General features: G+C 68.6%; 102 protein-coding genes (1 of these 102 cut by a window edge). 47 read left to right on the forward strand and 55 right to left on the reverse strand.

All coding sequences use genetic code 11. The features are described from left to right. The 4 genes from ACIQ1T_RS08815 to ACIQ1T_RS08830 all read left to right on the forward strand — a co-directional run. Positions 1–1,234, forward strand: the 3' portion of a protein-coding gene (locus ACIQ1T_RS08815; protein WP_395944164.1) for a stimulus-sensing domain-containing protein. The gene continues 401 nt to the left of window position 1, outside the view; the window shows 1,234 of its 1,635 coding nt (coding positions 402–1,635); its start codon lies beyond the left edge, outside the window; its stop codon occupies positions 1,232–1,234. Further along, positions 1,231–1,662 (forward strand): HPr kinase/phosphorylase, encoded by a 432-nt coding sequence (locus tag ACIQ1T_RS08820; protein WP_395944165.1) that lies wholly within the window; start codon positions 1,231–1,233, stop codon positions 1,660–1,662. The genes ACIQ1T_RS08815 and ACIQ1T_RS08820 overlap by 4 nt, the downstream gene beginning before the upstream one ends. A 119-nt stretch (positions 1,663–1,781) precedes the next feature. Further along, on the forward strand, positions 1,782–2,186 hold the full coding sequence (locus ACIQ1T_RS08825; RefSeq protein WP_135193946.1) for a PTS sugar transporter subunit IIA: 405 nt from the start codon (positions 1,782–1,784) through the stop codon (positions 2,184–2,186). Then, positions 2,183–2,455: an HPr family phosphocarrier protein gene (locus tag ACIQ1T_RS08830; RefSeq protein WP_395944166.1), complete on the forward strand. Its 273-nt coding sequence runs from the start codon at positions 2,183–2,185 to the stop codon at positions 2,453–2,455. Before ACIQ1T_RS08825 ends, ACIQ1T_RS08830 begins: the two co-directional genes overlap by 4 nt. A 49-nt stretch (positions 2,456–2,504) precedes the next feature. On the opposite strand, the gene ACIQ1T_RS08835 is transcribed toward ACIQ1T_RS08830, so the two are convergent. Next, positions 2,505–3,614 (reverse strand): phytase, encoded by a 1,110-nt coding sequence (locus tag ACIQ1T_RS08835; RefSeq protein ID WP_395944167.1) that lies wholly within the window; start codon positions 3,612–3,614, stop codon positions 2,505–2,507. 252 nt (positions 3,615–3,866) lie between these two features. Here ACIQ1T_RS08835 and ACIQ1T_RS08840 point away from each other — a divergent pair, with 252 nt between their 5' ends. The 3 genes from ACIQ1T_RS08840 (at position 3,867) to lpdA (ending at position 9,829) form a co-directional block, all read left to right on the forward strand. After that, the gene (locus tag ACIQ1T_RS08840) at positions 3,867–6,176 is read left to right on the forward strand and encodes a TonB-dependent receptor plug domain-containing protein (protein ID WP_395944168.1); all 2,310 of its coding nucleotides are present in this window, start codon (positions 3,867–3,869) and stop codon (positions 6,174–6,176) included. A gap of 215 nt (positions 6,177–6,391) precedes the next feature. Continuing rightward, positions 6,392–8,299: an ATP-binding protein gene (locus tag ACIQ1T_RS08845; protein ID WP_395944169.1), complete on the forward strand. Its 1,908-nt coding sequence runs from the start codon at positions 6,392–6,394 to the stop codon at positions 8,297–8,299. 123 nt (positions 8,300–8,422) lie between these two features. Beyond that, positions 8,423–9,829, forward strand: a complete 1,407-nt coding sequence (gene lpdA / locus ACIQ1T_RS08850) for a dihydrolipoyl dehydrogenase (RefSeq protein ID WP_395944170.1) — start codon at positions 8,423–8,425, stop codon at positions 9,827–9,829. A 101-nt stretch (positions 9,830–9,930) separates the two neighbouring features. Here lpdA and ACIQ1T_RS08855 read toward each other — a convergent pair whose 3' ends face one another. From ACIQ1T_RS08855 to ACIQ1T_RS08875, 5 genes are all read right to left on the reverse strand, one after another. Further along, positions 9,931–11,706 carry a methyl-accepting chemotaxis protein gene (locus ACIQ1T_RS08855; RefSeq protein ID WP_395944171.1) on the reverse strand — a complete coding sequence of 592 codons (1,776 nt, stop codon included), beginning with the start codon at positions 11,704–11,706 and terminating at the stop codon, positions 9,931–9,933. 141 nt (positions 11,707–11,847) lie between these two features. Next, the gene (gene mutS / locus ACIQ1T_RS08860; protein WP_395944172.1) at positions 11,848–14,529 is read right to left on the reverse strand and encodes a DNA mismatch repair protein MutS; all 2,682 of its coding nucleotides are present in this window, start codon (positions 14,527–14,529) and stop codon (positions 11,848–11,850) included. A gap of 330 nt (positions 14,530–14,859) precedes the next feature. After that, complete coding sequence (locus ACIQ1T_RS08865) at positions 14,860–15,780, reverse strand: aldo/keto reductase (RefSeq protein WP_395944173.1); 921 nt, start codon at positions 15,778–15,780, stop codon at positions 14,860–14,862. Between the two features lie 84 nt (positions 15,781–15,864). Next, on the reverse strand, positions 15,865–16,500 hold the full coding sequence (gene maiA / locus ACIQ1T_RS08870; RefSeq protein WP_395944174.1) for a maleylacetoacetate isomerase: 636 nt from the start codon (positions 16,498–16,500) through the stop codon (positions 15,865–15,867). Continuing rightward, positions 16,500–17,153 carry a fumarylacetoacetate hydrolase family protein gene (locus ACIQ1T_RS08875; RefSeq protein ID WP_395944175.1) on the reverse strand — a complete coding sequence of 218 codons (654 nt, stop codon included), beginning with the start codon at positions 17,151–17,153 and terminating at the stop codon, positions 16,500–16,502. Before ACIQ1T_RS08875 ends, maiA begins: the two co-directional genes overlap by 1 nt. A gap of 137 nt (positions 17,154–17,290) precedes the next feature. Here ACIQ1T_RS08875 and ACIQ1T_RS08880 point away from each other — a divergent pair, with 137 nt between their 5' ends. The 3 genes from ACIQ1T_RS08880 (at position 17,291) to ACIQ1T_RS08890 (ending at position 18,338) form a co-directional block, all read left to right on the forward strand. Next, a complete protein-coding gene (locus ACIQ1T_RS08880; RefSeq protein ID WP_395944176.1) occupies positions 17,291–17,635 on the forward strand; it encodes a YqjD family protein in 345 nt (114 codons plus the stop codon). Then, positions 17,635–18,045 carry a hypothetical protein gene (locus ACIQ1T_RS08885; RefSeq protein WP_395944177.1) on the forward strand — a complete coding sequence of 137 codons (411 nt, stop codon included), beginning with the start codon at positions 17,635–17,637 and terminating at the stop codon, positions 18,043–18,045. Before ACIQ1T_RS08880 ends, ACIQ1T_RS08885 begins: the two co-directional genes overlap by 1 nt. 113 nt (positions 18,046–18,158) lie before the next feature. Then, on the forward strand, positions 18,159–18,338 hold the full coding sequence (locus ACIQ1T_RS08890; RefSeq protein WP_292119509.1) for a DUF1328 domain-containing protein: 180 nt from the start codon (positions 18,159–18,161) through the stop codon (positions 18,336–18,338). Positions 18,339–18,432: 94 nt separating this feature from the next. Here the strand turns inward: ACIQ1T_RS08890 and ACIQ1T_RS08895 are convergent, their stop codons facing one another. The 3 genes from ACIQ1T_RS08895 to ACIQ1T_RS08905 are packed head-to-tail and all read right to left on the reverse strand — an operon-like array spanning position 18,433 to position 20,639. Then, the gene (locus ACIQ1T_RS08895) at positions 18,433–19,284 is read right to left on the reverse strand and encodes a metallophosphoesterase family protein (RefSeq protein ID WP_395944178.1); all 852 of its coding nucleotides are present in this window, start codon (positions 19,282–19,284) and stop codon (positions 18,433–18,435) included. Further along, on the reverse strand, positions 19,284–20,240 hold the full coding sequence (locus tag ACIQ1T_RS08900; RefSeq protein WP_395944179.1) for a diacylglycerol/lipid kinase family protein: 957 nt from the start codon (positions 20,238–20,240) through the stop codon (positions 19,284–19,286). Before ACIQ1T_RS08900 ends, ACIQ1T_RS08895 begins: the two co-directional genes overlap by 1 nt. Positions 20,241–20,285: 45 nt before the next feature. Next, on the reverse strand, positions 20,286–20,639 hold the full coding sequence (locus ACIQ1T_RS08905; protein ID WP_395944180.1) for a hypothetical protein: 354 nt from the start codon (positions 20,637–20,639) through the stop codon (positions 20,286–20,288). Between the two features lie 139 nt (positions 20,640–20,778). On the opposite strand from ACIQ1T_RS08905, the gene ACIQ1T_RS08910 reads away from it, so the two are divergent. The 3 genes from ACIQ1T_RS08910 to ACIQ1T_RS08920 all read left to right on the forward strand — a co-directional run bounded on the left by ACIQ1T_RS08910 (position 20,779) and on the right by ACIQ1T_RS08920 (position 23,913). Next, a complete protein-coding gene (locus ACIQ1T_RS08910; RefSeq protein WP_395944182.1) occupies positions 20,779–21,120 on the forward strand; it encodes a YMGG-like glycine zipper-containing protein in 342 nt (113 codons plus the stop codon). A gap of 118 nt (positions 21,121–21,238) precedes the next feature. Further along, positions 21,239–21,685 (forward strand): OmpA family protein, encoded by a 447-nt coding sequence (locus ACIQ1T_RS08915; protein WP_395944183.1) that lies wholly within the window; start codon positions 21,239–21,241, stop codon positions 21,683–21,685. 53 nt (positions 21,686–21,738) lie between these two features. Continuing rightward, complete coding sequence (locus tag ACIQ1T_RS08920; RefSeq protein ID WP_395944184.1) at positions 21,739–23,913, forward strand: protein-disulfide reductase DsbD family protein; 2,175 nt, start codon at positions 21,739–21,741, stop codon at positions 23,911–23,913. Between the two features lie 13 nt (positions 23,914–23,926). Here the strand turns inward: ACIQ1T_RS08920 and ACIQ1T_RS08925 are convergent, their stop codons facing one another. Then, the gene (locus ACIQ1T_RS08925) at positions 23,927–25,342 is read right to left on the reverse strand and encodes a serine hydrolase (RefSeq protein ID WP_395944185.1); all 1,416 of its coding nucleotides are present in this window, start codon (positions 25,340–25,342) and stop codon (positions 23,927–23,929) included. Positions 25,343–25,495: 153 nt separating this feature from the next. Beyond that, the gene (locus ACIQ1T_RS08930) at positions 25,496–25,972 is read right to left on the reverse strand and encodes a hypothetical protein (protein WP_395944186.1); all 477 of its coding nucleotides are present in this window, start codon (positions 25,970–25,972) and stop codon (positions 25,496–25,498) included. A gap of 114 nt (positions 25,973–26,086) precedes the next feature. Here ACIQ1T_RS08930 and pgi point away from each other — a divergent pair, with 114 nt between their 5' ends. Beyond that, on the forward strand, positions 26,087–27,694 hold the full coding sequence (gene pgi / locus ACIQ1T_RS08935) for a glucose-6-phosphate isomerase (RefSeq protein WP_395944267.1): 1,608 nt from the start codon (positions 26,087–26,089) through the stop codon (positions 27,692–27,694). Positions 27,695–27,825: 131 nt separating this feature from the next. On the opposite strand, the gene ACIQ1T_RS08940 is transcribed toward pgi, so the two are convergent. Continuing rightward, complete coding sequence (locus ACIQ1T_RS08940) at positions 27,826–28,251, reverse strand: hypothetical protein (RefSeq protein WP_395944187.1); 426 nt, start codon at positions 28,249–28,251, stop codon at positions 27,826–27,828. A gap of 301 nt (positions 28,252–28,552) precedes the next feature. Here ACIQ1T_RS08940 and groES point away from each other — a divergent pair, with 301 nt between their 5' ends. Together groES and groL are read left to right on the forward strand one after the other, a co-directional pair. Beyond that, positions 28,553–28,840, forward strand: a complete 288-nt coding sequence (gene groES / locus ACIQ1T_RS08945) for a co-chaperone GroES (protein WP_008259448.1) — start codon at positions 28,553–28,555, stop codon at positions 28,838–28,840. A gap of 53 nt (positions 28,841–28,893) precedes the next feature. Beyond that, entirely contained in the window at positions 28,894–30,543 is a 1,650-nt protein-coding gene (groL, locus tag ACIQ1T_RS08950) for a chaperonin GroEL (protein WP_395944188.1), read from the forward strand. 250 nt (positions 30,544–30,793) lie between these two features. Here groL and ACIQ1T_RS08955 read toward each other — a convergent pair whose 3' ends face one another. Next, a complete protein-coding gene (locus ACIQ1T_RS08955; protein ID WP_395944189.1) occupies positions 30,794–31,522 on the reverse strand; it encodes a glycosyltransferase family 2 protein in 729 nt (242 codons plus the stop codon). 87 nt (positions 31,523–31,609) lie between these two features. Between ACIQ1T_RS08955 and ACIQ1T_RS08960 the strand changes: the two genes are divergently transcribed. From ACIQ1T_RS08960 to ACIQ1T_RS08970, 3 genes are all read left to right on the forward strand, one after another. Then, positions 31,610–33,298: an ArnT family glycosyltransferase gene (locus ACIQ1T_RS08960; RefSeq protein ID WP_395944190.1), complete on the forward strand. Its 1,689-nt coding sequence runs from the start codon at positions 31,610–31,612 to the stop codon at positions 33,296–33,298. After that, a complete protein-coding gene (locus tag ACIQ1T_RS08965; protein ID WP_395944191.1) occupies positions 33,295–34,209 on the forward strand; it encodes a hydroxymethylglutaryl-CoA lyase in 915 nt (304 codons plus the stop codon). Before ACIQ1T_RS08960 ends, ACIQ1T_RS08965 begins: the two co-directional genes overlap by 4 nt. A gap of 108 nt (positions 34,210–34,317) precedes the next feature. Continuing rightward, a complete protein-coding gene (locus ACIQ1T_RS08970; protein ID WP_395944192.1) occupies positions 34,318–34,740 on the forward strand; it encodes a hypothetical protein in 423 nt (140 codons plus the stop codon). Between the two features lie 225 nt (positions 34,741–34,965). Here the strand turns inward: ACIQ1T_RS08970 and ACIQ1T_RS08975 are convergent, their stop codons facing one another. From ACIQ1T_RS08975 to ACIQ1T_RS08985, 3 genes are all read right to left on the reverse strand, one after another. After that, positions 34,966–35,325, reverse strand: a complete 360-nt coding sequence (locus ACIQ1T_RS08975; RefSeq protein ID WP_395944193.1) for a hypothetical protein — start codon at positions 35,323–35,325, stop codon at positions 34,966–34,968. Continuing rightward, the gene (phaR, locus tag ACIQ1T_RS08980) at positions 35,322–35,948 is read right to left on the reverse strand and encodes a polyhydroxyalkanoate synthesis repressor PhaR (protein WP_395944194.1); all 627 of its coding nucleotides are present in this window, start codon (positions 35,946–35,948) and stop codon (positions 35,322–35,324) included. Before phaR ends, ACIQ1T_RS08975 begins: the two co-directional genes overlap by 4 nt. Positions 35,949–36,026: 78 nt before the next feature. After that, on the reverse strand, positions 36,027–36,740 hold the full coding sequence (locus tag ACIQ1T_RS08985) for a hemolysin III family protein (RefSeq protein ID WP_395944195.1): 714 nt from the start codon (positions 36,738–36,740) through the stop codon (positions 36,027–36,029). Positions 36,741–36,897: 157 nt separating this feature from the next. Here ACIQ1T_RS08985 and ACIQ1T_RS08990 point away from each other — a divergent pair, with 157 nt between their 5' ends. Continuing rightward, the gene (locus tag ACIQ1T_RS08990) at positions 36,898–38,073 is read left to right on the forward strand and encodes an acetyl-CoA C-acetyltransferase (RefSeq protein ID WP_395944196.1); all 1,176 of its coding nucleotides are present in this window, start codon (positions 36,898–36,900) and stop codon (positions 38,071–38,073) included. Position 38,074: 1 nt separating this feature from the next. Continuing rightward, entirely contained in the window at positions 38,075–38,485 is a 411-nt protein-coding gene (locus ACIQ1T_RS08995) for a hypothetical protein (protein WP_395944197.1), read from the forward strand. Positions 38,486–38,518: 33 nt separating this feature from the next. Here the strand turns inward: ACIQ1T_RS08995 and ACIQ1T_RS09000 are convergent, their stop codons facing one another. Next, a complete protein-coding gene (locus ACIQ1T_RS09000) occupies positions 38,519–40,123 on the reverse strand; it encodes a M20/M25/M40 family metallo-hydrolase (protein WP_395944198.1) in 1,605 nt (534 codons plus the stop codon). Positions 40,124–40,221: 98 nt separating this feature from the next. Continuing rightward, the gene (gene htpX, locus ACIQ1T_RS09005) at positions 40,222–41,196 is read right to left on the reverse strand and encodes a zinc metalloprotease HtpX (protein ID WP_395944199.1); all 975 of its coding nucleotides are present in this window, start codon (positions 41,194–41,196) and stop codon (positions 40,222–40,224) included. A 197-nt stretch (positions 41,197–41,393) separates the two neighbouring features. On the opposite strand from htpX, the gene ACIQ1T_RS09010 reads away from it, so the two are divergent. Together ACIQ1T_RS09010 and ACIQ1T_RS09015 are read left to right on the forward strand one after the other, a co-directional pair. Continuing rightward, entirely contained in the window at positions 41,394–41,549 is a 156-nt protein-coding gene (locus ACIQ1T_RS09010; protein ID WP_395944200.1) for a DUF1674 domain-containing protein, read from the forward strand. Between the two features lie 68 nt (positions 41,550–41,617). Further along, the gene (locus tag ACIQ1T_RS09015; RefSeq protein WP_395944201.1) at positions 41,618–42,814 is read left to right on the forward strand and encodes a hypothetical protein; all 1,197 of its coding nucleotides are present in this window, start codon (positions 41,618–41,620) and stop codon (positions 42,812–42,814) included. Positions 42,815–42,830: 16 nt separating this feature from the next. On the opposite strand, the gene pyrF is transcribed toward ACIQ1T_RS09015, so the two are convergent. Beyond that, positions 42,831–43,562, reverse strand: a complete 732-nt coding sequence (gene pyrF / locus ACIQ1T_RS09020; RefSeq protein ID WP_395944202.1) for an orotidine-5'-phosphate decarboxylase — start codon at positions 43,560–43,562, stop codon at positions 42,831–42,833. An 89-nt stretch (positions 43,563–43,651) separates the two neighbouring features. Here pyrF and ACIQ1T_RS09025 point away from each other — a divergent pair, with 89 nt between their 5' ends. Then, positions 43,652–44,347: a MarC family protein gene (locus ACIQ1T_RS09025; RefSeq protein ID WP_395944203.1), complete on the forward strand. Its 696-nt coding sequence runs from the start codon at positions 43,652–43,654 to the stop codon at positions 44,345–44,347. A gap of 4 nt (positions 44,348–44,351) precedes the next feature. Here the strand turns inward: ACIQ1T_RS09025 and ACIQ1T_RS09030 are convergent, their stop codons facing one another. Further along, a complete protein-coding gene (locus ACIQ1T_RS09030) occupies positions 44,352–44,762 on the reverse strand; it encodes a metallopeptidase family protein (RefSeq protein WP_395944204.1) in 411 nt (136 codons plus the stop codon). Between the two features lie 127 nt (positions 44,763–44,889). On the opposite strand from ACIQ1T_RS09030, the gene ACIQ1T_RS09035 reads away from it, so the two are divergent. Beyond that, positions 44,890–47,220: an ATP-binding protein gene (locus tag ACIQ1T_RS09035; RefSeq protein WP_395944205.1), complete on the forward strand. Its 2,331-nt coding sequence runs from the start codon at positions 44,890–44,892 to the stop codon at positions 47,218–47,220. 192 nt (positions 47,221–47,412) lie between these two features. On the opposite strand, the gene ACIQ1T_RS09040 is transcribed toward ACIQ1T_RS09035, so the two are convergent. Next, positions 47,413–49,056, reverse strand: coding sequence for a M28 family metallopeptidase (locus ACIQ1T_RS09040; RefSeq protein ID WP_395944206.1), 1,644 nt, complete (start codon positions 49,054–49,056; stop codon positions 47,413–47,415). A 41-nt stretch (positions 49,057–49,097) separates the two neighbouring features. After that, positions 49,098–50,303, reverse strand: a complete 1,206-nt coding sequence (locus ACIQ1T_RS09045) for an NAD(P)/FAD-dependent oxidoreductase (protein WP_395944207.1) — start codon at positions 50,301–50,303, stop codon at positions 49,098–49,100. Positions 50,304–50,367: 64 nt separating this feature from the next. On the opposite strand from ACIQ1T_RS09045, the gene greA reads away from it, so the two are divergent. Continuing rightward, positions 50,368–50,847, forward strand: coding sequence for a transcription elongation factor GreA (gene greA / locus ACIQ1T_RS09050; RefSeq protein WP_395944268.1), 480 nt, complete (start codon positions 50,368–50,370; stop codon positions 50,845–50,847). Between the two features lie 25 nt (positions 50,848–50,872). Here the strand turns inward: greA and ACIQ1T_RS09055 are convergent, their stop codons facing one another. The 12 genes from ACIQ1T_RS09055 to ACIQ1T_RS09110 all read right to left on the reverse strand — a co-directional run bounded on the left by ACIQ1T_RS09055 (position 50,873) and on the right by ACIQ1T_RS09110 (position 60,813). Beyond that, positions 50,873–51,286: a helix-turn-helix domain-containing protein gene (locus ACIQ1T_RS09055; protein WP_395944208.1), complete on the reverse strand. Its 414-nt coding sequence runs from the start codon at positions 51,284–51,286 to the stop codon at positions 50,873–50,875. A 15-nt stretch (positions 51,287–51,301) separates the two neighbouring features. Then, positions 51,302–52,939: an apolipoprotein N-acyltransferase gene (gene lnt / locus ACIQ1T_RS09060; protein WP_395944209.1), complete on the reverse strand. Its 1,638-nt coding sequence runs from the start codon at positions 52,937–52,939 to the stop codon at positions 51,302–51,304. Positions 52,940–52,943: 4 nt separating this feature from the next. Next, positions 52,944–53,390 (reverse strand): rRNA maturation RNase YbeY, encoded by a 447-nt coding sequence (gene ybeY / locus ACIQ1T_RS09065; RefSeq protein WP_395944210.1) that lies wholly within the window; start codon positions 53,388–53,390, stop codon positions 52,944–52,946. Next, positions 53,387–54,373: a PhoH family protein gene (locus ACIQ1T_RS09070; protein WP_395944211.1), complete on the reverse strand. Its 987-nt coding sequence runs from the start codon at positions 54,371–54,373 to the stop codon at positions 53,387–53,389. The genes ybeY and ACIQ1T_RS09070 overlap by 4 nt, the downstream gene beginning before the upstream one ends. Beyond that, the gene (gene miaB, locus ACIQ1T_RS09075) at positions 54,373–55,812 is read right to left on the reverse strand and encodes a tRNA (N6-isopentenyl adenosine(37)-C2)-methylthiotransferase MiaB (RefSeq protein WP_395944212.1); all 1,440 of its coding nucleotides are present in this window, start codon (positions 55,810–55,812) and stop codon (positions 54,373–54,375) included. Before miaB ends, ACIQ1T_RS09070 begins: the two co-directional genes overlap by 1 nt. Before the next feature lie 64 nt (positions 55,813–55,876). Then, positions 55,877–56,356, reverse strand: coding sequence for a Fur family transcriptional regulator (locus ACIQ1T_RS09080; RefSeq protein ID WP_395944213.1), 480 nt, complete (start codon positions 56,354–56,356; stop codon positions 55,877–55,879). A gap of 28 nt (positions 56,357–56,384) precedes the next feature. Next, positions 56,385–56,828: a ribosomal protein S18-alanine N-acetyltransferase gene (gene rimI, locus ACIQ1T_RS09085; protein WP_395944214.1), complete on the reverse strand. Its 444-nt coding sequence runs from the start codon at positions 56,826–56,828 to the stop codon at positions 56,385–56,387. Between the two features lie 10 nt (positions 56,829–56,838). Continuing rightward, positions 56,839–57,531 carry a tRNA (adenosine(37)-N6)-threonylcarbamoyltransferase complex dimerization subunit type 1 TsaB gene (gene tsaB / locus ACIQ1T_RS09090; protein WP_395944215.1) on the reverse strand — a complete coding sequence of 231 codons (693 nt, stop codon included), beginning with the start codon at positions 57,529–57,531 and terminating at the stop codon, positions 56,839–56,841. Between the two features lie 10 nt (positions 57,532–57,541). Further along, positions 57,542–57,949, reverse strand: a complete 408-nt coding sequence (locus tag ACIQ1T_RS09095) for a helix-turn-helix domain-containing protein (protein WP_395944216.1) — start codon at positions 57,947–57,949, stop codon at positions 57,542–57,544. Between the two features lie 45 nt (positions 57,950–57,994). Next, positions 57,995–58,582, reverse strand: a complete 588-nt coding sequence (locus tag ACIQ1T_RS09100) for a helix-turn-helix domain-containing protein (protein ID WP_395944217.1) — start codon at positions 58,580–58,582, stop codon at positions 57,995–57,997. 60 nt (positions 58,583–58,642) lie between these two features. Beyond that, entirely contained in the window at positions 58,643–59,203 is a 561-nt protein-coding gene (locus tag ACIQ1T_RS09105) for a NifU family protein (protein ID WP_395944218.1), read from the reverse strand. Positions 59,204–59,256: 53 nt separating this feature from the next. Beyond that, positions 59,257–60,813, reverse strand: coding sequence for a helicase HerA-like domain-containing protein (locus ACIQ1T_RS09110; RefSeq protein ID WP_395944219.1), 1,557 nt, complete (start codon positions 60,811–60,813; stop codon positions 59,257–59,259). A gap of 98 nt (positions 60,814–60,911) precedes the next feature. On the opposite strand from ACIQ1T_RS09110, the gene ACIQ1T_RS09115 reads away from it, so the two are divergent. The 3 genes from ACIQ1T_RS09115 to ACIQ1T_RS09125 all read left to right on the forward strand — a co-directional run bounded on the left by ACIQ1T_RS09115 (position 60,912) and on the right by ACIQ1T_RS09125 (position 67,865). Next, positions 60,912–62,042: an AI-2E family transporter gene (locus ACIQ1T_RS09115; RefSeq protein ID WP_395944220.1), complete on the forward strand. Its 1,131-nt coding sequence runs from the start codon at positions 60,912–60,914 to the stop codon at positions 62,040–62,042. Between the two features lie 390 nt (positions 62,043–62,432). Beyond that, positions 62,433–67,286 carry an NAD-glutamate dehydrogenase gene (locus tag ACIQ1T_RS09120; protein WP_395944221.1) on the forward strand — a complete coding sequence of 1,618 codons (4,854 nt, stop codon included), beginning with the start codon at positions 62,433–62,435 and terminating at the stop codon, positions 67,284–67,286. Positions 67,287–67,397: 111 nt separating this feature from the next. Further along, entirely contained in the window at positions 67,398–67,865 is a 468-nt protein-coding gene (locus ACIQ1T_RS09125; protein ID WP_395944222.1) for a universal stress protein, read from the forward strand. A gap of 36 nt (positions 67,866–67,901) precedes the next feature. Here ACIQ1T_RS09125 and ACIQ1T_RS09130 read toward each other — a convergent pair whose 3' ends face one another. Continuing rightward, positions 67,902–68,381 carry a MarR family winged helix-turn-helix transcriptional regulator gene (locus ACIQ1T_RS09130; RefSeq protein WP_395944223.1) on the reverse strand — a complete coding sequence of 160 codons (480 nt, stop codon included), beginning with the start codon at positions 68,379–68,381 and terminating at the stop codon, positions 67,902–67,904. 119 nt (positions 68,382–68,500) lie between these two features. On the opposite strand from ACIQ1T_RS09130, the gene ACIQ1T_RS09135 reads away from it, so the two are divergent. After that, complete coding sequence (locus ACIQ1T_RS09135; RefSeq protein ID WP_395944225.1) at positions 68,501–68,929, forward strand: organic hydroperoxide resistance protein; 429 nt, start codon at positions 68,501–68,503, stop codon at positions 68,927–68,929. A gap of 145 nt (positions 68,930–69,074) precedes the next feature. Here ACIQ1T_RS09135 and ACIQ1T_RS09140 read toward each other — a convergent pair whose 3' ends face one another. Further along, positions 69,075–70,130 carry an MltA domain-containing protein gene (locus tag ACIQ1T_RS09140; RefSeq protein ID WP_395944226.1) on the reverse strand — a complete coding sequence of 352 codons (1,056 nt, stop codon included), beginning with the start codon at positions 70,128–70,130 and terminating at the stop codon, positions 69,075–69,077. Positions 70,131–70,246: 116 nt separating this feature from the next. Beyond that, entirely contained in the window at positions 70,247–70,888 is a 642-nt protein-coding gene (timA, locus tag ACIQ1T_RS09145) for a TIM44-related membrane protein TimA (protein WP_395944227.1), read from the reverse strand. A gap of 190 nt (positions 70,889–71,078) precedes the next feature. On the opposite strand from timA, the gene secB reads away from it, so the two are divergent. Next, positions 71,079–71,591, forward strand: a complete 513-nt coding sequence (gene secB, locus ACIQ1T_RS09150; protein WP_395944228.1) for a protein-export chaperone SecB — start codon at positions 71,079–71,081, stop codon at positions 71,589–71,591. 63 nt (positions 71,592–71,654) lie between these two features. Here secB and dnaQ read toward each other — a convergent pair whose 3' ends face one another. From dnaQ to ACIQ1T_RS09175, 5 genes are read right to left on the reverse strand one after another with little or no spacing between them, the layout of a single operon-like run. Continuing rightward, positions 71,655–72,383, reverse strand: coding sequence for a DNA polymerase III subunit epsilon (gene dnaQ / locus ACIQ1T_RS09155; protein ID WP_395944229.1), 729 nt, complete (start codon positions 72,381–72,383; stop codon positions 71,655–71,657). A gap of 7 nt (positions 72,384–72,390) precedes the next feature. Continuing rightward, complete coding sequence (gene coaE / locus ACIQ1T_RS09160) at positions 72,391–73,041, reverse strand: dephospho-CoA kinase (RefSeq protein ID WP_395944230.1); 651 nt, start codon at positions 73,039–73,041, stop codon at positions 72,391–72,393. Then, entirely contained in the window at positions 73,038–73,844 is an 807-nt protein-coding gene (locus ACIQ1T_RS09165) for a shikimate dehydrogenase family protein (protein WP_395944231.1), read from the reverse strand. The genes coaE and ACIQ1T_RS09165 overlap by 4 nt, the downstream gene beginning before the upstream one ends. Further along, positions 73,841–74,476, reverse strand: a complete 636-nt coding sequence (locus tag ACIQ1T_RS09170) for a Maf family protein (RefSeq protein WP_395944232.1) — start codon at positions 74,474–74,476, stop codon at positions 73,841–73,843. Before ACIQ1T_RS09170 ends, ACIQ1T_RS09165 begins: the two co-directional genes overlap by 4 nt. Continuing rightward, complete coding sequence (locus ACIQ1T_RS09175; RefSeq protein ID WP_395944233.1) at positions 74,473–75,339, reverse strand: pyruvate, water dikinase regulatory protein; 867 nt, start codon at positions 75,337–75,339, stop codon at positions 74,473–74,475. Before ACIQ1T_RS09175 ends, ACIQ1T_RS09170 begins: the two co-directional genes overlap by 4 nt. 461 nt (positions 75,340–75,800) lie before the next feature. Here ACIQ1T_RS09175 and hemE point away from each other — a divergent pair, with 461 nt between their 5' ends. The 11 genes from hemE (at position 75,801) to ACIQ1T_RS09230 (ending at position 86,515) form a co-directional block, all read left to right on the forward strand. After that, entirely contained in the window at positions 75,801–76,859 is a 1,059-nt protein-coding gene (gene hemE, locus ACIQ1T_RS09180) for a uroporphyrinogen decarboxylase (protein WP_395944234.1), read from the forward strand. After that, complete coding sequence (gene hemH / locus ACIQ1T_RS09185; protein ID WP_395944235.1) at positions 76,856–77,929, forward strand: ferrochelatase; 1,074 nt, start codon at positions 76,856–76,858, stop codon at positions 77,927–77,929. Before hemE ends, hemH begins: the two co-directional genes overlap by 4 nt. Further along, on the forward strand, positions 77,926–78,396 hold the full coding sequence (locus tag ACIQ1T_RS09190; protein ID WP_395944236.1) for a CopD family protein: 471 nt from the start codon (positions 77,926–77,928) through the stop codon (positions 78,394–78,396). The genes hemH and ACIQ1T_RS09190 overlap by 4 nt, the downstream gene beginning before the upstream one ends. 381 nt (positions 78,397–78,777) lie before the next feature. After that, on the forward strand, positions 78,778–80,205 hold the full coding sequence (rho, locus tag ACIQ1T_RS09195) for a transcription termination factor Rho (RefSeq protein ID WP_395944237.1): 1,428 nt from the start codon (positions 78,778–78,780) through the stop codon (positions 80,203–80,205). A 48-nt stretch (positions 80,206–80,253) separates the two neighbouring features. Further along, positions 80,254–80,478 carry a DUF6489 family protein gene (locus tag ACIQ1T_RS09200; protein WP_395944238.1) on the forward strand — a complete coding sequence of 75 codons (225 nt, stop codon included), beginning with the start codon at positions 80,254–80,256 and terminating at the stop codon, positions 80,476–80,478. Between the two features lie 133 nt (positions 80,479–80,611). Beyond that, complete coding sequence (gene mnmE, locus ACIQ1T_RS09205; protein WP_395944239.1) at positions 80,612–81,922, forward strand: tRNA uridine-5-carboxymethylaminomethyl(34) synthesis GTPase MnmE; 1,311 nt, start codon at positions 80,612–80,614, stop codon at positions 81,920–81,922. Between the two features lie 118 nt (positions 81,923–82,040). Beyond that, positions 82,041–83,918, forward strand: a complete 1,878-nt coding sequence (mnmG, locus tag ACIQ1T_RS09210) for a tRNA uridine-5-carboxymethylaminomethyl(34) synthesis enzyme MnmG (protein WP_395944269.1) — start codon at positions 82,041–82,043, stop codon at positions 83,916–83,918. Further along, entirely contained in the window at positions 83,918–84,568 is a 651-nt protein-coding gene (gene rsmG / locus ACIQ1T_RS09215) for a 16S rRNA (guanine(527)-N(7))-methyltransferase RsmG (RefSeq protein ID WP_395944240.1), read from the forward strand. The genes mnmG and rsmG overlap by 1 nt, the downstream gene beginning before the upstream one ends. A gap of 4 nt (positions 84,569–84,572) precedes the next feature. Continuing rightward, positions 84,573–85,370, forward strand: coding sequence for a ParA family protein (locus tag ACIQ1T_RS09220; protein WP_395944270.1), 798 nt, complete (start codon positions 84,573–84,575; stop codon positions 85,368–85,370). A 54-nt stretch (positions 85,371–85,424) separates the two neighbouring features. Then, positions 85,425–86,306: a ParB/RepB/Spo0J family partition protein gene (locus ACIQ1T_RS09225; RefSeq protein WP_395944241.1), complete on the forward strand. Its 882-nt coding sequence runs from the start codon at positions 85,425–85,427 to the stop codon at positions 86,304–86,306. 26 nt (positions 86,307–86,332) lie between these two features. After that, positions 86,333–86,515, forward strand: coding sequence for a hypothetical protein (locus ACIQ1T_RS09230; RefSeq protein ID WP_395944242.1), 183 nt, complete (start codon positions 86,333–86,335; stop codon positions 86,513–86,515). Positions 86,516–86,687: 172 nt separating this feature from the next. Here the strand turns inward: ACIQ1T_RS09230 and holA are convergent, their stop codons facing one another. From holA to ACIQ1T_RS09250, 4 genes are all read right to left on the reverse strand, one after another. Continuing rightward, positions 86,688–87,740, reverse strand: a complete 1,053-nt coding sequence (holA, locus tag ACIQ1T_RS09235; protein ID WP_395944243.1) for a DNA polymerase III subunit delta — start codon at positions 87,738–87,740, stop codon at positions 86,688–86,690. Further along, positions 87,737–88,216, reverse strand: a complete 480-nt coding sequence (lptE, locus tag ACIQ1T_RS09240) for an LPS assembly lipoprotein LptE (RefSeq protein WP_395944244.1) — start codon at positions 88,214–88,216, stop codon at positions 87,737–87,739. Before lptE ends, holA begins: the two co-directional genes overlap by 4 nt. Continuing rightward, positions 88,216–90,765, reverse strand: coding sequence for a leucine--tRNA ligase (leuS, locus tag ACIQ1T_RS09245; RefSeq protein WP_395944245.1), 2,550 nt, complete (start codon positions 90,763–90,765; stop codon positions 88,216–88,218). The genes lptE and leuS overlap by 1 nt, the downstream gene beginning before the upstream one ends. A 175-nt stretch (positions 90,766–90,940) precedes the next feature. Further along, positions 90,941–91,396, reverse strand: a complete 456-nt coding sequence (locus tag ACIQ1T_RS09250) for a DUF3576 domain-containing protein (RefSeq protein WP_395944246.1) — start codon at positions 91,394–91,396, stop codon at positions 90,941–90,943. 382 nt (positions 91,397–91,778) lie between these two features. Between ACIQ1T_RS09250 and ACIQ1T_RS09255 the strand changes: the two genes are divergently transcribed. Next, positions 91,779–92,177, forward strand: a complete 399-nt coding sequence (locus ACIQ1T_RS09255; protein WP_395944247.1) for an NtrZ family periplasmic regulatory protein — start codon at positions 91,779–91,781, stop codon at positions 92,175–92,177. On the opposite strand, the gene ACIQ1T_RS09260 is transcribed toward ACIQ1T_RS09255, so the two are convergent. Continuing rightward, the gene (locus ACIQ1T_RS09260; RefSeq protein ID WP_395944248.1) at positions 92,167–92,829 is read right to left on the reverse strand and encodes a thiamine phosphate synthase; all 663 of its coding nucleotides are present in this window, start codon (positions 92,827–92,829) and stop codon (positions 92,167–92,169) included. The two genes, ACIQ1T_RS09255 and ACIQ1T_RS09260, sit on opposite strands and share 11 nt — an antisense overlap. Here ACIQ1T_RS09260 and ACIQ1T_RS09265 point away from each other — a divergent pair. Together ACIQ1T_RS09265 and ACIQ1T_RS09270 are read left to right on the forward strand one after the other, a co-directional pair. Beyond that, positions 92,828–93,526, forward strand: coding sequence for a YggS family pyridoxal phosphate-dependent enzyme (locus ACIQ1T_RS09265; RefSeq protein WP_395944249.1), 699 nt, complete (start codon positions 92,828–92,830; stop codon positions 93,524–93,526). The two genes, ACIQ1T_RS09260 and ACIQ1T_RS09265, sit on opposite strands and share 2 nt — an antisense overlap. Positions 93,527–93,606: 80 nt before the next feature. Continuing rightward, on the forward strand, positions 93,607–94,293 hold the full coding sequence (locus tag ACIQ1T_RS09270) for a response regulator transcription factor (protein ID WP_395944250.1): 687 nt from the start codon (positions 93,607–93,609) through the stop codon (positions 94,291–94,293). Here the strand turns inward: ACIQ1T_RS09270 and ACIQ1T_RS09275 are convergent. After that, positions 94,290–94,898: a YitT family protein gene (locus tag ACIQ1T_RS09275; protein ID WP_395944251.1), complete on the reverse strand. Its 609-nt coding sequence runs from the start codon at positions 94,896–94,898 to the stop codon at positions 94,290–94,292. The genes ACIQ1T_RS09270 and ACIQ1T_RS09275 overlap by 4 nt on opposite strands. Positions 94,899–94,958: 60 nt before the next feature. On the opposite strand from ACIQ1T_RS09275, the gene ACIQ1T_RS09280 reads away from it, so the two are divergent. Next, complete coding sequence (locus ACIQ1T_RS09280) at positions 94,959–96,413, forward strand: PLP-dependent aminotransferase family protein (protein ID WP_395944253.1); 1,455 nt, start codon at positions 94,959–94,961, stop codon at positions 96,411–96,413. A gap of 4 nt (positions 96,414–96,417) precedes the next feature. Here the strand turns inward: ACIQ1T_RS09280 and ACIQ1T_RS09285 are convergent, their stop codons facing one another. The 3 genes from ACIQ1T_RS09285 to ACIQ1T_RS09295 all read right to left on the reverse strand — a co-directional run bounded on the left by ACIQ1T_RS09285 (position 96,418) and on the right by ACIQ1T_RS09295 (position 100,921). After that, on the reverse strand, positions 96,418–97,215 hold the full coding sequence (locus ACIQ1T_RS09285) for an exodeoxyribonuclease III (protein WP_395944254.1): 798 nt from the start codon (positions 97,213–97,215) through the stop codon (positions 96,418–96,420). A 238-nt stretch (positions 97,216–97,453) separates the two neighbouring features. After that, positions 97,454–98,140, reverse strand: coding sequence for an outer membrane lipoprotein carrier protein LolA (locus tag ACIQ1T_RS09290; RefSeq protein ID WP_395944255.1), 687 nt, complete (start codon positions 98,138–98,140; stop codon positions 97,454–97,456). A 360-nt stretch (positions 98,141–98,500) separates the two neighbouring features. After that, positions 98,501–100,921: a DNA translocase FtsK gene (locus tag ACIQ1T_RS09295; RefSeq protein WP_395944256.1), complete on the reverse strand. Its 2,421-nt coding sequence runs from the start codon at positions 100,919–100,921 to the stop codon at positions 98,501–98,503. Between the two features lie 291 nt (positions 100,922–101,212). On the opposite strand from ACIQ1T_RS09295, the gene ACIQ1T_RS09300 reads away from it, so the two are divergent. Further along, positions 101,213–102,466, forward strand: coding sequence for a UbiH/UbiF/VisC/COQ6 family ubiquinone biosynthesis hydroxylase (locus ACIQ1T_RS09300; RefSeq protein WP_395944257.1), 1,254 nt, complete (start codon positions 101,213–101,215; stop codon positions 102,464–102,466). Positions 102,467–102,515: 49 nt separating this feature from the next. Here ACIQ1T_RS09300 and ACIQ1T_RS09305 read toward each other — a convergent pair whose 3' ends face one another. From ACIQ1T_RS09305 to ACIQ1T_RS09320, 4 genes are all read right to left on the reverse strand, one after another. After that, positions 102,516–103,331 carry a SirB1 family protein gene (locus ACIQ1T_RS09305; RefSeq protein ID WP_395944258.1) on the reverse strand — a complete coding sequence of 272 codons (816 nt, stop codon included), beginning with the start codon at positions 103,329–103,331 and terminating at the stop codon, positions 102,516–102,518. A gap of 9 nt (positions 103,332–103,340) precedes the next feature. Further along, entirely contained in the window at positions 103,341–103,763 is a 423-nt protein-coding gene (locus tag ACIQ1T_RS09310) for a YraN family protein (RefSeq protein WP_395944259.1), read from the reverse strand. Further along, positions 103,760–104,632 carry a 16S rRNA (cytidine(1402)-2'-O)-methyltransferase gene (rsmI, locus tag ACIQ1T_RS09315; RefSeq protein WP_395944260.1) on the reverse strand — a complete coding sequence of 291 codons (873 nt, stop codon included), beginning with the start codon at positions 104,630–104,632 and terminating at the stop codon, positions 103,760–103,762. Before rsmI ends, ACIQ1T_RS09310 begins: the two co-directional genes overlap by 4 nt. Before the next feature lie 2 nt (positions 104,633–104,634). After that, on the reverse strand, positions 104,635–106,829 hold a 2,195-nt coding region (locus tag ACIQ1T_RS09320; protein WP_395944261.1), incomplete at its 5' end, for an NADP-dependent malic enzyme.

Below are 106,829 nucleotides of genomic sequence, written 5' to 3' on the forward strand. Positions count from 1 at the left end.
CGAGAACATTCCAGGTCAGGCCCTGCCGCCCGCACGCCCTGCGGGCACGCCGGGGCCGGACGATCTGGAAGAACGGATCACCCGCAGCGATCAGCAGAAGCAGGTGGCCGACGCCGAGGTCACCGCCGAGGTGGAACGCGCTCTGGCCGGCGATCCGCAGACCACGGTGCGCCGCAACGAGACCGGGGACCGCGTGGTCTCGGTCTCCATCCCCATCCGCCACGTACGCCAGGTCCTGGGCGTCCTGACCCTGGAAGCCGGCAATGTCGACGAGATCCTGGGGGCCCAGCGCCGCGCCCTGATTCCTTTCGCCCTGGTGGCCCTGGCCGTGAACCTGCTGGCGTCCCTGGTGCTGCACCTCTTCGTCGCCCGTCCCGTGCTGCGCCTGTCGGCGGCAGCGGACCAGGTGCGGCTGCAGCGCGCGCGCGCCATCTCCCTGCCTGATCTGGAAGAGCGCAAGGACGAGATCGGAGATCTGGCCCGTTCGCTGGAATCGATGACAGACACCCTGTCCACCCGCATGGACGCCATCGAACGGTTCGCCGCCGACGTCTCGCACGAGATCAAGAACCCCCTGACCTCGATCCGTTCGGCCCTGGAGACCCTGCCCCTGGTGAAGACGGACGCCCAGCGCGAGAAACTGACCAGCCTGCTGCAGCAGGACGTGCGTCGCCTGGACCGGCTGATCACCGACATCTCCAACGCCTCGCGCCTGGACGCGGAACTGTCGCGCGACCGCCCGCGCGCCGTGGAGCTGAACCGGCTGCTGATCGATATCGTCGGCGTCTACGAGACCACGGCCAAGCCGGGCGACGTCCCCGTCCTGTTCGAGGCCCCCGCACAGGCGTTGCGGGTGGTGGGCCGCGACGGGCCGCTGGGCCAGGTGTTCCGCAACCTGATCGACAACGCCCGGTCCTTCAGCCCGGCCGACGGCCGGGTGCGGGTCATGCTGGAAGAGACCGAGGGCGACCTGCCCATCCGGGTGAGGGTCGAGGACCAGGGGCCGGGCATCCCGCCCGAGAACCTGGAGACGGTGTTCGAACGCTTCTACACCTCGCGCCCCAAGGGAGCGGTCTTCGGCTCCAATTCCGGCCTCGGCCTGTCCATCGTACGCCAGATCGTCGAGGCGCACGGCGGACGCGTCCAGGCCGAGAACATGACCACCGCCGATGGAACAGTCGCCGGCGCCCGGTTCGAGATCGCCCTGCCCGCCGCGACAGGCCGGCGGCCGTGAGGGACACCGAACCGCCGATCCACGCCACCACCGTGGCCGTAAGGGATCGCGGGGCGTGGAAAGCCGTCATGCTCCTGGGGCCCTCGGGCGCGGGCAAGAGCGACCTGGCCCTGCGGCTGATCGGCCGCGGCTGGCGGCTGGTCAGCGACGACTACACCCTGATCTGGCCCTCGGGCGAGACCCTCCACGCCACGGCGCCGACCGCCATAGCGGGCCGGATCGAGGCGCGCGGCGTCGGAATCGTGTCGTCCAGGACACGGCCGGTCGCCCGAGTCGTTCTGGCCGTAGCCTGTGTCCCCGAGGCGGTTGAACGGCTTCCCGAGCCGCAGACTCGGCGTTTCGCGGGCGTCGATCTGCCCCTGCTGGCGCTGGACCCTAGACCCGCCTCGGCCGTCGAGATGGTCGCAGTCGCACTTCAGACGCTTTGAACCCGGGAATAACGGGTCTATGACACGCCCCTTGCGGTCCCAAACGGACGCGTCCGGCCTCCCTGTCGGACACGGGGAAGTCCGGGGATGGTTCGGGGCGGGATGCGAGTGAAGTTCTCATGATTGGCCTGGTGATCGTCACCCACGGGGGACTGGCCTCGGAGTTTCTGTCGGCGATGGAGCATGTGGTCGGGCCGCAGCGCGGCGTCGCGGCCATCTGCATCGGACCGGAAGACGACATGGAGCGCCGGCGTCGCGACATCGTGGACGCCGCCGCCGCCGTGGACGACGGCGACGGTGTGATCCTGCTGACCGACATGTTCGGCGGCACCCCGTCCAACCTGGCCATTTCCGTGATGGAACAGACCCATGCCGAGGTCATCGCCGGCCTGAACCTGCCCATGCTGATCAAGCTGGCCAGCGTACGCGGTCGCGAGACCCTGGAATCCTGTGTCGCCCATGCTCAGGACGCGGGGCGCAAATATATCTCGGTGGCGTCCTGGGTGCTCGCGGGCGAGAAATGACCGTCAAGGCGACCCTGAACATCTGCAATACCCGGGGGCTGCACGCCCGTGCGTCCGCCAAATTCGTCAAGCTGGCCTCCAGCTTCGACAGCGAGATCCACGTCACCCGCGACGGGGTGACAGTGGACGCCCGTTCGATCATGGGCCTGCTGATGCTGGGCGCCGGCATCGGCTGCAGCATTGACGTCGCGGCGGAGGGCGGAGACGCCGAAGAGGCGATCGAGGCCCTGTCGGACCTGGTCGCCCGCAAGTTCGACGAGGATCAGTAGCCCGCACCGTCGCCCCCGGGCTTGACCCGAGGGCGAGATGCGACGGGCCTTACAGGCCCAGAGCGCGACGGATGTCGCGCCAGTCCAGGTATTTGAAGTTCTGCGTGCCGACGTCGTTGACGTCGTCCTGGATCACCACCAACCCCTCGGGGAAGGGGCCGACGACGCCGCTGGCGGCGGCCAGGCCGTCGGTGCCGGTTATGCCGTCCACAGTCCCGTCCGTCACCACGAACCGGCCCTTGTACTCGGGTGCGGCGCCGTCGATCCGCCAGACCGGGAAGGCCGAGTCGCCCTGGCTGGAGCCGATCAGATAGCGGCCCGTGGCGTCGGTGATCGTCGTCAGCCCTTCGGCGTCGGCGACCAGTATGTCCTTGGCGATCGGCTGGACCAGGCTACGCGCCGCGCCCGAAGCCGGGTTCAGCCCATAGCGCCACAGGCCGACGTTCTCCTCGTTGATATAGAGGGCGTCGGTCGCCTCATCGGCGGCGCAGCCTTCCGAGATCGTGCCGATCTCGGCGCGGCGGACCTCGCGTGCGACCGGGGCGCCGGCGGCGTCGACGCTCAGCACGAACTGGCGCAGTTCGCCTTCATGGCCGACCAGGACGGCATGAACCTCGGCGCCGCGCCGGGCGAAGCAGAAGCCGTAGGGTTCGACCACATCCGTCGCGACCGCGCCCCAGTAGACGACCTTGTTGTCGCCGGTTCCGGCCGGATCGAACCGATAGAGGGAAATACCCGTCTTGCCCGGCGTGCGGTCGCTGGCGCCCAGGACCACCTGGGGGCGCCCGCCGATAGAAAGCCCTTCGACCGCGTCGACATTGTTCAGCAGGCCTTCCGGCAGGAACTGCAGGATCTGGCCGTCGAAGCCATAGATGTAGAGGCCCGACTTCTTGTCGGTGCCGGCGACGAAGCCGGGCGTCGCCTTGCCGTTGACCGCCACCGGCGCCGCCGAGGCCCAGACGGCGGGGTCGTCGGCCGCGTCCTGACCGGCCGTGCCGACCGAAGGCGTTTCCAGCACCGCCTGGACCGGCGCGCCGGGACCGACGAAGCCTTCGCCCTCGCCCTGGAAATCGACCTCGCCGGTGGCGCAGGCGGCTAGAAGCGCCATCAGGCAGGCGGAGGCGGCCAGCTTGGCGGCGCGTTTGCGTGTCGTGATCATCAGTGTTCCCCGGCTGTCGTAGAAATATCGGCGCCCAGATCAAGCGGGGGCGCCTTTAGGTCAACGGCGTTCGCGCGACGCTTTAGATGCGATTTGGTGACAGATCTTCCGAACCAACCTCAATCGTCTCGGACCTGTACGAATTTCGAGAAATCCACGTCGCGGAATCGTCGCTCTTACGTCGCCGTACCTCATTAAGCGGCGCCGCACCGGTCTGGCGAAATGTCGCAGGCCCGATGGGGATCATCGAGAATGAAGTTCAATCTGCTCATGGGCGCCGCCGTGGCGCCGCTCGCCTTCGCCGCTCCGGCCTTCGCCGCCGATGCGCCTGCGCCGCAGTCGACCCAGACGCCGGTGACCGCTCTGGAAGAGATCATCGTCACCGGCGAACCGGCGATGCGCAACCGCACCGACGACGTCGTGCCGACCCTGTCCTACGATCTGGACTATTTCCAGCGGTTCGAGCCGCTGACCGCCGGCGACGCCCTGAAGCGCGTGCCCTCGGTGACCTTCCTGTCGGACGTGCTGGAGTCGGACGGCGTCCGCATTCGCGGTCTGGACTCGGCCTATACGCAAATCCTGATCAACGGCGAGCGCGTTCCGGGCGCCAACCTGGATCGCTCCTTCTTCGTCGACCGCATTCCGGCCGAACTGATCGAACGCGTCGAGGTCGTCCGGTCGTCCTCGGCCAACCGTTCGGGCGACGCGGTCGCCGGCGCGATCAACATCGTGCTGCGTGACGCCCTGTCGCTGGACGGCGGCTACATCCGTCTCGGCGCCCTGCACTGGGAAGACAGCGAGTACGGTCAGTGGGGCGGCACCTATGGCGCCGTCTGGGGCGGCCAGGTCGGGCCCGGCCGTCTGCTGGTCGGCGGCAACATCCAGGACCGCCGCAATCCCAAGCAAAAATTCTCGCAACGCTTCGACGCGCCGGGCGAGGATCTGAACGACACCGAGGTCCAGTCCGACACGCGCGACGGCACCGACTATTCGGCCAACCTGTCCTATGAAGTGCCGGTCGCCGGCGGCGATCTGCAGCTGAGCGGCATGTTCGTGCGCACCGACCGCGTCCAGGACGAGAATTCGGTCGAGTACGACGGCGGCGACGTCAACGACCCGGCCAAGATCAACGCCAATCCGCTGGATATCCTGACCGACAACTGGTCGATCAACAGCCGTTACGAGCGCGAGATGTTCGGCGGCGAAACCACTTTCAAACTGGGCTACGCCACGATCGAGGACAGCCAGTTCGAGCAGGAAGAAGAGCTCGACATCGGCGACGAGATCATCGAGGGCGAGCGCACCGACACGGACCTGACCGACGAGGAAATCCAGGCCGCGATCGAGCACAAGGTCAAGCTGAACGGCGGCCTGGAGCTGGAGTTCGGCGTCCAGTATTCGGACAAGAACCGCGAAACCGCGATCTTCTCGGCCGGTGCCGAAGCCGAAGGCGAAACCGCCTTCCGCAGCCTGCTGGACAGCGAGTACGGCGATTTTGAAGCGGTTGTCGGCGGCGTCAACACCATCGAGGAAACCCGGATCGATCCCTACGTCATGCTGTCGGGCGAGAACGGCCCGGCCAAGTGGGAAGCGGGCCTGCGCTACGAGACGACCGAGACCACCATCACCGACGAAACCGCCGACGCCGCCGATCGCGTCAGCGACCAGGATTACGGCATCCTGCTGCCGTCGGCGAGCATCCGCTGGAAGCTGTCGGACTCCGACCGGATCACAGCGTCGGTGGCCCGCACCGTGCGCCGTCCGAACTTCGACTTTATCTCGCCCGCCACGCTGGAAGGCGAGTACGGCGACAACGACTTCATCGGCAATCCGAATTTGGAGCCGGAAACCTCTTGGGGCGTGGACCTCGGCTTCGAACGTCGTCTGGGCCGTCGCGGCGTGATCGGCGTCAACGCCTTCTATCGCGACATCACCGACCTGATCGAGATCACCAACACCGGCGCCTATTCCGAACAGGCCCAGGATGATTATGACGACGCCATCGCCGACGGCGCCACGCCGGAGGAAGCGGCCGAGGAACTGGTCTCCTACGTCCTGACGGCCGAGAACGTCGGCGATGGTCAGGTCTGGGGCGTCGAGTTCGACATGTCGACCCCGCTGGACTTCATCGGCATGGAGCACACGGGCGTCTTCCTGAACTATTCCTGGCTGGACAGCTCGGTGGAAGACTTCATGGGCGACCGCCGCTTCAACTCCCAGTCCGACTATGTCTTCAACATCGGCTTCACCCAGGACATTCCGACCTGGGGCGCCGCCTTCGGCGCCACCTATCGCAAACAGGGCGACGCCGCGAGCCGCATCGTCGGCGAGGAAGTCGTCACCTCCTACGGCGGCGATCTGGAAATCTTCATCGAGAAGCAGGTCGCCTCGAATGTCGTGGTCCGCCTGACCGGTTCGAACCTGCTGGACTCGTCCAAGGACGAGGTGTTCGACAAGTTCAACACCCTCGAAGACCAGATCGACCGCAGCTATGACGAGTACGAACTGGAGACCGAAACCGCCGGTCCGTGGTTCCAGATCGTCGCGCGGATGGCCTTCTAACCCGCGATCCGAGACCAGAAACTGAAAGGGCCGGGCGGCGACGCCCGGCCCTTTTTCGTGGCCGGGAGGTCTGACATCGCGGCGCCGCTTGACGGCGACCGCGCCGATGGGGTTTGGCTGATCGCGTTAACCTTTTCGCCGGTCCGCTGGTGCGCTGTTTGCAACGTGTGGGCGCGAAAGGGCGACGGACGCCCCAGATTGAAACGGATCGATCGATGTTCCTCGAAGGCGAGGTCAACTGGACGCTGGTGTTCGGCGTCATGGCCGTCGCCGGTCATGTCATCGCTCTGATCGCCATCTGGTTCGCCGTGGCCAATCGCGTACGGCACGTCAGTGCGACTGACCAACTCGACATTGTCCAGAAGGTGGCGGAGACCTCGGACAGGAGGCTGTTCGAGACCCTGCACGCCATTCCCGTAGCCATGGTCGAGACGGACCGGACGGGGAAGTTCATCTTCGCCAACCGCGCCGCCCACCAGCTGCTGGGACGCCGCGACGCCGAGTTGCTGGGTCTGCGGTTCCATTCAGCCACCTGGGGCATCACCTATCCCGACGGCAAGATGATCCCGGCCGACCTGCTGCCGAGCGCTCGCGCTTTGCGCGGCCAGACGGTGCGCGGCTTCCAGCACCTGATGATCAACGCCACGACCCGCGAGAAGATGCTGGTCTCGGTCACCGCCATGCCCATCCAGAACGCTTCGGGCCAGGTCACCGGCTCTATCGCCGCCGTGGTCCAGACCGATGTCCTGACGACCCCCGCCATCGAGCCCGCCGCGCCGCCGCCGCCGCCCGTCCCGACAGGCCCGTCCCTGTCCGACCGGGTGTTCGACGCGGCCTCCAGCGCCCTGGTCCTGGTCGACGCCGAGGGCCGCATCCTTCGGGCCAATCGCACCGCCCTGGTCATGCTGGGGCGCGTCGACGGGGTGACCGGGGCCGATTTCGCCGACCTGTTTCTGCCGGACGACCGTCGGATCGAGGGGCGCCAGGCCCTGCACGCCGCCCTGTCCGCGTCGCAGAAGGAGGCGGAGCCGATCGAGACCACGGACGTCGACGGCGTCGCGATCTGCTGGACCCTGTCGCCGCTGACCGACGAGGCGGACCGACCGGATGCGGTTCTGTTGACCGGCACGCCGGCCGAGGACCTGTCGGCCGGGGCGGCGCCCGTTGACGCCGACAGCCATGACGCCGGTGATGCGGAAGCCGAACTCATCCCGGACACGGGGCTCGACGAGGACGCCCGACTCACGGCCGAGGACGAGGCCCCTGACCCCGTCGCAGAAGCCCTGCTGGCGGCCCAGGCCGAGTTCGCCCGTCGCGAGACAGAGGTCCAGGCCGCCCATGAGCGCGCCCTGGCCGACGCCGCCAGCGCCGCCGAAATCGTCCGCGCCGAACTGGAAGCCGAGCGACGCATGGGCAATGTCGGCCGTCTGGCCGGCGGGGTGACCCACGACTTCGCCGCCCTGCTGGGGGTGATGACCTCCGCGCTGGACATGATCCTGCGCCAGGCGGACGAGCCGGACCGGGTGCGTCGCCTCGGCCAGGCGGCCCTGACGGCCGGTCAGCGAGGCGAGCGAATGACCCGCCGTCTCAGCGCCTTCTCCCAGGACGAGGACCGCACCAATCTGCAGCTTCTGGACGTCGGCGTGCTGTTGGCCGGACTGGAGGGCCGACTGCGGCATTTTGTCCCCCCGGTCGTCGACCTGATGATCGAGACCCCCGCCGAACCCGCCCTGGCCCGGATCGATCCTACGGCTTTCGAGGCGGCGGTCACGGCCCTGACCCGCAATGCCGTCGAGGCGTCGGACAGGGCCGGATCGGTCGCGGTGCGACTGGCGATCCTGCCGGACGACACCCTTCGCCTCAGCGTGCGCGATTCCGGGCCGGGCATGGACGCCGACACGCTGCGCCGCGCGCCGGAGCCTTTCTTCACCACCCGCGCGGACGCGGCGGGCCTGGGCCTGTCGCAGGCCCTGGCCTTCGCCCGTCAGTCGTCGGGCGTCCTGACGCTGGACAGCGCGCCGGGCGAGGGCGCGGAGGTCTCGATCACCCTGCCGCACGCGACCGACACCGCGGCCGAGAATGCGGACGATGCGGACGAAACAGCCGTCGAAACCGAGACCTGAAGGCCGCAGCCCCCCTGCAATGGTCGATTCCGGCCCCCATATGACGCCCGGCGGTTGACCCGTGCGGGGTCGGCGCTAGTGTCCGCGCGCCTTCCCCCGCGCGCCAGAAGACCAGAGGATATCATGGCCGAAGCTTCCGCTCCCTACGACGTCGTCATCATCGGCGGAGGGCCCGGCGGCTATAACGCCGCGATCCGCGCCGGCCAGCTGGGCCTGAAGGTCGCCTGTGTCGAGATGCGCGCCACCCTGGGGGGCACCTGCCTGAACGTCGGCTGCATGCCGTCCAAGGCCCTGCTGCACGCCTCGGAAATGTGGAACGCCGCCAACGGCGAGTTCGCCAAGATCGGCATCGAGGTCTCGCCCAAGCTGAACCTGGGCCAGATGCACAAGGCCAAGGACGAGAGCGTCACGGCCCTGACCAAGGGCATCGAATTCCTGTTCAAGAAGAACAAGGCGGAGTGGATCAAGGGCAAGGGCAAGATCGTCGGCAAGGGTAAGGTGGAAGTCACCGCCGCCGACGGGTCGGTCCAGACTCTGGACGCCAAGAACATCGTCATCGCCACCGGCTCCGAGCCGACCCCGCTGCCCGGCGTCGCCTTCGAAGACGGCAAGGTGATCGATTCCACCGGCGCCCTGTCGCTGCCGGCCGTGCCGAAGAAGCTGATCGTGGTCGGCGCCGGCATCATCGGCCTGGAACTGGGTTCGGTCTGGCGCCGCCTGGGCGCCGAGGTGACCGTGGTCGAATTCCTGGATCGCATCACCCCGGGCATGGACACCGAGGTCGCCACGGCCTTCCAGCGCACCCTGACCAAACAGGGGATGATCTTCAAACTGGGCGCCAAGGTCACGGCCGCCAAGTCGGGCAAGGACGGCGTGGAGCTGACGGTCGAGCCTTCGGCCGGCGGCGCGGCGGAAACCCTGAAGGGCGACGTCGTCCTGGTCGCCATCGGCCGCCGCCCCTATACGGACGGCCTGGGCCTGGAGACGGTGGGCGTCACCCCCGACAAGCGCGGCTTCATCGACCATGATCACTTCAAGGTCGCCGACGGCGTCTGGGTGATCGGCGACGTGACCCACGGTCCGATGCTGGCGCACAAGGCGGAAGAAGACGCCGTCGCCGTGATCGACACCATCGCCGGCAAATACGGCCACGTCGACTACGCCCTGGTCCCCAGCGTCGTCTACACCTACCCGGAAGTGTCCTGGGTCGGTCAGACCGAAGACCAGCTGAAGGCGGCCGGCGTCGCCTACAAGAAGGGCAAATTCCCCTTCACCGCCAACAGCCGCGCCAAGATCAACCATGAGACCGACGGTTTCGTGAAGGTTCTGGCCGACGCCGCCACCGACAAGGTGCTGGGCGTCCACATCATGGGCCCGCAAGCCGGCGAGATGATCCACGAAGCCGCCATCACCATGAGCTTCGGCGGCGCCTCGGAAGACATCGCCCGCACCTGCCACGCCCACCCGACCCGTTCGGAAGCCGTCCGCCAGGCGGCCATGGATGTCGAAGGCTGGATGATGCAGGCCTGATCCGGATCCGTCCCGCAGGGGACGGTCCTTCAGGACAGAGAAAAGGCCCGGTCGACATTCGTCGGCCGGGCCTTCTGCTGTTCAGCGATGACCTCGGGCGATCAGGCGGCCCAGGCCGCCCGCTCGTCCTGGGTCTGACGCGCGGCATCCAGACGGAAGCGCGACACCAGTTCGGCCAGCTTCTCCGCCTCGTGGCTCAGGGCCTGGTTGGCGGCGGTGGTCTGTTCGACCATGGCGGCGTTCTGCTGGGTCGTCTGGTCCATCTGGTTGACGGCGGTATTGACCTCGGCCAGGCCGACGGCCTGCTCCTTGGCCGAGGCGGCGATCTCGGCGGCCAGCAGGTTGATATCAGCCACCTGGCTGATCAGGGCGGTCAGGGCGCCGCCCGTCTGCGACACCAGGCGGGCGCCTTCGCCGACGCTGGCGCTGGAGGCCGAGATCAGGCCCTTGATTTCTTTCGCGGCCTCGGCCGAACGCTGGGCCAGGGCCCGAACTTCCGAAGCCACGACCGCGAAGCCGCGGCCGGCCTCGCCCGCGCGGGCGGCCTCGACCCCGGCGTTCAGGGCCAGAAGATTGGTTTGGAAGGCGATCTCGTCGATCACGCCGATGATCTCGCCGATCCGGCCCGAAGAGGTCTCGATGTCGCCCATGGCGGCGGTGGTGTCGGCGATGATCCGCTCGCGCTCTTCGGCGCCGCTGCGGGCCTGGGCGGTGATGCCGGCGGCGGATTGGGCGCCGTCGGCGGTCTTGCGCACGGTGACGGTGATCTCATCTAGGGCGGCGGCGGTCTCTTCCAGGGCGGCGGCCTGCTGCTCCGTCCGGCGCGACAGGTCGTTGGTCGCGGTGGTGACCTCGGCGGTGCCGGCGCGCATGGCGCCGACCAGTTCGATGATGTCGCCCATGGTCGCCGACAGGGTTTCGGCGGCGGCGTTGTAGTCTTCCTTCAGCTTGCGGCTGCGTTCGGCGAAGCTGGTGGTGATGCGATAGCTCAGGTCGCCGCGGGCCAGGGCCGCCAGGCCGTCGCCCAGAGCCTCGACCACCACGGCGTCCTCTTCCGCCAGGCGTTCGCGTTCGGCGGCGCTGGCCATCTGGGTGGCGCGGGCCGTCTCGCGCATGGTGTCGGCCTCGGCCTCGGTCTCCTTCTGACGCAGAGCAGCGTCGCGGAAGGCGATGACGGCGCGGGCGATCTGACCGATGTCGTCGCCGCGCGAGACCCAGGGAGCGTCGAAGTCGGTGCGGCCCTGGCGCAGGGCTTCCATCCGGTCGCACAGGGCCTTCAGCGGCGAGAACATGCGGCGCGACAGCACCAGACAGGCGCCGACGACCAGCAGGGCCACGACCAGGCCGCAGGCGAACAGGGCGATCATCACCTGGTTCACCGAGGCCATGAAGTCAGCCTTGGGGATACCGACGAACAGCACGCCGATCGTCTCGCCGGCGGCGTTCTTGATGGGATCATAGGCGACGAAATAGGGCTTGTTCAGGATCTCGGTCTGGCCGCGATAGGGTTTGCCGGACTTCAGCACGGCGTCATAGACGGGGCCGGGCTTCAGCTTGGTGCCGACCGCGCGCGAACCGTCGTCCTTGACCACATTGGTCGTGACCCGCATGTCGCCCATGAAGACGGTGGCCATGCCGCCGACCAGGGTCTTCACCCGGTCCACCGGCTCGACGAAGTCGTTCATCGGCGTCGACCCGACATAGAGTTTGCCGTCCCGCGCCGAGAAGCCGTCGCCGTAATCGGCCAGGACGTCCCAGGCGACGCGCATGTTGGTTTCCTGCCGTTCCGCCGCGCGGGCGCCCGCGTCGCGGGTCAACAGAACGGCGGCGACCGCCATCAGGGTTATGGTCAGGGCGCCGAGCGCGGCAATGACCATGAGGGCCGTTTTGGCCGAAAGGGAAAGGGCGCTGATCTTCATCGTCTCGTCCGGTGGAGCGGCCGGGGGGAGCGGCCGAGAGACAGCGTTGCAGGAACAAGGTTAAAAAACTCACCCGTAAGGGTTTGTGCGTAACCGACCCTAGATCAGACCCTTCAGCCGATAGAGGGCTTCCAGCGCCTCGCGCGGCGTCAGGGCGTCGGGATCCACGTCCTGCAGGGCGGTCTCGACGGGGGTCGGTCCCCGCACGGGCTCCGGTTCGGCGACCGCGAACAGGGGCAGGTCGTCCAGTCGGGCGGTGGCGGCCTTTTCGCCTTCCAGTCTTTCCAGAACGGATCGGGCGCGGGCTACGACAGAGGCCGGCACCCCCGCCAGCTTGGCCACCTGGACCCCGTAGGAGCGGTCGGCCGCGCCGGGCGCCGCCTCGTGCAAGAAGACCAGATCGCCGTTCCATTCCTTGGCCACCATGGACAGGTTGCAGACGTGGTCCAGCCGCGTCTCCAACTGGGCCAGTTCGTGATAGTGGGTGGCGAACAGGGTCCGGGCGCGATTGGTCTCATGCAGGGCCTCGGCCGTGGCCCAGGCGATGGCCAGACCGTCATAGGTGGCGGTGCCGCGTCCGATCTCGTCCAGCACCACGAAGCTGCGCGGCGTCGCCTGGGTCAGGATGGCGGCGGTCTCGACCATCTCCATCATGAAGGTGGAACGGCCGCGCGCCAGGTCGTCGCCGGCCCCGACACGGCTGAACAGCCGGTCGACCACGCCCAGCCGCATCGACCGCGCCGGCACGAAGGCCCCGGCCTGGGCCAGGATCACCAGAAGCGCGTTCTGGCGCAGGAAGGTCGATTTACCGGCCATGTTGGGGCCGGTGACGATGGCCAGGCGCGCGCAATCCTGGCCTGACCCGTCAAGCCGGGCGTTGTTGGGCGTATAGGGATCACCCGCCGCCTTGACCGCCGCCTCGACCACCGGATGGCGGCCGGCCTCGACGGCGAACACCAGGGTGTCGTCGACTACGGGGCGGACCGCCCCGATTTCCTGGGCCCATTCGGCCAGGGCGGCGTGGGCGTCCAGTTCGGCCAGGGCCTGGGCGACCGCCTGCAACGGCTGGGCCAGGCGCGCCACCTCGCGCCGCCAGGTCTCGAAGGTCTCGGCCTCGATGGCCAGGGCGCGATGACCGGCCTGGCTGATCTTGGCGTCCAGTTCCGACAGTTCGACCGTGGTGAACCGGACCTGGCTGGCCAGGGTCTGGCGGTGAATGAAGGGGCTTTCCGGACCGGCCCGCAGCAGGCCCTCCGCCGCCTTGGCCGAGGTCTCGAGGAAATAGCCCAGCACCGCGTTGTGCTTGACCTTGAAGGCCACGCCGGACTCGGCGACGGCCCGCGCCTCCAGATCCGCGACCACCCGGCGACTGTCGTCGCGCAGGGTGCGGGCGGCGTCCAGTTCGGGACGGTAGTCGGGGCGCACGAAGCCGCCGTCGCGGGCCAGATGCGACGGCTCGTCGATCAGGCCGTCGGCCAAGTCCACCATCAGCCGCGACAGGTCCGGCGACAGGGTCAACCGGTCCAGGGCCACGGCGATGCGGCGCGGCTGGCCGGTCAGGGGGTCGACCTGGCCGATGAACAGCCCTGCGATTCCTTCGCCGATGTTCAGGCCCGAACGAATGGCGGCCAGATCGCGCGGTCCGCCCCTGCCCAGCGCCAGCCGCCCCACCGCCCGCGCCACATCTGCCGAAGCCTTCAGCCCGTCGCGCAGGTCGCGTCGCAGGTCGCGTCGTTCCAGCAGCCATTCGACGGCGTCGAGTTGTTCGTTGATGGCCAGGGGATCGCGCAGCGGCCGGGCGATCCGTTCCGCCAGGGCCCGCGCCCCGCCGGAGGTCACCGTCCGATCAATCGCGGCCAGCAGCGAGCCCTCGCGCTCGCCGCGCTGGGTGCGGTCGATCTCCAGACTGGCGCGAGTCGCCGGATCGATGGCCAGGAAGCCGCTCTCGCCCAGACGGCGGGGCGGGGCCAGGGCCGGAACCTTGCCCGCCTGGGTGGTCTCCAGATAGGCGGCGATCAGGCCCAGGGCCGAGACCTCGGCCTCCTCGAAGGCGCCGAACCCGTCCAAAGCCGCCACACCGTAGAGGCGCTCGACCCGCGCCCGCGCCGCCTGGGGTTCGGCGATGGCGCCGGCCAGGGCCTGGACCACGCCGCCGGAGCCGTCCAGGGCGTCGCGCGTCGTCTCGTCGGAATACATCCGGTCGGTGACCAGCACCTCGGACGGGCGGAAGGCCGCCAGGGCCGCACCCAGGTCTTCCAGCGAACAGGCCACCGAATCCACGGCGCCGGACGACAGTTCGACCACGGCGACCGCCGCCCGGCCCTTGCGCACCGCGACGGCCGCCAGCCGGTTGGCGCCGCGCGCGTCCAGCAGACTGTCCTCGGTCAGGGTGCCGGGCGTCACCACCCGCACCACGCCGCGATGGACCACGGCCTTGCCGCCGCGCTTCTTGGCCTCGGCCGGGTCTTCCAGCTGTTCGCAGATGGCCACCTTGTGACCCATGCGGATCAGTCGGGCCAGATAGCCTTCCATCGCATGGACCGGCACCCCGGCCATCGGAATATCCTCACCCTGGTGCTTGCCCCGCTTGGTCAGGGTGATGCCCAGGGCCGCCGCCGAGACCTCGGCGTCCTTGAAGAACAGTTCGTAGAAGTCGCCCATCCGGAAGAACAATATGGCGTCCGGCTGACCGGCCTTGGCCGTCAGATACTGCGCCATAAAGGGCGTCGCCCCCTCGATGGAAGCGGCGAGGTCGGGCGAGGGAGAGGCGGGGGCGGTCATGTGGCGCGGAAAGTGACGGAAGCCGTCCACCGGCTCAAGCGGTTTGCGGGCTGAATTGGAAACAACCTTCGCCTGAGCAGCGCCGTCGAACGCTGGGGGGTGAAGATGGCGGAACGCATCACTGAACCGAGGCCCATTCGCGGTCTCACAGGCGCGCTCGGCGTCACGTCTCCATCAATGCCGCGGTCAGCCAAGTCTCCACTTTGGCGAACGGATTTCGGCCGGATCGAGCGGGCTCAGACGCAGTTGATCGAACAGGCGCGCCGGCGTTCATCCGAGAGGGCGCGTCCAATCTGGACGGCGTGAGCGGATCGCGCTCGCCGCCTGCGATCAGGCCGCGCTGCTGATCCGTGAACGGGCGTCGGCGGTGAAGGCGGCCGGCGCTTCGAGCGCCAGTTCCGACCAGTTCAGGGCCGGGCAGGGCGCGTGGGCCGCAGCGAGAATGGCGCGCAGTTCGGCGGCCGAGGCCACGCTCGACACCACCCGGTCCACGGCCTTCAGCGAGAAGGCATAGGCCAGGGCCGCCTGCATCGGATCGCAGCGCCGTTCGGCCAGACGCCGACGCGTACGCGACAGCGGCTGAGCGTATTCCGCCAGCTGCGGCGGCAGTTCGTCTCCGACCGCGAACAACAGGCCGCCGGCAAAGACCGAGGCGAGGTGGACCTGGGCGCCCAGGGACTTGATCTCGTCCAGGACCCCTTCCTGGGCCGCGCGCTGGTCGAGAAGATTGCAGGAGACCTGAACCACGTCGGCTTCGAGCCGACGCGCCAGCAGGGCCGGACCGTCCTCGACCGTGGCGCAGAAGCCGATGCTGCGGAACAGGCCGCGCGCCTTCAGGGCCTGAAGCCGGTCCCACAGGGCGCGGCCGTCGGCGCCGGCGAGGTCGGCTGCGTTGGACACCAGCAGGGCCTCGCCGCGCGGCAGGCCCATCCGTTCCAGCGAGCGCCGCGCGCGCGCCTCGACCCGGTCCAGTCCCTCGTTCAGGGCCACGGTCCGCACCGTCACCTGGAAGGGAGAGGGGAAGGGCCAGGCCTGGCCCAGCAAACGTTCGCCGTCGCCTTCCGGCTTGGTCGCGATCATCTTGACGCCCGCATCCGACCCGGTCTGCAGCAGGAAGCGCATGGCCTCCTCGCGTGCGCCCGAAGGCGCAGACATGAACGGATTCGGCGCGCGCTCGGGCTCGGTCACCACGGCCAGGGCCAGGCGATCAACGGGCGAGGGCGCCGAAGGGGTGGCGGGGGAATGCGTCACGCTACGACAATGCGCTCCCAATACTTAAGGGAGGTTGAGCGAGACGTTACGCGAGTCTTACTTATCCACCACTGATATCGCAGATCAGGCGTCGGCGTCGGCCTGCCGATCGGGATGGGCCGCCTGAAAGGCCGGATGGTCCAGGGACCGCGCCTCGACCGCCAGAAGACCCGGCCAGGCATCAAGCATCATATTGAATCTGCGCGCTGAATAGAGCTGGGGGATCAGGTAGCAATCGACCAGGCCCGGCCGGTCGCCAAAGCTCCAGCCGCCGCCATGCCGGTCGATCAGGACCTCCAGCGCATCGAACCCGGGCGCGATCCAGCGCGCGGCCCAGGCATCGACCGTCGACTGGTCCGCCGAGAAATCGGATCGCAGGGACTTCAGCACACGGAGGTTGTTCAGCGGATGGATGTCACAGCCGATCAGAGACGCCATGGCGCGCACATGGGCGCGGTCCGCGACGTCCGCAGGCAGCAGGGCGGGCTCGGGATGGGTCTCTTCCAGCCATTCGAGAATGGCCGGGCTCTGGGTCACGACCAGATCGTCGTCCTGTAGGGCCGGCACCATGCCCTGGGGATTCAGCGCCAGATAGTCGGCGGCCTTCTGCTCGCCCTTGCGCAGGTCGTGCGCCGCCAGATCATAGGCCAGTCCCTTCAGGGCCAGGCCGATGCGAACCCGGTAGCTGGCGCCGGACCGCCAATACCCGTGCAGGATCATCAGGCCACCTCGAAGGCCAGGGTCTCCAGGCCGTCGATGGTCACGACCACCGCATCACCCCTGACCACCGGGCCGACGCCCGAGGGGGTGCCGGTGAAGATCAGGTCGCCGGGGGCCAGGGTCCACAGCTTGCCGGCCGCCTCGACGATCCGGTCGGGGTTCAGGATCATGTCATCCAGCGCGCCCGATTGTTTCGTCTCGCCGTTGACGGTCAGGGCGATGGCGCCGGCAGGCGACGGCAGGTCGCCCAGGGTCACCGATCCGCACGGCGCCGACTGGTCGAACCCCTTGGCCGCGTCCCACGGACGCCCGGTCTTCTTCGCCTCGGCCTGCAGATCGCGGCGGGTCAGGTCGCAGCCCACGGCCCAGCCGACGATCCTGCCGCCTTCGCCGATGGCCGCCACCAGTTCGGCCTCGTAGTGCAGGTTCGCGGTCGCCGAGGGATAGGCCGGATTGGCTCCGTCGGAAACGATCGCATCGCCGGGCTTGGAGAAGAAGAAGGGCGTTTGCTTGTCCGGATCCGAGCCCATCTCCCGCGCATGGGCGGCGTAATTCTGACCGACGCAAAGGATGCGACGGACCGGGAAGCGCAGGTCGCTGCCCGTGATCGGCAGGGATGGGGTCGGGCGAGGCGGGAACAGCCATTGGGTCATGCCCTCAATCTAGTGCGACGAATCGCCCGTGACGAGGGCCGTGACACCGCTGCGGTCGCGGGAACCTTGACCACGGTGTGGCGTTGGCAGACGGGGTTCCCTATTCTATTGCCAAGCTTGAAACCGGAGCGCGCATCATGGCCACCACTAAGGCTCGAGAAGACATCAAGGCCGACCTGAAGACCCTCAAGGAGGATCTGAAGACCGGCGCCCGCGAAGAAACCCAGCGCCTGCGCGAAAAGGCCACCGAGGCCGAGGCCAAGCTGCGCGCCAAGAGCGAGGAAGTGCGCGAACAGGCGCGCGGCTATTACGACACCGCCCGCGTGCGCGGTCGTGAATATTACGACGACGCCGCCGAACGCCTGGACGAGGCGCAACGCTATGTCGTCGAACGCGTGCAGGAGCGTCCGCTCCAGTCGACGGCTGTCGCGCTCGGCGTCGGTCTGGTCCTGGGCATGCTGCTGGCCGGTCGTCGCCGCTGATGTTCAAGGGCATCGTCAAACGCCTCGTGGCGACCAGCGTGGTCGCCGCGAGCGTCTTTCTGGCCGTGGTCTTCCTCGGCTTGACCATATTCTACGCCCTGGGTCTGGTGATGACGCCGTTCGGCGCCGCCGCAGTGACCTTTGGCCTGTTCGCCCTCGTGGCCCTGATCGTCACCCTCGTCTTCCTGAAGAGCCAGGACCACGACGACGAGGAAGACGAGGACGAGCCCGATGGTCTGGTCGGCAAGGTGCTGCACATCGTGCGCGAGCGTCCGATCATCGGCGCCGTGGGCGGTCTGGGCGCAGCCTTCCTGCTGCTGCGCAATCCGGCGCTCGCCGCCATCATCGCCAGCATGGTCGCCGAGCGGAAGATGGACCAGGGCGGCTATACGAAGCGTCGTCGGCGCTAGAGTCGAATCCGTTGTCCGCGACGGAACACCCGGCCCTCGGGAACGTTGATCTACCGACGGACGAACGGCTCCAGGGCCGCCGTCGGTAACTTCAACGCAGGAGAGCTAAACCCATGATTCGCTGGGCAATTATCTTCCTGATCGTGGCCTTGGTCGCAGCCGTTCTCGGCTTCGGCGGCATCGCGAACTTCTCGTTCGAGATCGCCAAGTTCATCGCCGTGGTCGCCATCATCCTGTTCGTCATCGCCCTTGTGGCCGGCGGACTTCGCGGACGCGGCGCCCCGCGACTATAGCGGGCGCTGACCGACGAAATGAAGAAGGGCCGGAACGCGAGTTCCGGCCCTTTCTCTATGCGGCCTCCCGCGAGGCCTCGGAGGGCCGGGCGTCTTAAACCGCAGCCTTTTCCAAAGCGCCGGGCTCGTTCGGACTCGGCGCCGTCGCAGCCTTGCGGGTGTCCTGACGACGCGGCAGTCGCCAGATCTGGTGCGAGCTGTATTTCTGCCCGTCCCAGGCCATGGCCGTGACCGTGATCGTTCGAGCGTCCCAGTCCACCTGGTTGAATCCGGGCGGCGACCCTCGCTCGCGATGCGACAGGGTCCCGCAGCCCACGGCGTAGGAGCAGCGGTCCGCCAGATCGATCGGCAGGGCGAAGGGCACATGGACATGGCCCGTCATGATCAGGTCCACCCCGGCCTCGGCGAAGATCAGCGCTGCTGCGTCGCCCCGCTTGACGTCGCCGGTCATCGGCGTCCCGATCATCTCGATCAGAGGGTGGTGACAGGCAAGAACCCGCAGCGCGCCGATCGGCGCCTGACGCAGGGCCTCCGCCGCGCGTCGCGTCTGGTCCAGGTCGATGACGCCCTTTGACCAGTTCGGTCGCGCCTGCCAGCCGCGCGCGGTCACGACGCCGCGCACCATCACCGTATCGTTGCAGAACTGCCCGTCGTGGGCGGGAAAACCGGTCGCCGTTTCAAACGCCTTCCAGGGATCGAACACCCGGGCGACCGCGTCCCAATAGGGCACGTCGTGATTGCCGACGATGACGAAGCGCGGTTCGGGCATGGCCCGCATCCATTCACCGGCCGCCTTGAACTCGGCCGGATAGCCCTTCTGGGTGATGTCGCCGGTGATGAGCACCAGATCGTTCGGCGTGGCGTGGGCGTAATCCAGCGCCGCCGCGACGGCCCTCTTGTGTTCACAGCCGAAGTGGATGTCCGAAAACTGAAGAATCCGTCCCATTACAAACTGTCCTCGGCCGCCGGCGGTCGCGGCGCCAGGGCCCGGAACGACTTGGCGATGAAGCGGACGGTGGCCTCGGATTTCAGCAGCATGGGTTCGCCGTCGATGACCGCAGGAATCTTGGAGCGGGCCCGAACGTCGATTCGCTTGGCCGGCTTGGTCGAGACCGCCGGATCATGGCGCCAGTCGCTGAACAGGGCGTTGGCCGCCAGACGGAAGGCCTGGCTGGCGTCCGAGGGATCCATGGCCGCCGCCTCCAGGCCGATGGGATCCTCCATGGCCTTGGAAATCATCGGACTGATCAGGACCAGGGCCTCGGCCCGTCGCTTGTCGCCGCCGTCCAGGCTGAACCTCAGCCGGCCGGTGAAGGCGCGTTTCAGGGCTCGCCGCCCATAGGCCCAGGCCAGTTTCACCTTGCCGGTCCGCATCGCCTCGCGAGCCGGCGCCCAAAGAGCGGGCGAGCCCAGGATGGCGGCGCAGTAGAAATATTCGCCCTCGACTTCGCCGCCGGACACCGGCTGGGGTTCGCCTTCTTCCAGGGCGCGACGCAGGGCCAGTTTCCAGTCGGCCGTGCCGTACAGGGCCTTGGGCAGCATATTCATCGTGCCGCCGGGCAGCGGAGCGATCATCGGCCCGTTCGGCTTGGCCTTGGACGCCACCGACCGCGCCGTGCCGTCGCCGGCCAGGACGAAGATGGCGTCGGGCTTGGCGGCGAAGGCGTCGGCTATGGCCTGGTCGAAATTGCCGGCCTCCAGCACCACGACCTCGGCTTCCAGATCATAGTCGGCCAGGATCGCCTCGGCCTCGCCGGCCGCACGCGGGCCGACGCTGCCGGATAGAGGATTGACCAGCATCACGATCCGCGACAGCGGCGCATGGGGCGTCAGGACGCGCTTATCGCCGTCGCGCGGCTCGCCGGCGCCGGCGTCAGGTTCGGGCGTCAATGTGTCAGTCATGCCGGGCGAACGTCCCGGCGGCGCGGGCGTTCCCGACAAGCGTGACTATTGCTTCAGTTCGTCGCGCGCAGCTCCGGCGCCGGCCTCAAGCGCATCACCGGTCTTCTCGGCCGCCCGGCCCGCCTCGTCGACCGCGACATCGGCGACTTCGGGGGCCTGACCAGCCAGTTTTCGCGCCTCGGTCCATCCGGCGACGATCCAGCCGTCCAGCATGCGTCCCGCCGCCTCGACCGACCGCTCCTTGATCGACAGCACCAGCGTCAGCGCGCCGATCAGCGCCAGCAGGGTCACGAGCACATTGACCAAGGGTGCGGCCGAGGCCTTGCGCTTCCTGCCACGCGCCCAGACAGGCCCTTCGGCGCCGGCCGCCGCGAACGTCACTTCCGAAAACCGCATCATGTCCCCCAGACATTCCAGCGCGAGCCCGCTCGCCCGCGACATCCTTAATACAACCCACAGAACAGCGATAGACATGGGAACCGGGGCCGTAATCCGGCGTTCTCGCCTTCGGGGCGAACCCAGGACAGAGGATTTCACCATGAACAAGGCCATCATCGCGATCGCCGGCGCCGGTCTGCTGGCTTCGGCCTGCGCCAGCGACCCTTACGGCGGCACCAACCAGACCGTGCGCCAAGGCGCCATCGGCGCCGGCCTCGGCGCGGTCGCCGGCGCCGTCATCGGCAACAATGTCGGCGGCGGCAATGCAGCCACCGGCGCCCTGATCGGCGGCGCCCTGGGCGGCGCGGCCGGCGCGATCCGTGGTTCGAACCAGGACCGCAACAACCAGCAGCGCTACCGCGACAGCCAGGGCCGCTACTACTACTGCTACGACAACCGCCAGGACGAATGTTACTGGGACAACGGTCAGCGTCGCTATTGATCGAGGCTTTCGCCCGACCGTGTCGGCAGACGCGGCCGGCTTGAGTTCCAAAGGGCGGTTCGTCTCGGACGGACCGCCCTTCTTGTTTTCAGGATGATGGTGGGAGACGGGGAAACACATGAAACATATCGCAGTTCTGGCCATGACGGGCGGCATGCTGGCCTTGGGCGCCTGCGCCATGCCGATGAAACGCGAGGCGATCGTGGCCGGGGAATCGATGTGCTCGCCGGCGCGGTTCGACATCTATTTTCAAGAAAACGACGCCGGACTGACCGAGGCTGCGGACCAGGCGATCATGGCGGCGGCGGGGGTGCTGAGAGCCTGCGACGTGCGCCGGGTCCAGGTGCTGGGACTGGCCGACGCAACCGGGGCCAGCGAGGCCAATCTGACCCTGTCGCAGCGGCGGGCGCGGACGGTGGCCCAGGCGCTGAACGGCGCGGGACTGCCGGCGCCCGTGTTCGACGTCGCGGCGGCGGGCGACGCCGAGGCGACGACGGCGACGGGCGCGGCGGAGCCGTTGCGGCGTCGGACCGTGGTGGTGGTGGACGCGCATCCGCGTCGATAGGCCCGTCGACCGGACGCGCTGACACGGCGACGGGGACGGCCTAGAGAGGGGACATGCGCCTGACCGCCCTTCTGCTCGCCCTGGTCCTTTCCATCCTGCCCGGAGCCGTCCTGGCCCAGCCGGTCAGCCGGCCGGCCGAGGCCGCCGCCGTGGTCCTGCCCGGACCGCGCAGCGCCGAGAATATCGAGGCCGAACTGGTCGGCCTGTCGCAATGGGCCGCGCCGGGATCGACCGTGGTCGTGGCCGTGCGCCAGACCATAGCCCCAGGCTGGCATACCTACTGGCGCAATCCGGGCGATTCAGGCGGGCCGACCACCCTGGACTGGCGTCTGCCGCCGGGGGTCAAGGCGGGCGACATCGTCTGGCCCCTGCCGACGCGACAAAGGCTGATGAGCCTGGTCAATTACGGCTATTCGGGCGAGGTCTATCTGCCTGTGCCGATCGAGATTCCGGCCTCGGCCCGACCCGGGACCACCCTGCCCCTGATCGCGGACGTCTTGTTCCTGGTCTGCAGCGACCAGATGTGCGTGCCGGTGCAGATGAGCCTGAGGCTGGACCTGCCGATCCGCGAGGGGACGCCGCCGCTGGATCCCGACCACGGCGCCCCCCTGCAGGCCGCGCTGGAGGCCGCACCCCGGCCCGCCGGGATCGAGGCCCGCGCCAGCCTGACCGACGGCGTCCTGACCCTGTCGGCGGCGGGCGGACCCCTGCAGGGCGCGGATTTGAGCCAGGCCTTCTTCTATCCGTTCGAAGGCGGCGTCATCGACCATGCGGCGGCCCAGACGGGCCAGGCCGGGCCGAACGGGCTGGGCCTGAAGCTGACGCCGGGCGCCGGCCTGACCGCCAGGGGGCTGACCGGCCCGGTCGCGGGCGTCCTGGCCACCAACGCCGGCGCCTGGGAGATCACGGCCGAACCCGGCCCCGCCCTGGCGGGAACCGGCGGCGGCAAGACCCTGGCCAACGAAGTCGAGACGGCGGCTACGCCGACGACGGGCCTGGGCCTGATCCTGCAGTCGCTGCTGTTCGCCCTGCTGGGCGGGCTGATCCTGAACCTGATGCCCTGCGTCTTCCCGATCCTGGCGATGAAGGCCGCCGCCCTGGCCGCCTCGGCCCATAAGGCGCGCGAGGCGCGTCGCGACGGCCTGCTGTTCGGCGCCGGGGTGCTGGCCAGTTTCCTGATCCTGGCCGGCGCCCTGCTGGCGCTGCGCGCCGGCGGCGAGGCGATAGGCTGGGGCTTCCAGCTGCAGTCTCCGGCGGTGATCGCAGGCCTGGCCCTGCTGATGCTGGCGGTCGGGCTGAACCTGTCGGGCGTCTTCCACGTCGGGGCCGGATTGCAGGGCGCCGGAAACGGGCCGCTGTCGCGCCTGCCCGGCGGGACGGGCGCCTTCTTCACCGGGGTTCTGGCCGTGGTGGTCGCCGCCCCCTGCACCGCCCCCTTCATGGCCGCCGCCCTGGGCGCGGCCCTGCTGATGCCCTGGCCCCTGGCCCTGCTGGTCTTTCTGATGCTGGGCCTGGGTCTGGCCCTGCCCTATGTGGCGATCAGCCTGTCGCCCGGCCTGCTGCGGCGTTTCCCCCGGCCCGGCCCGTGGATGGACCGGCTGAAGGGGCTGCTCGCCTTCCCCATGTACGGCGCCGCCCTGTGGCTGGTCTGGGTTTTCGCGCGTCAGGGGGGCGAGGACGCCCTGGGCCTGGTCCTGTTCGCCGCCCTGATGCTGGCCCTGGGCCTGTGGCTCGCGGGGATCAACCAGAGGCGCCGCGCCGAGGGCGGAACCGCCGTGGTCAGCGCGGTCGCCGCGACGCTCGCCCTGATCTGCGCTGTCGGGTTCGCCGGTCTTGCCGCCAGCCAGGCGCGATCATCCGGCCCGATCGTCGCCGAAACCGGCCCCCTCGCCGCCGCCCCCTGGTCGGCCGAGGCCGTCGCCGCCGCCCAAGCCCAGGGTCGTCCGGTCCTGGTCAATTTCACCGCCGACTGGTGCGTGACCTGCAAGATCAACGAGCGCGCCGCCCTGTCGTCGCCCCGCGTCGCCGAGGCGATGCAGGCGGCGAACGCCCTCTATCTGGTCGGCGACTGGACCCGCCGCGACGACGCCATCACCCGCGAACTTGAGCGGCGCGGCCGGTCGGGCGCGCCCCTGTATCTGTTCTATCCGGCGGGCGGCGGCGAACCCCGCATCCTGCCGCAACTGCTGACCGAGGGCGTGGTGGTGGAGGCGTTGAAGGCAGAGTAGTTCGGTCGCCTTCCTATTGCCGCGGCGCGGGCATGTCGCGGCCGCCCTGGTGCAGGACCAGGCCCGCGACGGCGCCGTCTTTGTCGCGGGTGAAGGTGATGCGGGCGTCAACGACGGTCAGGAAGAAGGCGTCGGGTCCTTCCGCGACGAGAGCGAACGGCTTCTGGCCCGTCGCCTGGGCCGTCAGACCGCCGTCGACGACCGTCACCGTCAGGGCGAAGGCGGGCGACAGGGCATAGACGCCTTCGTAGGCGCCCAACGTCACGGCATCCACCGCCACCGCCCGGCGTTCGCCGACCAGGGTCACAGTACCGCCCCGCGCGAGGGTCGTCAGATCGGCGCCGATCCTGTCCGGCGCATCCCCATTCAGATTGCCCAGAATGATGACGGCGGTTCGGTCGGCCGGATCGTAGGCCATATAGGTGTTGAAGCCCTCGATGGCGCCATTGTGCCAGACCAGGGTGTATCCCTGTCCCGACTTCACGAGCAGGCCCATGGCGTAGTCGTCGAGAACGGGCGTGGTCAGGGCCGACAATGACGCCGGTTTCAGCACCCGGCCGCCGAACAGCCCCTGCTCCCATTTCAACAGATCGTAGGTGGTCGAATACAGGGCGCCGGCGCCGGTCGGGATGCTCATGTCCACATAGTCGGCGTTGGCGACCCCGTCAGCCGTCGGCGTATAGCCGGACGCCCGGCGAGACAGGATGACGCCATGGCGGTCATAGCCGGTGTCGGCCATGCCGAGCGGGCGGAAAAGGGCTTCGTCGACAAAGTCGGCGTAGGGGCGGCCGCTGGCCGCCTCAACGATGGCAGTGAGCAGGATATAGCCCGAGTTGGAATAGGCGAAACGCGCCCCGGGCGTGAAGTCCAGCGGCCGGGCGCGGAAGCGTGCGACCAGTTCGGCGGTCGTCGCCGGCCGCGTCTTCAGCGCCTCGTAGTCCGCCATTCGGGTGAAGTCGGGCACGCCCGAGGTGTGAGACAGCAGATGACGGACCGTGACCCCGTCCCAGGCCGTCGGGGCGTCAGGCAGCCAGGTCTTCACCGGCGCGTCCAGATCCACCAGACCGCGCTCGTTCAACAGCAGAACGGCGACGGCGGTGAACTGTTTGGTCAGGGAACCCAAGCGGAATTTGGTATCGCCGTCATTGGGGATGTTCCATTCGCGGTCGGCGAGACCGTAGCCCTTGTCCAGCAGAACTTCTCCATCCCGCGCCACCAGGACCGCACCGGAGAACTGACCCGCCTCGGCCGCGACTCGCGCCACCTGATCCATGCGTGCGGCGTCTTGCGCCACAGCCGGGGCCACGGCCGGGCAGAACAGCAGACCCGCGACCAGGGCGATGCGCCCCAGGCCGGGAAAGGCGACGGAAAGCGCGCGGCGGACGACGCCCCGAAGGCGAGCGGCGCGGTAAACGGCGAAATCTGACAATGGAATCCCCTCGGGCGTGAGGGTCACGCCATGAGGGCAAGAGGTGGCGGGAGAGGCCGGCAGATGCGTCGGGTCGAGTGAAGTTTTCGTAATCCAGGGCGAGCGGTGCGGCCGATCTGCGTTCCCGTTCGGGAGGGAGAGGGGAAAGCGCCCCTAAACCTCCGGCTGCGGCGGGGCGGTGATGACCTCGACGTTGTCGTTCAGCAGATAGGACAGTTCGGACAGGGCCGTGGCGCGTTCGGCCGGGGTGGCGGCGGCCTGAACGGCCTCGACCTTCTTGGGCATGTCCTCGGAAATGCCGCGCAGGATGCATTTCAGGTCGCCGTCGGTGCCGCGTTCCTTCAGGATCAGGTGCCCCTGAAGGTCCAGGGCGGCAAGCTGTTCGGCCTGGGCCTTGAAGCCGGTGAAGGCCTGGCTGGTGAAGAAGCCGGCCTCGTCGGCGGCCTTGGCCGAGGCCCAGCCGTCGACCAGGGCCTTCAGCGCGCCCGATCGGGCGACGATGTCCGAAAACAGGGGCTCGCCGGCCACCGAGACGGGGGCGCCGACCGCTGCAGGCGGCTGTTCGGCCGCCAACGCCACGGCGGGATTGGACATCGACAGGGCGATCGTGAGAGCAAGGCCGCAGGACATGGAGGTGACTTCCTGTTTCAGCGTCGGCTAGGACGTTGAACCGGCATACGCCCGACCCGTAAACGAGTGTTTACCTTCTCTTCTCTCTCCCCAGAGGATCGCCCGATGACCGACATGAGCCGCGACGACGCCTGGAAGACCTTCGACCGAACCGCCGCCGCGGCGGGCGACGCCCGTATCGACCAGCAGTTCGCCGTCGACCCCGACCGCCTGGCGCGGATGTCGGTCGAGGCGGCGGGCCTGTATCTGGACCTGTCGAAACAGAGCTGGACCAAAGAGGCGTTCGACGCCTGTCTGGATCTGGCCCGCGCCAGCGACGTCGAAGGGCGGCGCGCCGCCCTGTTCGCCGGCGAGGCCGTCAATCTGACCGAGGGCCGGGCTGTGCTGCACCCCGCCCTGCGCGCCGCGCCGGGCGCCGACTTCAAGGCCCTGGGCGAGCCGGTCTCGGCCGAGGTCGACGCGGTGCGCGCCGACATGAAAACCTATGCCGACGCCGTGCGTTCGGGGGCCGAGGCCGGGGCGACAGGCAGGAAGTTCGAGGCCATCGTCCATGTCGGCATCGGCGGATCGGACCTGGGACCGCGCGTGGTGTGGGACGCCCTGCGCCCGCTGGACCCGGCGATCGACCTGCGCTTCGTCGCCAATATCGATCCGCGCGACATGGCCGAGGCCCTGACCGGGCTGGATCCCGAGACCACCCTGGTCGTGGTGGTGTCCAAGACCTTCACCACGCAAGAGACCCTGGCCAACGCCGAGGCGGCCAAGGCCTGGCTGGCCGCCGCCTTGCCTTCCGAAGGCATGACGAAACACTTCATCGGGGTGACGGCGGCGCCGGAGAAGGCGGGCCAGTTCGGCTGCGGCCGGACCTTCGCCTTCCGGGACTGGGTCGGCGGACGCTATTCGCTGTGGTCGGCGGTCAGTCTGTCGTGCGGCATTGCCCTGGGTTGGGACGCCTTCGAGGAGATGCTGGCCGGCGCCGCCGCCATGGACGATCATTTCGTCGCCGCCCCCCTGGAGCAGAATGCGCCGATCCTGCTGGCCCTGGCCCAGGTGTTCAACGTCGACGGTCTGGGCCGGCCGGCGCGGACGGTGGCCCCCTATGCCCACGCCCTGCGCCGCCTGCCCTCCTTCCTGCAGCAGCTGGAGATGGAGTCGAACGGCAAGCGGGTGCATCGCGACGGCACGCCCGTGACGCGCCAGACCTGCCCCGTCGTGTTCGGCGAGCCCGGCACCAACGGCCAGCACGCCTTCTTCCAGCAGATCCACCAGGGGCCGCAGGTGGTCCCGGCCGAGTTCGTGATCGTGGCGAAGACGCATGCCGACGCGCCGGAAGCCCCGCTGTGGTCGAACGCCCTCGCCCAGGGTCAGGCCCTGATGTTGGGCAAGACGACGGAAGCCGCCAAGGCGGAAGGCCTGGCTCAGGGCCTGTCGGAAGAGGAGGCGACGCGGCTGGCCAGCCACCGCACCTTCACCGGCAACCGCCCCTCGACCGCCATTGTCATGGACCGGCTGACGCCGGCGGCCCTGGGGGCGCTGATCGCCCTGTATGAACACAAGACCTTCGTCGAAGGCGTGATCTGGGACATCAACAGCTTCGACCAATGGGGCGTCGAACTGGGCAAGGTCCTGGCCAAGGCGGTCCTGAAGGACGTCGAGGCGGGCGGCCCTTCGGAGACCCTGGATCCGTCCACGGCGGCGCTGATGACGCGGCTGATGGGCTGAGTTGAGAGGCGCCGCCTCCCATTTCCGGCCCCTTTCGCCGGGACGGGCCGTCTAGGGGGCGGGGGGGGCGGTGAACACGAAAAGGGCCCGACCTTGCGGCCGGGCCCCTTCACATATCCGAACCTGACCGCTTACCAGCGGCGATCGTAGCGGTAGTCCCGACGGTCGTCGCGGCGGTCGTAACGTTGCTCGCGGCGATAGTCGCGATAGTCGCGACGCTGTTCCCAGCGCGGGTCGCGGCTGTTGATGCCGTGCTCGCGTTCCCAGTGGCCCTGGTTGCGATAGCACTGACCGCCGCGACGATAGCCGCAGTCCGAACCGCGGTTCGACGAGGCCGCGGCGCCCACCGCAGCCCCGGCCAGGGCGCCGCCCGCGACATAACGACCGTCGCCGTTGCTGTAGACGGCCCCGGCCAGACCACCGACGGCGGCGCCGATCAGGGCGTTGCGGGCCGTGTCGTCGCGGTCGCGCGACTGGGCCGAGGCGGGGGCGGCCATCAGGGTCATGGCGATGACCGGGGCGGCGGCGACAGCGGTGATCTTCAGCAGCTTGGACATATCCGTCTCCTTCAATCTGGTTGCTCAATCGGCGTTCCGGGAGGGGAATGCCTCGAGCGTTGAAACGGTTCTATGGGTTCTAGCTTGAACGACCCCGGAGCCCGTCATTCATTTTGAGTTCATCTGTCGCGGAAAATTCGCAGGCGATTAACGCCCCGCGCCGCTTGACGCTGCTCCCCCGTCTGCCTAACTCCCGCTCGCGTTGGCACTCTCGCCGGTCGGCTGCCAAAACGGCGATCGCGGGAAGGCCTGCTCACCATTTCAGAACGCCCCGATCCGGGGGTTTACAGGGAGAAGTCCGATGGCGTTCCGTCCGCTCGGCGACCGCGTGCTGGTCAAGCGCGTTGAAGAAGAATCCAAGACCAAGGGCGGGATCATCATCCCCGACACCGCCAAGGAAAAGCCGCAGGAAGGCGAAGTCGTCTCCGTCGGCCCCGGCGTTCGTGACGAATCCGGCAAGGTCAACGCCCTGGAACTGAAGGCCGGCGACCGCATCCTGTTCGGCAAATGGTCGGGCACGGAAGTGAAGATCGACGGCGACGACCTGATCATCATGAAGGAGTCCGACGTCCTGGGCGTGCTTTCCTAAGCACCCGACGTTCGATTTTCTTCAATCAATCCATTTAGATAGGAGCAGCCCGCATGGCCGCTAAAATCGTACAGTTCAACACCGACGCGCGCGACAAGATGCTGCGCGGCGTCAACGTCCTCGCCAACGCCGTCAAGGTGACCCTGGGTCCGAAGGGCCGCAACGTCGTGATCCAGAAGTCCTTCGGCGCCCCGCGCTCGACCAAGGACGGCGTCTCGGTCGCCAAAGAGATCGAGCTGGAAGACGCCTTCGAGAACATGGGCGCCCAGATGATCCGCGAAGTCGCGTCGAAGACGAACGACAAGGCGGGCGACGGCACCACCACCGCGACCGTCCTGGCTCAAGCCATCGTGCAAGAGGGCCTGAAGGCCGTCGCCGCCGGCATGAACCCGATGGATCTGAAGCGCGGCATCGACAAGGCCGTCGGCCTGGTGCTGGAAGAGATCAAGGCCAAGTCCAAGCCCGTCTCGAACAACTCGGAAATCGCCCAGGTCGGCACCATCTCGGCCAACGGCGACTCGGAAATCGGTGAGCTGATCGCCCAGGCCATGGCCAAGGTCGGCAACGAAGGCGTGATCACCGTCGAGGAAGCCAAGACCGCCGACACCACCGTCGACGTCGTCGAAGGCATGCAGTTCGACCGCGGCTACCTGTCGCCCTACTTCATCACCAACGCCGACAAGATGGAGGCCGTTCTCGAAGAGCCGCTGATCCTGCTGTTCGAGAAGAAGCTGACCTCGCTGCAGGCCATGCTGCCGATCCTGGAAGCCGTGGTGCAGTCGGGCCGTCCGCTGCTGATCATCGCCGAGGACATCGAAGGCGAAGCCCTGGCCACCCTGGTGGTCAACAAGCTGCGTGGCGGCCTGCGCGTCGCCGCCGTCAAGGCGCCGGGCTTCGGCGACCGCCGCAAGGCCATGCTGGAAGACATCGCCATCCTGACGGGCGGCCAGGTCATCTCGGAAGACCTGGGCATCAAGCTTGAGACCGTCACCCTGGACATGCTCGGCAAGGCCAAGAAGGTCTCGATCACCAAGGACGACACCACCATCGTCGAAGGCGTCGGCGGCAAGGAAGAGATCGAAGCCCGCGTGGCCCAGATCAAGCGCCAGATCGAAGACACGACCTCGGACTACGACAAGGAAAAGCTGCAGGAACGTCTGGCCAAGCTGGCCGGCGGCGTCGCGGTTCTCCGCGTCGGCGGTTCGACCGAAGTCGAAGTGAAGGAAAAGAAGGACCGCGTCGACGACGCCCTGAACGCCACGCGCGCCGCGGCTGACGAAGGCATCGTTCCGGGCGGCGGCATCGCCCTGCTGAAGGCCTCCAAGATCCTGGCCGACGTCAAGGGCGACAACGCCGACCAGAACGCCGGCATCGCCATCATCCGTCGCGCCCTGCAGGCTCCGATCCGTCAGATCTCGGAAAACGCCGGCGTCGAAGGTTCGATCGTGGTCGGCAAGGTGCTGGAAAACGACGAAGCCTCGTTCGGCTTCAACGCCCAGACCGAAGAATACGGCGACCTGGTCAAGATGGGCGTCATCGACCCCGCCAAGGTCGTCCGCACGGCCCTGCAAGACGCCGCTTCGGTGGCCGGCATCCTGATCACCACGGAAGCCGCCGTCGCCGACGCCCCCAAGAAGGGCGGCGCTGCTGGCGGCGCCCCCGACATGGGCGGCATGGGCGGCATGGGCGGCATGGACTTCTAAGTCCAAGCCAGCTCAGGCTGAGAATGCAGAAGGGCGGGGTCGCGAGACCCCGCCCTTTTTGTTGGTCGGTGCAGAGAGACAAAGACCCTCTCCCGCTTGCGGGGAGGCGGCCCGGCGTTCGCGAAGCGAACCGGGGTCGGAGGGGGAAGTCTTCGTTCTGAAGGAAGCTGAACTTCCCCCATCGTCAGGCGTGTCGCTGCGCGCCACGGCCTGAAACTTCCCCCGCACGCGGGGGAAGGTCTGCGATCTGTCAGAACTCGGAGATGGCGCCCGGGCGGCGCGAACGCGTCTTCAGCCACATGACGCCGAGCAGATCCGCGAAGGCGACCTTGAGCCGGCCCCAGTTGGTGTATTTCGAGCGGCCGGTCTCGCGGTGGCGGTGGTCGACGTCGAGATACTGGTTGCGGAACCCCTCGCGGATCATCAGGGCCGGCAAATAGCGGTGGATGTGATCGAAATAGGGAAGCCGCAGGAAGACGTCGCGGCGGAAGGCCTTCAGGCCGCAACCGGTGTCGTCGGCGTCGTCGCCCAACAGGTTGCGACGGATGCGGTTGGCCCACAGCGAGGCCTGGCGTTTGGCGTTGGAATCCTGGCGCTTGGCGCGACGGCCGCCGACCAGGCCGACGTCGGCGGGGGCGGCGATCAAGGCGTCGACCAGGCGCGGGGCGTCGGCCGGCGGGTTCTGGCCGTCGCCGTCCATCGTCACCACGACGGGACCGCGCGCGGCCAGGACGCCGGTGCGGACGGCGCGGCTCTGACCGGCGTTGGTTCCATGGGCCAGGACGCGCAGGGCCGGCAGTTCGGCCATGGCGGCCTTCAGCTCGGCCAGGGTGGCGTCCTTCGAGGCGTCGTCGACGAAGATCATCTCATAGGACCGGCCGGCGAAGGCCTGGGCGATCTCGCGCGCCAGGGGCACGGCGGCGCCCGCCTCGTCATGGACGGGAACGACAACGGAAATCTCGGGCGTTTCGACGGTCATGCCGCTCCATAGAGCATGATCGTTTCGGACGGAACCGCACAGCGGTTCCGGCTGACGAGGGGCCGGTCGCCGTGTAAGGAGTCTCGAATGACGACTTTCGATCTGGATCGCCGCATCGCCGGCTGGAGGGGGCCGCTGTTCGCCGCCCTGCTGACCCTGGTCGCCGGCCTGCCCGGCCTGCTGCTGCTGCCGCCGCTGGACCGCGACGAGAGCCGGTTCGCCCAGGCCACGGCCCAGATGCTGGAGAGCGGCGACTATGTCGACATCCGCTTCCAGGACGAGCCGCGCTGGAAGAAGCCGGTCGGCATCTACTGGCTGCAGGCGGCCGCCGTCTCCCTGACCTCCGACGTCGAGGATCGCGAGATCGCCCCCTATCGAATCCCGTCGCTGCTGGGGGCCATGCTGGCCGCCTGGGCGGTGGCCTGGGCCGGATCGGCCATTCTGGGCGCACGTGTCGGTTTCTTCGGCGGGGCCATCATGGGCGCCACCTTCCTGCTGTCGTCCGAGGCGGGGATCGCCAAGACCGACGCGGTCCTGTGCGGGGCCACCACCCTGGCCATGGCGGCCCTGGCGCGGATCTATATGGCGACGCGAGCGGGCGAACGGCCGGAACGGCCGCACAAGCTGCTGTTCTGGATCGGCATCGGTCTGTCGATCCTGGTCAAGGGACCGATCGGCCTGCTGGTCGTCGCCCTGGCTGTGATCGCCCTGTCGATCTGGGACCGGAACATCAAGTGGCTGTACCGGCTGGGCTGGGGCTGGGGCCTGCCCCTGGTCGCCCTTATGGTCGGGCCGTGGGCCATCGCCATCACCATCGCCACCGACGGCGGTTTCTGGCGCGAGGCCATCGGCGGCGATCTGGCGCCCAAGATCGCCGGGGCGCACGAGAGCCACTCCGGCTTCCCCGGCATGTATCTGCTGCTGGCGCCCCTGCTGTTCTTCCCCTCGACCCTGCTGCTGCCCGCCGCCGTCTCGACCGGCTGGAGCCGCCGGGCCGAGCCGGCCATCCGCTTCCTGGTCTGCTGGCTGGTTCCGGGTTGGCTGATGTTCGAACTGGCCCCGACCAAGCTGTGGCACTACACCCTGCCGACCTTCGGCGCCCTGGCCCTGCTGGCGGCGGCGGCCCTGGCCCGGCCCATCGGCAAGGTCTCGCGCATCACCGGCGCGGCGCTGGCGGCCTTCGCCGGCCTGCTGATCATCGCCATCACCGTCTATGGGCTGACCGTCTACGGCACCTCGACGGCCCAGACCTGGGCGGCCCTGACGGTGGTGACCACCCTGGCGGCGGCGGCCATGGGCGGGTTCCTGCTGATCAACCGGGCGCCGGTCGCGGCCCTGGTCGCCTCCCTGGCCTTCGGCGTCGTGGCCCATGGCGCCCTGGCCGGGACCATTCGCCAGCTGCGCCCCCTGGCCATCGCGCCGCAGCTGGAGAAGACGCTGGAGGCGGCCGATCTGCATCCGCGCCAGGGCCGCACGCCCGGTCCGGTGGCCATCACCACCTTCCATGAACCCAGCTTCGTCTTCCTGACCGGGCGGGACACCGACCTGACCGACGCCGAGGGCGCCGCCCGCGCCCTGGCCGAGGGTCGGCCGGCCATCGTCGAGGACCGGGACGCCGACGCCTTCCGCGCCGCAGCCGGGCGGTTGGGCGTGTCGGGCCGGGCCGTGGGAGTGGTGACGGGCCACAACTATTCCGGCGGGGACGACATGAGGCTGACCGTCTATGCGCCGCCGCCCAGGATCGGGTCGGGTAACGGCGCCGCGACCGCCCCATGAGCCGCTTTATCCAGATCGTCGAGGTCGGGCCTCGCGACGGGCTGCAGAACGAGAAGACGGTGCTGGAGCCCGCCGTCCGCGCCGACCTGGTGCGACGGCTGGAGGGCGCGGGCGCGCGGCGGATCGAGGCTGTCTCCTTCGTCCATCCCAAATATGTGCCGCAGATGGCCGGCGCGGAGGCGGTGATGGCCGCCCTGCCGCATCAGGCCGGGATGAGCCGCATCGGCCTGGTGCTGAACGGCAAGGGCTATGACCGGGCGCTGGCGACCGGGGTGGACGAGGTCAATGTCTCTGTCGCGGCCACCGACGGCTTCGGCCTGAAGAACCAGGGGCTGGCGGTGAAGGACCAGCTGGCCATGCTGGGCGAGATCGTCGCCCGTCGACACAATGCGGAGCCCGGTGAGGCCGCGCCCTCCCTGTCGGCCATGATCTCCTGTGTCTGGGGCTGTCCGTTCGACGGCGAGGTCTCGGTCGATCAGGTCGCGGACATGATCGGCGCCATCGGCGAGATGGGGATCGGCGAAATCGGTCTGGCCGACACCATAGGCGCCGGGGATCCCTGGGCGGTCACGCGAAAGGTCGAGGCGGCGCGCAAGGCGGCACCGGACGCGACCCTGAGACTGCATTTCCACGACACCCGCAACACCGGCCTGGCCAACGCCTATGCCGGGGTGGAGGCCGGGATCGACGTGCTGGACGCCTCGGTCGGAGGCATAGGCGGCTGCCCGTTCGCACCCGGCGCCACCGGCAATATCGCCACCGAGGATCTAGTCTATATGCTGGAGCGCGGCGGGTTCGAGACAGGTTACGACCTGGACGCCCTGATTGCGACCGCGCGCTGGATCGGCGAAGCCATCGGCCGGCCGGCGCCCTCGGCCCTGAGCCGGGCCGGGCGTTTCCCGCGCAGCTGAGGCCATCCGGTTTCGCCCGTAACGGGTCCGGCGTGGCGAGCGGGATCGTTTGGCGCTATTCAGGGTTAACAGGCGTGGCCGTCAGCCGCCGCGCGCCGAGGACCCGCCATGCTGATCGCCATACCCCTGCTGCTGATCCCGGTGGTCCTCTATAATATCGTGGTGCTGTTCGGCGCCTCCGGCAACGGCGGCATGGCCCAGGCCGACGCCATACTGCGCGATCCGCTGTTCTCCATACCCATGACCTCGGGCGCCCAGTGGAACATCGGCTCTGGCGACCTGATCCTGTTCCTGGGGCTGATCCTGCTGTTCTTCGAGCTGATCAAGTCGACCTCGAGCCAGAAGGTCGCCATCATCAATCACGCCCTGTCGATGGTGCTGTTCATCGTGGTCCTGGTCGAGTTCCTGCTGATCCGCGGCTTCGCAACCTCGACCTTCTTCCTGATCGTGATCATGATCCTGCTGGACGTGCTGGCGGGCTTCATCGTCACCATCATCTCGTCCCGCAAGGATTTCGACTTCGGGAACTGAGACGGTCCAGCGCAAGGCGCCGCGCCACCGAGCGCAGTGAGCCCGCCACCGGCCCTCAAGTCGCGCCAGGCGCGATAGGGCCTAGGAAAAAGCCGTGAAAATCAGGGCCACGACGGCGACGTCGAAGATCTTGGCGGCGAGGCCGAGGGCGGCGGGCATGGGCTGGTCCGGAAAGGGGCGTCCTGCCTCCCATCCAGCAAGGACCGTGCCGCTCCAACGCCGTCGTCAGATGTCGGTCTTGGCCGCCTGGCCGGTGGCGGGCCGACGCTCGGCCTCCCCCGAATATTCAGTTCCCAGATAGGCGGCGCGGGCCGCGTCCAGCACCGGCGGCCCGCCGCGCAGGCCGCGCTTCTGGCCCTTCTGCCCGATCTGCTGGGCGGCGAAGGCGGCCGCGCCGAGACCCGGCGCCGGGTGGACGGCAGCTCTTGCCGGGGCCGGATCGGGCGTGAATTCGGGTTCGACCGGCGCGACCGGAACCAGGGCGCGCGAGACGGCCTGGTCGGCCCGCCGCTCGCGTTCGCGACGCTCGCCCTCGCGGCGGTCGACCCGGTCAGGTCCGCCGACGGCCCGGATCCGGTCGGTCATTTCGCCTTCGCCCCGCCCGCCAGACGATCGATCTGGGCGCGCATCTCGTCCATCTGGCGACGCATTTCGTCCAGGGCGTCGGGCGCCTCGGCCGGGGGGACCTCGGTCCGGGCCTCGGCGGGCTGGGGCGTCGGCTCGACGCGGGAATAGCCGAAGCCGGGGAACATCTGCATGGCCCGCTCGAACATGGCCATATTGGCCTTGGCCGTCTCCTCGATCAGGGTCGCGCCGGAGCCCGTGCCGAAGGCACGGCCGATCTGGCTGGCGAACTGTTCCTGCTGACGCCCGAAATTGGCCAGGGACATTTCCAGATATGAGGGCAGGACCCCCTGCATCTGGCCGCCGTAGAAACCGATCAGCTGGCGCAGGAACTGGACCGGCAGCAGGGCCTCGCCCCGGCTTTCTTCCTCGAAGATGATCTGGGTCAGGATCTGGCGGGTCAGGTCGTCGTTCGACTTGGCGTCGTAGACGACGAATTCCACCCCCTCGCGCACCATGGCGGCGAGGTCTTCCAGCGTCACATAGGCGCTGGTCCGCGTATTATAGAGCCTGCGGTTCGCATATTTCTTGATGACGACAGGGCCGTCGCCGGTCTTTCCACCCTTGGTCTTTTCGTCAGCCACGCTTGTTCTCGCGATGTTGCAACGCGTCACTATCGTCCGTTGCGTCGCGAAGCGCCAGAGGGACGTATTGACCCGTTCTCAGTGACTCATCGCGGGGGCGAGGACGACGCCCACCAGCACGGCCGCCCAGTGAACCGTCGCGCCGGTCACGACGAAGCCGTGCCAGATCGCGCGGCGGAACTTCACCTTGGGGCTGATGAAGACGAAGACGCCGGCGGTGTAGATCAGCCCGCCGATGACCAGCAGGGCCAGGGCGACCGGGTGAACCGTCTCGACCATGGGCTTCAGGGCCGCGACGGCCAGCCAGCCGAACACCACATAGACGCCGCTCCAGAACTTGTCCGAGATGCGCGGGGCGAACAGCTTCACTCCGGCGCCCCCTATGCCCAGGATCCAGACCAGGGCGGTGAAGCCGATCGACCACCAGCCCTCGAACCTCTGGGTGGTGAAGGGGGTGTAGCTGCCCGCGATCATCAGGAAGATGGCCGCCTCGTCGAGACGCCGCAGAACGGGCCGGGCGGCGCAGGGGTTGGTCCAGTTGTAGATGGTCGAGGCCGTCAGCATCCCGACCAGGCACAGGGCGTAGACCGCCGTGGACAGAACGCCGCCGATACCGGTGTAGACGCCCGCCAGACCCGCCAGGATCACCCCGCCGACCGCCGCCAGCATCAGGCCGACGATGTGGACCGACAGATCCGCCAGCTTCTCGGCGCGCGTGTCGTAATGCTCGATCATGTCCAGCTCGTCCGGGGTGCAGACGTGGGTGACGATACGTTTCAGCGTGCGCAGCATGGCCGTTCCAATCCGGGATCGTCCTGATCGTTCCGTCAGAATGCGCCGACAGGGTGACGAATCCTTGAATCATTCGGGGTCCATGTCGTCGCAGGTGACGAAGCCGCTGCAATGCGGCAAAACGGCAACGCAGATTATTCCTCAGCGAGTGAAATCCATGACCGAGGTCGTCATCGTCTCCGCCGCCCGCACGCCGGTCGGCTCGTTCCTGGGCGCCCTGTCGTCCCTGCCCGCGTCGAAACTGGGCGAGGTCGCCATCAGGGCGGCGCTGGAGCGGGCCGGGGTGTCGGGCGACGAGGTCGATGAAGTGATCCTGGGCCATGTGCTGCAGGCCGCCGCCGGCCAGGGCCCGGCCCGCCAGGCCGCCGTCGGCGCAGGCGTGCGCAAGGAGGCGCCGGCCTGGAGCCTGAACCAGATCTGCGGATCGGGCCTGCGGGCCGTGGCCATCGCCGCCCAGCAGATCGCCCTGGGGGATGCGAAGATCGTCGTCGCCGGCGGTCAGGAGAGCATGAGCCAGGCGCCCCACGCCCAGCAGCTGCGGACCGGGTCCAAGATGGGCGACGTCGCCCTGGTCGACACCATGATCAAGGATGGCCTGTGGGACGCCTTCAACGGCTATCACATGGGCCAGACGGCCGAGAACATCGCCGACAAATGGTCGATCAGCCGCGAGGCTCAGGACGAATTCGCCCTGGCCAGCCAGCACAAGGCAGAGGCCGCCCAGACCGCCGGCAAGTTCGATGACGAGATCACGCCGGTCGTCATCCCCGGCAAGAAGGCCGACGTCACCGTCGACAAGGACGAATATATCCGCCACGGCGCGACCATCGAACTGATGCAGAAGCTGCGCCCGGCCTTCACCAAGGACGGCAGCGTCACCGCCGCCAACGCCTCGGGCCTGAACGACGGGGCCGCCGCCCTGGTGCTGATGAGCGCCGACGAGGCGAAGGCGCGTGGGCTGGAGCCCCTGGCCCGGATCGCGTCTTACGCCACCGCCGGGGTCGATCCGTCGATCATGGGCACGGGGCCGATCCCGGCCTCGAAGAAGGCGCTGGAGAAGGCGGGCTGGAGCGTCGCGGATCTGGATCTGGTCGAGTCCAACGAGGCCTTCGCGGCCCAGAGCCTGTGCGTGGTCAAGGAACTGGGCCTCGACCCGGCCAAGGTGAACGTCAACGGCGGCGCCATCGCCATCGGCCATCCCATCGGCGCCTCGGGCGCGCGCATCCTGACGACACTTCTGTTCGAGATGAAGCGGTCGGGCGCGAAGAAGGGGTTGGCGACGCTGTGCATCGGCGGCGGCATGGGCGTGGCGATGTGCGTCGAGCGGGACTGAAATGATCCAGACTGCGTCGCCATCCGGCTTTCGGTTGGTCGGCGACGACCTGGGCTGGCCTGATGTCAAAGGCCTGTGGGACGTCATCGGCGTCGCCTATGGCCACGCCACGAACTGGACGTTGGAGATCGAACTGGAACATCCGTCCGGTCCGACGGTGCATCTGGTCTTCGACCATGCGGCCAGTTTTCGTTTGCAGGATGAGGGCGATATGCTGGGCTACTGGGCCTCTCGGGATCGCGAAGGCGTGGCCGTCAGCAGTCTCTACCGGGTCGAAACCAGCGCCTATCTGAGCGAGTTCGCGACCAGCATCAGTGGCTACAACCACGATCTGGCCCATTATGTGGTCTGCGGGCGCGACGCCTGTGTCGAAATCCTGTCTTCCGCGCGCCCCCGACTGCGGACAGCCTGACCCCGGACGACCGGGATCAGGCGATCTGCGGGATCAGTCCGCCGGATATTCGAACGGATCGCTGGGCGTCGGCTGGGTCGGCAGCGGCATGCGCGGCAGGGGCTCGTCGCGGTTGGCGGCGTTCAGCAGGAAACTGGCCAGGATGACGGCCGCCTGACGCAGGTCTTCCGGCTTCAGATGGTCGTAGCTGTCGATGCTGGTGTGGTGCAGGCGGCTGGAATAGTCGAGCGGGTCCTGGATGAACTGATAACCCGGCACGGCGACCGTCTGCATATAGACGTGATCGGTGCCGCCCGAGTTGCGCAGGGAGACGGTGGTCGCCCCCATGCTGGCGAAGGGCGCCAGCCATTCCTGGAAGATCGGGGCGGCGGCGACATTGCCCTCGGCGTTGATGCCGCGGATCTTGCCGGAGCCGTTGTCGAGGTTGAAATAGGCGACCAGATCACGATAGCCGGCACGCGGCTCGATCGGCCAGCGGCTGCGCCAGGTGCGGTTGTTCGACAGGCCGGCCAAGGCCGGATCGGTCGAGGGCGCGCGCGTCGCCAGATGCTGGTCGACATAGGCCAGGGAGCCCAGGATGCCCTGCTCCTCGCCGCTCCACAGGGCGAAGCGGATGGTGCGTTTGGGCCGGACGCCCAGGGTCTTCAGGATGCGGGCGGCCTCCATGACCACGGCGCTGCCGGCCGCATTGTCCACCGCCCCATCCGAGGCGACCCAGGAGTCCAGGTGGGCGCCGGCCATGACATATTCGGTCCCGCGCGCCGTGCCGGGGATGTCGGCCAGGATGTTGTAGGCGTTGACGTCCTCGTCATGGAACTGGACCTGGCTGTTCAGCTCCAGGGTCGGGGGCGCATCGGTCAGGGCCAGACGGGCCAGGCGACGATAGTCCTCGGCCGCCAGCTCCATTCCGGCCAGTTTCGGCGTGGCGCCGACCTGATAGGTATAGCCCGTGCCGTGCAGCAGGCCGCCGTCACGCTGGGAGATGCGGACCCAGGCCAGCGCGCCCTGTTCGACCAGGAAGGCGTCCAGCTCCGACGCGAAATTGGCGGTCTTTAGCTGACGCTCGATGGCGGCGGGCGAGAACTGCGGCTGGTTATAGGTGTTGCGCTCGGCCAGTTCGGCGCTGGTCCAGCGACGGAAGGCGGGCTCGGTCGGCTCGGAGCCCGTGCCCGGCTGGGACAGCAGGACGATCTTGCCCGCCAGCTTGCCGCGCCATTTGTCGAAATCCTCGACCTTGGAGATCGGGGCGACGATCACGCCCGCGCTGATCGTCCCATTGGTCGACGGGGTCCAGGCCACCGGAATGGCGCGCAGTTCGAGGGGGCGCGGCGCCGTCATCCGGGCGCTGGAGCTGACGATGGACCAGCCGCGGCCGAATTCGAAACCCTCGGCCCGGACGTTGGACAGACCCCAGTCGCGGAACTGCGCCTGGGTCCATTGTTCGGCCTGACGCATCTGCGGAGAATTGGTCATCCGGCCGCCGATCCGGTCGGTCAGATAGGCGGCGGTCTGCATCACCTCGCTGTGGTTCAGTCCCTGGTCGATGATGCCGTTGACGGCGACCCGGTCCACCGACTGGGCGTAGACGGGCGTGGCGAGAAGGGCGGCGGCGGAAACGAAGGCGAGCAGACGCGACATGGGATCCCCTGATTTGTTCAGGGCCGCATCTGAATTGATCCGCGCCGCAAGTGCAAACAGCAAAGCCGCTTTCAGGGGTGCGGCCTTCCGCCCTTCGCTCAGCCCCAGGGGCCGTGCGGCTTGGTCGGGGTGGTCGGAACGCCGGTGGTCGTCCGCACCGCCGTGACGGGCACGGCCGAGACGACAGGCGTGTCTGCGACCGTGGGGGGCCGCAGTCCCATTCGGGCGCCCAGCTCCATCAGGGCCTTGACCCGGTTGCCGGTCGCCGGATGGGTCGAGAACAGATTGTCGGCGCCCCGCCCCGCCAGAGGATTGATGATGAACAACTGGCCCGAGGCCGGATTGCGCTCGGCCGTCGGATTGTGGATCCGCTTGGCGTAGGCCTCGATCTTCTGCAGGGCCGAGGCCAAGGCCTGGGGATCGCCGGCGATTTCGGCACCGACGCGGTCGGCCTCGTATTCGCGGCCCCGGCTGATGGCCATCTGCACCAGGCCGGCGGCCATGGGCGCCAGGATCATCAGGGCCAGGGTTCCGATGATGCCGCCCGGCCGTTCGCGGTCGTCGCCGCCCTGGAAGAACAGGGCGAAATTGGCCAGGGCGGCGATGGCGCCGGCGATGGTGGCCGTCACCGTCATGATCAGGGTGTCGCGGTTCTTCACATGGGCCAGTTCATGCGCCATCACCCCGCGCACCTCCTCGCGCGTCAGCATGTCGAGCAGGCCGGTGGTGGCGCAGACGGCGGCGTTCTGCGGATTGCGGCCCGTCGCGAAGGCGTTGGGCTGATCGTTCGGGATGATGGCCACCCGGGGCTGGGGCAGGCCGGCGTCACGCGCCATCTGGCGCACGTCGGCGACATAGTTGCGGACCACGGCGTTCGGATGGTTCTCGTCGACCGGCTGGGCCCGGTACATCTTCAGCACGATCTTGTCGGCGTTCCAGTAGCTGAACAGGTTCATGCCCCCGGCGAAGACCAGGGCAACAACCATGCCGGTCGCGCCGCCGATCAGATGGCCGAGGCCCATGAACAGGGCGGTCATGACGGCCAGCAGGGCGAAGGTCTTCAGATGGTTCATCGTCTTTCCCTCCCGCGATCTTCCGGTTTTTCTGGCGCCACGGGTTCGATCGACTATTTGAGGCCGACCGCCCCAGCGCTCAAGGGAGCCGCCCTGTGACCGAACATCCCACCCCCGACGCGGCAAACGTGACGGCCGACAACGAAAACATCCCCGTTTTCAACGCGGACGTTCCCCACGCAACGCCGGAACGGCCTTTGAGCGAGGTCGCACGACGCGCTTTGCTGGAGGCGGCGGATCGTCGCGCGGCCGAGCGGACCGACGAAAGCGATCGGGAATACGGCGGCCCGACCGGGCCCGAGCCCACCCGCTATGGCGACTGGGAGAAGAAGGGCCTGGCCGTCGACTTCTGAATTCCGCGCCCGGACGGTTCCGGGCGCCGGTCTTGCCTGAGCCGGGACAACTCAAAGGAGTCTGTCCCGTGACGATACAGTCCATCATCGCGGCCGCGTCGGCGGCCCTGCTGCTTTCCGCAGCGCCCGCCCTCGCCGGCGGTCCTTCTTCCGGCGGCTGCGGCAGCTGTGGCGGCGGCGGCCATCAAGGCGGCGGCTACAATGGCGGTGGCCATCAGGGCGGCGGCCATGGCGGTTATCGGGGCGGCGGCACCTACAACAGCAACGTCAATGTGAACGTCAACGCGGCGTCCAACGCCTCGGCCTATGCCGGCGCGGCCGCCTATTCGGCCATCAACGCCCACGCCTTCTCCAACAGTTCAAGCTTCAGCCGGGGCGGCAGCGGCGGCGTCACCTATGTCGGCGGCGGCGGTTACGCCGACGGCGGCTATTCGGGCGGCTACATCCCCGGCCCGTCGGTTGATTTCGTCGGTCCGGCTCCGGTCAGCGCCCCGGTCGGCTACCCGGTCTATGGCTTCGGCCGCGACTATATCGGCTGGCGTCCGTACCAGCCGCAGCGCCCGGCCGACTGCAATTGCCGCCCGGCCCCGCGCCCGCAGCCCCGTTACGAAAGCCGCCACCACGAACGGTACGAGCAGCGCTACGAACAGCGCGGCTACCAGCAGTCGGGCTACGCCTATCAGGGCTATGAGCAAGGCTACGCCAGCGCGCCCCCGGCCTATGTGCAGGCCGCGCCGGTGAACATCGCCCCGCAGCGGATCTATGTCGCGCCCAGCCAGGTCAATTTCGCCCCGCCGATCGTCGAACAGGGCCCGCCTGTCTATATCGAACAGCCGCCGATCTATGTGCAGGCGCCGCCGGTCAACATCGGTCCGCAACGCATCCAGGTGGCCCCGAGCCAGGTGAATATGGCCCCGCCCATCATCGAACAGGGCCCGCCCGTCTATGTCGACCAGGCTCCGGTCTATGTGCAGGCCGCCCCGGTGAACATCGGTCCCCAGCGCATCCAGGTCGCGCCCGCCCAGGTCAATATGGCGCCGCCCGAGATCGAGACGGGTTCGCCGGTCTATGTCGATCAGGCGCCCGTCCATGTGCAATCCGCGCCGGTCAATATCGCCCCGGCCCAGATCTATGTGGCCCCGCCGGAAGTCCAGACGGCCCCGCCTGTCCAGGACTATTACGGCGACCTGCCGCCGCCGAGCTACGTCGCGCCCAAGGCCCCGCCGCGTCAGCACTACGCCCAGGAGCCGGGCGAGCGCGGCTGATCACAGCTCAAGGGCTCTAGATCAGGGCGATGCTCTCGGCCACAGCCAGAGCCGCCGCCCTGGGGTCGGCCGCCGCCGTGATCGGGCGGCCGATCACCAGATGGGTCGCCCCGGCCCGCAGCGCCGTCTCCGGGGTGGCGGCCCGGGCCTGGTCGTCCAGGGCCGCGCCCGCCGGCCGCACGCCGGGCGTCACGATCAGGAAGTCGGGTCGGCCCGCCGCCACGGCGATCTCGCGCACCCTCGCCGCCTCGTGGGGGCTGGAGACGACGCCGTCGATTCCGGCCTCCAGCGCCTGACGCACCCGGCGCTCGACCAGTTCGGCCGGGGACAGGGTGTGGTCGTCGGCGATCAGGTCCTCGGCCGTCAGACTGGTCAGGACCGTCACGCCCAGAACCTTCAGGTCCGAGCCGGCCACGCCCCGCGCCGCCGCCGCCATCACCTGGGGCCGGGCGTGGACGGTCAGCAGGTCGCAGCCGGCCTCGGCCAGATTGGCCGCCGCCTTCTCCACCGTCGCGCCGATGTCGTGCAGCTTCCAGTCCAGGAAGACCTTGCATCCCTCGGCCTTCAGATCGCGGGCCAGGTCCATGCCGCCCGCCGCGAACAGCTGCAGCCCGATCTTGTAGAAGCCCACCGCATCCTGCACCCGCGCGACCAGGGCCGCCGCCTCGGCGACGGTCGGCACGTCCAGGGCGCAGATGATCCGCTCGTCCGGACCGCGATTGGGAGCGACGGTTGAGGTTTCGGTCATCGACGGACTCGCGCTGAGCGGCTATGCCGGACGCGGACGATGCGTCGGCAGGGGGCCGGCGGTTTCAATTCTTAAGGCGAGGGCAGGCGATGAACGCGGTCGATCTGGGTGTCAACCTGTTCGTGACCCTGTTCGCCCTGCTGGACCCGATCGGCAACCTGCCGATCTTCGCCGCCGCCACGGCAGGGGCGACGCTGCGGCAGCGGATTTCGGTCTCGGCCCTGATCTGCGCCTTCGCCGTGGTCTTCCTGGCCTTCTTCCTGTTCACCGGCCTGGGCCTGCTGCAGTTCTTCGGCATCTCGCTGGCCGCCTTCCGCATCGCGGGGGGAATCCTGCTGCTGTTCCTCGGGCTCGACATGGCGCGCGGCGACTTCCTGGCCATGTTCGCCGACAAGGACGCCCTGACCGACAGCAAGGACGTGCGCGGTTACGCCCGCCGTCGATTCCAGCGCCTGGTCGTGCCCTTCGCCATTCCTCTGATGATCGGCCCCGGCGCCATCTCCGCCGTGATCATCAACGCCGGCGAGGCCGCCAAGCTGGGCTATGCCGGCATGGCCGGTTCGCTGGTGGCCATCCTCGCCGCCTGCGCCGTCTCCTGCGTCTGTTTCGCCCTGACGGGCTATCTCAGCCGCGTGCTGGGCGAGGTCGGCATGGCCATCATCGTCAAGGTCCTGGGCCTGATCCTGTGCGCCCTGGCCATCCAGTTCATCCTGCTGGGCCTGGGCGAGGCCATTCCCGGCATGATTTCCGGCGCGGTCACGACCCCCTATCCGGCGGCTGGCTGACCGATCAGTCGGCGTCGTCCTCGATAGCGTGGATGTCGTCGTCGGACAGGCCGAAGTGGTGGCCGATCTCGTGGATCAGGACATGGGCGATGATCTCGGCCAGACCCACATCGCCGCGCTCGCACCACTCGTCCAGGATCGGACGACGATAGAGGAAGATCCGCGACGGTTCGGCCGCCGGCCCCAGGCTGTCGCGGCGGCCGATGTCGACGCCGTGATACAGGCCCGTCAGTTCGAACGGATCCTCGATCTCCAGCTCGGCCAGGGTCGCCTCGTCGGCGAAGTCGTCGATGCGGAACACCACCTCGCCCGCCGCCGCGCGGAATTCGTCGGGAAGGGCGTCGAACGCCTCGCGCGCCAAGCGGGCGAAGTCGTCCAGCGAGGGGGCGAAAACATCGGTGGTTGCGTCGGTCATATCTCCGCTATCGCCGTCCTGCCCCCTGCATGCAACAGGGCGCGATGACGCGACGAAGGCTGACGTTTTCTCGCCTGCTTGGGGTATGGTAAACGCGAATCAGGTCGCGGGACCCTCAAGGAATAGAATGGCCGAGGCCGACATCGCCTATGTCGCCACTGCGGGCGCAGCGGGCCTGGCCCTGGCGGTCAGCGCCTGGGCCCTGCGGCTGCGCGCGCGGCTGAACGCCTCCACGGCCCTGGCCGAGGCCGAAAGCGCCGCCGCCGTCGCCGACCTGGGCCGGCACGACGCCATGCTGCGCGCCTTCGACGACCTCAGCCTGGGCCTGACGCCGGACGGCCAGGCCAGCGGACCGCCGATCGGCCCTTCCGAACTGATCGCACGCCTGTCCGACGCGGACGAAGAACCCGGCGCCGGCATACTGTCGCGCATCCGGGTGACCCACGCCGTGCTGATCGACGCCCTGGTCGAGACCGGCAAGGTGTTCGAAGGGCTGATCGACCTGGGCGACGTCGAGCCCTGGCGCGTCGAGGGACGACTGGCGGGCGGAACCGCCTGGCTGCGCCTGTCGCCGGCCTCCCGCGTCATGCTGACCGGCGCCGACGCCACCGAAAGCGGCCTGGCCCTGCTGGGCGACGCCTCGCCGACCCCGACCTGGGTGGTGGACGCCGCCGGCAAGCTGGCCTGGGCCAACCGCGCCTGGCTGACCGAGATCGGCGCCGAGAGCGTCGATGCGGCGCTGGAAAACAACCTGTCCTTCGACCGGGGCGCCGACGCCCTGGTGGCCGAGGCCGGGCGGTTGGGCGTGCGGCAGGAAGGCTTCCGCTGGACCACCGGCGGCGGCCATCGCCGCGCCTGGCGGATCATCGCAGAACCGGCGGGCGGCGGCGCCGTCACCGCCTTCGCCATAGAGGTGACCGAGGCGGAGGAGACGCGCGACACCCTGCGTCGCCACGTCGACGCCCACGACGAGACCCTGAACCATCTGGCCGACGCCGTGGCCATCTTCGGCCCGTCCAAGCGGCTGGCCTTCCACAACACCGCCTTCCAGACCCTGTTCGACCTGGATCCCGCGTGGCTGGACGAGCGGCCCACCCACGCCGAACTTCTGGACCGGCTGCGCCAGCGCCGCCGCCTGCCCGAGGTGGTCGACTACGCCGGCTGGAAGGCGCGGGAGCTGGAGTTCTACGGCGCGTCCCAGGCCTCGCCCGACGACAGCTGGTCCCTGCCCGACGGCCGCACCCTGCGCGTGGTGCGCCAGCCTCACCCGCTGGGCGGGATCCTGCTGATCTTCTCGGACATCACCGACGAACTGAACCTGCGCAGCCGGTTCAACGCCCAGATCCAGGTCCAGACCGCGACTCTGGACAAGCTGAACGACGCCGTCGCCGTGTTCGGCTCGGACGGGCGGCTGCGGCTGCACAATGAGGCGTTCGAGACCTTCTGGAACCTGTCCGGAGAGCGGATCGCCGCCTCGACCGATTTCGACGCCCTGGCCGAGCTGTGCAAGGCGGTCCTGCCCGATCCGGCCCTGTGGCTGGGCCTGAAGGCCCGGGTCGCCGACCCCGATCCGGAAAGCCGTGTCGCCATCTCGGGCGAAGGACGCACCGTCGACGGCCGGATCGCCGCCTGGCAGACCCGCCCCCTGCCGGACGGCGCCACCCTGGTCGCCTTCTCGGACGTCACGGCCCGGCGGGGCCTGGAACAGGCCCTGGTCCAGCGCGAACAGGCCCTGGCCGAGAGCCAGGCGCTGAAACGCGAGTTCGTCGGCAGCGTCTCCTATGAACTGCGCACCCCGCTGACGACCATCGTCGGCTATTCCGAACTGCTGGAGACCATGGGCGACCTGCCGGAGCGCAGCCGCCAGCACGCCGGCGCCATCCGCGTCGCCGCCAGCCAGCTGGCCCGGTCCATCGACGACGTGCTGGACATGGCCCAGATCGACGCCGGCGAGATGGAGCTGTCGCTGGGCGACGTCCGGGTCTGCGACCTGCTGGACCAGGCGGCCGAGAAGGTCCGCGCCAAGGTCGAGGGTCGGGGCGCGATCCTGAGTGTCGCCTGCCCGGCCGACCTGAAGCCGATCCGCGCCGATGAACACCGCATCGGCCAGGCCCTGGATCATCTGCTGGAAAACGCGGCCCGCGCCGTGTCCGAAGGCGGGGCCGTGACCCTGAAGGCCGAAACAGGTCCTTCTGAAATCCGACTGACCGTGTCCGACACCGGGCGCGGCATCCCCTATCACCTGCAGGCCCATGTCTTCGACCGGTTCGTCCGGCGCGAGCGCGGCGGACCAGGCGTGGGCCTGGCCCTGGTCAAGGCCCTGGTCGAGCTGCACGGCGGCTGGGCCGAGGTCGAGAGCGAGCCCGGCAAGGGCGCCGCCTTCATCCTGCACCTGCCCTTCGGCGCCGCGACCACCGCCGCCGCCCCGGAGCTGCAGCTGGAGGGACGGGCGTCGTAGCGCCAGGGCCTTCCCCCGCTTGCGGGGGAAGTGTCAGGCCGTGGCGCGCAGCGACACGCCTGACGAAGGGGGGAGTTCATCTTCTTTCGGCAAGAAGACTTCCCCCTCCGACCCTCGTTCGCTGCGCGAACGCCGGGCCACCTCCCCCGCAAGCGGGAGAGGGTCTTGCGGGCCGGAACGCCGGATCAAGCCCTACCGCCGCTCCGCCCTGGACGTGTCCCGCGCCGGGCCGAACTCGGCGCCCGCGTTCCATTCCGGCCACTGATCCGAATCCGCCAGTTCGCGGCCGACCTGATAGATCAGGGCCGTGTCGGCGGCGGCGGCGTCCATGCGCCAGGTGTCGTTCCATTCGTCGGTCGGCTGGTGATAGCGGTTCTGGACATAGTCGCGGCTGGCGGCGCTGGCGCCGGTGAAGCCGGCCGCCGGGAACAGGGCCGGCACCCCCTTCAGGGCCAGGGGGAAGTGGTCCGAACGATAGAAGGCGCCAGCCTGGGGCGCCGGGTCGGCGATCAGGGTGCGGCCCGCCTCGGCCGCGTGACGGGCCAGGATCTCGTCCAGCTGGTTCTTGCCCTTGCCGATGACGACGACGTTCGGGTCGATCTCGGTCCCCGGCAGCAGGCTGTCGACATTGATGTTGGCCACGGTCGTCTCCAACGGCCAGACCGGATTGGCGGCGTAATAGGTCGAACCCAGCAGGCCCGCCTCCTCGCCCGACCAGGCGGCGAAGACCACCGACCGTTTCGGACGCGGACCGTCGGCGAAGGCGTGGGCCAGTTCCAGCAAGGCGGCGACGCCGGTCGCATTGTCCACAGCGGCGTTATAGATCTTGTCGCCCTGGGCGTTCGGCGTGCCGACGCCGTAGCCGTCCCAGTGGGCGCCGTACATGACGGTGTCGTTCGGCCGTTCCGAACCGGGGATGCGGGCGATGACGTTCTTGGTCTCCACCCGATCGGCGACCTGGCCGAAGTCGACGCTGAGGGTCAGGCCCGGCAGGACGACCGGCTTGAAGTCGGCGCTGCGGGCGCTGTCCTTCAGGGCGGCGAAGTCCAGGCCGGCGGCGGCGAACAACTCCTCGGCCTTGGCGCGCTGGATCCAGCCCTGGAAGGGGGCGCGTTCGGCGTCGGGGTTCGCCCGGACGATGTCGAACTTGGGCGCCGCCGAGGAATTCTGCAGCGTCGACCAGCCGTAGCCGGCGCCCGCCGTCTCGTGCACCACCAGCACCCCCGCCGCGCCGCGCCGGCCGGCTTCCTGGAATTTGTAGGTCCAGCGGCCGTAGAAGGTCATGGCCTGGCCGTCGAACTGACCAGCGACAGGATCGCCCTCGGGCGCCTCGAAGTCGGGGTCGTTGACCAGGACGACGATGACCTTGCCCCGGACGTCCATGTCCTTGAAGTCGTCCCACTGACGCTCCGGCGCGGTCGCCCCGTAGCCGACGAAGACGACGGGGGCGTCGGTCACGGTGATATGGTCGGTCGGCCGATCGCTGGAGACCAGAACATCCGGGCCCCGTTCGAGATTGATGGTCCTGCCGCCGACGGCCGCAGCGACGGTCGCCGGGCCGTTCTGGCGGGTGCGCGACAGATGGGCGACCTGGACGAAAGCGCCGTTCGGCCCGCCGCCCTCGGCGCCGGCGGCGCGGAATTGTTCCGCCAGCCAGGCGACCGTCTTCTCCTCGCCCGGCGAAGCGGGGGCGCGGCCCTCGAACTCGTCCGAGGCCAGAACCCGCACCGACTCGTTCATCCGCGCGGCGTCGATATTCGGCGTCTCCTGCGCCAGAGCCGGAAAACAGCCGACCATCAGGGCGAGGGCGGAAACGGCGGGCAGGACTTGACGCATCGGGGGAGGCTCCGTGAAGGCGAGGCGCGACCCTGCCCGGCTCAGTCCCGCGTGTCGAGCCAGTCCAGAACGCCCCGCGCCGCCACCACGCCGGAGGCGAAGCTGGCCTGAAGCAGATAGCCGCCGGTCGGCGCCTCCCAGTCCAGCATCTCGCCGGCGACGAAGACGCCGGGCCGGTCGGCCAACATCAGCCCCTGATCCACAGCGTCCAGGCGGACCCCGCCGGCCGAGGATATGGCCCGGTCCAGCCCCTGCATCCCCGTCAGGGTCAGGGACAGGGCCTTGATCCGTTCGGCCAGGGCCCGAGGCGTTTCCGGCAAGGGTCCGGCCTCGCGCAACAGGGCCACGGCCACGGGATCCAGCCCGGCCGTCTTGCGCAGATGGTTCGAGACGCTGTCCTTGCCGCGCGGTCGGCCCAGGCGTTCAGTCAGCCGCCCGGCCGCGACGTCCGGCTTCAGGTCGATGTGGATTTCGGTCCGGCCGCCTCGCCCGACCGCCGTTCGCAGGTCCGCCGACAGCGCGTAGACCGCCCCGCCCTCGATCCCGTAGCCGGCGATCATGGCCTCGCCGCGCACGGTGCGATCTCCGTGCGTCAGGGCGAGCCCCTTCAGCGGCTGGCCGGCGAACCGGTCGCGGAACGGCGACGACCAGGCGACGTCGAACCCGACATTGGCGGGTTGGAACGGCGTGATCGGCGCGCTCAGCCAGGCGGTCCAGGCCCCATCGGCGCCCAGGCGAGGCCAGCTGGCTCCGCCCAAGGCCAGCACGACCGCGTCGGGCCGCTCCAGCTCCTCGCCGTCGGACGTCTCGAAGACCAGGGCCCCGTCGCGCCAGCCGGTCCAGCGCGAACGGACGCGGATCTCGACGCCCAGCCCGTCCAGCCGCGTCAGCCAGGCGCGCAGCAGGGGCGAGGCCTTCATCGCCCGGGGAAACACCCGGCCGCTGGAGCCGACGAAGGTCGGCTGGCCCAACCCCTCGACCCAGGCCGTCAACTCGGCGGGCCCGAAGACGTCCGTCCACCGGCCAACCATCGGCCGAGCGTCGCCGTAACGGGGCAGGAAACGGTCCAGCGGCTCGGAATGGGTCAGGTTCAGACCGCCTCGCCCCGCCATCAGAAGCTTGCGTGCGACGGACGGCATCCGCTCATGAACCACGACCCGTGCTCCGGCCTGGGCCAGACGCTCGGCGGCCATCAGGCCGGCCGGACCGGCGCCGACGACGGCGATTGTTCGGGACTGGGTTTTCATCGCCCCGCTTTGCCCGTTCACAGTCGCGCTGGCCATAGGGGCGCGCATCGCTATGTTCCGCACCATGAGCGTCGCCTTCACACGGGAAGAAGATCTGGAAGCCACGGCCGCCGACCTGGCGGACCGCCCCATCTCGCCCCACCCCAACCTGGTCACCCCCGAGGGCCTGGCCCTGATCGAGGTCGAACTGGCCGCCGCCCGCGCCGCCTATACGGCCGCCCAGGTGAAGGGCTCCATCGAGAGCGACCGCACGGCCATGGCCCGAGCGACGCGGGATCTGCGCTACTGGTCCGCGCGCCGGGCCTCAGCCCAGCCCCAGGATCCGACGCAAGACAGCGGCGTGGTGCGGTTCGGCGGCTCGGTGTCGATCGAACGTGAGGACGGGCGCATCCAGACCTGGCGCATCGTCGGCGAGGACGAGGCCGATCCGGCCAAGGGCTCCGTCAGCCATGTCTCGCCCCTGGCCCGCGCCGTCATGGGCAGGCGGATCGGGGACGAGGCGATCGTGGCGGGACAGCCGGTGGAGATCGTCGGGGTCGCCTGAGCCTGAGCTAGAGCCAGACGGCTGATCAGCGGTCGTTCTCGGCGCCCTCGCCCAGCATCTCGCGCATCATGTCCAGCACCAGCTTCTGGTTCCGGGCCGGCAGGCGCGGGGCCAGGCGGGCGATCTCGACACTGTGTTTCGTCGCCTTGTGATCATGGTCGAAGGCGGGGGTCTCTTCCTCGCCCAGGCCCGGTCGAGCGCCGTTGAAACCGATAAAGAAGAAGGGAATGTCCACCTTCATGAACTCGGCGATCTCGTACAGTTTCGAGGCCGAGACGCGGTTCGTCCCCTTCTCGTACTTCTGCACCTGCTGGAAACTGACGCCGACGGCGCGGGCCAGAGCGGTCTGAGTCAGGCCGAGACCGAGCCGTTTTTCCTGAACGCGGCGGCCGACGTGGCGATCGACGGGATGCGGCTCCTCGATCTTCTCACGCGCCATGCCGCCCCCCAAAGCTCAGATCACTGTTCGATTCGCGCGAACCCTAGATCGTAGAACCAGCGGCCACAAGGCGACGACCGCACTGCACAACACGCCCAAAAGGAAGGGCCAGTCTCCCAGTCGTCCATAGGGGGTCACGCCCGTCGGACGCGGCAGCGGGGCGTCGATCACCCCCATGACGCCGGGCTCCAGGCGCTGGCCGTCGACGATACGTCCCCAGGGGTCGATCATCGCCGAAATACCCGTCGGCGTTGCGCGGGCGATGGGAAGGCCGGTCTCGATGGCGCGATAGCTGGCCAAATTCAGATGCTGTCGGGGGCCGGAGGTGGCGCCGAACCAGGCGTCGTTCGAGGCATTGACGATCCAGGCCGGACGGCCCGTCGAACCGGGGGTGAAGCCTGGGTACAGGCTCTCGTAGCAGATCAGCACCTGGGCCGGCGGCGCGCCCGGAATCGGGATCGGCGCCGGGATCGGCCCGGCCGAGAAGTCGCTGGGCATATGGACCAGACTGCGCAGGCCGATGGCGGTCATGATCGACCCCAGGGGCAAATATTCGCCGAACGGAACAAGTCTGTGCTTGTCATAGACGGCGGCGATCCGCAGGCCGGGTCCGCCCTCATCGGCGAGGGCGAACAAACTGTTGTAATAGCGCCCCCCTTCTGGGGCGGTCGGGTCGGCCTCGCCGCGCGCCAGACCCATCAGCAGGGTCTGTCCAGGGCGCAGGGCGCCGGCGATGGAGGCTGCGTCCGCCGAGGCGAAGACGTCGTTGGCCGAGGCCGGCAGGGCGCCCTCGGGCCAGACCACGACATCAGGCGTCCTGACGCCGGCCTGACCCGTCAGGGCCACATAGCGGTCGACGATGGAGCGATAGGCCTCGGGCGACCATTTGGTCTCCTGTTTGACGTCAGCCTGGACCAGACGGACCAGGGTGTCGGTGAACATCAGCTGCGCCTGGCCCAGACGAAGGGCGCCGAAGCCGCTGACGGCAACCAGGACGAGCGCGCCTGCGCCGGCCGATATCCAGCGTTCTCGCTTCGCGCCCGGCCCGACCAGCGGCCCGAAGGCGGCGGTGGCCCCGACCGTGATCAGGCTGAGGCCGTAAACCCCGACGACCGAGGCGAACTGCGACATAATGTCGCCTGCCCGCCAGGTCGCGCCGGCCGGGTTCCAGGGAAAACCGGTCAGCACATGGCCCCGCAGCCATTCGGCGGCGCAGAACAGGGCGGCGAACAGCAGCACCCGCACGGCGCCGATCGGGGCCAGACGGCGATACAGGGCGCAGGCCGCGCCCCAGAACAGGCCGATCCCGGCCGGCAGCAGGCTGGCGGCGAAGGGCGCCATCCAGGCCTGTTCCGGATTGACGAAGAAGGCCTCGGCCACCCACCAGCAACCGATGAAGAAATAGGCGAAGCCCGCCAGCCAGCCCATCCAGAAGGCGCCGCGCGTCGTGTCCGACCGCTCGGACAGGATCATCAGCAGCGGATAGCCCAGCAGGCCGATCAAAACCCCGAACGGCGGATGGGCGAAGGCGGTCCCCGCCCCGGCCAGCAAGGCCAGGCCGATGCGGATCAGACGCCAGGTCCACAGACGCCGCCGCTCGGGCAGGGCGCGCACGCGGGCGGCGAAACGGTCGAGCGCGGCGTCGGGAAACATCGGTCTAATCCTGCTCGGCGGCGTAGGGGTCGGCGACGCCGAGTTCGGCCAGGATCTCGCGCTCCTCGGCCTCCATCTCTTCGGCCTCGGCGTCGTCCTCGTGGTCGCGACCGAGGAGGTGCAGCACGCCGTGGACGACCAGATGGCTGAGGTGGTCGCTCAGGGTCTTGCCCTGGGCCTCGGCCTCGCTCGCGCAGACGCCATAGGCCAGGACGATGTCGCCCAGATGGGGGGCGGCGTTCTCGGGCGCGGGGAAGGAGAGGACGTTCGTCGGCCTGTCCTTGTCGCGGAACCGGGCGTTCAGGTCGCGCACCGCCGCGTCATCGGTCAGCAGGACGACGACGTCGCCCTGGATCGTCCCCAGGGCGGCGCGGGCGGCGCGTTCGACGACGGCTTCGGCGTCCGGCAGCGCCGTGGTCCAGGCCTCGGCCTCGATCTCTATGTCGATCATTCGGAATCTTCGAGGTCCGGGGCCGGGCGGCCCTTTGCAGCGTCGGCGTCATAGGCGCGGACAATCCGTTCGACCATGGCGTGACGGACCACGTCCGAGGCCTCGAACTTCAGCACGCCGACGCCCTTGACCCCGTCGAGGATCCGCAGGGCGTGGCCCAGGCCGGAATCACGCGGATTCAGCAGGTCGATCTGCGACGGGTCGCCGGTCACCACCATCCGCGCGCCTTCGCCCAGGCGGGTCAGGACCATCTTCATCTGCAGGCGCGAGGTGTTCTGGGCCTCGTCGACGATGATGAAGGCATGGCTCAGGGTGCGGCCGCGCATGAAGGCGATGGGAGCGGCTTCGATCTCGCCCTTGTCGCGGCGGCGTTGCACGTCCTCGGCGCCGAGGATGTCGTTCAACGCCTCCCAGATCGGGGCCAGATAGGGGTCGACCTTCTCGTTCAGGTCGCCCGGCAGGAAGCCCAGTTTCTCGCCCGCCTCGACCGCCGGTCGGGTGATGACCAGACGATCCACCTGCCCGCGCCGCAGCAGGGATGCGCCATAGGCGGCCGCCAGGAAGGTCTTGCCGGTGCCGGCAGGGCCGACGCCGAAACTGAGTTCGCACCGATCCAGCATGTCCAGATAGGCGGCCTGGGCCTTTGTCTTGGGCACGATGGAGCCACGCTTGCCGCCCGGCAGGGAGACGCCCGCCGCAGCCATGCCCGGCGTGCCCTTGCCGCCCCGCGCCTGGCCCAGGGCCGCACGGACGTCGGCCTCGGTCACCTCGGCGCCCAGGGCTGCGCGCTTGGCCAGATCCTCGATCACGCGGCGTGCGTCGCTCCGGTCGCGTATGCCGCCGTTGACGGAGACGCCGCCGCCCGGCGCCTCGACCAGCACCTTGAAGGCGTCTTCGATCAGGGCGACGTGACGGCTGTTGGGCCCGATGACGGCGCGCAGCTCGGCGTCGTTCAGCGGAATGAATTCGGACTCTCGGGCCACTAGGCCGCCTTTTCTTTGTGGGCTACCGCCTCGCGCGCGGCGCTCGGCTGCTTGAGCCCGGTGGTTGCCAGTCGGCCGGTCAGGCTGTTCTGCTGGCCGCCGATGATCTCGACCGGAACGATCTGGCCGATCAGATGATCCGCGTCGTCGACGTGGACCGACTGCAGATATGGGGAGCGACCGACCGCCTGGCTACGGTGGGCGTGGCGGCCCTTGCGGTCGAACAGAACGTTCAGGGTGCGGCCCGCCTGAGCGGCGTTGAAGGCGGTCTGCTGTTCGGTCAGCAGTTCGATCAGACGATGCAGCCGGTCCTTGGCCGCCTCGGGCTCGACCTGTTTGCCCATGCCGGCGGCGGGGGTGCCGGGGCGGGGCGAATACATGAAGGCGAAGGCCGAGGCGTAGTTCACGCGACGGACCAGATCCAGCGTCTCCTCGAACTCCTTGTCCGTCTCGCCGGGGAAGCCGACGATGAAGTCGCCGGCCATGGCCATGTCGGGGCGGGCGGCGCGGATCCGGTCGATCAGGTCGAAATATTGCTGACGCCCGTGCTTGCGGTTCATCAGCCTCAGAATCCGGTCCGAGCCCGCCTGAACCGGCAGATGCAGATAGGGCATCAGGGCGTCCAGATCGCCGTGGGCGGCGATCAGCTCGTCCGACATGTCGTTGGGGTGGCTGGTCGTGTAGCGGATCCGGTCCAGGCCGGGGATCTCGGCCAGGGCGTAGGCCAGTTCGGCCAGGGTCGAGGCCTTGCCGTCCAGCCGTTCGCCGTCATAGGCGTTGACGTTCTGGCCCAGCAAAGTGACCTCGCGCACGCCGCGTCCAGCCAGAGACCGCGCCTCCTCCAGCACCGAGGCCAGAGGACGGGACCATTCGGCGCCGCGCGTATAGGGGACGACGCAGAAGGTGCAGAACTTGTCGCAACCCTCCTGCACGGTCAGGAAGGCGGTCGGTCCCTTGGTCCCGCGCGCAGCGGGCAAGGCGTCGAACTTGTCGTCGGGAGCGAAGTCGGCGCCGATCCGCTCGCCCCGCGCCCGCGCCGTGCGGGTCAGAAGCTCGGGCAGCTGATGATAGGCCTGGGGGCCGACGACGATATCGACCGCCGGCTGGCGCTTCATGATCTCCTCGCCCTCGGCCTGGGCGACGCAGCCGGCGACGGCGATGGTCATGTCCCCGCCGGTCTCGCGCTTGATGTCGCGCAGTTCGCGCATCTTGCCGAGTTCGGAATAGACCTTCTCGGCCGCCTTCTCGCGGATGTGGCAGGTGTTCAGGATGACGAAGTCGGCGGCCTTGACGTCCTCGGTCACCGCATAACCCAGCGGGCGCAGGACATCGGCCATGCGCTCGCTGTCATAGACGTTCATCTGACAGCCGTAGGTCTTGATGAACAGGCGCTTGGTCGGCGCCTGTGCCGTCTCGGTTCTATCGAGGGTCTCGCTCATGGGCGGGTTTTACTGCGCCCGCCCATGCCGCGCCAGCCGTTGGGCCGGGCGATTGGCCAGTCGCTCAGGACGTGGTCTCGGGCGCGACGCGGGCGGCGTGACGCTTGAAGATCAGGCCTTCCCGCTTGGAGGGTTCCGCGCCGTCGATCGGCACGCCGTAAAGCTCCAGCTTGTGACCGATCAGTTCGAAGCCCAGGCGTTCGGCGATTTCGGTCTTCAACTTCTCGATCTCGGCGTCGAAGAATTCGATCACCTCGCCCGACTTGGTGTCGATCAGGTGGTCGTGGTGATCGTCGCCCGCCTCTTCATAGCGGCTGCGGCCGTCGCCGAAGTCGTGCTTCTCGACCACGCCCGCCTCTTCGAACAGCCGCACCGTGCGATAGACGGTGGCGATCGAGATATGAGGGTCGATCGAGGAGGCGCGGCGGTACAGCTCCTCCACATCGGGGTGATCTTCGGCCGAGGACAGCACGCGGGCGATCACCCGTCGCTGTTCGGTCATACGCATGCCGCGGTCGGCGCAGAGTTTTTCGATCCGGTCCATGAGGCCTAGAATAGGCGGTCGGATCGCATCAGGGAAGCGGGGCCTTGTGCGGATTCGACGCGAGATCGAGTCCAAGGACCAGGGCGTCGGTCCGGCCGCCGTCCGCCGTGGCGTAATAGGCCCTGCGACGGCCGATCTGCTCGAAGCCGGCGCGGGCGTAGAGGGCGCGGGCGGCGGCGTTGTCCTGGGCCACCTCCAGGAACAGGCGCGCGGCGCCGGCCCGGGCTGCAGTCACCACCCCCTGCCCCGTCAGTCGCCCGCCCAGGCCGGCCCGCCGCGCGTCCGGCCGCACCGCCAGGGTCAGGATCTCGGCCTCGTCCAGAACCACGCGCATCAGGATGAATCCTTCGGCCTCGACCACGGCGAAGACCCCTGGCTGGCTTAGAAGATCCGCGAACTCGGCCGGGGTCCAGGGATGGGCGAAGGCCTCGGCGTGGATCGCGGCCAGTTCGGTCGGGTCGGCGGGAGCCATGCGGCCGTCCTCAAGCAGCAGGCTGACGCGGCTGCCCCGGCAGACGCGAGGGCGGAGTGGCGTCGGGCGCGCGCAGATAGAGGGGGCGCGGCGGATGATCGGCCGGGTCGGCGCCTCGGACCAGGCGCGCCAGGGCGTCCGGCGCCGGCGCCGCCCGCGCATCGACCGTCGCGAACCTCAGATCGGGAAACGCCTCGACCACCACGGCGGCGCCATTGCCGACCAGACGGACATCGGCGCCGAGGTCGGCGATCCGTCGCGCCGCCTCGTCCAGAGGCAGGGCCTGGTCCGGCCCCATGACCGCGCCCTCGACGAGGAATTTGGTGTAGACCTGACCCCGGCGGGCGTCGATCAGGGCCGCGACCGGCGAGCCATCCGGCGCCGCCCCCGTTTCCAGCGAGGCGGCCAGAGCGTCCAGGGCCGAGACCCCGACCACCGGCCGGTCCAGGGCCGCGCCCAGGCCCTGGGCGAAGGCCAGGCCGACCCGCAGACCCGTGAACGACCCCGGTCCGACGGTGACGCCGATCCGGTCCAGTCGGTCGAAAGCGCCGCCCGCCTCGGTCATGGCGTCGCGCACCAGACCGCCCAGCCGTTCCTGATGGCCCTTGGTCATGGGCTCGAAACGGACGGCCAGGGGCCTGTCGTCCTCGAACACCGCCGCCGTGCAGGCGCCGAGCGCCGTATCAATCACCAGAAGTCTCATGCCGCGCCTTCTAGGCCGCGCGAGACAGAACCTCCACCAGTCGCGTCAGCGCCTGTCGCACGGCGCGGTCCTCGATACGGGAAAAGCCGGTGGCCATGGCGCGGCCTTCCGGCGTCGCGGCCATGGACCGCATCAACGACAGTTCGACGCTTTCCGCCTGTTCGGGACGCTCCGGAAAGAAGGCGCCCACGGGGAGCCCCAGGGCCAGGGCCAGATTGTGAAGCCGCGACGCCGAGATCCGGTTCTGCCCGCCCTCGTACTTCTGCACCTGCTGACAGCTGACGCCGACCAGTTCGCCCAGGGCGGTCTGCGACAGGCCCAGGGCCGTGCGGCGCGCGGCGATCCGCGCACCGACGATGGCGTCGAGCGGTTCGGCCGCGCGGGCCGTCTTGCGAGGATTGGCGTCCGTCCTGTCCATGGCGCGAAGGTGTCACAACTTTTGCGAGCATACAACCTTTTCGTTTCATCGCTCGAGCCGGGCCGTCACCGCCGAGAGCCGGACGATCTCATGTCGGTCGATGACCTCGCCGCGATCCAGCCCGCCCGCGCCAAGGACATGGATCCGGTCCGCGTCGTCCCGGTCGAACAACCGCGTCCGGACGTCCCCGTCCAGCATCTCGATCACGCAGCCCTGGCCGGGGCGCGGCTGAAGGCCGGGTTGGTATTCAAGGATCACGCCGGCCGCCGCCCAGGGCGAAAGTGCGTCGTCGGACAGCTGAAGCCGCATCACGCCGCGCGGCGGCGGACCGTCGAAGCGTCTCGCCCGGCTTTCCAACCCGATCGCAGGGGAAATGGAGATCGCCGCGTCCGAAGCGCCCGACATCAGCAGGGCCAGGGCTTCCGGCGTCGCATCCACGGCCCCGGTGAGGCGGCGCTGCACGTCGGGACGGAACAGGCCCGGGCGCCGGCCGGACTCATACAGGCCCCAGCCCTGACTGGTCATGTCCAGGCGCGCTCCGGCTTCAGCCTGGGACAGGCCGCGCTCGCGTCGCAGGGCGGCGAGGGCCTCGCCCAGGCGCAGAAGGTCGGGATCGGAAACAAAGCGCGGCATGCAACCGAGAGGATGGCGCCCCGCCGCCTCCGTGGCGAGGACGAAAGCGCGCCGCTTCGGCTAAACGGTCTGCTCGACCCGGGTCACTTCGGGCACATAGTGGCGCATCATCTGCTCAACGCCCGCCTTCAGGGTCGCTGACGACGACGGACAGCCCGAACAGGCGCCGCGCATCCGCAGCGACAGGACGCCGCTCTCCTCGTCGAAGGAATCGAACAGGATGTCGCCGCCGTCCTGAGCCACGGCGGGACGGATACGGCTGTCCAGCAAGGCCTTGATCTCGGCGACGATCTCGCTGTCGTCTTCGGCATGGGTTTCCGCATCGGGGCCGACGCCGCGCGTCAGGGGCTGACCCGAGACGAAATGGTCCATGATCACGCCCAGGATCGGCGCCTTCATCTCCGACCAGTCCGGCCCACGCTCATGCCGGGTCACCGAAACATAGTCTGCGCCGAAGAAGACGCCGTCGACGCCTTCGAGCTCGAACAGGGCTTCCGCCAGGGGCGAGGCGGTCGCCTCGTCGATGGTGCGATACTCCAGCGTGGCGAGCGGCGACACGTCGCGGCCGGGCAGGAACTTCAGCGCATTCGGATTGGGCGTGGGTTCGGTCTGGATGAACATGGGCGGGAGATGCGCTCGCCCCCGCCCCGTTGCAAGACCCCCGCCCTTTCGACCTAACGCTTCTTCAGGCTGCCCAGCACGCCGCGCAGCAGTTCGCGGGTGATGGTCGAGCCCGCCGTGCGCAGCACGGACTTGGTCAGGGCCTCCATCGGCGACTGACGGCTGGAGGCGCGGGCGCGCGGGGGCGCGGCGGGACGCGGGGCGACGCGGGCCTGTTCCCTGGCCCGTTCCTTCGCGGCCTTTTCGTCGGCCTTCGCCTGAAGCTCGGCGGCCCTGGCGGCGTCCGCCTGGGCCTGAGCCTGGGCCTCGGCCTGATCGGTCGCGGCGTGGCGGGCGGCCAGGATTTCCTCGGCGGACTCGCGGTTCAGCACCTGCTCATACAGACCACGCACGGGGCTGGAGGCCATGATCGCGGCGCGCTCCGTATCGGTGGCGGGACCCAGGCGCGAGGCCGGCGGGCGAATTTTGGTGCGGGCGACGATTGTGGGCGCCCCCTTCTCGTCCAGCACCGAGACCAGGGCCTCGCCCACGCCCAACCCCTGAATGGCCTCGGCCGTGTCGAAGGCGGAATTGACCCGGAAGCTCTGCGAGGCGGCCTTCAGGCCCTTCTGTTCCGAGGGCGTATAGGCGCGCAGGGCGTGCTGGATGCGGTTGCCCAGCTGGGCCAGGACGCTGTCCGGGATGTCGGCCGGGTTCTGGGTGACGAAATAGACCCCGACCCCCTTGGAGCGGATCAGGCGGACGACCTGTTCGACCTTCTCCAGCAGGGCGCGCGGCGCGTCGTTGAACAGCAGGTGGGCCTCGTCAAAGAAGAAGACCAGGCGCGGTTTCTCGGGATCGCCGACTTCCGGCAGCTGTTCGAACAGTTCAGACAGCAGCCACAACAGGAAGGCCGCATACAGGCGTGGACTGTTCATCAACCGCGTCGAGTCCAGCACATTGACCTGGCCCCGGCCGTCCAGACCGACACGGATCATGTCCTCCAGCTTCAGGGCCGGCTCGCCGAAGAAGGCGGACCCGCCCTGTTGCTCGATCTGAAGCAGGGAACGCTGGATGGCGGCGATGGAGGCCGGGGCGACATTGCCGACCTCGCGTCCGATCCGGTCGGCGTTCTCGCCCACATAGGCCAGCAGGCTGCGCAGGTCATCGAGGTCCAGCAGAAGCAGGCCCTCCTTGTCGGCGACATGGAAGACCACTGTCAGCACGCCCTCCTGCACCTCGTTCAGATTCAGCATCCGCGCCATCAGCACCGGGCCGATCTCCGACACGGTCGTGCGAATCGGGTGGCCCTTCTGGCCGTACAGGTCCCAGAAGACAGTCGGGGCCGCCCGCGGCGTCAGGGTCAGGCCCATGTCGGCGGCGCGGGCGATCAGCTTCTCGTTCGGCGTTCCGATTTGGGAGATGCCCGACAGATCGCCCTTCACGTCGGCGCAGAAGACCGGCACCCCGGCGTCGGAAAAGCCCTGGGCCATGATCTGCAGCGTCACCGTCTTGCCGGTCCCCGTCGCCCCGGCGACCACGCCGTGGCGGTTGGCGCGATTGAACAACAGGGTCTCGGGCTGGGCGGCGTCGGACTGACCGAGGAACAGGCCGGGAAGGGCGTCAGACATTCAGATCTCCGATAGCATCTCGTTCCGAGGTCTAGCGCGTTCGACGGGACGCCGGAACAGCGATTGACGCCGAGGGCGGGCGGCCGGACAAGACAGGGATGAAAAGCCCCATCGCCATGCAGAACTCGGCCGTGTCGCGAAACGCCATCGCCCTGATCGCCACGGTGGCGGCGGGCGCCGCCGTCTATTGGCTGCGCGACATACTGACCCCGCTGGCCATGGCCATCTTCCTGCTCATCATGATCGACGGGGTGAAGCGGTCGGTGTCGGCCCGCACGCCGCTGAACGACCGTATGGCCGGGATCGCGGCCCTGACCCTGGTGGTCCTGGCCTTCTTCGCCTCCATCGCCATCATCGTGAATGGGGCGGCGGGCTTCTTCGGCGAAGCCTCGGGCGTGTCCCAGAACATCGGCCCCCGCATCGACCAGATCATCCGCGACGTCTACGGGCTGGTGCGGCTGGACAATCCGCCGACGGCCCAGGACCTGATCAACGGCATAGACGTGCGGGGCTATCTGACCTCGATGGCCTTCCAGGCCCAGGGCATCGCCTCCGGCGCCTTCTTCGTCCTGGTCTATCTGGGCTTCCTGCTGGCCTCGCAGATCGGCTTCCAGCGAAAGATCGTCGCCATGTTTCCGCTGAAGGCCCAGCGCGACGAGGCCGTGGCCGTGTTCAAACGGGTGCGCGGCGGGGTCGAGGGCTATATCTGGGTCCAGACCGTGACCGGGGCCATGATCTGCGTCGTCGCCTGGATCCTGATGCGGGCGGTCGGTCTGCAGAACGCCGAGTTCTGGACCTTCGTCATCTTCATCGTGGGCTTCATCCCGGTGCTGGGCGGCGCCGTGGCCGGCCTGGCCCCGCCCCTGTTCGCCCTGGTGCAATTCCCCAGCTATTGGCCCGCCCTGATCCTGCTGATCGGGCTGCAAGCCATATTGTTCATCGTCGGCAACCTGATCCAGCCGCGCATGCAGGGCGACAACCAGAACATCGACCCGGTGGTGGTGCTGCTGGCGCTAGCCTTCTGGGGCAAGCTTTGGGGCGTGGTCGGCATGTTCCTGTCCACGCCGCTGGCGGTCATGGCCATGGCCATACTGGCCGAGTTCCAGGGCTCGCGCTGGATGGCCGTGCTGTTGTCAGGCGACGGCGAACCCTACGCCGACGAGGGCAAACAGAGGCGCAAGACCGCCTCGAAAGCGAAGGCGCCGGACCCGGTCGAGACCGAGGCCTGACCCCCTGCGACGCCCTGCCGCGCTAAAAGCCGCACCTGCCCTGCGGGCCCGCCCTTGAACGGCGCAAACGGCTTCCCATCTGCTCATCAACGCCGCGGAACATCCCCCCTCCGAACCGCGGCGCATGCGAGACCGACGCCCCCTCCCCTCCCCAATGGCGTCGGACCGCGCAGGCCGCCGAGCTCCCCCGCTCGGCGGCCTTCTCGTTTGCGGCGCAGCTTGCCGAGCTGGGCCATGGCGCTGCACAGGCTTTCCAACCTGAACGCCGTTCATGAGAATCTTAGGTCCTCGGGGGCTTCCCGCGCGACCGGACCTGGCCTAGTCAGCCATGTGGCGCTCCGTCGCGCCCCGCTCTTGCGGCCAAGGCCGCGTCGCCCGAGACTGTAGTCCATGACCGCCCTCGATCCGCGCTCCGCCCCGGTTCAGCCGATTTCTCCGGCCGCCCTGGAAACCTCCTTCGCGCGGATCCTCGGAACCAGCCCCGGCGCAGCCGAAAAGACCTTCCTGGCCCAGGCGCACGAGGACTACGCCGCCGATGAGACCCCGGAACTGGACGGCGAGGATTTAGCCGCGCTGCTGGCCGCCTCGTGGCGCGTCGCGAAAGATTTTCCTGCGGGTTCCGCTCCCCTGATCACCGTCGGCCCCCTGGCCGGCGCCGACGGCCAGGCCCTTGATTACGACCTGATCCGCATCGTCCAGTCGGACGCCCCCTTCCTGGTCGACAGCGTCATGGGCGCCCTGGCCGAGGCCGGGGTTTCGGTCCGCGCCCTGTTTCACCCGGTGGTCGATCTGGACGGCCGGCGGCTGTCGGTCATCATGCTGGTGGTCGACGGCGCGCCGCAGGAGCGACGCGACGCCGTTGGAGAAGGCCTGGCCCAGGCCCTGACCGAGGTCCACGCCGCCGTCGCCGATCACGAGGCCATGACCGCCCTGATGCGCGAGGCGGTGAAACGTCTGGAAGCAACCCCGCCTTCCGGCGATCCGGCCATCCTGACCGAGACCATCGCCTTCCTGAAATGGCTGAAGAGCGACCATTTCGTCTTCCTGGGCGCCCGCGACTATGACTATCCCCGCGCCGCCGACGGCGACTACGAGGCCGAGGCCCCGCTGAGCCAGTCGGGCGCCGGCCTGGGCATATTGGCTGATCCGACCCGCACCGTACTGCGCCGGGCGTCGGAACCGGCCGTCCTGACCCGCCAGATGCGCCGTCAGCTGGACCTGAGCGAGCCGGTCACCGTGGCCAAGGCCAACGCCCGATCGCGCGTCCACCGCCGCGCCTACATGGATTACGTCGGCGTCAAACGGTACGGGCCGGACGGCAAGGCGACGGGCGAGACCCGGTTCGTCGGCCTGTTCACCTCGGACGCCTATGACCAGCTGGCGACCGAGACCCCGCTGATCCGGCGCAAGGTGGCCAATGTCCTGGCGCGCGCCGACAAGGCCCCCGGCAGCCATAACGAGAAGCGTCTCCGCAACATCCTCGAGAACTATCCGCGCGACGAACTCTTCCAGATCGGCGAGGACGAACTGCTGTCGATCGCCCTGGGCATCCTGCACCTCTACGATCGACCGCGCATCCGCCTGTTCTCGCGTCAGGATCCGTTCGACCGCTTCGTCTCGGTCCTGTGCTTCATCCCGCGCGAGAAGTTCGACGGGGCCGTGCGCGAGCGGATCGGCCAGATCGTCGCCCGCGCCTGGGGCGGTCGGGTTTCGGCCTGGTATCCGCAACTGTCGGACGCCCCGCTGGTGCGGGTCCATTACATCATCGGGGTGACGCCGGGCGAGCATCCCACCCCCGACGCCGCCCAGCTGGAGCACGACGTGGCCGAGGCCGGCCGCGGTTGGGTCGAGCGGTTCGAAGGCGCCCTGCGCCGCGCCGACATCGCCGACGTCGAGGTCGGCCCCCTGAGCGCGCGCTGGGCCCGCGCCTTCGGCGCCGCCTATCGCGACCGCTATGACGCCGACGAGGCGGTGCAGGACCAGCAGCAGATGGCTGGCCTGAGTGACGGGCTTAGCCAGGGTCTGGGCGCCCTGGCCGTGCGCGCCTTCCGCCATCCCGACGACAGCCGGCTGCAGTTCCGCTTCAAGCTCTATCGCCGCGGTCCGACCGTGCCCCTGTCGGACGTCCTGCCGATCCTGGCGGACATGGGTCTGAAGACGCTGGAGGAATACGGCTATCCGATCCGGCCGATGGGCGAGGAGGAGATCCACGTCCACGAATTCCTTATGGAGGACCCGCGCGGCGAGGCCCTGATCTTCGCCGATGTGAAGGCCCCGTTCGAGCGCGCCTTCGGCGCCGTCTGGAGCGGCCGGACCGAAAGCGACGGCTTCAACCGCCTGGTCGTCGAACTGGGCATCGAATGGCGCGAGGCGGCCCTGATCCGCACCCTGGCCCGCTATCGCCAGCAGACGGGTCTGGACCCGTCACAGGCGGTGCAGGAGGAGGCGCTGCGGCAATATCCCGACGTGTCGCGCGCCCTGCTGTCCCTGTTCAAGGCCAAGTTCGACGAGGCCGGCGGCGCCGTCGAGGCCCGCGAGGCCTCGGTCGCCGAGTTGAACGACAAGATCGCCGCCCTGCTGCAGGACGTGAAGAGCCTGGACCACGACCGGGCCCTGCGCCGGATCGCCGCCCTGATCGGGGCGGTGAAACGGACCAACTTCTTCCAGATCGACGCCGAGGGTCAGGCCAAGCCGCACATCTCGATCAAGATCGCCTCGCGCGAACTGGACGACCTGCCCCTGCCCAAACCCTATCGCGAGATCTTCGTCTGGGCGCCCCATGTCGAGGGGGTGCACCTGCGTTTCGGCCCGGTGGCGCGCGGGGGGCTGCGCTGGTCGGACCGGCGCGACGACTTCCGCACCGAGGTGCTGGGCCTGGTCAAGGCGCAGCAGGTCAAGAACGCCGTCATCGTGCCGGTCGGCTCCAAGGGCGGCTTCTATCCCAAGCAACTGCCGCGCACGACGGACCGCGAGGCCATCCAGGGCGAGGCCATCCGCGCCTATCGCACCTTCCTGTCCGGCCTGCTGGACATCACCGACAATATCGCCGCCGACGGTTCGGTGACCCGGCCCGACCATGTCGTGGCCTGGGAGCAGGACGACCCCTATCTGGTCGTCGCCGCCGACAAGGGGACGGCGACCTTCTCGGACATCGCCAACGGGGTCTCGGCGTCCTACGGCTTCTGGCTGGGCGACGCTTTCGCGTCCGGCGGATCCATCGGCTACGACCACAAGGCCATGGGGATCACTGCCCGCGGCGCCTGGGAGGCGGTCAAGCGCCACTTCCGCGAGATCGGCAAGGACATACAGACCGAGCCCTTCACCATGGTGGGCGTAGGGGACATGTCCGGCGACGTCTTCGGCAACGGCGCCCTGTTGTCCAAGGCGACGCGCCTGGTCGCCGCCTTTGACCACCGCGACATCTTCATTGATCCGAACCCGGATCATGTGAGCGGCTGGACCGAGCGCAAGCGGCTGTTCGACCTGCCGCGCTCGTCCTGGCAGGACTATGACAAGGGGCTGATCTCCGAGGGCGGCGGCGTCTTCTCACGCTCGGCCAAGTCGATCCAGCTGACGCCGCAGATCAAGGCGGCGCTGGATATCAGCGACGACGTGCTGGACCCCGTCAGCCTGATCCGCGCCATACTGAAGGCGCCGGCCGAGCTGCTGTATCTGGGCGGCATCGGCACCTATGTGAAATCGGCCGCCGAGACCGACGCCCAGGTCGGGGACAAGGGCACCGACGCCCTGCGGATCAACGCCGATGAACTGCGGGTCAAGGTGATCGGCGAGGGCGCCAATCTGGGCTTCACCCAGGCGGGGCGGATCGTGTTCGGCCAGAACGGCGGCCGCATGAACACCGACGCCATCGACAATTCGGCCGGGGTCGACACCTCGGACCACGAGGTCAACATCAAGATCCTGGTCGGGTCGGCCGTGACCAACGGCGTCCTGCCGGTCGAGGAGCGGACGCCGCTGCTGGCCTCGATGACCGACGAGGTCGGGCTGAAGGTCCTGGCCCACAACTACGACCAGACCCTGGCCCTGACCCTGCAGCAGGCGGAGGGGTCCAAGGCCCTGGACGCCCAGCAGCGGTTCATGCAGACCCTGTCGGCGCGCGGCAAGCTGGACCGCAAGGTCGAGGGCCTGCCCAACGACCTGCGGATCAAGGAGATGATGGCGGCGTCCATTCCTCTGGCCCGGCCCGAGCTGGCGGTGCTGACCGCCTACGCCAAGCTGGAACTGTCGGACGACATCGTCGCCTCGACGGCGCCCGAGGACGCCTTCTTCGAACAGATCCTGGTCCGCTACTTCCCCGAGGCCCTGGCGAAGTTCGAGCCGGAGATGAAGAGCCACCGGCTGCGGCGCGAGATCATCGCCACCGTCATGGCCAACGAGGTCGTCAACATGTGCGGCCCGACCTTCCCGGACCGGCTGCGCGGCTCGGCCGAATGCGACACCACCGCCCTGATCATCGCCTTCGAGGCGGCGCGACGCGTGTTCCGCCTGGACGAGGCCTGGGACGCGGTCTCGGCCCTGGACCTGAAGATCTCGGCCGAGGCCCAGACGGCTCTGTACCAGGAGATCGCCGTGGTCCTGCGTCGCCAGACCTTCTGGCTGGCCCGCCGGGCCAAGGCCGGGGTCTCGGTCCAGGCCCTGATCAACCAGTATCGCCCCGTCGCGGACGCCCTGCAGGCCGAGGGTTCGGCCGTGCTGTCGCGCTTCGAACAGGGCCGACTGGATACGCGGGTCAAGACCTTCGCCGACCACGGCGCCCCGGAAGACCTGACCCGCAGCATCGCCGTCATGCGCCCCCTGGTCGCCGCCGCCGACATCGGCGATCTGGCCCAGGAGACCGGCTGGCCCGTCGCGGCCATGGCGCGCCTGTATCACCAGGTCGGCGCGGCCTTCGACTTCGACCGTCTGCGGGCGGCGGCGGGCTCCATTCCGTCGGCGGATCATTTCGACCGCCTGGCGGTGCGCCGCCTGATCGAGGACCTGATGAACGAACAGGCGACCCTGACCCGCGCCGTGGCCAGGGCCTCGGACGCCTCGGTCGGGGCCAGCGAGGACGCGGCGGAAGCGGCGGTGGACGCCTGGATCGGTTCGAAACAGGGCGTGGTCGAGGGCGTTCGCGCCTCGGTGGACGAGATCGAACAATCGGGCTCGGGCTGGACCTTCGCCAAGCTGACCATCGCCAATGCGACGATCCGGGATCTGGCGTCAGCGGCGGTTCACTCTTGAGCCTGTTGTCCGCCATCGGCCCGGTTGAGCGCGGTTCAGGGCGCTCCGGCTTGACGGAGAGCCCGTCTCGCGGCCTCTTCGTTCAATAACGAACGGACCGGGGAGGCCGTCATGCCGAGAAAATTCCTGGTCGTCGTCGACGACAGTCCTGAATTCGAGGCGGCGCTGCGCTTCGCCTGTCGGCGTGCAAAGTCGACCGGCGGGCGGGTGGTGATGCTGCGCGTTCTGCCGTCCAACAGCGACGCCCACTGGTCGGGCGCTCGCGAGGAGATCGAACGTCAGCAGCGTGAGGAAGCCGAGACCCTGCTGAACCGGCTGGGCGAGGAGGCCATGGAGCGATCGGGCGCGCCCGCCATCTTCCTGATCGAGAAGGGCGAGGCCCAGACGGCGATCAAGAAGGTCGTCGGCGAAGACCCCGATATCAAGATTCTGGTCCTGGCGGCCGGCGGGGGGTCACGCGGCCCGGGGCCGCTGGTCTCGGCCATCATCAAGCACGGAGCCCAGCTGGGCGGACGCAAGCTGCCGGTGACCATCGTGCCCGGCGAACTGACCGAGTCCGAAATCGAGGATCTGGCCTGAGGCTCGACTTTCTGCGCCTGATCTCAGAAAGACAGCCTACCGCACGCGTCCGGCCGCCTCAGCCGAGGCGGTGCGGAGTTGGTCTCGGAGCACCGCGAGACCGTCGCGTAACTGCATCATCGCCTCGGGGGTCAGGTCCGTGGCCGCCTGAACCGCCGGAGGCAGACAGCCCGCCTCAGCGGCAAGGGCGCGGCCGGCGTCGGTCAGGCGGACCCGCACCACCCGCTCATCAGCCGTGTCGCGCGCACGGGCGACCAGACCCGCCGCTTCCAGACGCTTGATCAAAGGGGTGAGGGTGTTGGATTCGAGGAACAGCCGCTCGCCCAGCCGGCCCACCGTCTGATCGTCCTCGCGCCATAACAGGCTCAGGACCAGGAACTGGGGATAGGTCAGGCCCATCCTGTCCAGCATTGGCTTGTAGAAGCGGTTGAAAGCCAGGCTGGCGGAATAGGCCGCGAAACACAGCATGTCGTCGACGGCGAACGGCGTTTCGAGGTCGGGGGAGGATTGACTCATGGATCAATAATAATCGCGCGCGATCTAATCGCAAGCTTGACGATCCTGCATGCAAGGCCTATCCAACCGCTCGCGATTAAATCGTGCGCGATCTTTCTTGTCGTCTCAAAGGAGCCCTCATGTCCATCAACGTCCTGTACCGCACCTCCGCCGTTGCAACGGGCGGCCGCGACGGCCGCGTCGTCACAACCGACGGGTCGCTGGACCTGGCGCTCGGTCTGCCCGAGGAGATGGGCGGAGCCGGCAAGGGCGCCAACCCCGAACAACTCTTCGCCGCCGGCTATGCCGCCTGTTTCCTCAGCGCCCTGAAACTGGTGGCCTCGCAGAAGGGTCAGGCCCAGGCCGCCGCCGATGCGACGATCAAGGCCACCGTCGGCATCGGCCCCCGCAGTGACAAGGGGTTCGGCCTGGAAGTCGAACTGGAAGCCGGACTGCCGGGTGTGGCGCGTGAGGACGCTGTGGCCCTGGTGGAAGAGGCGGATGCGATCTGCCCCTATTCGCACGCGGTGCGGGGCAATGTGGTCGTCACGCTGACAGTGGCCGAATAGTCCCGTTTTCACCCCTGGAGGGGGAGGGGGTTCGGACCGGAGCGGGTTTCACCGGCAGGCCGGACCGCATGCCGCGCCCTTCACCCGTCGCACAGCAACAACGGCGACGCCGCGTGTTCGAACCCTCTCCCGACAGGAGAGGGTTCTACTGTTTGGGAACCAATCGCCACATGTGGAGGGGGTGGCGGACCGTGCCGGCCTCGGCGCCGGCCGCGTCGCCGCGGCCCATGTAGAGGTCGGCGCGCACCGGACCGCGGATGGCCGAGCCGGTGTCGAGCGCCATGGCCAGACCGCGATAGGAGGCCGTGGCGCCGCGGAGATGTCCTCCGTCCGCGTCCAGCCAGACCAGTTCGCCGTAACGCCACTGGGAGGGATCGACGGCGATGGCCCGACGCTCGGTCAGGGGAATGCCCGCCGCCCCCGGCGGATGGCCGTTGTCGTCCGGATCCAGGCGGAAGAAGATGTAACGCGGGTTCAGGGCCATGACGGCCTGAGCCTCGTAACCCCGGTGATCGGCCAGCCAGCCTCGAATGGCGTCGCCGGAGGTTCCGTTCTCCGGCAGCAGGCCCTGACGCGCCATGGGACGGGCGATGCCGACGAAGGTCTTGCCGTTGTCTGCCGCATAGGCCGCTCGGCCCCGTGTCCCGTCCTCGAAGGTCAGATAGCCCGAGCCCTGAATCTGCAGGAAGAACAGGTCCTCGGCCCTCATCCAGGCGAGGGCCTGGTCGGGCCGGGCGTTGGATTCGATGGTCGCCCGGTCGCCGGCCCCGCGGGGATCGGCGGGCTTGGGCAGGACAGGGGCCGAGAACTCGGCGTCCGGAGCGCGCCGGGCCGGATATTCCGGCGCGAAATAGGAAGTCAGCAGGCCCGGTCGACCGTCGTGGGTGCGGGCCGGGACGGCGCTGAAACTGGCCTCGAAGAAGGCGCGAGCGTCCGAGGGGGTCACCGTGGTCGCCGTGTTCATCGCCTGGGCGCGGGCGCAGACGGCTTGCCCGGCGGCGTCTCGGGCGGCGGTGCAGCCGTCGACATAGGCGCGGAAGGCGGCGAGATGATCCTCGTCGCTCCAGCCCGGCAGGACCGCGGGACTGAGGGCGTTGGACGGCGAGGGCCGGGGCGCGTCAGGCGTCGGCGACGGCACATAGGGCCGGGGGCCTGTCAGCGGTCCTGTCGCGCCGGGCGTCGTCGGCGTGTTTGGGGTCATGGGGCCGGTCGAGCAGGCCGCCGCCGCCAGAACCGACGCGAGCGTCGTCGCCCACCGCGCACCATGGCGCGCGCGATGGAACGCGCAGGGGCGCCCCAACGGCCAGCCCGCCGACATCAGGCGTTGGCCGGCTCGACGCGGGCCAGGACCCAGTTGGGGTCCGAAGCGCCCAGGGTGCGTTCGAAGGTCCAGTGTTCAGCCGTGCGGCGTTCCTCGACCATCGGCTCGCCGGTGACGGAATCGGCGCTGTCGCCCGAGGCCTTGGTGACGCGGCTGCGCAACTCGGCGAGGAAACGGACCTTGGCCACGGCCTTGTCGCCCTCGGCGGTGGCGCCCTCCAGATCGGCGCGGGGCGGGAAGAGGAATTCGACCGTCTCGGTCTCGCCCCGCGTCTCGCGCGCCGAGATGCCGGCGTCGAAGGAGGCCATGACGTTCGGGGTCAGCAGGGGCTTGAGCGCGGCGCGGTCGCCAGCGGCGTAGCCGCGCACGATGGTCTCATAGGCCTGACGAGCGCCTTCGACGAAGCGGTTGGGATCGAAGGCCGGGTCGCGCGCCTTCAGCCCGGCGATCGAGGCCAGGGTGGCGGCGTCCAGGGCCGGGGTCTTGGAGGCTTCGGGCGTGGCCGACGGCGAGGCCGGCAGGACCTTGGCGTCCTCCTGCGGCTGACGGCCGACCCTCTTGCCCAGCACGTTGTAGAGCTGGAACAGGACGATCGCCGCGATGACGGCGAAGATCACGATCTGGAATTGGACCGGCAAGGGGACTTCCTGACTGTCGGCGCGTGAGCAATGGGTGCGCCATAGGGACGATTAGGGGCACATATAGGGCGACGCAAGGCGGCGCGCGCCCCCCGGCAAGCGAGCGGCGTTGCGGCCAAGCGTCTCGGCGTGTTAGTCGCGGCGCCTTATTCCCGGCCCAATGGGCCCTTTTTCGTAGTCGAAGACGCCCATGACCGACGCCGTCCCGCCCGCCGAAACCCCCGCCGGAGCCCAGCCGCAGCAAGGCCAGCCCGCCGGCCCCGGCTTCCGTATCCTGGCTCAGTACGTCCGCGACTTCTCGTTCGAGAACCCGCGCGCGCCGGAATCCCTGCGCATCGACGGCAAGCCCGCCATCGACCTGGGCGTGGAGATGGCGGCCCAGGGCCGTCCGGACGGCCTGTTCGAACTGGACCTGAAACTGTCGATCAAGGCGACCCACGAGAACCAGCCGGTCTTCCACGTGGAGCTGGTCTATGGCGGCCTGTTCGAACTCGCCAATGTCCGCGAGCAGGACATCGAGCCGCTGCTGCTGATCGAATGCCCGCGCTACCTGTTCCCGTTCGCCCGCGAGATCATCTCGGGCGCGACGGCGGACGGCGGCTTCTATCCGCCCTTCATGCTGGACCCGATCGACTTCGCGGCCATCTATATCGCGCGCCAGCAGCAGATCGCCCAGCAGCCCGTCGAGACCGGCCAGGCTTAGGCCCCGCCAAAATTCCAAACGAAGAGGGCGGCTCGGAAACGAGCCGCCTTTTTTGTTCGGATTCTAGACCGCCGTCTCTTCGACGGCCTTCACCCCATAGGCGTCCCACAGGGTGTGGTCCTTCAGATTGGCGGCGAGGAAGGCGATGTGAAGGGCGTGTTCGGCCTCGGTCGACCGGGCCGCCAAGGGGTTAGGCCGGGCGCCATAGGCCGCGATTTCCGCCGGACCGCCTCCGGCGCGGCCGCCGACCGGGCCGGACGACAGGTCCAGGACCCGTTCCTTGCCGCCGCGCAGTTCCAGATAGACCTCGGCCAGCAGACGGGCGTCGATCAGGGCGCCGTGCAGGGTGCGTTCGACCAGTGAGACCTTGAACCGCTTGCAGAGGGCGTCCAGCGAGTTCGGCATGCCCGGGAAACGGGTCTGGGCCAGTTTCAGAGTGTCGATCCAGCGGTCCTCGCCGGTGACGGGCCGGCCGCACAGCCGATATTCGTAATCGATGAAATTCCGGTCGAAATTGGCGTTGTGCGCGATCATCTGCGCGTCGCCGATGAATTCGATCAGGTCGTCGGCGATCTCGTGGAATTTCGGCGCGTCCTTCACCTTCTCGTCAGTGATGCCGTGGACCCGTATGGCGTCGGCGGGGATCAGCCGCTCGGGATTTACGAAACGGTGGAAGGTGCGACCGGTCGGCAGCAGGTCCTGGATCTCGATACAGCCGACCTCGATCAACCGATCGCCCGTCTTGGGGTCGAAGCCGGTGGTTTCGGTATCCAGAACAATCTCGCGCGCCATGCCCCACTTAATGGGGGCGTTTGTCTTCCGGCGAAAGAGTCGCCTGGCCTCGGCGCGGAGATATCCACGTCGGATCCAGCACTGTCGCAACCACAGCACGGACATCGGCGCGGGCGGCCTCCAGTCCGCGGCCCGTGTCGATGACGAAGTCGGCGCGGGCGCGCTTTACAGCGTCGGGCGTCTGGCGGGCCAGGATGGCCTCGAACCGGTCGCGTGTCATGCCGGGCCGGGCCAGCACGCGTTCGGCCTGGATGGCGGCGTCTGCGCTGACCACCACCACCGCGTCCACCCCGGCGTCGCCCCCGGTCTCGAACAGCAGCGGGATATCCAGCACGGCCAGTTCAACGCCCGACGCCCGCGCGGCCTCGAGGTCGGCGGCGCGACCCTGGGCCACCAGGGGATGGACGATGGATTCCAGCCGACGGAAGGCGGACTCGTCGCGACCCAGGGCCTCGGCGAGACGGGTGCGGTCGACAGCCCCGTTCACGATCACGCCGGGGAAGGCGGTGCCAACGGGATCGACCGCCGCTCCGCCGGGGGCGTAGAGGCGGTGAACAGCGTCATCGGCGTTCCAGACCAGGGCGCCCAGTTCGGCGAACATGGCGGTGGTCGTCGACTTGCCCATGCCGATGGAGCCGGTGAGGCCGAGCAGGATCACGCTGCGTCTCCGAGGCGGGCCAGCACCCGTTCGCGAACGTCCGTGGCCGGCGCCGCACGGCCGAAGATGGCCTCGAACGAGGGGCGCGCCTGGCCGATGAGCATGGCCAGGCCGTCCACGCCGATCAGGCCGCGTGCACGCGCCCGGGCCAGAAGCGGCGTCTCCAGCGGACGATAGGTCATGTCCATGACCACGGTCCCGACGTCGAGCAGGCCCACGTCCAGATCCGGGCGGACGCTGAGGGCGTTGACGATCAGGACGGCGCCCGAAAAGGCCGTCGACCCTTCGGCGATCGCAACGGCGGGGCCGAGATCGGCCGCCAGCCGTTCGGCCCGATCACGCGACCGATTGACGATCCGGACTTGCGCACCGGCCAGGGCCAGGGCGCCCGCCGCCGCTCGCGCCGCGCCGCCCGCGCCCAGAATGACGACGGACCGCCCCGCGACGTCCAGCGCCGGCGCCTGTTCGGCCAAGGCGTTCATCAGGCCGTAACCGTCGGTGCTGTCGGCCCGGAGGCGGCCGTTCTCGAACACCAGCAGATTGGCGGATCCGACTAGCCGGGCGGCGTCCGAGACCTCGTCGGCGGCGGCGAAGGCCTGTTCCTTGTACGGGGCGGTGACATTCAGGCCACGCAGCTCGCCCGCGCGACCCCGGTCGAGCAGGGCGGCGAAGGCCTCGGCGCTTTCAGCGCCGTGGGCGACATAACGCGCGTCCAGACCGGCGGCCTCGATCCAAGTGGTATGGATCAACGGACTGAGCGAATGGGCGATGGGGTGCCCGCTGACGCCGGCCTGGATCGTCATGCCGCCAGCACCCCCGCGCGTCGCAGTTCGGCCAGGACCGGCCACAGGGGCAGGCCCAGGACGGTGAAATAGTCGCCGTCCACCGCCTCGAACAGCTGGGAGCCCAGGCCCTCCAGCCGATAGGAGCCGACACAGGTCAGGAGCGCCTTGCCCTCGGCGGCCAGATAGGCGTCGAGGAAGGCGTCTGAGAAGTCGCGCATCCGCATCTGGACGGTGTCGACGCCGGACCAGACGACCTGGCCCCTGATCGCCAAGGCGGCGCCGGAGTGGAGCTGGTGCGGCTTGCCGCGCATCGACTTCAGTCGGTCGCGAGCGGCGTCGAGGGATCTGGCCTTGGAGACCAGGCCTCCGTCGAAGGCCAGGGTCTGGTCCGAGCCCAGGACCCAGGCGGTCTGGTCGTCGCGGGACACGGCAAGGGCCTTGGCCTCGGCGAGGCGGACGGCGAGGGCGGCGGCGTCCAGATCGGTCGAGGCGGCCTTGATCGCCTCCTCGTCCACGTCCGCGACGCGGATGTCGAACGGCACGCCGGCGTTCTCCAGCATGGCGCGACGGGCGGCGCTCTTGGACGCCAGGATCAGGGTTTCGCGCTCAAGCAGCCCGAAGGGCGGTAGCGCATCAGGAATGTCGTTCACCAGGTCGTCCCGATCTTGTGGTTCCGATGTTCGGACAGCAGGTTGGTGATGGCCGCCGCCGTCTCCTCCACCGAACGTCGGGTCACGTCGATGGTGGGCCATCCGCGGCGTTCGAAGGCGCGTTTGGCCTTGATGGTTTCGTCGCGAACGGAATCCTGGTCCGTATAATTGGACGACTGGTTGGCGTTCAGATTGTCGATCCGGTTGCGACGGATCTGCACCAGCCGATCGGGCGAAACCGTCAGGCCGATCACCAGGGGCTTGGTCAGTTTGGTCAGGCGTTCGCCGTCTTCCTGTCCAGGCACCAGAGGGACGTTGGCCGCGCGGATGCCGCGGTGGGCCAGATAGATGCAGGTCGGGGTCTTGGACGTGCGGCTGACCCCGCACAGGACGACGTCGGCGCCCTCCAGCTGGTCCAGGCTGCCCTGACCGTCGTCATAGGCCATGGCGAAGTCCAGCGCGGCGATGCGGTTGAAATATTCATGGTCCAGGGCGTGCTGGGCGCCGACACGGGTCGACAAGGCCGCGCCCAGATAACGGGACATGGCCCCGACCAGAGGATCCAGGGCGCCGATCTGGGGCATGTCCAGGCGACGGCAGCCCTCTTCCAGCTGTTCTCGCAGGTCGCGATCGACGAGGGTGTGCAGCACCACCCCCGGCGCGGCCGCCACCTCGTCCAGCACCCGCTCCATCTGTTTCGCGGAGCGGACGAGGGCGTAGATATGCTCGATCGGAATGACCCCGTCGAAACGCGCCGTCACCGCCTTGGCCATGGCGTTCAGAGTCTCGCCGGTGGAATCCGACACCAGATGGACGTGGAAATAGGTGGCGAGGCGCAGGCCGGGGGGACGGGCGGGGCTCATTCGGGCTGTAGACTCCCTGTGGACAGGCCGGGGACGACGGAGGGGCGACGGGGGACCGCCGAGGCGCCGTTTCTCTTAGCCGCTGATCGACCGGGCCGCGAGCGGGGATGAAGGTGGATGACGCCCTTCGTCCGATCCCGGTTCATCCATAGGCGGAAAACCGGTTTTGCCCTCGCTGTGGAAAATCCTAATGGAAGGTTAACGTCACTTAACCCCGTTCACAGCCGCAGAGCCGCGCAAACCCTTGTCCGTTAAGGATTCGTTAGGGATTGTCCACCGGCTGGATAATGGCGTTCGACATCCCCGTTAAGCATTCGGCCAGCGTGGATATCCGCTTTTGTTCCGTGGGCGAGGCCAGAGTCTTCCCCGGGTTTCCACGGCCCTACCTGCTACTTCGAATCTTTTAATTCTTAATCTGATTAGGGATTGAGAGCGGGGGGCTGTGACCTTAATCGTCCGGCATGACCGATCCGACCCAGACCCCTGACCAGACGCCCGTGATGATCCGGGCTCTCCGAGGCGAGACTCTGGACCGTCCGCCCGTCTGGTTCATGCGTCAGGCCGGGCGTTACCTGCCGGAATACCGACGTCTGAGAGCCGAGGCGCCGGATTTCATCGCCTTCTGTCTGAACCCCGAGATGGCGGCCGAGGCGACGCTTCAGCCGATGCGTCGGTTCGGCTTCGATGCGGCCATCGTCTTTGCGGACATACTGTTGATCCCGCGCGCCCTGGGCCAGGAGGTCTGGTTCGAGACGGGGGAGGGGCCGCGTCTGGGCGAGATGCCGATCCCCGGCCGTATGGCCGAACTGGCACCTGCTGCGGGTGAGCACCTGTCGTCCGTGGGCGAAACCCTGTCGATCGTGCGCGCAGCTCTTGAGCCCGAGCGCGCCCTGATCGGTTTCGCCGGCGCGCCCTGGACGGTGGCCACCTATATGTTGGACGGCGAACACCGGACCATCGGCAAGGGCGAGCGCGCCCAGGCCCGCACCTACGCCTATGCCGAACCGAAACGGGTGGACGAGACGCTGGAGGTTCTGGTCGAGGCCACGGCCCGGTATCTGAAGATGCAGGCCGACGCCGGCGCCCAGGTGCTGAAGATCTTCGAGAGCTGGGCCGAGGGCCTGCCGGACGACCTGTTCGAAAGACTGGTCCTGAAGCCCCACCAGGCGCTTGTCAGGCGCACCCGGGAGCTTGGGGTCACTGTGCCCCTGATCGGCTTCCCACGGGGCTCTGCGGCGCTTGCAGAGCGGTATGCGCAGGAGGTTGAGGTCGACGCCGTGGCCCTGGACACCGCCTGCCCCCTGGAGGTCGGCAAACGGGTTCAGGCGATCAAGCCGATCCAGGGGGCGCTGGACCCCCTGCTGCTCCGCGCCGGCGGTGATCTGCTGGACCGCCGCGTCGATCAGCTGATGGAGGCCTGGGGCCAGGGACCGTGGGTGTTCAACCTGGGCCACGGCATCCTGCCGGACGTGCCGATCGACCATGTCGAACAGGTGCTGAAACGGATCGGCGCCCAATGACCGGACCGGCGGGGAGCGAGCTGAAGGGCCGCCGCATCGCCGTGGTCCTGTTCAATCTGGGCGGACCGGACGACCAGGCCTCGGTGAAACCCTTCCTGTTCAACCTGTTCAACGATCCGGCCATCATCGGCCTGCCCGGCCTGATCCGCACGCCCCTGGCCAAGATGATCTCCAGCCGGCGCGAAGAAACGGCCCAGGCCAATTATCGGCTGATGGGCGGCGGCTCGCCCCTGTTGCCCGAGACCCGCCGTCAGGCCGAAGCGCTGGAGGCGGTGCTGAACGCCCGGCTTGACCGGGACGAGGTCCGTGTCTTCATCGCCATGCGCTACTGGAACCCGCTGACCGAGGAGACGGCGGCGGACGTGGCGGTGTTCGGGCCGGACGAGGTGGTGCTGCTGCCGCTGTATCCGCAGTATTCGACGACGACGACCGAATCCTCGCTGAAGATCTGGAACCAGGTCTATACCGGCTCGGGCGTCAGCCGGGCCGTCTGCTGCTATCCCGAGGCCGGGGGCTGGATCGCCGCCCAGGCCGAGGCGGTCTGCGAAAAGCTGGACCAGGCGGGCGAGGCGCCGGTGCGGGTGTTGTTCTCGGCCCACGGCATCCCCGAGAAACTGGTGACCGGCAAGGGCGACCCCTATCAGGAACAGGTCGAGACGACCGTCGCCGCCGTGATCGCTGCGGTCGAGGCGGCGCGGGGGCCGATCGACCACCAGATCTGCTACCAGAGCCGGGTCGGGCCGATGAAATGGCTGGGGCCGTCGACGCCCGAGGCGATCAAGGCGGCGGCGGACGACGGGCTGGGCGTGGTGGTGGCGCCGGTCGCCTTCGTCTCCGAACACGTCGAGACGCTGGTCGAGCTGGATATCGAATATGCGGAACTGGCTCGAGAAAAAGGGGCCAGTCCCTATTTGCGCTCGGCAGCTGTCGGGGACAGCCCCCTGTTCGTCGAGGCTCTGGCCGAGGCGACGCTGGGCGCTCTGGGCTGCGCCGGGGTCAATCCGTTCGGCGGGGGATGCCGGGCGGACTGGAAATCCTGTCCCCACAAGCGAGGGAAACAAGCGGCATGAACACCTATGATCTGGTGCGGGGCCTGCACATCCTGGCGGTGATCGCCTGGATGGCGGGGATGCTGTTCCTGCCGCGCCTCTACGCCTATGACGCCGAACAAAACGCCAAGCCCGAGCCGCTGAAGTCCGAGATGCAGGGTCTGCTGCGGGTCTGGCAGACGCGGCTGCTGCGGATCATCGTCAATCCGGCCATGATCCTGGCCTTTGTCTTCGGCGGCTGGCTGCTGTGGCTGCGGAGCGGCGAGGGGGCGGACTGGAGCTTCGCGCATCAGCCCTGGATGGTGACCAAGCTGGTCGGGGTCTTCCTGCTGGCCGGCTGGCACGGTTTTCTGGCCGGACAGAGGAAGAAGATCGCCGCGGGGACGTCGAAATATTCCGGCAGGTTCTGGCGGATGACCAACGAGATCCCGTTCGTCCTGGCGATCGTCATGGTGCTGTCGGTGACGACGGAATGGACCTTCAGGTGACTGAACCTCTCCCTCCCCGGGACGGGGAGGGTGGCCGAGTGTAGCGAGGTCGGGTGGGGGCGACAGAGTGACGCCCAGCGATCATTCTCTCATCAGGAAGGCGCGGCCTTCTGGGCCGCCCCCACCCCGTCGCTGCGAGACGACCCTCCTCGGAGCGGGGAGGGAGAATATTGAAGCCACGCTCCGCTTGACCTGATCCCCCGCCTGTGGTTCCGCTGGCGGTGAACCGTTCGGCCTTTGCGTCGGCGGTCCCTCTCTCTTCGCGACGCCCGCCGGTATCGACCCGCGGGAACCCGCCGCGCCTCCCTTCGGCCGAAAGGCCAGACATTTCCAGATACCCGACGCCGCACGTCCCCGTGCGCGCGACCGCGAGCCTGCATCATGACCGACGTCCGCGACACTAATCCCGAAACCCCGGAGACGGACCCGGCCGTCGAGGCCACCCACCACGGCGCAGCCCATGAGGCTGGCGAGGCCGCCGGCGCCGATTCCGGTGTGGACACTACGGCCGAGGACGACGAGGACGGCGAACCGGTGGTGGCTAACGGCCGCATCACCCTGGCCGAACTGAACGAGAAGACGCCGGCCGATCTGGTCGCCTTCGCCGAACAGCTGGAGGTCGAGAACGCCTCGAACCTGCGCAAGCAGGACCTACTGTTCGCCATCCTCAAGGCCCTGGCCGACGAGGAAGTCGAGATCATCGCCGACGGCGTGCTGGAGATCCTGCCGGACGGCTTCGGCTTCCTGCGCAGCCCCGACGCCAACTATCTGCCCGGCCCGGACGACATCTATGTCTCGCCGTCGCAGATCCGCCGCTTCGGCCTGCGCTCGGGCGACACCGTCCACGGCGCCGTGCGCGGCCCGCGCGAGGGCGAGCGTTACTTCGCCCTGCTGAAGGTCGACACGATCAATCTGGAAGACCCGGAACTGGTCAAGACCAAGGTCCTGTTCGACAACCTGACGCCCCTCTATCCCGAGGAGCGGCTGCACATGGAAATCCAGGATCCGACCCTGAAGGACCGTTCGGGCCGGGTCATCGACATCGTCGCGCCGCTAGGCAAGGGCCAGCGCTGCCTGATCGTGGCGCCGCCGCGCGTCGGCAAGACGGTGATGCTGCAGAACATCGCCAAGTCGATCGAGCGGAACCACCCCGAGGTCTTCCTGATCGTCCTGCTGATCGACGAGCGTCCGGAAGAAGTGACGGACATGCAGCGCACGGTGAAGGGCGAGGTCGTGGCCTCGACCTTCGACGAGCCGGCAACCCGCCACGTGGCTGTCGCCGAGATGGTGATCGAAAAGGCCAAACGTCTGGTTGAGCACAAGAAGGACGTGGTGATCCTGCTGGACTCCATCACCCGTCTGGGGCGCGCCTACAACGCCACCGTCCCGTCGTCGGGCAAGGTGCTGACCGGCGGCGTCGACGCCAACGCCCTGCAGCGGCCGAAACGCTTCTTCGGCGCCGCGCGCAATGTCGAGCAGGGCGGGTCTCTGACCATCATCGCCACGGCCCTGATCGACACCGGCAGCCGCATGGACGAGGTGATTTTCGAAGAGTTCAAGGGCACGGGTAACAGCGAAATCGTGCTGGACCGCAAGGTCGCCGACAAGCGGATCTTCCCGGCCATCGACGTGCTGAAGTCGGGCACCCGCAAGGAAGACCTGATCACGCCGAAGGACCAGCTGGCCAAGACCTATGTCCTGCGCCGCATCCTGAACCCGATGGGTCCGCAGGACGCGATCGAATTCCTGCTCGACAAGTTGCGTCAGTCGAAGAACAATTCGGACTTCTTCCAGTCGATGAATACGTAATCGCGTTATCCGTCTCCGGACGTTTCACGTGGAACAGAGGGCCCCGGCATGAAGGTTCAGATCGAGATCGATTGCACCCCGGCCGAGGCCCGCGCCTTTCTGGGGTTGCCGGATGTGACCCCGCTGAACGAGGCCATGGTCGCCGAGATGCAGAAGCGGATGGAGGCCAATGTCGCCGCCATGCAGCCCGACGAGTTGATGAAGACCTGGACCAGTTTCGGGCTTCAGGCCCAGGACCAGTTCCGCCGTCTGATGGAAGCGGCGGTGAAATGATTACGGCTCCTCCCCCATTGGGGGAGGGGTACCGCCCGAAGGGTGGTGGAGGGGGCCAGCCGCCCCGCCGGTGTCTGGGGCCAGCCCCCTCCACCGCTGCGCGGTCCCCCTCCCCCGATGGGGGAGGAATACAATGACCCAGGACACCATCTTTGCTCTCGCCACCCCGCCCGGTCGTGGGGCCATCGCCGTGCTGAGGCTGTCGGGACCGGCGGTGGCGCCGACGCTCGAAGCCCTGGGCGCGACCAAGCTTAAGCCGCGCATGGCCTCGGTCCGCGACCTGAGTCAGGACGGCCAACATATCGACCAGGCCCTGGTCCTGCGCTTCGTCGCCCCCCATTCCTACACCGGCGAGGACTCGGCCGAACTTCATCTGCACGGCGGCAGGGCGGTCGTCGAGGCCGCGAGCCGGGCCTTGATCGCTTTGGGCGTGCGGCCTGCCGAGCCGGGAGAGTTCACGCGGCGCGCCTTCCAGAACGGGCGGATGGACCTGGCCCAGGCCGAGGCGGTGGCCGATCTGATCGACGCCGAGACCACGGCCCAGGCGAAACAGGCCCTGGGGCAGCTGGACGGGAAGCTGAGCGAAACCTACGCCGGGTTCCGTCGCGACCTGTTGCACGCCCTGGCCCTGGTCGAGGCCGAGATCGATTTTCCCGATGAAGAGGTGCCGGACAATCTGGCGCGAACGGCGGGGCCGGTGCTGGAGCGGCTGGCGGCCGATCTGCGTCGGGCGGTCGACACCGGTCGGCGCGGCGAGCGGGTTCGCGACGGCTATCGCATCGTCCTGATCGGTGAGACCAACGCCGGCAAGTCGTCGCTGTTCAACGCCCTGGTCGCACGCGAGGCGGCGATCGTCACCCCCATCGCCGGGACGACACGCGACGTGCTGGACGCTGATCTGGTGATCGGCGGCTACGCCGTGACCTTGTCAGACACGGCCGGTCTGCGAGACAGCGCCGACCCGGTCGAGGCCGAGGGGGTGCGCCGTGCGCGGGCGCGGGCGGAGGGTGCGGATCTTCGTCTGTGGGTTCGGGCGCCGGGCGACCCCGAAGGGACAGCGGCCGAATACGCCCAGCCCGGCGATCTGGTCGTGGCCAACAAGGCGGACCTGAGCGTCGATAATGTCGACAGCGGCTTTGAGACGGTGCGCGTCAGCACGGCGAGCGGGGAGGGGCTGACCGGCCTGCATGACTGGATCGCCGCCCGGCTGGCGCGCGACCTGTCCGGCGCCGACTTCCCGGCCGTGACGCGAGAGCGGCACCGGCTGCGCCTGACGGAGGCCCTGGCGGGGGTCGAGGCGGGACGGGCGGCTCTGGAGATCGCGCCGGAGATGGCGGGCGATGATCTCCGCCGCGCCGCCGAAGCCCTGGCGCGGGTTACCGGGGCCATCGGGGTTGAGGATATTCTGGGCCAGGTCTTCTCGACCTTCTGTATCGGCAAGTGAGTCTGGCTTAGCCATACCGGTGTTTCACGTGAAACAGCCAAGGTTATACCGGCGTTCACCGACCGGCTGTTGAGCGGCCACGCTGGTGAAATCCGTGCTTTTGCCCTATGTGGCGCGGATGAACTCCCCGACTGAAATCTCCTTCGACGTCGTCGTCATCGGCGGCGGCCACGCCGGCTGTGAAGCGGCGGCGGCTTCGGCACGCGCCGGAGCCCGAACCGTCCTGCTGACCCAGAAGCTGGAGACCATAGGCGAAATGTCCTGCAACCCGGCCATAGGCGGTCTGGGCAAGGGACACCTGGTCCGCGAGATCGACGCCCTGGACGGGGTGATGGGGCGGCTGGCCGATGTGTCGGGCATCCAGTTCCGTCTGCTGAACCGGTCCAAGGGCGCGGCCGTGCGCGGCCCCCGCAGCCAGATCGACCGTCGTCTGTACCGCGAAGCCATGCAGGCCGAACTGGCGGCGACCCCGAACCTGACCCTGATGGCGGGCACGGCCGAGGGACTGGTGCTGGACGGCGACCGGGTGATTGGGGTCACGACCGGGGCAGGAGAGACCGTGCGGGCCGGGGCCGTGGTCCTGACGACCGGCACCTTCCTGAACGGGGTCATCCATCGCGGCGAGGAACGGATTCCCGCCGGCCGCCACGGCGAGGATCCGTCGACGGGTCTGGCGGCCGATCTGCACGCGGCGGACCTGATGATGGGCCGGCTGAAGACCGGCACGCCGGCGCGTCTGGACGGGCGGACCATCGCCTGGGACCGGCTGGAGATGCAGCAGGCGGACGAGAGCCCTTCGGCCTTCTCCTTCCTGACCGACAGGATCGAGGTGCCGCAGATCGCCTGCGGCGTGACGCACACGACCGAGGAGACCCACCGGATCATCGCCGAGAACCTGGGCGAGAGCGCCGTCTATGGCGGCAAGCTTTCGGGCCGGGGACCTCGGTACTGCCCCTCGATCGAGGACAAGGTGGTGCGGTTCGCCGACAAGACCAGCCACCAGATCTTCCTGGAGCCCGAGGGGCTGGACGATCCGACCGTCTATCCGAACGGCATCTCGACCTCGGTGTCCGAGGCGACCCAGCTGGCCTTCCTGCGGACCATCCCCGGTCTCGAGGCCGTGGAGGTGTTCCGCTACGGCTACGCCATCGAATACGACTATGTGGATCCGCGCGAGTTGAGCCCGGCGTTGGAGGTCAAGAAACGGCCCGGTCTCTATCTGGCCGGCCAGATCAACGGCACGACCGGATACGAGGAGGCGGCGGCCCAGGGGCTCATGGCCGGGCTGAACGCGGCCCGATCTGCGGCGGGGCAGGGGCCTGTGATCCTGGGCCGGGACCAGGCCTATATTGGGGTGATGATCGACGATCTGGTGACCCGGGGCGTGACCGAACCCTATCGGATGTTCACCAGCCGGGCCGAGTATCGACTGACCCTGCGGGCCGACAATGCGGACCAGAGGCTGACGCCTCTGGCCATCGACCTGGGCATTGTCAGCGAGGCCCGGCGCACGCGGTTCGAGGCCAAGGCCGGGAAACTGTCCGTGGCCGGTGTTGTTTCACGTGAAACCCTGTTCACCCCCAAGGCGGCCAACGCCCTGGGGATTCCGGTCAACGCCGACGGCCGCCGTCGGTCGATGCGCGAGCTGCTGGCCTTCCCGGAAGTCACCTTGACGAACTTCGAGGCGGCGGTTCCGGCCGTGGCCGACTGGGACGCGGAGGTCCGCGAGCAGGTCGAGATCGACGCCGGTTACGCCAACTACCTCGACCGCCAGGCCATCGACGCCGAGGCGCTGCGGACGGAGGAGGAGCTGCTGCTGCCCGAGGATCTGGACTATGCGGCGGTCGGCAGTCTGTCGAACGAGGTCAAGGAGAAGCTGGCCCGCATCCGGCCGCGCACCCTGGGCCAGGCCGGACGGATCGAGGGCATGACCCCCGGCGCCCTGACGGCCCTGCTGGCCCATGTGAAGAAGGCTCCGAAGGCGGTCGCCGCCTGATGCTGGATATGATCGAGAAGCTGGAGGCGGGACGCGCCGCCTTCCAGCAGAAGACCGGGGCGACTCCGGAACAGATGGCCGATCTGGAGGCTTTCCGCATTCGTCTGGCGGAGGCCAATGAGGTGATGAATTTGGTGGGTCCCGACAGCCTGCCGGACTTCTGGAACCGCCACGCGTGGGACAGCGCCCAACTGTTGACCCTTGCGCCGGAGGCTCTGACCTGGGCCGATCTGGGCGCGGGGGCCGGTTTTCCCGGCGTGGTCCTGACCATATTGATGAAAGGACGGGCTGGGGGCCATGTCTGGCTGATCGACAGCCTGGGCAAACGCTGCCGCTTCCTGCAGGAGGTCGTCGATTCCCTGGCCCTGCCGGCGACGGTGATCAACGGCCGGGCCGAGGAACAGTCCGTCAAATGCGACATCGTCACCGCCCGCGCGGTGGCGCCGATGGACAAGCTGCTGGGTTATGCACAGCCCTACTTTGAAAGGGGTGCACAAGGTCTGTTCCTGAAGGGAGAGAGGGCCGAATCGGAGTTGATCGAAGCAAGGAAATCCTGGCATTTCGACGCTGAACTGGCCCCGTCGCAAAGCGACCCGCGCGGCCGTATCGTGACAGTCCGGAGTGTTCGACGTGCCCGCCCCAAGCGCTAGAAAGCTGCCTGCCCGAGTCCTCGCCGTATCCAATCAGAAGGGCGGCGTGGGCAAGACCACGACCGCCATCAATCTTGGCACGGCCCTGGCCGCCATCGGCAAGCGGGTCCTGATTGTGGACATGGACCCCCAGGGCAACGCCTCCACGGGCCTGGGTGTTCCACGTGAAACACGGCGGGTCACCATATATGATGTGGTGGTGGATCAGCGGATCATTGATGACGCGGCGGTTCAGACGACCGTTCCAGGTCTGTGGATCGTGCCGGCCGATGCCGACATGTCCGGCGTGGAGATTGAGCTGAGCCAGGCGGATCGTCGATCCTATCGGCTTCGTGACGCGCTTCGTGCTCACGACGACGGCCCTACCGCGTATGACTATGTCCTGATCGACTGCCCGCCCTCGTTGAACCTGCTGACGCTGAACGCCATGGCGGCGGCGGATGCGGTGCTGGTGCCTCTTCAGTGCGAATTCTTCGCCCTGGAAGGGTTGAGCCAGCTGATGCGCACCATCGACATGGTCAAACAGAGCCTGAATCCATCGTTGGAGATCCAGGGCCTGGTCCTGACCATGTACGATCGTCGCAGCGCCCTGTCGGGTCAGGTGGCCAACGACGTGCGGGCTCACTTCGGCGACAAGGTCTATGACAGCGTCATTCCCCGCAATGTGCGCGTGGCCGAGGCCCCGTCCTTCGGAAAGCCGGCCCTGATCTATGATCTGAAATGCGCCGGCAGCCAGGCCTATCTGCGCCTGGCGAAGGAAGTGGTGAAGCGTGAGCGTCAGCGGCTGAAACTCGCTGCCTAATTCGCCGCCTGATCGCGGCCTTCGGGTATCAAGTAGAAGAAACGGAACAGTATCTTGGCTGAACGACAAAGAGGTCTGGGACGCGGTCTGTCGGCCCTTATGGGCGAGAACGTCGAGGCGCCGGTGGCGTCGGGCGCGACCCTGCCGTCCGGCGTGCAGCGCGTGCCGATCGAGAGCCTGAAGCCCAATCCGGACCAGCCGCGCAAGATCTTCACCCAGGAACATCTGGAAGAACTGACCGCCTCGATCCGCGACAAGGGGGTGCTTCAGCCGATCCTGGTGCGGTCGCAGCCGGGCGAGGACGGGGTCTGGCAGATCATCGCCGGCGAACGCCGCTGGCGCGCCTCGCAGGCCGCGCGCCTGACCGAGGTGCCGATCGTCGTCCACGAGATGGACGACGTCGAGGTTTTCGAAGTCGCCATTATCGAAAACGTCCAGCGGGCCGACCTGAACCCGCTAGAAGAGGCCGACGCCTATCGGGTGCTGATGGAACGGTTCGGCCGCACCCAGGACCAGGTGGCGGGCATCGTCGGCAAGAGCCGCAGCCATGTGGCCAACACCCTGCGCCTGTTGCAGCTGCCGGAGGAAGTGCTCTGGTACGTCCGTAACGGCAAGCTGACTGCGGGTCACGCCCGCGCCCTGGTCACTGCGCCCAATGCTGCAGCCCTGGCCGAACAGGCCTTCAACGAGGGTCTGAACGTCCGCCAGGTCGAGGCTTTAGCCCGTCGTGCGGCGGAAGGCCCCAAGCCGGTCAAGCCCAAGCCGGCCGGAACGGTCGAGGGGACGGCTGATGTCGTCGCCCTGCAGCAGGATCTGGCCGACGCCCTGGGTCTGAACGTTCAGCTGAACGACAAGAACGGCAAGGGCGAACTGACCATCCGTTATGGCTCGCTGGAGCAGCTAGACGACCTGTGCCGCCGTTTGATGCGGGGATAGGCCGCCGGGCGTGCTAGGATGAGCGCATGACCGAAGAACACACGCCCACCGCCGCTGAAAAGCTGAAACAGGCGCTCGCCGCCAAGAAGGCCAAGACCGGCCACGGGTTCAACGCCCAGGTCGGCGCCAAGGCCGAGGAGAAGAGCGTCTCCGCCCGCAATGTGGCCATGGCCCAGCCCGCCTTCCGCAAGGCGTCGAAGCGAGGGTGACTTCGTCTCCTCCCCGCGAAGTGGGGAGGGGAACCGCACAGCGGTGGATGGGTTCTGGACACCCCACCGGTCTTCGTTCTTCGCGCCTTAAGAACCCCTCCGTCACGGCGCTGAAGGAGCGCCGCGCCACCTCCCCATCTGCGATTGGGGGGAGACATATGGGGCAGGGCGACTACAGCCCCAATCTGCGGGCCCGGCCGGCGATCTCCAGCAGCAGACGCTCAGCGATCAGCTGATCCGGCATTCCGGTCGTCTTGGTGGCGACGTCGGCGGTGTTGATGCTGTCCATCACCTCGTCCAGGGCCTCCAGCCGCCAGGACCGCGCCTGACGCAGCATTTCGGCCTCCTGTTTCCAGAAGACGCCTGCGGCTTTTGCGGCCTCCTTGGCCCCTGCGCCGTTGGCCTGCAGGATATTGATTCGACGCAGTTTTCCCAGGTGCATGGCGGCGAAACGTACGGCCATGACCGAGGATTCGCCTTCGGCGAAGGCGCGGCGCAGGCCCGACTGGGCCGGGGCGGGGCGGGCGCCGAAGGCCTGGAGGGCGGCGTCGGACAGGGAGGCGTCGGGTTCGACCCCCAGATGCTGTTCCAACTCGTCCATGTCTATGGTGCGGCCCGAGCCGGGGCCGATGAACAGGGCCAGACGCTCGATCTCCTGACGCATCAGGCCGCGTTCGCGGGGCAGGCGGGCGACGAACCGGTCCAGGGCGTCTGAGGTCAGGCCCACCTTGTCGGCGGCTAAAGCCTCTCGCGTCATCCGGGCCACGTCGCCGGTCTCGTCCTCGTAGCAGACGATGCCGACGGCCCCCGTCTCCTTCTCGGCGGCCTTGCGCAGGGCGGATTCACGACCCAGCTGGTCGGCCTCGACCACCATCATGGCGTCGGGGTTGTAGCCGCCCTCGGCGTGGATCTTGAGGGCAGCGGCGACGGCCTTGTCGACACCCGGCTTGACCGTCGACAGCCGGATCCGCACCAGACGTCGCCCGCCCATCAGGGACATGGCGGTCAGGGCCTCTTCCAGCTTCGTCTCGTCGCCGTCGATGTCGCTGTCGGTCAGGACGGTGACGTTGAAGGGGTCGTTCAGGTCCGGCGTGACCGTCCTGCACAGAATCTCGGCCCGTTCAGCGACGCCGGACCGGTCCTTGCCGTGGATCAGGGCCGCCCGGATCGCCGGATCGGGCGCCTTCAGGAAGCGATCGATCTCTGGGCGTTTGGCGAGGATCACTGGTTCGACAGGGCCTGCATGAGGTCGAGCCGGATCAGGCGCGCGAGTTCGGAGGCGGCGCGTTCCTCGCCGTCCTGCTGGGCGGCGATGGCGGCATAGGGCTGATCCGCGGTGGCGTAGGTGGTGGTGACCGTCTCGGTCCCGCCGATGGGCGTGCCGCCCGCAGCCGGAGTCAGAGTCCAGCTGGCCTTGACCGTCAGTTCGTAACGGGTCGCGGTGTCGTCGATCCGGCGGCCCAGCGAGCGGCGGCTTTGCTCGACCTGGGTCGTCAGGCGATACAGGGGCGTGGCGGACCGGTCCCAGGCCAGGGCGTCCTCCAGCTGTTCACGCAGGCGATAACCCAGCCGGTCGTCCTGGGTCGTGACGGCGATACGGCGCAGGGACGAGCCCACGGCCGGTTCGGCGTACATGGGGGTGAAGCCGCAGGCCGACAGGGCCAGAGAGGCCAGAACGGCGAAGGCCGCTGCGATACGCATCAGCCGGCCACCAGATTGACGATGCGGTCCTTGACCACGACGATCTTCTTCACGCTCAGACCCTCCAGACGCGCCTGTACGGTCTCGTCGGCCAGGACGATGGCCTCGACCTCGGCGGGCTCCATGCCGCGCGGCACGCGGATTTCCGCGCGACGCTTGCCGTTGATCTGGATGGGCAGGACCACCTCGTCGTCGGCCGCCAGAGCAGCGTCCCACACGGGCCAGGGCGCGTCCAGAACCATCCCGTCCTCTCCGAGCTGCGACCAGCATTCCTCGGCCAGGTGCGGGGTGAAGGGGGCGACCAGACGGGCCAGGGCCGACAGGGCCTGACGCTTGGCGTCGCCGCCGGCCCGGGTCGCATCGCGGATGGTGGCGACGAAGGCGTAGAGCTTGGCGATGGCGGAGTTGAAGCGGAAGCCTTCCACGCCTTCGGACACAGCCTTGATGGCCTTGTGCGTCTCGCGCAGCAGGTCGGCGTTGGCCTTGTCCTCGCCGGCGAAGGCAGGGTCATAGGCGTCGAACAGGGTCCAGGCGCGCTGGACGAAGCGGCTGGCGCCCTCGACGCCGCCGGGGGTCCATTGCACGTCGCGTTCGGGCGGGCTGTCGGACAGGACGAATAGGCGACCGGCGTCGACGCCGTGGCTTTCCAGGATTTCGGCCGGGGCGACGACATTCTTCTTCGACTTGGACATCTTCTCGATGTCGCCGATGACCAGGGCGTCGCCGGTCGACAGCTGGCGAGCCGAACGGACGCCGTTGTCGTTGTTCAGCTCGACATCAGTGGGCTCGACCCAGGCGCCGTCGGTCCGCCGGTAGGTCTCGTGGACCACCATGCCTTGGGTGAACAGGCCGGCGAAGGGTTCCTTGACGTTCATCAGGCCGGCGTCGGTCAGGGCGCGGGTGACGAAGCGGGCGTAGAGCAGGTGCAGGACCGCGTGCTCGACCCCGCCGATATACTGATCGACCGGCAGCCAGCGGTCGGCGGCGGCCTTGTCGATCGGGGCCTCGGCGGTCGGATCGGTGAAACGGGCGAAATACCAGCTGGAGTCGACGAAGGTGTCCAGGGTGTCGGTCTCGCGCGTCGCCTCGCCGCCGCAGGAGGGGCAGGCGACGTGTTTCCAGGTCGCGTGACGATCCAGCGGATTGCCTGGCACGTCGAAGGTGACGTCGTCGGGCAGGACGACCGGCAGCTGGGAGGCGGGAACCTCCACCGGGCCGCAGGACGGGCAGTGGATGATCGGGATCGGGCAACCCCAGTAGCGTTGACGCGAAACGCCCCAGTCGCGCAGGCGATAGATGGTCGCGCCCTGGCCCGTGCCGGCCGCCTCGACGCGGCGGATGGCCTCGGCCTTGGCGGCCTCGATGTCCAGGCCGTTCAGGAAGTCGGAATTATAGATGGCGCCGGGGCCTGTGTAGGCCTCGTCACCGACGGTGAAGTCGTCGCCGGCGCCCTCGGGGCGGACGACCGGGATCACCGGCAGGTCGTATTTGCGGGCGAAGTCCAGGTCGCGCTGGTCATGGGCCGGGCAGGCGAAGATGGCCCCCGTGCCGTATTCCGACAGGATGAAGTTGGCGATCCAGACCGGGACCTCGGCGCCGGTGAAGGGATGGACGGCCTTCAGGCCGGTGTCCCAGCCGATCTTCTCCGCCTGGTCGATATCGGCCTGGGAGGTGCCGCCCGCGCGGCATTTGGCGACGAATTCGGCGACGCGCGGATCGGCGTCGGCCAGCTGTTTCGAGATCGGATGATCCGGGGCCAGGCCCAGGAAGCTGGCGCCGAACAGGGTGTCGGGGCGGGTGGTGTAGATCTCGACGCCGTTTTCATAACCGGCGGGAGCCTGGCCGGAGAACGCCCAGGTCATCTGCAGCCCCTTGGAGCGACCGATCCAGTTCTCCTGCATCAGCCGGACCTTCTCGGGCCAGCGGTCCAGGGTCTTCAGTCCGTCGATCAGGTCGTCGGCATAGTCGGTGATGCGCAGGAACCACTGGTTCAGCTTGCGCTTCTCGACCACGGCGCCGGAACGCCAGCCGCGGCCGTCGATCACCTGCTCGTTGGCCAGAACGGTGTTGTCGACCGGATCCCAGTTGACCACCCCGTCCTTGCGATAGACCAGGCCGCGCCGATACAGCTCCAGGAACCAGGCCTGCTGCTTGCCGTAGTATTCCGGGTCGCAGGTGGCGAATTCGCGCGACCAGTCCAGCGACAGGCCCAGCAGTTTCAGCTGTTCGCGCATGTTGGCGATGTTGGAATAGGTCCAGCCCTTGGGATGGATGCCGCGCTCCATCGCCGCATTCTCGGCCGGCATGCCGAAGGCGTCCCAGCCCATCGGGTGCAGGACATCGAAGCCCTGGGCGCGTTTCGACCGCGCCACCACGTCGCCCATCACATAGTTTCGGGCGTGGCCCATATGGATGTTCCCCGAAGGATAGGGAAACATTTCAAGCACATAGTATTTCGGACGGCCGGTGTCCTTCGTCACGAAGGCGGAGGCCTCGGCCCAGCGGGCCTGTTGGCGGGGTTCGGCGGTCTTGGGTTCGTAACGGGCCACGGTCGTCCTGAAAGTCAGAAGGGCGCTGACGCCCTCCCGGCTCAACTAGCCCGAAGGACGACAGCGCCCAAGAAGATTTGCCGCGCTCAAGCAACCCGGAGGGTGATAGCGCAGGAAAAATGCGCTCAAGCAGCCCGAAGGGCGTCAGCGCCTACAAGGGAAGCGAATGCGGCCTTCAGCCTGCATTCGCCAGGTTCAGCTGGCGCGCCTTGGTCAGGATGGCGTTTTCCAGATCGCTCTCGGTCTGGGCGGCGACCGGGGCGGCGGTCCACTGGCCGTCGGCGCCCTTCACTTCCTTGGTCACCGTGACGTTCAGCGCGTCGGCGCGCAGACGGGTGTCCAGGATGAAGACGGTCGCCTTGAAGCGCTCGTTCGGCGTCTGGGGGTTGGTGTACCAGTCGTAGTTGATCACGCCGCCCCAGGGGTCGGCGGTCACCAGAGGCATGAAGCTGAGGGTGTCGAGCGAGGCGCGCCACAGATAGCCGTTGACGCCGATGCCTTGCTGCACGTTCGTCTTGGGGGCCTTCTTGTCGCCGCCGCCGACGAAGGGAATGCTCGAGCAGGCGCTCAGGGCGGCGCCCGAGACGAGGGCGATGGCGACGCCGCGAACCAGGGCCTTGTTGAGGCTCATCAAGGAAGTCTCCGTAAACTCAGGGACGTGAAGGCACCGGCCCCCACGCACGCACGGCTCTGCGCAATCATCCGCGCCGCTGCGCGGCTCTATAACACGGGCAAAAGGGGCGATGACAAGGCGAAGTCGGGGGCGAAGTGCGGAAGGCGCGCGATACGGATTGTCTCGTTCTGTGACAGCTTCCTGTCAGCTTCACCCCAAATGGCCCAATTCCCGTGACGCTTGAGCCACATCGCACTGCAACAATGAAAGGGAACGACGTTATGCGGTCCGCGTTGCGTTGACCGGGCGGACCCCCGATGTCTAATCGCGGTGTCCACGACCAGTTCGGTCGGTTCAGGGTTGGAAACGTCGTCGTGAGACGGCGTTCGAAGGGTTTGGAATGCGTTTCGGCGGTTTCTCGGCTGTGGTGCTTGCGACGGTGGCTTTCGCCGCCGCCTCGCCCGTGCTCGCCGCGCCTCAGGCGCAACAGAGCCGCGCGCCCAGCGTCTCCCTGTCCGAAGCCCAGGCCGCCCAGCGAAATGCGCCGACGCAACAACGCCGCGGCCTGCGCCTGAACGACAGCGGTCGCTGGGGTCTGGATTTCAACCTGAACCAGCCAGTCGGCCGCGAGACCGACTGGGGTGACGTCGAGGCCGGCGCCTATTACCGGCTGAACGACCGTCTGCGCGTCGGCGCCGCCGCCGCCGTGGCCTCGCCCGAGGCCGATCCGGCTCGCGCGCCGGAAACCAATGGCCGCGCCCAGCCGCGCGTGCGCTTGGAAACCATCTTCAAGTTCTGATTTCGGGTTCGGCGAAGGCCGCCTGGATCGCCTCGACTCCCGCCAGGCCGCAGGCCCCGGCGCCGATCAGCCTGTCCGCATTGCCGGGCTTGATCCCGCCCAGGGCGTAGACGGGCAGGTTCGCCTCGGCGACATGCGTTCGAAAACCGTTCAATCCCAAGGGCGGTTTGGCGGCCGAGCGGCCTCCGGCCGGGAAAACCGGCGATAGGACCAGGGCGTCCAGCCCTTCCGTGGCGGGCGGGCCGCCGTGCCAGGCGGCGGTCAGGATCCAGTCAGAGCGGGCGGCGCGGATCGCCGGGGCCTGGTGCGCCGCCCGTTCGGGCAGGTGCAGGCCGTCGGCTTCGAGCGCTTCGGCCAGGTCGGCGTCCAGACCGACCAGCAGGCGGACCCCGGTCCCGGTCGCGACCTCGCGCAGGCGTCGGCCGGTCTCGGCCGCGTCGGCGGCGCCGAAGGCACGGAAGACTATGGCCGATCCGGCAGGCAGGCGGGCCGCCGTCTCCCATGGGCGGGGCGTGCGGGCCGGATCGGTGAAGAAGAGCAGGGGGGACAGGGTCGCCGCCTGCGGGCTGACAGCGGCGGCGGCGCGGTTTAGAGCGGTCGCGGCCGCCCACAGGGCGCGCGCCTCATCGCTGTAACCGGCCGGCAGGATCATGACCCCTTCTTCCTCCGCTTCTTCTGCTTCGTCCATCGCGGATCGGGTCGCCGGGGTCCGGGCGCGGATCGAGGCCGTCTGTCGCGCGGCCGGGCGCGATCCGGCCTCGGTCATCCTTACCGCCGTGTCCAAGACCCAGGAACCCGAGGCCATAGACGCTGTGTTGGCGACGGGCCAGCGGGTGTTTGGCGAAAACCGGGTGCAGGAGGCGCAAGCCCGCTGGATCGACCGTCTCCCCGGTCTGGCGGATCTGGAGCTGCGGCTGATCGGCCCGCTGCAGACCAACAAGGCCGAGGACGCGGTCGCCCTGTTCGACGTCATCGAGACCCTGGATCGCGAGAAACTCGCCCGCGCTCTGGCAGAGGCGGCGATGAAGCGCGGCCGATCGCCGCGTGTCCTGATCCAGGTCAATACCGGCGCCGAGCCGCAGAAGGCCGGAATTCCGCCCGATCAGGCCGACGCCCTGATCACCTCGGCGCGGGACGCCCATGGTCTGACGGTCGAGGGGCTGATGTGTATTCCGCCCGCAGATCAGGACGCCCAGCCCCATTTCCGAATGCTGGCCGACATCGCCGCCCGCAATGGTCTGGCGGTTCTGTCGATGGGGATGAGCGGCGACTACGAGGCGGCGATCCGCTGCGGCGCGACCCATGTTCGGGTCGGAACGGCGTTGTTCGGGGAACGAAATCGCCTCTAAACAACCTCTAGGCCGTAACTCGACGTGAATTCGCATCCCCAAGCCTTGGCGCGGGGACCAAGCCTCGCCATTGTCTGTCCATGCCCACGCCCAAGACCATCCTGATCATCGACGACGACGACGACCTGCGCGAGGCGCTGGCGGAGCAGTTGAATCTGCACGAGGAGTTCCGGACTCTTCAGGCCTCGACCGCGACGGACGGGGTGCGGATGGGGCGCGAGGTGCGCGCCGACCTCATCCTGCTGGACGTGGACCTGCCGGACATGGACGGGCGCGAGGCCTGCCGCCTGCTGCGCAAGGACGGGGTCTCGACCCCGGTCATCATGCTGACGGCCCAGGCCGCCGACGCCGACGCCATCCTGGGCCTGGACGCCGGCGCCAACGACTATGTCACCAAACCCTTCCGATTCGCGGTCCTGCTGGCGCGGATCCGCGCCCATCTGCGCAGTCACGAACAGTCCGAGGACGCCGTCTTCACCATCGGCCCGTACGAATTCCGTCCCGCCGCCAAGGTGCTGATGGACGCCAAGGGCAAGAAGGTGCGGCTGACCGAGAAGGAAACCAACATCCTCAAGTACCTCTATCGCGCCGGGGCCAAGCCCGTATCGCGCGAGGAGCTGCTGACCGAGGTCTGGGGCTACAACGCCGGGGTCACGACCCATACGCTGGAAACCCACATCTATCGCCTGCGCCAGAAGATCGAGCCCGAGCCCGGTCAGGCGCGCCTGCTGCTGACCGACGCGGGCGGTTACCGGCTGCAGCCCTAGGGCTCGGCCGATTCCCGCTGTCTGATCGTGAACAGCGGCAGGAAGCGGTGGACCAGGGGGCCGATGGCTAGGGCGTAGAGGATGGTGCCGATTCCGACCGAGCCGCCCAGCAGCCAGCCAACGGCGACGACCGCCAATTCGATACTGGTCCGCACCCATTTCACCGGCCAGCCGGTGCGGGCGACGATCCCGGTCATCAGGCCGTCGCGCGGACCCGGACCGAGGCCGGCGCCGATATAGGCCCCGCTGGCGACACCGTTCAGCACCACGCCCGCGACCAACAGGCCGACGCGGATCGGTAGGGCCAGGTCGGACGGGATCCAGTCCAGGCCGAAATTGGCGACCGTGCCGATCACCAGAACATTGGCCACCGTGCCGATCCCCGGCCTCTGGCGCAGGGGAATCCACAGCAGCAGCACGGCCATACCGATCAGATTGACGACCAGGCCGAAGCTGAGCCCGGCCGGGCCGGCGAAGCGTTCGAACACGCCCTGGGTCAGCACATCCCATGGATCCAACCCCAGATCGCCGCGGACGATCAGGGCGATGGACAGGCCGTAGAGGCCGAGACCGAGAAAGAGCTGGATCAGACGACGGGTCATCATGCGGCCAATCTCACCCAAACCGGCCCTGGAAAAAAGAGCCAGTTATGCCATTCTGGCCCCATGTCCGCGCGTTCCATCGGTCCCGTCTCCCTGATCCGCCATCTCGGCGCCTGGCGCGCGCCGGGGGCGGGGCCGGCCTATCGCCAGCTGGCCGGGGCGGTACGACTTCTGATCCTGGACGGACGACTGCCGCTGGAGGCGCGGCTGCCGGGCGAGCGGGAAATGGCGCAGGCCCTGGGTTTGAGCCGTACGACCGTCTCGGCCGCCTATGGCCGACTGCGGGATGACGGCTTCCTCGGCGGGGGGCAGGGGGCGGCAGCGCGGACCCGCCTGCCGTCCGGCGCGGATGGCGCGCGGGCGGCGCCGGACAACGGCGAACGGCCGGGCCTGATCGACCTGACCTCGGCCGTGCTGCCGGCCGATCCCAATGTCCACGCCGCCTATGTGCGCGCGCTGGAACGGCTGCCCGCCAACCTGCCCGGCCACGGTTACGAGACGGCGGGGCTGGAGGCGCTGCGCGAGGCGGTGGCGGCCGGATACCGGCGGCGCGGCCTGCCGACCTCGCCGGGGCAGATCCTGATCACCCACGGGGCGCACAACGGTCTGGTCCATCTGCTGCGGCTGACGGTGCGGCCCGGCGATCCGGTGGTGTTCGACCACCCCACCTATCCGCAGGCCATAGACGCCATACTTGCGGCGGGCGGGCGGGCCGTGCCCGTCGCCCTTCCGGACAGCGATGGCAATGAGGGCTGGGACGTCGAGGGCCTGGCCGCGGCCTGTCGCAGCAGCGGCGCGGCCCTGGCCTATCTGGTGCTGGACCACAATAATCCGACCGGTCGGATGATGCGGGCGGCGGACCGGGCGAAGCTTCTGGCGGCGCTGAAGGGATCCGAGACCCTGCTGGTGCTGGACGAGACCCTGGTCGACCTGACCCTCAGCGGCCCGCCGGCCCTGACCGCCTCGGCGGTCGACGCCCCGCGCGTGGTGCGGCTGGGCTCCATGTCCAAGAGCGTCTGGGGCGGGCTGAGGATCGGCTGGATCCGCGCCGACCGGGCGGTGATCCAGCGTCTGGCCCAGAGCCGGGCCAGTTTCGACCTGGGAGTGCCGATCCTGGAGCAGTTGGCGGCGGTCGAACTGCTCAGCGACGGCGGCAAGGCCCTGGCGGCTCGGCGTCCCCTGTTGAGGGCCCGGCGGGATCACCTGCGCGCTCGCCTGACTGAGCGCCTGCCCGACTGGATCTGCCCACGTCCGGCCGGCGGCCTGTCGATCTGGGCGCGTCTGCCCGATCCGGTCAGTTCGGCCCTGGCGGTCCAGGCCGAGGCGGAGGGGCTGAAGCTGGCGCCCGGCCCGCGTTTCGGCGTCGACGGCGCCTTCGAACGCCGCCTGCGCCTGCCCTACACCCTGCCCGAGGATCAGCTGGACCTGGCGGTCGAACGTCTGGCCAGGGCGGCGCGGAAGGTGGGGTCGGGCGGGAGGAGAAAAACAGCCGTCGCGAAGCCGGTCGCCGTCTACTGAGGCGTCAGACGTCCAGGTCCACCGTGACCGGGGCGTGGTCGCTGGGGCGGTCCCATTCGCGGACGTCGTCGTGGATCCGGGCGGTGTCCTTGACCACGGCGGGGGTCAGGCCGGGCGAGGTCCAGATATGGTCCAGGCGTAGGCCCCGATTGGACTTGCGGAAGTCAGCGGCGCGATAGCTCCACCAGCTGGCCAGTTTCTGCGGCTCGGGGAAACGGTCGCGCAGCACGTCGGCGAAACCGCCCGTCGCCTGGAGCCGGTTCAGGGTCTCGACCTCGATCGGGGTGTGGCTGACGATCTTGGACATGTAGCGGTGATTGAAGACGTCGCCTTCGCCCGGCGCGATGTTGAAATCGCCGGCCATGACCAGGGGGCGCGACTTGTCCTGCTTGGCGACGATGGCGGTCAGCTGTTCGTAGAAGTCCATCTTGTGATCGAACTTGGGGTTCAGTGCGCGGTCCGGCACGTCGCCGCCGGCCGGGATGTAGAAATTCTGGACGTCGATCCCGGCGACGCTGGCCGAGACACAGCGGGCGTGGCCCAGTTTGCAGACCTGGAAGGTGTCGCTGTCCTCAAGCGGCATGCGGCTGGCGATGGCCACCCCGTGCCAGCCCTTCTGACCGGCGACGCGCAGATGGGGCATGCCCATCTCCTCGAAGGCGGCGCGGGGGAACTGGTCCGTGGTGCATTTGATCTCCTGCAACATCAGGACGTCGGGCGCGCGCTCGGCGACGAACCGCGCGACCTGGTCGATGCGCAGGCGGACGGAGTTGATGTTCCAGGTGGCGAGGCGAAGGGTCATGCGCCCCGAATAGCAGGATGCCGCGCATAAAAAAGGCCCGGCCGCTACGGGCCGGGCTTATCGAAGTTTATCGTCTCTCTCGCCGCCGGGAGGGGATACTTCCATGGCGGTAGAACGGCCGCCGCCGTTCTGTGGTTCTGATGTCACGACCAAAAGAAAAGGTCAAATTGTCATATTTGACTATTGGCTGTGATTATCCGGCAACGGATGGATAACGGTGATTCGCCGGTCTCCGCGCTTAGTTGCGACCTGGACGGCGCGTCGGATCGCGCAGCTGGAACAGGCTGGCGGGCAGGTTCGAGGCCGGCTGCAGCGAGGTCAGCTGGGTGCGGGTGCGCGACCCTTGCGCGTCCGTGATGGTCCATTCGTGCAGACGCATGGGGCTGCCGGCGAAGGCCAGGACGACCGAGCCGTCGTTCGGACGGTTCTGGTCCCGCGCGGTGATGGCGAAGGCGCCGGAGTCCATTCGCGTGACCCGGTCGATGCGGACGCCCTGATCCAGACGGACATTGCGCGCCAGGAAGGTGGACAGGGGGGTGCGGCCCAGCGGCACCTGCTGGAAATTGTTCAGGCGCGGGTCGTAGCGTTTGACGTTGTAGCCGTCCGACACGACCAGAAGCCCGGCCGGATTGGTGTATTCGAACCGCATCTTGCCCGGACGCAGCAGCGAGAAACGGCCCTCGCGACGCTGGCCGCCGGGGCCGGTCTCGACGAAGGTCCCCTGGGCCGAGGTCAGGGCCTGGAGATAGCCTTGGGCCTGCTGCACCACGGCGCGATCGGCGGCGGACAGGTTGGACTGGGCCTCGGCCGAGCCGAAGACGCCCAGGGCCGCGAAGCCGGTGACGAGGCCGGCGCCCAGCAGCAGCTGGCGGCGCTGGAGGTCGGCAGGGGCGACAATGGCGGTCGCGCGAGTGGGTTCGGTCATCTGGTCAGTCTCCCGTTCGGGATGGTTGTCGATCCTGCCGTCATGCCCGGCCGGCTTGGCGTCGGAATGACGCGAGCCTGACCATATTCCGGCGCTCCGATGAAGCCCTGTTCATCGAAATGCTGAAGCTTGCGACGGCAGCGGGGAGGGTAACGGACGCGGGGGCGGAGGGTTGCGCGCGATCTTCTCCCTCCCCCGGCGGGGGAGGGTGGTCGAGCCGTAGGCGAGACCGGGTGGGGAGGGCAGGGTGACGCCTCGCGGATTTACGGTGCATCAGACAAGGCGGCCTTGCCGGCCGCCCCCACTCGGTCGCTTCGCGACCACCCTCCCCGGAACGGGGAGGGGGAGGGCGGTGTGGGGTCACACCATCGGCGGCGGGCCGGCCAGGACGTCGCGCTTGCCGGCGTGGTTGGCGGGGCTGACCACGCCTTCCTGCTCCATCCGCTCGATCAGGGAGGCGGCGCGGTTGTAGCCGATCTGAAGGCGGCGCTGGACGTAGGAGGTCGAGGCCTTGCGGTCGCGGGTGACCACGGCGACGGCGCGGTCGTAGAGATCGTCGCCGGATCCGCCGTTCCCGCCCTCATCGAAGCCGTTGTCCCCGTCGCCGTCCGGCTCGTCGGTGATCAGGTCCAGATAGTCGGGCTCGGCCTGGGCCTTCAGGTGTTTGCAGACGTCCTCGACCTCCTTGTCGTCGACGAAGGGGCCGTGCAGGCGGGTGATGCGGCCGCCGCCGGCCATGTACAGCATGTCGCCCTGGCCCAGCAGCTGTTCGCCGCCCTGTTCGCCCAGGATGGTGCGGCTGTCGATCTTCGACGTGACCTGGAAGGAAATCCGGGTCGGGAAATTGGCCTTGATGGTGCCGGTGATGACGTCAACCGACGGGCGTTGGGTGGCCATGATCAGGTGGATGCCGGCGGCGCGGGCCATCTGGGCCAGGCGCTGGACGGCGCCTTCGACGTCCTTGCCGGCGACCAGCATCAGGTCGGCCATCTCGTCCATGACCACGACCAGGAAGGGCAGGGGCTCGGGCCGGATCTTTTCGGATTCGTAGACGGGGCGGCCCTGGTCGTCGAAGCCGGTCTGGACCGTGCGTTCGAAATGTTCGCCCTTGGCCTGAGCTTCGCGGGCGCGCTCGTTGTAGGAGGCGATGTTGCGCACGCCCAGCTTGGACATCCGCCGATAGCGGTCCTCCATCTCGCGCACCGTCCACTTCAGGGCGACGACCGCCTTCTTGGGATCGGTGACGACCGGCGCCAGCAGATGCGGGATGCCGTCATAGACCGACAGTTCCAGCATCTTGGGGTCGATCATGATGAAGCGGCATTCGGCCGGCGAATGGCGATACAGGATCGACAGGATCATGGCGTTGACCCCGACCGACTTGCCCGAGCCGGTGGTGCCCGCGATCAGCAGGTGGGGCATCCGCGCCAGATCGGCGACATAGGGTTCGCCGCCGATGGTTTCGCCCAGGGCCAGGGGCAGCAGATGGCCCTTCTTGTCGTATTCGGCGCTGGCCAGCAGGTCGCGCAGATAGACGGTCTCGCGCTTGGCGTTGGGCAGTTCGATGCCGATGGCGTTGCGGCCCTGGACCACCGAGATCCGGCAGGCGCGGGCGGACATGGACCGGGCGATGTCGTCGGCCAGGGCCACGACGCGGCCGTGTTTGACGCCGGGCGCCGGAACCAGTTCGTACAGGGTGACGACGGGGCCGGGGCGGATCTGGTCGATCACGCCGCGCACGCCGAACTCCTGCAGCACGCCTTCCAGCATCTTGGCGTTCTGTTTCAGCGAATCCTCGTCGACCGCGCCGGTGCGCTGACCCGGCTTGGTCAGTATGCCGAGCGGGGGCAGGTCGAAGGCGCCCTCGGGACGGACGAAGTCGAAGGCCTGCTGGTCGGCGTCGTCCTTGCGGGCCTTGGGCGCCTTGACCGCAGCGACGCGGGGCTCGACCGGCCGGGTCGGGGCGCGGGCGGATGTCGGGGCGGGCTCGTCTTCCCACGGGGGCAGGTCGTCATAGGCGGTCTGAGGCCCATCGGCCTCCATGTCCGTCTCGGGCGGCAGGGGGGCGTCGTCGACCGGCGCGGCGGCGCGGGGCTCGGCCTTCGGTCGGGCGGGCTTGGCGCGAGGTTTCTTGGCGGCGGGCGCAGGCGGCGCAGCGGGGGCGCGCAGCGACCGGCCCCAGTGCAGGGCGTCCAGGAAGTCGACGGCGCGCAGGCCGATGGCGAAGCCGGTCAGCCACAGGCCGGCGCCCAGGAAGATCAGGCCGGCGATGATCCGTCCGCCGGGGATGCGCAGGGCGCCTATGCCCTGGGCGCTGAGACCCGTCAGGGCGTCGCCCCACAGACCGCCGAGGCCGGCGGCCAGGGGCCAGGCGGCGGGGGCGGCGAGGGCGGCCAGGGCCCCGGACAGCAGCAGGGTTCCGCCGGTCGCGGCCAGGGCCTTCAGCGGTGTGGGCTTCAGCCTTTGCTGGATGGCGTCGCCGACCGCGCGGGCCAGGCCGAAGGCGACCAGCAGCAGGGCGGCGGGCCAGGCGGCCAGACCCAGGGACTGCATGAACAGGTCGGCGAACAGGGCGCCGTTCGCGCCTAGCCAGTTGGTGGTCGGCAGGCTGGAGGCGGCGTTCAGACTGGCGTCGGCCGGGTTCCACGAGATCAGGGCGACCAGCAATAGCGTGGCGAGCAGGGCCTGCAGCACGCCCCGGAAGCGCACGACGAAGGGCGCTTCCCACAGGATGCGGGCGCTGATCCAGGCCTGACGGCCGACGGCGAGGGCGGTGGACATGAAAGGGCGGACCTTCCGGGCGGCTGACGTTCGGCAGCCCTTGTCGCACCGGCAGGGTTAAGAGCGCATTTACCAGCGGGAGGGTGGGAGATCGTCTCCTCCCCGCTCTGCGGGGAGGTGGCTCGAAGCGCAGCGGAGAGACGGAGGGGTTCTTCCCGCACGATCGACGTCTGTGCGGCTTCAAGAACCCCTCCACCGCTACGCGGTCCCCCTCCCCGCGAGGCGGGGAGGAGACGGGGGTGTGCGTTTCGCCCTCTGGACCTTTGGCCCGCGCGGCGCGACAAGCCCTGCATGGCTGAGATCGAACGCTACGACATCGTCATCGCCGGCGCGGGGCTGACCGGGGCGGCCTTCGCCCTGGCGGCGAGCCAGGCCGGGCTGAAGGTGGTCATGGTCGATCCCCAGCCCTTCGACGCCCAGCTGGCCCCGACCTTCGACGGCCGCTCGACCGCCGTCGCCTTCGCCACCTTCCGGATGCTGGACGCCCTGGGCCTGGGCGAATCCCTGCGGCCCCACGCCTGCCGGATGGACCATATCCTGGTGACGGACGGACGTCGGCCGGGGGCGGCGAGCAAGCCCGCCTCGCCCGCCTTTCTGCGGTTCGACGCCGAGGAGATCGGCGGACGGACCGGGGGCGAGCCCCTGGGCTATATGGTCGAGAACCGCCGCATCCGCGTGGCTTTAGCCGAGGCGGTGACGCGGGCCGGGATCGAGGTTCGGGCGCCGGCCTCGGTGGCCACGGTGCGGACCGAGACGGGCAAGGCCACTGTGGTTCTGGCTGACGGGACCGAGCTGGTCGCCCCCCTGGTCGTCGGCGCAGAGGGCCGGGGCTCGACCGTGCGCCGCGCCGCCGGGATCGAGACGGTCGGCTGGGGCTATGGCCAGAGCGGCGTGGTGGCCACGGTGCGGCTGGGCCGCGACCACGGAAACATCGCCCACGAATATTTCCTGCCGGCCGGGCCGTTCGCCATCCTGCCGCTGACGGACCAGCGCGCCAGTCTGGTCTGGACCGAGACCACGCGTCGGGCCGAGGCGTTGCGGGATGCGTCCGACGAAGCCTTCCACGCCCATCTGATGCGTCGGTTCGGCGAATTTCTGGACGGGGCCACGGTCGAGGGGCCGCGCTTCGTCTATCCGCTGTCGCTGAGCCTGGCCGAGAAACTGGTCGCGCCGCGCCTGGCCCTGATCGGCGACGCCGCCCACGGGGTGCATCCGGTGGCGGGCCAGGGGCTGAACATGGGTCTGAAGGACGCCGCCGCCCTGGCCGAGGTGCTGGGCGAGGCCGCGCGCCTCGGCGAGGACATCGGCTCGGAGACGGTGCTGGAGCGTTACGCCCGCTGGCGCCGGTTCGACAATGCGGCCCTGGCGGCGGGGTTCGACGCCTTCGTGCGGCTGTTCTCCAACGACATCGCCCCGGTGCGGCTGGTGCGGGATCTGGGCATGGCGGCGGTCAACCGGATCGGCCCGCTGCGCCGGGCCTTCATGCACGAGGCCGGCGGGGCGACGGGGGATCTGCCGAAACTGCTGCGCGGCGAGCCGGTCTGACGGATTTTTCCCTCCCCGTGCCGGGAGGGAGAGGCATTCGCTTGGGCTTCTAGTTCAGCCGCATTCGCACCCGTTCGAACGTCGTCGAGCGGCGGGCCTCCTCGACGCCGTCCAGGCCGTGGGCGCGTGACAAGGCCTGGAGCGAGCCGGCCAGCGCGCCCTGTTTCTCACGGGCGGCGGCGACGTCGAGCCAGGGGCGGTGGTCCTCGGGGTCCAGCAGGGCGCGGCGCAGGGCCGAGCGTTCGGCGGCGTCATAGTCCTGGCCCCGGATGGCGCGGCTGAACAGGACGTTCTGCAGACGGATCAGGGCCTGGCGGTCGCTGACCGGGGCCATGAGGATATCCAGTCGGTCCGCGACATGGGGCGTCAGACCGGCGCGGAGGGCGCGGCGCGTCAGTTCGCTGGGCAGGACCAGCCGGCCCTGGCTGAACGGATCCAGGGCCACGGGGCCGTCGCCGGTCTCGACCCGGATCAGGAAATGGCCCGGGAAGTCGACGCCGGCCGCGTCCAGACCCGCCGCCTTGGCCGTGTGCAGATAGAAGACCGCCAGGGCCGCCGACAGGCCGCGCCGCCGCTCGGCCACGTCGATGATGTCGGTGTTGGACGGGTGGTCGTAGTGGAGCAGGTCGCCGTTCAGGCGCAGGTCGGCGGCCATGGTCTCGGACAGGGCGTCGTCGGGGCTTTCGCCGCCGATGCGTTCCTTCAGCCGCTCGCAGGCGCTGCGGGCCAGGGTGCGGACGGGCTCAGTATCGCGGAACGGATAGTCGTGAATGGCGCAGGCGATTGCGGCTTCCAGCAGGGGGAAGCCGTCGTCGCCGGCCTCTCCGGCCGACGTCAGGATGGCCTCGGCCTCTTCCCGCGTCATGCGATCCCTTCAGCCCCTGCCGTGGTCTGTGACGCCGCGAAGATGACGCGGAAACCGTTTCGGGGCCAGCGCCACCATATCAATTCTCAATTCAAGAGGTTGCAGGGCCGGCCGATTGCGCCGCACGGCCTCGCCCGCCGCGACCAGTCGGCGGTGTTGATCCGGCTTCAGCGCCAGAAGCGCCGCCTCCAGGGTGGCGCGGCGCTTGACCTCGACCACGGCCAGAATCCGGCCGCGTCGGGCCAACAGGTCGATCTCTCCGGCCCGGCTCTTCAGGCGAAAGCCCAAAATCTGATAGCCCTTGGCCATCAGCCACAAGGCGGCGGTCCATTCGGCCGCATGACCGCTGCGGAAGGCGGCTCCGCCGAGCGCCTGACGCCACGCCGCCTTCGGGCGACGGTTCGGCGCCGGGCGCGGCAGGCGCTGGCTCACCGGTCCCGAAGCTCCAGGGCGCGGCGATACAGGGTCTTGCGGTTCAGCCCCAGGGCCTTGGCCACCTCGGACGCGGCCTCGCCGGTCGGCAGATGTTTCAGCGCCTCGATCAGGGCGGCGTCGGCGTCGGCTTCGCTGGCCTGTTCCTGCTCGCCGGGGCCGATGACGACGACGATCTCGCCCTTGGGGGCGTCGAGGCGGGGGTGAACCGCCAGTTCGTCCAGCGTGCCGCGCACGCATTCCTCGTAGAGTTTGGTCAGTTCGCGGGCCACGGCGGCGGGACGAGGGCCCAGGACGGCGGCCATGTCGGTCAGGCTGTCCCTCAGGCGCGGGCCGCTCTCGAAGAAGACCAGGGTCTGGCGCTGACCCTTCAGCCCCTCCAGAGCGGCGGTGCGACCGGCCGTCTTGGGCGGCAGGAAGCCGGCGAACAGCACCCGGTCGGCGGGCAGGCCGGCGATGCACAGGGCGGCCAGCAGGCTGGACGGACCGGGGATCGGATGGACCGGCAGGCCCTCGGCGATGACGGCGCGGGCGACGACGAAGCCGGGGTCGGAGACCAGGGGGGTGCCGGCGTCGGAGACCAGGGCCACGACCTGACCCTCGCGCAGCCGTTCGATGGCCAGGTCGGCGGCGCGGCCGGAGGCGTGATCGTCGCAGCGTTCCAGCCTGGCCTTCAGCCCATAGGCGGACAGTAGTTTGGCGGTGACGCGGGTGTCCTCGGCCAGGACAAGATCGGCGGCCGCCAGCACGTCCAGGGCCCTGAGCGTCATGTCGCGCAGATTGCCTATGGGCGTCGCCACCAGATAGAGGCCCGGCTCGACCCGCCGGGACGGCGGGGCGGTCGGCGGGAAGAGGCCGGGCTCGCTCATGGTCAGACGGTCGGCGGCACCGAGGTCGTCGGCCTGGCCTCGACCACGGACGCCGGCGGACGCGGCGCCGAGGTCAGGCCCGAGCCCTGGAAGGCGGGACCGGCGTCATAGGCGGCGAAGGTGGCGGCGGTCAGGATCTCGCTGACCGAGGCGCCCAGGGAGACGATCTGGACCGGCTTCTCCAGACCGACCAGCAGCGGGCCGATCACGGTGGCGCCGCCCAGGGCCTGGACCAGCTTGGTCGAGATGGCGGCCGAATGGATGGCCGGCATGACCAGGACGTTGGCGGGCTTGGTCAGACGGTTGAAGGCGTAGGCCGGGTGGCCCTTGGGATCCAGGGCGACTTCCGGCGGCATTTCGCCCTCGTATTCGAAGTCGACGCCCTTCTTGTCCAGGATGCGGATGGCCTCGCGGATCTTCTCGGCCCGGTCGCCGGGCGGATTGCCGAAGGTCGAATAGGACAGGAAGGCCACGCGCGGGTTGCGGCCCAGTTTGCGCACCGTCTCGGCCGCCTTGACGGCGATATCGGCCAGTTCCTCGGCGTCCGGCAGTTCATGGATGGTGGTGTCGGCGACGAACAGGGTGCGTCCCTTGGCCAGCAGGATCGACAGGCCGATCAGGGTGTCCTCGACGTCCAGCACGCGCTGGACCTCTTTCAGGGCCATGTTGAAGTTGCGGGTCACGCCGGCGACCATGGCGTCGGCCCGGCCCTTGGCGACCAGGGTGGCGGCGAAATAGTTGCGGTCCTGATTGATCATCCGCTGCACGTCGCGGCGCAGATAGCCCCGACGCTGCAGCTTCTCGTACAGCCACTCGGTGTCCTCGACATTGTGGCCGGAGACGCGGGCGTTGGTGATCTCGATGCCCAGATCGTCGAAGTTCAGGCCGGCCTCGGCCGCGTTCTGGCGCACCAGGTCCTCTCGACCGACCAGGACGGGGGTGCCCAGTCCGGCCTGTTTGAAGCCCCAGGCGGCGCGGATGACGGCGGGCTCTTCACCCTCGGCGAAGACGACGCGCTTGTCCGGGCCGCCGCGAACGGCGGAGTTGATCTTCTGCATCAGGGCGGCCGACGGATCGACGCGCGAGCGCAGGGCGTTGCGATAGACGTCCATATCCTCGATTTGGACGCGGGCCACGCCGGTATCCATCGCCGCCTGGGCGATGAAGGGCGGGATGTACCAGATCAGACGCGGATCGAAGGGCGTCGGGATGATGTAGTCCGGGCCGAACTTCAGCTTGCGGCCGCGATAGGCGGCGGCGACCTCGTCCGGCACGTCCTCGCGGGCCAGGGCCGCCAGGGCCTGGGCGCAGGCGACCTTCATCTCGTGGTTCACGCGGCGGGCGCGCACGTCCAGGGCGCCCCGGAACAGATAGGGGAAGGCCAGGACGTTGTTGACCTGGTTGACATAGTCCGAGCGGCCGGTGGCGATGATGGCGTCCGAACGGACCGACTTGACGTCTTCCGGCGTGATCTCGGGATCGGGGTTGGCCATGGCGAAGATGATCGGATTGGGGGCCATCGAGGCCACCATCTCCTTGGTGATCGCGCCCTTGGCGGACAGGCCCAGCACCACGTCGGCCCCGACCATGGCTTCGGCCATGGTGCGGAACGGGGTGTCGGTCGCATGGGCGGCCTTCCACTGGTCCATGCCGTGTTCGCGGCCCTTGTAGACCACGCCGTCGCGGTCGCAGATCACGGTGTTCTCGGCCTTGACGCCGGCCGCCTTCATCAGGGCGATGGAGGACAGGCCCGCAGCGCCGGCGCCGGACAGGACGACCTTGATCTCGCTCATCTTCTTGCCGGCGATATGGACGGCGTTGATCAGACCGGCGGTCGAGATGATGGCGGTGCCGTGCTGGTCGTCATGGAAGACGGGGATGTCCAGCAGGTCCTGCAGCTCGCTTTCGATGACGAAACATTCGGGGGACTTGATGTCCTCCAGATTGATGCCGCCCCAGGTGTCGCCGATATTCTTGACGACGGTGATGAACTCGTCCGGATCGGTGGTCTTCACCTCGACGTCGAAGCTGTCGACGTCGGCGAAGCGTTTGAACAGGACCGACTTGCCCTCCATCACCGGCTTGGAGGCCATGTGGCCCAGATTGCCCAGGCCCAGGATGGCGGTGCCGTTCGAGATGACGGCGACCAGATTGCCCTTGGAGGTGTAGTCGTAGGCCTTGTCCGCATCCTCGGCGA

Origin of the sequence: Brevundimonas sp. (assembly GCF_044336875.1) — a bacterium.
GTDB lineage: Bacteria > Pseudomonadota > Alphaproteobacteria > Caulobacterales > Caulobacteraceae > Brevundimonas.

Bases quoted from the DNA above. Each gene is read 5' to 3' on its own strand.
- ACIQ1T_RS09030 (WP_395944204.1), bottom strand. From the start codon at position 44,762: ATGACCGACGCAACCACCGATGTTTTCGCCCCCTCGCTGGACGACTTC.
- ACIQ1T_RS09110 (WP_395944219.1), bottom strand. From the start codon at position 60,813: ATGTCTGACGCCCTTCCCGGCCTGTTCCTCGGTCAGTCCGACGCCGCC.
- ACIQ1T_RS08990 (WP_395944196.1), top strand. From the start codon at position 36,898: ATGACCGAGGTCGTCATCGTCTCCGCCGCCCGCACGCCGGTCGGCTCG.
- rimI (WP_395944214.1), bottom strand. From the start codon at position 56,828: ATGGCTCCCGCCGACCCGACCGAACTGGCCGCGATCCACGCCGAGGCC.
- ACIQ1T_RS08995 (WP_395944197.1), top strand. From the start codon at position 38,075: ATGATCCAGACTGCGTCGCCATCCGGCTTTCGGTTGGTCGGCGACGAC.
- ACIQ1T_RS08900 (WP_395944179.1), bottom strand. From the start codon at position 20,240: ATGACTGACACATTGACGCCCGAACCTGACGCCGGCGCCGGCGAGCCG.
- ACIQ1T_RS09045 (WP_395944207.1), bottom strand. From the start codon at position 50,303: ATGAAAACCCAGTCCCGAACAATCGCCGTCGTCGGCGCCGGTCCGGCC.
- greA (WP_395944268.1), top strand. From the start codon at position 50,368: ATGAGCGTCGCCTTCACACGGGAAGAAGATCTGGAAGCCACGGCCGCC.
- ACIQ1T_RS08960 (WP_395944190.1), top strand. From the start codon at position 31,610: ATGACGACTTTCGATCTGGATCGCCGCATCGCCGGCTGGAGGGGGCCG.
- hemH (WP_395944235.1), top strand. From the start codon at position 76,856: ATGACCGGACCGGCGGGGAGCGAGCTGAAGGGCCGCCGCATCGCCGTG.
- ACIQ1T_RS09255 (WP_395944247.1), top strand. From the start codon at position 91,779: ATGCGTTTCGGCGGTTTCTCGGCTGTGGTGCTTGCGACGGTGGCTTTC.
- ACIQ1T_RS08940 (WP_395944187.1), bottom strand. From the start codon at position 28,251: ATGTCCAAGCTGCTGAAGATCACCGCTGTCGCCGCCGCCCCGGTCATC.
- ACIQ1T_RS09100 (WP_395944217.1), bottom strand. From the start codon at position 58,582: ATGCCGCGCTTTGTTTCCGATCCCGACCTTCTGCGCCTGGGCGAGGCC.
- lptE (WP_395944244.1), bottom strand. From the start codon at position 88,216: ATGCGTATCGCAGCGGCCTTCGCCGTTCTGGCCTCTCTGGCCCTGTCG.
- lpdA (WP_395944170.1), top strand. From the start codon at position 8,423: ATGGCCGAAGCTTCCGCTCCCTACGACGTCGTCATCATCGGCGGAGGG.
- ACIQ1T_RS08835 (WP_395944167.1), bottom strand. From the start codon at position 3,614: ATGATCACGACACGCAAACGCGCCGCCAAGCTGGCCGCCTCCGCCTGC.
- ACIQ1T_RS08825 (WP_135193946.1), top strand. From the start codon at position 1,782: ATGATTGGCCTGGTGATCGTCACCCACGGGGGACTGGCCTCGGAGTTT.
- ACIQ1T_RS09095 (WP_395944216.1), bottom strand. From the start codon at position 57,949: ATGGACAGGACGGACGCCAATCCTCGCAAGACGGCCCGCGCGGCCGAA.
- ACIQ1T_RS09130 (WP_395944223.1), bottom strand. From the start codon at position 68,381: ATGAGTCAATCCTCCCCCGACCTCGAAACGCCGTTCGCCGTCGACGAC.
- ACIQ1T_RS09300 (WP_395944257.1), top strand. From the start codon at position 101,213: ATGGCTGAGATCGAACGCTACGACATCGTCATCGCCGGCGCGGGGCTG.
- groL (WP_395944188.1), top strand. From the start codon at position 28,894: ATGGCCGCTAAAATCGTACAGTTCAACACCGACGCGCGCGACAAGATG.
- ACIQ1T_RS08920 (WP_395944184.1), top strand. From the start codon at position 21,739: ATGCGCCTGACCGCCCTTCTGCTCGCCCTGGTCCTTTCCATCCTGCCC.
- ACIQ1T_RS09270 (WP_395944250.1), top strand. From the start codon at position 93,607: ATGCCCACGCCCAAGACCATCCTGATCATCGACGACGACGACGACCTG.
- ACIQ1T_RS09055 (WP_395944208.1), bottom strand. From the start codon at position 51,286: ATGGCGCGTGAGAAGATCGAGGAGCCGCATCCCGTCGATCGCCACGTC.
- ACIQ1T_RS08930 (WP_395944186.1), bottom strand. From the start codon at position 25,972: ATGTCCTGCGGCCTTGCTCTCACGATCGCCCTGTCGATGTCCAATCCC.
- ACIQ1T_RS09165 (WP_395944231.1), bottom strand. From the start codon at position 73,844: ATGACGATCCAGGCCGGCGTCAGCGGGCACCCCATCGCCCATTCGCTC.
- ACIQ1T_RS09285 (WP_395944254.1), bottom strand. From the start codon at position 97,215: ATGACCCTTCGCCTCGCCACCTGGAACATCAACTCCGTCCGCCTGCGC.
- ACIQ1T_RS09230 (WP_395944242.1), top strand. From the start codon at position 86,333: ATGACCGAAGAACACACGCCCACCGCCGCTGAAAAGCTGAAACAGGCG.
- ACIQ1T_RS09000 (WP_395944198.1), bottom strand. From the start codon at position 40,123: ATGTCGCGTCTGCTCGCCTTCGTTTCCGCCGCCGCCCTTCTCGCCACG.
- ACIQ1T_RS09295 (WP_395944256.1), bottom strand. From the start codon at position 100,921: ATGTCCACCGCCCTCGCCGTCGGCCGTCAGGCCTGGATCAGCGCCCGC.
- secB (WP_395944228.1), top strand. From the start codon at position 71,079: ATGACCGACGCCGTCCCGCCCGCCGAAACCCCCGCCGGAGCCCAGCCG.
- mnmE (WP_395944239.1), top strand. From the start codon at position 80,612: ATGACCCAGGACACCATCTTTGCTCTCGCCACCCCGCCCGGTCGTGGG.
- ACIQ1T_RS08915 (WP_395944183.1), top strand. From the start codon at position 21,239: ATGAAACATATCGCAGTTCTGGCCATGACGGGCGGCATGCTGGCCTTG.
- ACIQ1T_RS09305 (WP_395944258.1), bottom strand. From the start codon at position 103,331: ATGACGCGGGAAGAGGCCGAGGCCATCCTGACGTCGGCCGGAGAGGCC.
- ACIQ1T_RS09035 (WP_395944205.1), top strand. From the start codon at position 44,890: ATGGCCGAGGCCGACATCGCCTATGTCGCCACTGCGGGCGCAGCGGGC.
- rsmI (WP_395944260.1), bottom strand. From the start codon at position 104,632: ATGAGCGAGCCCGGCCTCTTCCCGCCGACCGCCCCGCCGTCCCGGCGG.
- ACIQ1T_RS08880 (WP_395944176.1), top strand. From the start codon at position 17,291: ATGGCCACCACTAAGGCTCGAGAAGACATCAAGGCCGACCTGAAGACC.
- ACIQ1T_RS09115 (WP_395944220.1), top strand. From the start codon at position 60,912: ATGAAAAGCCCCATCGCCATGCAGAACTCGGCCGTGTCGCGAAACGCC.
- ACIQ1T_RS09275 (WP_395944251.1), bottom strand. From the start codon at position 94,898: ATGATGACCCGTCGTCTGATCCAGCTCTTTCTCGGTCTCGGCCTCTAC.
- ACIQ1T_RS09135 (WP_395944225.1), top strand. From the start codon at position 68,501: ATGTCCATCAACGTCCTGTACCGCACCTCCGCCGTTGCAACGGGCGGC.
- ACIQ1T_RS08910 (WP_395944182.1), top strand. From the start codon at position 20,779: ATGAACAAGGCCATCATCGCGATCGCCGGCGCCGGTCTGCTGGCTTCG.
- ACIQ1T_RS08845 (WP_395944169.1), top strand. From the start codon at position 6,392: ATGTTCCTCGAAGGCGAGGTCAACTGGACGCTGGTGTTCGGCGTCATG.
- ACIQ1T_RS09080 (WP_395944213.1), bottom strand. From the start codon at position 56,356: ATGGACCGGATCGAAAAACTCTGCGCCGACCGCGGCATGCGTATGACC.
- tsaB (WP_395944215.1), bottom strand. From the start codon at position 57,531: ATGAGACTTCTGGTGATTGATACGGCGCTCGGCGCCTGCACGGCGGCG.
- ACIQ1T_RS09280 (WP_395944253.1), top strand. From the start codon at position 94,959: ATGTCCGCGCGTTCCATCGGTCCCGTCTCCCTGATCCGCCATCTCGGC.
- pgi (WP_395944267.1), top strand. From the start codon at position 26,087: ATGAGCCGCGACGACGCCTGGAAGACCTTCGACCGAACCGCCGCCGCG.
- ACIQ1T_RS09025 (WP_395944203.1), top strand. From the start codon at position 43,652: ATGAACGCGGTCGATCTGGGTGTCAACCTGTTCGTGACCCTGTTCGCC.
- ACIQ1T_RS08830 (WP_395944166.1), top strand. From the start codon at position 2,183: ATGACCGTCAAGGCGACCCTGAACATCTGCAATACCCGGGGGCTGCAC.
- ACIQ1T_RS08985 (WP_395944195.1), bottom strand. From the start codon at position 36,740: ATGCTGCGCACGCTGAAACGTATCGTCACCCACGTCTGCACCCCGGAC.
- hemE (WP_395944234.1), top strand. From the start codon at position 75,801: ATGACCGATCCGACCCAGACCCCTGACCAGACGCCCGTGATGATCCGG.
- ACIQ1T_RS09250 (WP_395944246.1), bottom strand. From the start codon at position 91,396: ATGAGCCTCAACAAGGCCCTGGTTCGCGGCGTCGCCATCGCCCTCGTC.
- ACIQ1T_RS08895 (WP_395944178.1), bottom strand. From the start codon at position 19,284: ATGGGACGGATTCTTCAGTTTTCGGACATCCACTTCGGCTGTGAACAC.
- ACIQ1T_RS09265 (WP_395944249.1), top strand. From the start codon at position 92,828: ATGACCCCTTCTTCCTCCGCTTCTTCTGCTTCGTCCATCGCGGATCGG.
- ACIQ1T_RS09105 (WP_395944218.1), bottom strand. From the start codon at position 59,203: ATGTTCATCCAGACCGAACCCACGCCCAATCCGAATGCGCTGAAGTTC.
- ACIQ1T_RS09140 (WP_395944226.1), bottom strand. From the start codon at position 70,130: ATGACCCCAAACACGCCGACGACGCCCGGCGCGACAGGACCGCTGACA.
- ACIQ1T_RS09200 (WP_395944238.1), top strand. From the start codon at position 80,254: ATGAAGGTTCAGATCGAGATCGATTGCACCCCGGCCGAGGCCCGCGCC.
- ACIQ1T_RS09040 (WP_395944206.1), bottom strand. From the start codon at position 49,056: ATGCGTCAAGTCCTGCCCGCCGTTTCCGCCCTCGCCCTGATGGTCGGC.
- lnt (WP_395944209.1), bottom strand. From the start codon at position 52,939: ATGTTTCCCGACGCCGCGCTCGACCGTTTCGCCGCCCGCGTGCGCGCC.
- pyrF (WP_395944202.1), bottom strand. From the start codon at position 43,562: ATGACCGAAACCTCAACCGTCGCTCCCAATCGCGGTCCGGACGAGCGG.
- rsmG (WP_395944240.1), top strand. From the start codon at position 83,918: ATGCTGGATATGATCGAGAAGCTGGAGGCGGGACGCGCCGCCTTCCAG.
- ACIQ1T_RS08905 (WP_395944180.1), bottom strand. From the start codon at position 20,639: ATGATGCGGTTTTCGGAAGTGACGTTCGCGGCGGCCGGCGCCGAAGGG.
- ybeY (WP_395944210.1), bottom strand. From the start codon at position 53,390: ATGATCGACATAGAGATCGAGGCCGAGGCCTGGACCACGGCGCTGCCG.
- ACIQ1T_RS08965 (WP_395944191.1), top strand. From the start codon at position 33,295: ATGAGCCGCTTTATCCAGATCGTCGAGGTCGGGCCTCGCGACGGGCTG.
- ACIQ1T_RS08875 (WP_395944175.1), bottom strand. From the start codon at position 17,153: ATGACCCAATGGCTGTTCCCGCCTCGCCCGACCCCATCCCTGCCGATC.
- ACIQ1T_RS09125 (WP_395944222.1), top strand. From the start codon at position 67,398: ATGCCGAGAAAATTCCTGGTCGTCGTCGACGACAGTCCTGAATTCGAG.
- miaB (WP_395944212.1), bottom strand. From the start codon at position 55,812: ATGAGCGAGACCCTCGATAGAACCGAGACGGCACAGGCGCCGACCAAG.
- ACIQ1T_RS09190 (WP_395944236.1), top strand. From the start codon at position 77,926: ATGAACACCTATGATCTGGTGCGGGGCCTGCACATCCTGGCGGTGATC.
- ACIQ1T_RS09175 (WP_395944233.1), bottom strand. From the start codon at position 75,339: ATGAGCCCCGCCCGTCCCCCCGGCCTGCGCCTCGCCACCTATTTCCAC.
- htpX (WP_395944199.1), bottom strand. From the start codon at position 41,196: ATGAACCATCTGAAGACCTTCGCCCTGCTGGCCGTCATGACCGCCCTG.
- ACIQ1T_RS08840 (WP_395944168.1), top strand. From the start codon at position 3,867: ATGAAGTTCAATCTGCTCATGGGCGCCGCCGTGGCGCCGCTCGCCTTC.
- ACIQ1T_RS09260 (WP_395944248.1), bottom strand. From the start codon at position 92,829: ATGATCCTGCCGGCCGGTTACAGCGATGAGGCGCGCGCCCTGTGGGCG.
- maiA (WP_395944174.1), bottom strand. From the start codon at position 16,500: ATGATCCTGCACGGGTATTGGCGGTCCGGCGCCAGCTACCGGGTTCGC.
- ACIQ1T_RS08885 (WP_395944177.1), top strand. From the start codon at position 17,635: ATGTTCAAGGGCATCGTCAAACGCCTCGTGGCGACCAGCGTGGTCGCC.
- dnaQ (WP_395944229.1), bottom strand. From the start codon at position 72,383: ATGGCGCGCGAGATTGTTCTGGATACCGAAACCACCGGCTTCGACCCC.
- mnmG (WP_395944269.1), top strand. From the start codon at position 82,041: ATGAACTCCCCGACTGAAATCTCCTTCGACGTCGTCGTCATCGGCGGC.
- groES (WP_008259448.1), top strand. From the start codon at position 28,553: ATGGCGTTCCGTCCGCTCGGCGACCGCGTGCTGGTCAAGCGCGTTGAA.
- ACIQ1T_RS08970 (WP_395944192.1), top strand. From the start codon at position 34,318: ATGCTGATCGCCATACCCCTGCTGCTGATCCCGGTGGTCCTCTATAAT.
- ACIQ1T_RS09120 (WP_395944221.1), top strand. From the start codon at position 62,433: ATGACCGCCCTCGATCCGCGCTCCGCCCCGGTTCAGCCGATTTCTCCG.
- ACIQ1T_RS09290 (WP_395944255.1), bottom strand. From the start codon at position 98,140: ATGACCGAACCCACTCGCGCGACCGCCATTGTCGCCCCTGCCGACCTC.
- rho (WP_395944237.1), top strand. From the start codon at position 78,778: ATGACCGACGTCCGCGACACTAATCCCGAAACCCCGGAGACGGACCCG.
- mutS (WP_395944172.1), bottom strand. From the start codon at position 14,529: ATGACCGCCCCCGCCTCTCCCTCGCCCGACCTCGCCGCTTCCATCGAG.
- ACIQ1T_RS08890 (WP_292119509.1), top strand. From the start codon at position 18,159: ATGATTCGCTGGGCAATTATCTTCCTGATCGTGGCCTTGGTCGCAGCC.
- ACIQ1T_RS08975 (WP_395944193.1), bottom strand. From the start codon at position 35,325: ATGACCGACCGGATCCGGGCCGTCGGCGGACCTGACCGGGTCGACCGC.
- ACIQ1T_RS08855 (WP_395944171.1), bottom strand. From the start codon at position 11,706: ATGGTCATTGCCGCGCTCGGCGCCCTGACCATAACCCTGATGGCGGTC.
- ACIQ1T_RS08955 (WP_395944189.1), bottom strand. From the start codon at position 31,522: ATGACCGTCGAAACGCCCGAGATTTCCGTTGTCGTTCCCGTCCATGAC.